93 protein-coding genes are annotated in these 114313 nt (G+C 36.3%); 66 read left to right on the top strand and 27 right to left on the bottom strand.

Annotated features, from left to right (window positions below; all coding sequences use genetic code 11):
• Positions 1 to 461: 461 nt before the first annotated feature.
• Positions 462 to 1157, bottom strand: a complete 696-nt coding sequence (locus ACSHW7_RS14705) for a DUF4294 domain-containing protein (protein ID WP_435680127.1) — start codon at positions 1155 to 1157, stop codon at positions 462 to 464.
• Positions 1158 to 1272: 115 nt separating this feature from the next.
• Between ACSHW7_RS14705 and ACSHW7_RS14700 the strand changes: the two genes are divergently transcribed.
• From ACSHW7_RS14700 to ACSHW7_RS14680, 5 genes are all read left to right on the top strand, one after another.
• Positions 1273 to 2361, top strand: a complete 1089-nt coding sequence (locus ACSHW7_RS14700; protein ID WP_435680126.1) for a M42 family metallopeptidase — start codon at positions 1273 to 1275, stop codon at positions 2359 to 2361.
• Positions 2362 to 2467: 106 nt separating this feature from the next.
• The gene (locus ACSHW7_RS14695; RefSeq protein WP_435680125.1) at positions 2468 to 3538 is read left to right on the top strand and encodes a DNA topoisomerase IB; all 1071 of its coding nucleotides are present in this window, start codon (positions 2468 to 2470) and stop codon (positions 3536 to 3538) included.
• 376 nt (positions 3539 to 3914) lie between these two features.
• A complete protein-coding gene (locus tag ACSHW7_RS14690) occupies positions 3915 to 5378 on the top strand; it encodes a hypothetical protein (RefSeq protein WP_435680124.1) in 1464 nt (487 codons plus the stop codon).
• A gap of 77 nt (positions 5379 to 5455) precedes the next feature.
• Positions 5456 to 6889, top strand: a complete 1434-nt coding sequence (locus tag ACSHW7_RS14685; protein ID WP_435680123.1) for an MBOAT family O-acyltransferase — start codon at positions 5456 to 5458, stop codon at positions 6887 to 6889.
• Positions 6890 to 6978: 89 nt separating this feature from the next.
• The gene (locus ACSHW7_RS14680) at positions 6979 to 7839 is read left to right on the top strand and encodes a hypothetical protein (protein ID WP_435680122.1); all 861 of its coding nucleotides are present in this window, start codon (positions 6979 to 6981) and stop codon (positions 7837 to 7839) included.
• Here the strand turns inward: ACSHW7_RS14680 and ACSHW7_RS14675 are convergent.
• Positions 7836 to 9209: an alanine/glycine:cation symporter family protein gene (locus tag ACSHW7_RS14675; protein ID WP_435680121.1), complete on the bottom strand. Its 1374-nt coding sequence runs from the start codon at positions 9207 to 9209 to the stop codon at positions 7836 to 7838. The two genes, ACSHW7_RS14680 and ACSHW7_RS14675, sit on opposite strands and share 4 nt — an antisense overlap.
• 221 nt (positions 9210 to 9430) lie before the next feature.
• On the opposite strand from ACSHW7_RS14675, the gene ACSHW7_RS14670 reads away from it, so the two are divergent.
• Complete coding sequence (locus ACSHW7_RS14670; RefSeq protein WP_435680120.1) at positions 9431 to 10687, top strand: acyloxyacyl hydrolase; 1257 nt, start codon at positions 9431 to 9433, stop codon at positions 10685 to 10687.
• On the opposite strand, the gene ACSHW7_RS14665 is transcribed toward ACSHW7_RS14670, so the two are convergent.
• The 5 genes from ACSHW7_RS14665 to ACSHW7_RS14645 all read right to left on the bottom strand — a co-directional run bounded on the left by ACSHW7_RS14665 (position 10684) and on the right by ACSHW7_RS14645 (position 23875).
• A complete protein-coding gene (locus ACSHW7_RS14665; RefSeq protein WP_435680119.1) occupies positions 10684 to 11175 on the bottom strand; it encodes a hypothetical protein in 492 nt (163 codons plus the stop codon). The genes ACSHW7_RS14670 and ACSHW7_RS14665 overlap by 4 nt on opposite strands.
• A gap of 125 nt (positions 11176 to 11300) precedes the next feature.
• Complete coding sequence (locus tag ACSHW7_RS14660) at positions 11301 to 20903, bottom strand: choice-of-anchor Q domain-containing protein (RefSeq protein ID WP_435680118.1); 9603 nt, start codon at positions 20901 to 20903, stop codon at positions 11301 to 11303.
• Between the two features lie 368 nt (positions 20904 to 21271).
• Entirely contained in the window at positions 21272 to 22219 is a 948-nt protein-coding gene (locus ACSHW7_RS14655) for a phosphoribosylaminoimidazolesuccinocarboxamide synthase (protein ID WP_435680117.1), read from the bottom strand.
• A 66-nt stretch (positions 22220 to 22285) separates the two neighbouring features.
• Positions 22286 to 22687 carry a hypothetical protein gene (locus tag ACSHW7_RS14650; protein ID WP_435680116.1) on the bottom strand — a complete coding sequence of 134 codons (402 nt, stop codon included), beginning with the start codon at positions 22685 to 22687 and terminating at the stop codon, positions 22286 to 22288.
• 231 nt (positions 22688 to 22918) lie between these two features.
• Positions 22919 to 23875, bottom strand: a complete 957-nt coding sequence (locus ACSHW7_RS14645; RefSeq protein ID WP_435680115.1) for a PhoH family protein — start codon at positions 23873 to 23875, stop codon at positions 22919 to 22921.
• A 121-nt stretch (positions 23876 to 23996) separates the two neighbouring features.
• On the opposite strand from ACSHW7_RS14645, the gene ACSHW7_RS14640 reads away from it, so the two are divergent.
• The 7 genes from ACSHW7_RS14640 to ACSHW7_RS14610 all read left to right on the top strand — a co-directional run bounded on the left by ACSHW7_RS14640 (position 23997) and on the right by ACSHW7_RS14610 (position 32404).
• Positions 23997 to 24827 (top strand): SAM hydrolase/SAM-dependent halogenase family protein, encoded by an 831-nt coding sequence (locus ACSHW7_RS14640; protein WP_435680114.1) that lies wholly within the window; start codon positions 23997 to 23999, stop codon positions 24825 to 24827.
• 3 nt (positions 24828 to 24830) lie between these two features.
• Complete coding sequence (locus ACSHW7_RS14635; protein WP_435680113.1) at positions 24831 to 25127, top strand: putative quinol monooxygenase; 297 nt, start codon at positions 24831 to 24833, stop codon at positions 25125 to 25127.
• 11 nt (positions 25128 to 25138) lie between these two features.
• A complete protein-coding gene (gldF, locus tag ACSHW7_RS14630) occupies positions 25139 to 25858 on the top strand; it encodes a gliding motility-associated ABC transporter permease subunit GldF (protein ID WP_435680112.1) in 720 nt (239 codons plus the stop codon).
• Entirely contained in the window at positions 25855 to 27570 is a 1716-nt protein-coding gene (gene gldG, locus ACSHW7_RS14625) for a gliding motility-associated ABC transporter substrate-binding protein GldG (RefSeq protein WP_435680111.1), read from the top strand. Before gldF ends, gldG begins: the two co-directional genes overlap by 4 nt.
• A 109-nt stretch (positions 27571 to 27679) precedes the next feature.
• Positions 27680 to 28798, top strand: a complete 1119-nt coding sequence (gene dnaN / locus ACSHW7_RS14620; RefSeq protein ID WP_435680110.1) for a DNA polymerase III subunit beta — start codon at positions 27680 to 27682, stop codon at positions 28796 to 28798.
• Positions 28799 to 28984: 186 nt separating this feature from the next.
• A complete protein-coding gene (locus tag ACSHW7_RS14615) occupies positions 28985 to 30280 on the top strand; it encodes a PQQ-dependent sugar dehydrogenase (RefSeq protein WP_435680109.1) in 1296 nt (431 codons plus the stop codon).
• Positions 30281 to 30289: 9 nt separating this feature from the next.
• Positions 30290 to 32404: a TonB-dependent receptor family protein gene (locus ACSHW7_RS14610; RefSeq protein WP_435680108.1), complete on the top strand. Its 2115-nt coding sequence runs from the start codon at positions 30290 to 30292 to the stop codon at positions 32402 to 32404.
• A gap of 7 nt (positions 32405 to 32411) precedes the next feature.
• Here the strand turns inward: ACSHW7_RS14610 and ACSHW7_RS14605 are convergent, their stop codons facing one another.
• Positions 32412 to 32774, bottom strand: coding sequence for a DUF4870 domain-containing protein (locus tag ACSHW7_RS14605; protein ID WP_435680107.1), 363 nt, complete (start codon positions 32772 to 32774; stop codon positions 32412 to 32414).
• 343 nt (positions 32775 to 33117) lie between these two features.
• On the opposite strand from ACSHW7_RS14605, the gene ACSHW7_RS14600 reads away from it, so the two are divergent.
• The 31 genes from ACSHW7_RS14600 (at position 33118) to ACSHW7_RS14450 (ending at position 73687) form a co-directional block, all read left to right on the top strand.
• Positions 33118 to 35625: a LamG-like jellyroll fold domain-containing protein gene (locus tag ACSHW7_RS14600; RefSeq protein ID WP_435680106.1), complete on the top strand. Its 2508-nt coding sequence runs from the start codon at positions 33118 to 33120 to the stop codon at positions 35623 to 35625.
• 101 nt (positions 35626 to 35726) lie between these two features.
• Positions 35727 to 37118 (top strand): tRNA uridine-5-carboxymethylaminomethyl(34) synthesis GTPase MnmE, encoded by a 1392-nt coding sequence (mnmE, locus tag ACSHW7_RS14595; RefSeq protein ID WP_435680105.1) that lies wholly within the window; start codon positions 35727 to 35729, stop codon positions 37116 to 37118.
• Positions 37119 to 37289: 171 nt separating this feature from the next.
• The gene (locus ACSHW7_RS14590; protein WP_435680104.1) at positions 37290 to 38453 is read left to right on the top strand and encodes a tyrosine-type recombinase/integrase; all 1164 of its coding nucleotides are present in this window, start codon (positions 37290 to 37292) and stop codon (positions 38451 to 38453) included.
• Between the two features lie 262 nt (positions 38454 to 38715).
• The gene (locus ACSHW7_RS14585) at positions 38716 to 38997 is read left to right on the top strand and encodes a helix-turn-helix transcriptional regulator (RefSeq protein ID WP_435680103.1); all 282 of its coding nucleotides are present in this window, start codon (positions 38716 to 38718) and stop codon (positions 38995 to 38997) included.
• A 202-nt stretch (positions 38998 to 39199) separates the two neighbouring features.
• The gene (locus ACSHW7_RS14580) at positions 39200 to 40105 is read left to right on the top strand and encodes a hypothetical protein (protein WP_435680102.1); all 906 of its coding nucleotides are present in this window, start codon (positions 39200 to 39202) and stop codon (positions 40103 to 40105) included.
• A 225-nt stretch (positions 40106 to 40330) separates the two neighbouring features.
• Complete coding sequence (locus tag ACSHW7_RS14575) at positions 40331 to 43840, top strand: hypothetical protein (protein WP_435680101.1); 3510 nt, start codon at positions 40331 to 40333, stop codon at positions 43838 to 43840.
• Positions 43837 to 45867 carry a hypothetical protein gene (locus tag ACSHW7_RS14570; protein ID WP_435680100.1) on the top strand — a complete coding sequence of 677 codons (2031 nt, stop codon included), beginning with the start codon at positions 43837 to 43839 and terminating at the stop codon, positions 45865 to 45867. The genes ACSHW7_RS14575 and ACSHW7_RS14570 overlap by 4 nt, the downstream gene beginning before the upstream one ends.
• Positions 45868 to 45962: 95 nt before the next feature.
• Positions 45963 to 47207, top strand: coding sequence for a YecA family protein (locus ACSHW7_RS14565; RefSeq protein WP_435680099.1), 1245 nt, complete (start codon positions 45963 to 45965; stop codon positions 47205 to 47207).
• Between the two features lie 103 nt (positions 47208 to 47310).
• Complete coding sequence (locus ACSHW7_RS14560) at positions 47311 to 47730, top strand: HYC_CC_PP family protein (protein ID WP_435680098.1); 420 nt, start codon at positions 47311 to 47313, stop codon at positions 47728 to 47730.
• Positions 47731 to 47838: 108 nt separating this feature from the next.
• The gene (locus tag ACSHW7_RS14555; RefSeq protein ID WP_435680097.1) at positions 47839 to 51591 is read left to right on the top strand and encodes an efflux RND transporter permease subunit; all 3753 of its coding nucleotides are present in this window, start codon (positions 47839 to 47841) and stop codon (positions 51589 to 51591) included.
• Positions 51588 to 52805: a TolC family protein gene (locus tag ACSHW7_RS14550; RefSeq protein WP_435680096.1), complete on the top strand. Its 1218-nt coding sequence runs from the start codon at positions 51588 to 51590 to the stop codon at positions 52803 to 52805. Before ACSHW7_RS14555 ends, ACSHW7_RS14550 begins: the two co-directional genes overlap by 4 nt.
• Positions 52806 to 52807: 2 nt before the next feature.
• A complete protein-coding gene (locus ACSHW7_RS14545) occupies positions 52808 to 53374 on the top strand; it encodes a response regulator transcription factor (protein ID WP_435680095.1) in 567 nt (188 codons plus the stop codon).
• A 70-nt stretch (positions 53375 to 53444) separates the two neighbouring features.
• Positions 53445 to 55859, top strand: coding sequence for a multicopper oxidase domain-containing protein (locus ACSHW7_RS14540; RefSeq protein ID WP_435680094.1), 2415 nt, complete (start codon positions 53445 to 53447; stop codon positions 55857 to 55859).
• A gap of 30 nt (positions 55860 to 55889) precedes the next feature.
• Entirely contained in the window at positions 55890 to 56480 is a 591-nt protein-coding gene (locus tag ACSHW7_RS14535; protein WP_435680093.1) for a DUF3347 domain-containing protein, read from the top strand.
• Positions 56481 to 56930, top strand: coding sequence for a heme-binding domain-containing protein (locus ACSHW7_RS14530; protein ID WP_435680092.1), 450 nt, complete (start codon positions 56481 to 56483; stop codon positions 56928 to 56930). It begins immediately after the preceding gene.
• A gap of 81 nt (positions 56931 to 57011) precedes the next feature.
• Positions 57012 to 58241: a permease gene (locus tag ACSHW7_RS14525; RefSeq protein ID WP_435680091.1), complete on the top strand. Its 1230-nt coding sequence runs from the start codon at positions 57012 to 57014 to the stop codon at positions 58239 to 58241.
• Entirely contained in the window at positions 58241 to 58612 is a 372-nt protein-coding gene (locus ACSHW7_RS14520; RefSeq protein ID WP_435680090.1) for a DUF6010 family protein, read from the top strand. The genes ACSHW7_RS14525 and ACSHW7_RS14520 overlap by 1 nt, the downstream gene beginning before the upstream one ends.
• Positions 58609 to 59322, top strand: a complete 714-nt coding sequence (locus ACSHW7_RS14515; protein ID WP_435680089.1) for an acetolactate decarboxylase — start codon at positions 58609 to 58611, stop codon at positions 59320 to 59322. The genes ACSHW7_RS14520 and ACSHW7_RS14515 overlap by 4 nt, the downstream gene beginning before the upstream one ends.
• Positions 59319 to 61820 (top strand): heavy metal translocating P-type ATPase, encoded by a 2502-nt coding sequence (locus tag ACSHW7_RS14510; RefSeq protein ID WP_435680088.1) that lies wholly within the window; start codon positions 59319 to 59321, stop codon positions 61818 to 61820. Before ACSHW7_RS14515 ends, ACSHW7_RS14510 begins: the two co-directional genes overlap by 4 nt.
• Positions 61821 to 61844: 24 nt before the next feature.
• Positions 61845 to 62336, top strand: a complete 492-nt coding sequence (locus ACSHW7_RS14505) for a DUF305 domain-containing protein (protein ID WP_435680087.1) — start codon at positions 61845 to 61847, stop codon at positions 62334 to 62336.
• 4 nt (positions 62337 to 62340) lie between these two features.
• A complete protein-coding gene (locus ACSHW7_RS14500; protein WP_435680086.1) occupies positions 62341 to 64068 on the top strand; it encodes an efflux RND transporter periplasmic adaptor subunit in 1728 nt (575 codons plus the stop codon).
• Positions 64069 to 64116: 48 nt separating this feature from the next.
• Positions 64117 to 64434: a DUF6660 family protein gene (locus ACSHW7_RS14495; RefSeq protein WP_435680085.1), complete on the top strand. Its 318-nt coding sequence runs from the start codon at positions 64117 to 64119 to the stop codon at positions 64432 to 64434.
• Between the two features lie 49 nt (positions 64435 to 64483).
• Entirely contained in the window at positions 64484 to 66670 is a 2187-nt protein-coding gene (locus tag ACSHW7_RS14490) for a TonB-dependent receptor (protein WP_435680084.1), read from the top strand.
• 2 nt (positions 66671 to 66672) lie between these two features.
• Positions 66673 to 67086 carry a Fur family transcriptional regulator gene (locus ACSHW7_RS14485; protein ID WP_435680083.1) on the top strand — a complete coding sequence of 138 codons (414 nt, stop codon included), beginning with the start codon at positions 66673 to 66675 and terminating at the stop codon, positions 67084 to 67086.
• Between the two features lie 44 nt (positions 67087 to 67130).
• Positions 67131 to 69101: a heavy metal translocating P-type ATPase gene (locus tag ACSHW7_RS14480; RefSeq protein WP_435680082.1), complete on the top strand. Its 1971-nt coding sequence runs from the start codon at positions 67131 to 67133 to the stop codon at positions 69099 to 69101.
• 79 nt (positions 69102 to 69180) lie between these two features.
• Positions 69181 to 69669 (top strand): asparaginase domain-containing protein, encoded by a 489-nt coding sequence (locus ACSHW7_RS14475; protein WP_435680081.1) that lies wholly within the window; start codon positions 69181 to 69183, stop codon positions 69667 to 69669.
• Between the two features lie 68 nt (positions 69670 to 69737).
• Entirely contained in the window at positions 69738 to 70589 is an 852-nt protein-coding gene (locus ACSHW7_RS14470) for a LuxR C-terminal-related transcriptional regulator (RefSeq protein ID WP_435680080.1), read from the top strand.
• A 276-nt stretch (positions 70590 to 70865) separates the two neighbouring features.
• Complete coding sequence (locus ACSHW7_RS14465) at positions 70866 to 71702, top strand: RteC domain-containing protein (protein WP_435680079.1); 837 nt, start codon at positions 70866 to 70868, stop codon at positions 71700 to 71702.
• Between the two features lie 298 nt (positions 71703 to 72000).
• Entirely contained in the window at positions 72001 to 72285 is a 285-nt protein-coding gene (locus tag ACSHW7_RS14460; RefSeq protein WP_047550478.1) for a helix-turn-helix domain-containing protein, read from the top strand.
• 3 nt (positions 72286 to 72288) lie between these two features.
• Positions 72289 to 73041, top strand: a complete 753-nt coding sequence (locus tag ACSHW7_RS14455; RefSeq protein ID WP_435680078.1) for a hypothetical protein — start codon at positions 72289 to 72291, stop codon at positions 73039 to 73041.
• The gene (locus tag ACSHW7_RS14450; RefSeq protein ID WP_220115281.1) at positions 73025 to 73687 is read left to right on the top strand and encodes an ATPase; all 663 of its coding nucleotides are present in this window, start codon (positions 73025 to 73027) and stop codon (positions 73685 to 73687) included. The genes ACSHW7_RS14455 and ACSHW7_RS14450 overlap by 17 nt, the downstream gene beginning before the upstream one ends.
• A gap of 96 nt (positions 73688 to 73783) precedes the next feature.
• Here the strand turns inward: ACSHW7_RS14450 and ACSHW7_RS14445 are convergent, their stop codons facing one another.
• Entirely contained in the window at positions 73784 to 74425 is a 642-nt protein-coding gene (locus ACSHW7_RS14445) for an N-acetylmuramoyl-L-alanine amidase family protein (RefSeq protein WP_435680077.1), read from the bottom strand.
• A gap of 189 nt (positions 74426 to 74614) precedes the next feature.
• Here ACSHW7_RS14445 and ACSHW7_RS14440 point away from each other — a divergent pair, with 189 nt between their 5' ends.
• Genes ACSHW7_RS14440 through ACSHW7_RS14400 form a run of 9 tightly spaced genes read left to right on the top strand, consistent with a single transcriptional unit; the run spans position 74615 to position 81826 of the window.
• Positions 74615 to 74902 (top strand): hypothetical protein, encoded by a 288-nt coding sequence (locus ACSHW7_RS14440; RefSeq protein WP_008610937.1) that lies wholly within the window; start codon positions 74615 to 74617, stop codon positions 74900 to 74902.
• A 2-nt stretch (positions 74903 to 74904) separates the two neighbouring features.
• On the top strand, positions 74905 to 75183 hold the full coding sequence (locus ACSHW7_RS14435) for a hypothetical protein (RefSeq protein ID WP_435680076.1): 279 nt from the start codon (positions 74905 to 74907) through the stop codon (positions 75181 to 75183).
• The gene (locus ACSHW7_RS14430; protein WP_435680075.1) at positions 75176 to 77578 is read left to right on the top strand and encodes a TraG family conjugative transposon ATPase; all 2403 of its coding nucleotides are present in this window, start codon (positions 75176 to 75178) and stop codon (positions 77576 to 77578) included. Before ACSHW7_RS14435 ends, ACSHW7_RS14430 begins: the two co-directional genes overlap by 8 nt.
• Before the next feature lie 4 nt (positions 77579 to 77582).
• Positions 77583 to 78164, top strand: a complete 582-nt coding sequence (locus ACSHW7_RS14425) for a conjugal transfer protein (protein ID WP_435680074.1) — start codon at positions 77583 to 77585, stop codon at positions 78162 to 78164.
• A 2-nt stretch (positions 78165 to 78166) separates the two neighbouring features.
• Entirely contained in the window at positions 78167 to 79009 is an 843-nt protein-coding gene (locus ACSHW7_RS14420) for a hypothetical protein (RefSeq protein ID WP_435680073.1), read from the top strand.
• 12 nt (positions 79010 to 79021) lie between these two features.
• Complete coding sequence (locus tag ACSHW7_RS14415; RefSeq protein ID WP_435680072.1) at positions 79022 to 79636, top strand: conjugal transfer protein TraK; 615 nt, start codon at positions 79022 to 79024, stop codon at positions 79634 to 79636.
• Positions 79637 to 79666: 30 nt separating this feature from the next.
• The gene (gene traM, locus ACSHW7_RS14410; protein ID WP_435680071.1) at positions 79667 to 80596 is read left to right on the top strand and encodes a conjugative transposon protein TraM; all 930 of its coding nucleotides are present in this window, start codon (positions 79667 to 79669) and stop codon (positions 80594 to 80596) included.
• Positions 80593 to 81447 (top strand): DUF4138 domain-containing protein, encoded by an 855-nt coding sequence (locus ACSHW7_RS14405; RefSeq protein ID WP_435680070.1) that lies wholly within the window; start codon positions 80593 to 80595, stop codon positions 81445 to 81447. The genes traM and ACSHW7_RS14405 overlap by 4 nt, the downstream gene beginning before the upstream one ends.
• Before the next feature lie 7 nt (positions 81448 to 81454).
• A complete protein-coding gene (locus ACSHW7_RS14400; protein ID WP_435680069.1) occupies positions 81455 to 81826 on the top strand; it encodes a hypothetical protein in 372 nt (123 codons plus the stop codon).
• 7 nt (positions 81827 to 81833) lie between these two features.
• Here ACSHW7_RS14400 and ACSHW7_RS14395 read toward each other — a convergent pair whose 3' ends face one another.
• From ACSHW7_RS14395 to ACSHW7_RS14310, 18 genes are all read right to left on the bottom strand, one after another.
• On the bottom strand, positions 81834 to 82892 hold the full coding sequence (locus tag ACSHW7_RS14395) for a DUF4238 domain-containing protein (protein WP_435680068.1): 1059 nt from the start codon (positions 82890 to 82892) through the stop codon (positions 81834 to 81836).
• A gap of 8 nt (positions 82893 to 82900) precedes the next feature.
• Positions 82901 to 84271: an RNA-binding domain-containing protein gene (locus ACSHW7_RS14390; protein WP_435680067.1), complete on the bottom strand. Its 1371-nt coding sequence runs from the start codon at positions 84269 to 84271 to the stop codon at positions 82901 to 82903.
• A gap of 3 nt (positions 84272 to 84274) precedes the next feature.
• The gene (locus ACSHW7_RS14385; protein WP_225597564.1) at positions 84275 to 84592 is read right to left on the bottom strand and encodes a hypothetical protein; all 318 of its coding nucleotides are present in this window, start codon (positions 84590 to 84592) and stop codon (positions 84275 to 84277) included.
• Positions 84592 to 86895 (bottom strand): ATPase, encoded by a 2304-nt coding sequence (locus ACSHW7_RS14380; RefSeq protein WP_435680066.1) that lies wholly within the window; start codon positions 86893 to 86895, stop codon positions 84592 to 84594. The genes ACSHW7_RS14385 and ACSHW7_RS14380 overlap by 1 nt, the downstream gene beginning before the upstream one ends.
• A gap of 54 nt (positions 86896 to 86949) precedes the next feature.
• The gene (locus ACSHW7_RS14375; protein WP_435680065.1) at positions 86950 to 89370 is read right to left on the bottom strand and encodes an HD domain-containing protein; all 2421 of its coding nucleotides are present in this window, start codon (positions 89368 to 89370) and stop codon (positions 86950 to 86952) included.
• Positions 89371 to 89470: 100 nt separating this feature from the next.
• Positions 89471 to 91051 (bottom strand): type IV secretory system conjugative DNA transfer family protein, encoded by a 1581-nt coding sequence (locus tag ACSHW7_RS14370; protein WP_435680064.1) that lies wholly within the window; start codon positions 91049 to 91051, stop codon positions 89471 to 89473.
• A 2-nt stretch (positions 91052 to 91053) separates the two neighbouring features.
• Entirely contained in the window at positions 91054 to 92085 is a 1032-nt protein-coding gene (mobB, locus tag ACSHW7_RS14365) for a MobB family relaxase (RefSeq protein ID WP_435680063.1), read from the bottom strand.
• 11 nt (positions 92086 to 92096) lie between these two features.
• Positions 92097 to 92477, bottom strand: coding sequence for a BfmA/BtgA family mobilization protein (locus ACSHW7_RS14360; protein ID WP_435680062.1), 381 nt, complete (start codon positions 92475 to 92477; stop codon positions 92097 to 92099).
• A 431-nt stretch (positions 92478 to 92908) separates the two neighbouring features.
• Positions 92909 to 93106, bottom strand: a complete 198-nt coding sequence (locus tag ACSHW7_RS14355; protein WP_273419843.1) for a hypothetical protein — start codon at positions 93104 to 93106, stop codon at positions 92909 to 92911.
• Between the two features lie 12 nt (positions 93107 to 93118).
• Positions 93119 to 93499 (bottom strand): DUF6876 family protein, encoded by a 381-nt coding sequence (locus ACSHW7_RS14350; RefSeq protein WP_435680061.1) that lies wholly within the window; start codon positions 93497 to 93499, stop codon positions 93119 to 93121.
• A 78-nt stretch (positions 93500 to 93577) separates the two neighbouring features.
• Positions 93578 to 93922 (bottom strand): single-stranded DNA-binding protein, encoded by a 345-nt coding sequence (locus ACSHW7_RS14345; protein ID WP_290205028.1) that lies wholly within the window; start codon positions 93920 to 93922, stop codon positions 93578 to 93580.
• A gap of 720 nt (positions 93923 to 94642) precedes the next feature.
• Positions 94643 to 95122: a hypothetical protein gene (locus tag ACSHW7_RS14340; protein WP_435680060.1), complete on the bottom strand. Its 480-nt coding sequence runs from the start codon at positions 95120 to 95122 to the stop codon at positions 94643 to 94645.
• 119 nt (positions 95123 to 95241) lie between these two features.
• Complete coding sequence (locus ACSHW7_RS14335; RefSeq protein ID WP_435680059.1) at positions 95242 to 95607, bottom strand: hypothetical protein; 366 nt, start codon at positions 95605 to 95607, stop codon at positions 95242 to 95244.
• Complete coding sequence (locus ACSHW7_RS14330) at positions 95592 to 95777, bottom strand: hypothetical protein (protein ID WP_435680058.1); 186 nt, start codon at positions 95775 to 95777, stop codon at positions 95592 to 95594. The genes ACSHW7_RS14335 and ACSHW7_RS14330 overlap by 16 nt, the downstream gene beginning before the upstream one ends.
• A 436-nt stretch (positions 95778 to 96213) precedes the next feature.
• A complete protein-coding gene (locus ACSHW7_RS14325; RefSeq protein WP_435680057.1) occupies positions 96214 to 99069 on the bottom strand; it encodes a DNA methyltransferase in 2856 nt (951 codons plus the stop codon).
• A gap of 154 nt (positions 99070 to 99223) precedes the next feature.
• A complete protein-coding gene (locus tag ACSHW7_RS14320) occupies positions 99224 to 100060 on the bottom strand; it encodes a DUF932 domain-containing protein (protein ID WP_114492889.1) in 837 nt (278 codons plus the stop codon).
• Between the two features lie 16 nt (positions 100061 to 100076).
• A complete protein-coding gene (locus ACSHW7_RS14315) occupies positions 100077 to 100238 on the bottom strand; it encodes a hypothetical protein (RefSeq protein ID WP_153267898.1) in 162 nt (53 codons plus the stop codon).
• A 261-nt stretch (positions 100239 to 100499) separates the two neighbouring features.
• Positions 100500 to 102287 (bottom strand): ParB/RepB/Spo0J family partition protein, encoded by a 1788-nt coding sequence (locus tag ACSHW7_RS14310; RefSeq protein ID WP_435680056.1) that lies wholly within the window; start codon positions 102285 to 102287, stop codon positions 100500 to 100502.
• A gap of 578 nt (positions 102288 to 102865) precedes the next feature.
• On the opposite strand from ACSHW7_RS14310, the gene ACSHW7_RS14305 reads away from it, so the two are divergent.
• The 13 genes from ACSHW7_RS14305 to ACSHW7_RS14245 all read left to right on the top strand — a co-directional run bounded on the left by ACSHW7_RS14305 (position 102866) and on the right by ACSHW7_RS14245 (position 114127).
• Entirely contained in the window at positions 102866 to 103225 is a 360-nt protein-coding gene (locus ACSHW7_RS14305) for a helix-turn-helix domain-containing protein (protein ID WP_435680055.1), read from the top strand.
• 11 nt (positions 103226 to 103236) lie between these two features.
• The gene (locus tag ACSHW7_RS14300; RefSeq protein WP_435680054.1) at positions 103237 to 104388 is read left to right on the top strand and encodes a tyrosine-type recombinase/integrase; all 1152 of its coding nucleotides are present in this window, start codon (positions 103237 to 103239) and stop codon (positions 104386 to 104388) included.
• Positions 104366 to 105295, top strand: coding sequence for a hypothetical protein (locus tag ACSHW7_RS14295; protein ID WP_435680053.1), 930 nt, complete (start codon positions 104366 to 104368; stop codon positions 105293 to 105295). The genes ACSHW7_RS14300 and ACSHW7_RS14295 overlap by 23 nt, the downstream gene beginning before the upstream one ends.
• Before the next feature lie 155 nt (positions 105296 to 105450).
• The gene (locus tag ACSHW7_RS14290; RefSeq protein ID WP_435680052.1) at positions 105451 to 105780 is read left to right on the top strand and encodes a helix-turn-helix transcriptional regulator; all 330 of its coding nucleotides are present in this window, start codon (positions 105451 to 105453) and stop codon (positions 105778 to 105780) included.
• 29 nt (positions 105781 to 105809) lie between these two features.
• Positions 105810 to 106223 (top strand): hypothetical protein, encoded by a 414-nt coding sequence (locus ACSHW7_RS14285; protein ID WP_435680051.1) that lies wholly within the window; start codon positions 105810 to 105812, stop codon positions 106221 to 106223.
• Between the two features lie 13 nt (positions 106224 to 106236).
• Entirely contained in the window at positions 106237 to 108588 is a 2352-nt protein-coding gene (locus tag ACSHW7_RS14280) for a hypothetical protein (protein WP_435680050.1), read from the top strand.
• A gap of 374 nt (positions 108589 to 108962) precedes the next feature.
• Positions 108963 to 109472: a hypothetical protein gene (locus ACSHW7_RS14275; protein WP_435680049.1), complete on the top strand. Its 510-nt coding sequence runs from the start codon at positions 108963 to 108965 to the stop codon at positions 109470 to 109472.
• Between the two features lie 169 nt (positions 109473 to 109641).
• Complete coding sequence (locus ACSHW7_RS14270; RefSeq protein ID WP_435680048.1) at positions 109642 to 110415, top strand: leucine-rich repeat domain-containing protein; 774 nt, start codon at positions 109642 to 109644, stop codon at positions 110413 to 110415.
• 149 nt (positions 110416 to 110564) lie between these two features.
• Positions 110565 to 111071: a hypothetical protein gene (locus ACSHW7_RS14265; protein WP_435680047.1), complete on the top strand. Its 507-nt coding sequence runs from the start codon at positions 110565 to 110567 to the stop codon at positions 111069 to 111071.
• A gap of 188 nt (positions 111072 to 111259) precedes the next feature.
• Positions 111260 to 111838 carry a hypothetical protein gene (locus ACSHW7_RS14260; RefSeq protein WP_435680046.1) on the top strand — a complete coding sequence of 193 codons (579 nt, stop codon included), beginning with the start codon at positions 111260 to 111262 and terminating at the stop codon, positions 111836 to 111838.
• 148 nt (positions 111839 to 111986) lie between these two features.
• Positions 111987 to 112670 (top strand): hypothetical protein, encoded by a 684-nt coding sequence (locus tag ACSHW7_RS14255; RefSeq protein ID WP_435680045.1) that lies wholly within the window; start codon positions 111987 to 111989, stop codon positions 112668 to 112670.
• Positions 112671 to 112827: 157 nt separating this feature from the next.
• Entirely contained in the window at positions 112828 to 113388 is a 561-nt protein-coding gene (locus ACSHW7_RS14250; protein WP_435680044.1) for a hypothetical protein, read from the top strand.
• Positions 113389 to 113566: 178 nt separating this feature from the next.
• Positions 113567 to 114127, top strand: a complete 561-nt coding sequence (locus ACSHW7_RS14245) for a hypothetical protein (protein WP_435680043.1) — start codon at positions 113567 to 113569, stop codon at positions 114125 to 114127.
• Positions 114128 to 114313: the final 186 nt, after the last annotated feature.

The following is a 114313-nucleotide window of genomic DNA, read 5'->3' as shown; positions in this document are numbered from 1 at the left end:
GGCAAACTCTTCGTTTTATTAGCGGGTGCAAATGTAAAACCATTTCCGATAACCCACAACCTTTAAACCAAAAAAAATAAAAATATTTTAAAGAACTTTCAACACCCCAAAAACATACATTCAACTCGTTTTCTTAGCGGGTGCAAATATACTACTGTTTAAAGTTATCTACCAAATATAAATTCAATTATTTACTAAAAAAATAAAATAAAAATTATATCTTTCTAAAAATCAATAAATTAAATTAAAAATAATTTTAGTGTTGATTATTGTTAACTCTTTATATCCGCCTAAATCAACTAAATTTCAATATTTGAAATCTTAAAAAAATCTAAAAACATGTCAATCAAGCATTTCCTCGAAAAAAAAACTAATCAAAATACTTAAACAAGTAAACGCTTAAGTTTTAAGGGGAATCTAAAATACTGCTTTTGAATCAACTACAAAAATAAAGATATAAATTATTCGGTTTTATTACTCCAATGAGAGGATAAATCTAAATAGTTTATTGGAAATGCTGGAGCTTGTCGTTCTAATATTTCGGCTTGGAAGGAACGTTCAAGGATATCTTCGATTAGATAATCTTCCTTTTCATCAAAAGGTTTATATTCCTCTTTAATAGATATGTCAAACAATTTTGCCGTACTGTTATACCAGAATGCCCTCCACCCTGTTCGAAGTTCTTTTACAAGTTCAAAAGCAGTGCGACCGGTTTGACGATGGATTAATTTTACAAGTATTTGACCTTCTGTTCGAGTTAGTTTTTTAAGTTTTTCAGAAAACTCTCCTTCTATATATTTTTGAATACGCTTGGTGTATTTTCTGCGGAGACTTTTCTTTTCAATAGTTTTTAAACGCTCCGTCATCGTAATAAGCCTTTCGGCAGCTAACTTTGCATAGGGATATACTTTACGTGTTTTTCTTCTTAATATAAGGTATCGAATACGGTCTTTCTTGTTATTGAACTTTAATTTATTCAGCAAAACTACCTCCTCTAGATTTATAAACTCACGTGGAATAGAATCACCTTCTACCATATAGTAAAACGTTTCGGTTGAATCGTTTTTAATGGTTACTCTTTCTTTATCATTTTGGGCTGACGCCGAAATTGATATAATTAAAAACAGTAGAAGGATGTTTACAATGTTTGTTTTCATAAATGGGGTACTCATACATTCCGAGGAAAAGCTAAAACCGTTCCAAAAATATAACTTTTACAACGGATGCTTCATATTAATTATTTAATTTTGAAGGAAACATAAATACAACGCAATGGCGAAATCTATATTGAATAAAAAGTCACTTAATTTTTTAGAGAGTTATTTAAATAACGCTGCACCCACTGGGTACGAATGGGATGGACAAAAATTATGGATGGAATACCTCAAGCCGTATGTGGACGAATTTATTACAGACACCTATGGTACTGCCGTGGCGGTCATCAATCCAAAAGCAAAATATAAAGTTGTTATTGAAGGCCATGCTGACGAAATTTCATGGTACGTTAATTATATAAGTGATAACGGGCTATTATATGTGATTAGAAATGGCGGTAGCGACCACCAGATTGCGCCTTCAAAAATTGTGAATATTCACACCAAGGGAGGAATCGTAAAAGGAGTTTTTGGTTGGCCAGCGATTCATACTCGCAACAAAGCAAAAGAAGAGGCTCCAAAACCCGATAATATATTTATCGATATTGGCGCAAAAGATAAAGAAGAAGTAGAAAAAATGGGCGTGCATGTGGGCTGTGTAATAACGTATCCAGATGAATTTCATATTTTAAATGAGGATAAATTTGTATGTCGCGCACTTGACAATCGCATGGGAGGTTTTATGATTGCTGAAGTTGCACGACTTTTAAAAGAAAACAAAAAGAAGTTGCCCTTTGGACTGTATATAACCAATTCGGTACAAGAAGAAATTGGATTACGAGGAGCGCAAATGATTGCTGAACGTATTAAACCAAACGTTGCTATCGTGACCGACGTGACACACGATACTTCAACCCCAATGATTGAAATGAAAAAACAAGGCAGAGCCGAAATAGGACAAGGACCTGTCATTGCTTATGCTCCTGCAGTACAACAAAAACTAAGAGATTTAATTACCGAAACTGCCGAGAAGAAAAAAATACCGTTCCAGCGAGCGGCGCTTTCCAGAGCAACAGGAACCGATACAGATGCTTTTGCCTATAGCGGAAGCGGTGTAGCTTCGGCATTAATATCGCTACCATTACGTTATATGCATACCACGGTAGAAATGGTTCATAGGGACGATGTTGAAAACGTAATCAAACTTATCTATGAGTCACTATTAAATATAAAAGACGGAGACACCTTTAGTTATTTTGATAAATAGTACTAAGTCTTCTTAATTCTTTTAAGCCTTCTGAAATTTTAAAATTTCAGAAGGCTTTGTCTTTTCATTAAGAAACTTTAGGAATTTATTAAAGTAAATTTGAATTATGAAATTAACCACTACTCAGATAAAGTCGGCTTTAAAAAATCCTGAAAAAGCGGCCGAGCTTGCAAATTTGATATATATCACAGATAAAAAATTAACCATCCAGCGACATAGGCACGGTAGGGGATTTTATTATACTCAGGACAAGATAAAAATTAAAGACCGTTTATCGATTAAAAGGTTTAAGGGATTGGTCATTCCGCCAGCTTGGGAAAACGTACGAATAACGCCATTAGAAAATGGACACATTCAAGTTGTAGGCAGAGATGAAAAAAATAGAAAGCAATATAGATATCATCCTAGTTGGTCCAAACTAAGAAATGAAACAAAATTTTTAAAGATGGTCGCTTTTGGTGATGCGCTTCCTAAAATGAGAAAGCAAATTGAGGAAGACCTCAACCCCGAAGTTATGAGAAAGCGCAAATGCCTAGCTCTCATTGTTAAATTAATGGAGGAGACACACATAAGGATAGGGAACGATTTTTACGCAAAGCGAAATAAAACCTACGGTCTTTCTACAATGAGAACCAAACATTTAGAATTACAGAACAAGGATTTGAAATTCAACTTTGTCGGAAAAAAAGGCAAAGAGCACAGTATTTCTTTACAAGATAAAAGGCTTCGTGAATTAGTATTGCAATGCAAAGAAATTCCTGGTTGGGAACTTTTTCAATATTACGACCAAGATGGCTATCATCACAGTATTGATAGCGGGATGGTCAATGATTACATAGCAGAAATTAGTGGTGCTTATTTTTCAGCAAAAGATTTTAGAACTTGGGCAGGAAGTAAGATATTTTTTATGGCATTGAGCGATATGGGCGAAGCATCCATTAAGTCTGAAATCGAACTTAATTTAAGAAACGCATTTAAAATCACAGCCAATGAATTAGGAAATACACCTACTGTTTGTAAAAAATATTACGTCCATCCATTAATCGTTGAGAGCTATGTAAAAGGAACCATTGGAAAGTATTTTAAAATGATACATACAATTAAAGACGAACGCTTTTTCTCTTCTGCGGAAAGTGCGTTGATGAATCTTTTCGGCACTTTTAGAATTCATGTTTAACTTGTTTTTATTACAAAATCTAATTGCTTTTTTAATGAAATTTCAGGAATAAAAAAATAGTTAAACTTTATTAAACCTTATAAATTTCTTCAAACACTTTATTATAAGAATGACTTTATATTTCCTAGCTCTATTGATTTCATGTAAACTTAGAATTTGAAAACAATAATATCAATTGAAATTCTGATTCAGAAAAATTATAAATCAAACCTTGGTAATATCGTTACTAAGGGATATTTCGAAAATTAGTTAAATTTTATTATATTTATGGACTCCCCAAACTTGGGGAGTTTTTTTTTAATATATATTTAATAATATCATAATATATAAAGAGGATGTCTCAGGTTATTTTTGAAAAACATCTAAAATTATAAAAATGAAAAGATTATTATGTATTACAGTAGCTGCATTCATTCTTAATGCGTGCGAAAAAGAGTCAACAAGTTTTGAAAACAATTCGGAAACCGCAAGTGATATCGCACTAGCTTTTGATGTTGCATCACTAAATTCAAATATTGGAATCTATAAAGGTGTATTTACTACCGAAGATTCTCAAACTAGAGGTATTATCGAAATGACAATACCCGGCACTACAACCTTTGTTGCTTATTATGGGCAGTTTCCAACTGCTACATTGACATTGTCAAACGGTACAGTTCTGCTTGCCACAGCTGATAGAAGGATTGCAGAAAATGAACCCGTTAGCGATGTACAATTTAGCGGTGATGGATTATCATTTGTCCTTAATATGAATGACGATGGTAGCGAAGTAACGTTTTCTGATATAAACCTAAATGGAACTACATCCTATGCTCTGATAAAAAAACACACAAATAGAGCACCTATTTCTCCTATTACAGGTGTTTATCAATGTGTTGAATGTCAAGATCACCCAAATTTAGAAGCAGGTCTTGAACAGTCTTTCAATGTTTTGGTAGATGAAGCTACCGGAGATATTTCTACAAGTGTAATGCTTGGAACGGTTGAGTTTACTGGAACAGGATTACAAGGTGATTGCGTTGTAAATGGAGTTCTAACTTCATGTGATACTATTGGTGAATTTGATTCGGTAGGAGGAACTAGTATTTCTTGGGATGGTACACACCTATATAATAATGAAGATACTATGGCGAGTAATGACTGTTCGGATTTTGACGGTGCATGGACTTGGGTAACTAACAGTTATGGTACAATCAGTGGAACTTTTTCTAGTGATGTTACTCCTTGTACACAAGACCCGGCTACATTAGTTTTTGAAGATTTTGAGGATGCTTCTGTTACTTATACTACTAGTGTTCCAGAATTTACTGACGCTAATAGTGACTACTTTACAAGAACTGATGGAACAAATATTGCTTCCAATGTTGATATTGCTGGAGTTGAAGGTTCTTCTTTCTTTGGAGCACAAGACATTGACGGTGAAGTAGCTAATGCAAACCAATTTATAAACTTTGACAATTTAGATATAACAGGACTTAATAATATTACATTTAGTGCTTTATTTGCTGAAGATGATAGCAACGATGGAAACGAAGATTATGATGATTCAGATTTTGTACGGATTGAATATTCATTTGATGGTACTAACTATACCACTTTCTTTGGTATTGTAAATGATGGGAGAGAATTTAATGGTGCTCCTTTGAAAGATACTGATTTAGATGGTATTGGTGATGGAGCTGAAATTACAGACACCATGACTAGTTATAGTGCTAGTTTTGTAAATGATGCATCTACAAATCCCATGGGAGTCACTACCGTTAGCATTAGAATTTCAATTGATTTGAACGGTGGTGATGAAGATATCGCAATTGATAATGTTTTAATTCAAGGAAACTAATTAAGTTTGTTTATCAATATAAAAAAAGGCTCTCAATTGGGAGCCTTTTTTTATATTGCATTTTCTAAAAGCCCCTTGTGTTATTTAACTCATTCGATTTTGGTCTTTTTCTAGTTATCGTCTATTTGCTCTATTGGGCTCTAGGCACAAAACGACGTATACCACAAAATCTTTTACTCTTAGCTGCAAGTTATTTTTTCTACGGAATTTGGGACTGGCGTTTTCTTGGATTGTTACTGGCCAGCTCACTAATCGATTATTTCGCCGCTATAAAAATTGAATCATCAAATTCAAAAACCGCGAGAAAATCATATTTATGGCTGAGTTTACTTTGGAATTTAGGGGTGCTCTTTGCCTTTAAATATTACGGTTTTTTCGTAGATAACTTTGTTGCGCTCTTTACCGAAAATCCTACACCAAATCAATACTACTTTTGGAATGTAATTATCCCTGTGGGCCTAAGCTTCTACACATTTCAAACCATGAGCTACAGCATTGATGTATACAGAAAAAGAATAAAAGCATCAAAAAGTCTGTTGGAATTTTTATGCTTTGTTAGCTTCTTTCCGCAACTCGTGGCAGGTCCTATTGAGCGGGCAAAATCATTATTACCCCAATTTAAAAAAGAGCGTAAATTCAACTATCAAAATTCAAAAGAAGGGCTACGGCAAATATTGTGGGGATTGTTCAAAAAAATAGTCGTTGCAGACAATGTTGCCGTTGTAGTTAATGCTATCTACGCCTCGCCGGAAGACTATGGAAGTCTTTCTTTACTCTATGCCTCTGCCCTATTCTTTTTCCAAATTTACTGCGACTTCTCTGGATATAGTGATATTGCGATAGGAACTGCAAAACTATTTGGATTCAAGCTCAGTAAAAATTTCAACATTCCATACCTATCGCGCAGCGTGAGCGAATTTTGGCAACGCTGGCATATCACACTCACAAAATGGTTTGCAGATTACGTGTACGGACCCATAATAAAAAAGCATAAGCGCAGCTATATTTGGAAAACAATTGCACTCTTTATTACCATGACTTTAATAGGATTATGGCACGGCGCAAAATGGACTTTTATCGCTTTTGGAGTGTTTCAGGCCATTACCATTTCCATAGAAAGAATTCCTTTTAAAGTGAATGGAAAAAATGTGAGTCTCATCATGTTCTTGACCAAAATACCACTGGCACTTACCGTAATTTATAGTTTTGCACTGATAATGACCTCCTGTATATTTTTTAGAGCGAGCGATATTCAAAGTGCATTTACCATCATTAAAAGGATAGGTTCGTATATTCCTTCAGAAAATTTCACACTCTTAATTGGCTGGAAAGTAGGATTTGTAGTATTGCTCATTCTTGCTGAAGTTTTTACCAGGTTTAAAGCATATCCATTATTTCAACTAGAAAAATTATTTCCAAAACTTGTGCGATGGGCTATTTATTATTTTTTAATTTTATTGATTATTAGATTTCCTGGACCTAAGGAACAGTTTATTTATTTCCAATTTTAAACATGCAGAAAAAATTTATTACATATTGCCTCTTATTCTTTTTACCTATAATTATAATTATGGGAGTGTTGGAATTTAGTGTGATAAATATGCCAACCACTTTTAATAAAATTGCATCTCATAATGAAATTAATAAAAATAATATTGAATTACTTCTTACAGGGTCATCACAAGTGCAAGGTGGCTTAAACCCAGAATATATAGATATTCCAACAATTAATTTTTCTTCTGGCTCCCAACATCACCGAGAGGATTTTGCAATATTCTCCCAACTAAAAAATCAATACCCAAAGCTAAAATATGTCCTTTTTGAACTTTCTTTTGCGCATTTGGACATTCCTCATAATGATAAAACCTTTTGGAAAAATGCAACATACTTAAAATATTACGGCGTTAATGCTTACGAACGAAACACCTACTTTAAAGACAAGCTTCTCTATATTTCAAATCCAGATGTCTTTTCTAAACTAATAGATGAGTATTATATTTCTAAAAGCAATACAGATGCATTTAATTATAACAAGTATGGATTTCTGGAAAGTGACAACGGACTTTTCAAAGTACTTCATTATGACACCACTGATATAAATAAACGAAACTTTAGAATACGTAATGAAGAGAACCCTTTAACCTTTGAATACAATACCACCTATTTCAAAAATATGATTGAAGAGGCAAATAAGGCGGGTTTACAAGTAATTATTGCGACCGTGCCCACCTATAAAACTTACATTAAAGCGAGGAATCCAAATCTTATCAAAAGACGTGATTCTATATTAAATCAAGTAATGACCAAATATGATAACGTTTCGCTTTTTAACTTTGAGAATGATACCATTAATTTTCAGGTAACCGATTTTCTAAATGAAAACCACCTCAATCCCAAAGGCGCAGAAAAACTATCGAAACTTTTCAATAATTTTTTAAAAGAGAATGTGCTGGATGATTAATATTTCAGCTTTGCTATATATTTCTTCGTAGCTTCAATCACTTTAGGCGCTAAAATCAACGTGCTCAACATCGTGGGTATTGCCATCATAGCAAAAAACGTATCAATAAGATTGATCATCATACTCAAAGAAGTCGTCGCACCAAGAATTATACTTGCCAAATACATATAATTATAATAGCCCTGATACTTTGTCCCGAACAAAAAAGACATACATTTTGTTCCATAATAAGAGTATGAAAATAGTGACGAAATACTAAACACCGCAATGCACAACATCAACGCATACTTCCCGTAACCCACAATTCCCGCCTCAAAAGCTGTGACCGTCAAACTCACGCCGTTTGCCTCGCTCGTTTGCCAAACGCCAGTGACCAAAATAGCAAGTGCTGTCAACGTACAAATCAACAAAGTATCTATCGCCGGCCCGAGCATAGCAACCAGCCCCTCGCGCACAGGTTCGTTGGTTTTTGCCGCACCGTGAGCCATGGGCGCAGTACCAATTCCCGCTTCGTTTGAAAATGCTCCGCGACGAATGCCCAGTAAAATTAAACCTCCCACAACGCCACCCAAAAAGGTATCACCTTTATAAAATGATACCGAAAAAGCATCTGTAAAAATAAGCAAAACGTATTTTGGTACTTCGGAAATGTGACTCCCTAAAATAATCATCACCATCAATAAATAGAGTACAACCATCGCCGGCACCAATTTACTTGCGGTTTTACTAATCCTCGATAGTCCACCCAAAATTACAACCCCAGTAATAACTGCCAAAATAATTCCCACAACCAAATTACTTTCAAACCCCGAATAAAAACCTGCAGGTTTCAAAATTATATCGTTGAGTGCTTGCGTTAATTGGTTCACATTAAACACTGGCAACGCTCCCACTAGCCCACAAAGACTAAAAAATACGGCTAGAAATTTCCACCGTTTGCCTAGACCTTCCATAATAACGTACATGGGACCTCCCTGCACGTTCCCAGTATCATCATTCCCGCGATACAATACGGCCAATGTTGCCGTGAAAAATTTTGTTGACATCCCCACGACCGCACTCATCCACATCCAGAAAACTGCACCCGGTCCTCCAATGGCAATGGCGACGGCAACTCCGGCGACATTTCCCATTCCTATAGTGGATGACAATGCCGTGGTCAATGCTTGAAAATGGCTGATTTCGCCGTCGTCAGCTTCATTATCATATCTTCCTCTCAACACGGCAATAGCATGTCCAAAGAACAAAAATGGCAGAAACCGTATGCGTATTAGCAAATATATTCCGCCACCAATTAATAATACCAGCAATGGTAATCCCCAGGCAAATGAGGCCATCTCAGCTATAAAATTATTAATGGATTGATACATGCTTCGGAAATTTTAATTCGATTTTAAATATAGGTATTGTTTGGGGATGATTTGGTTTAAAAATTATAGATTATGATTGATATAACCACCGCGATTCAACAAAGCTGAAACACCCCGCTTTGAGAAGAAAAAAACTCTTAAAATTCCATAAAATAATGAAGATTTGACTTTTTTGAAATTTGTGATTTCACCTTTAGAGAATTTCCTTTTATTTGTATTCCATGAAGAATATATTATTTCTGCTCTTATTAATTTTCGCTCCTCTCCTACTTTTTGGACAAGAAACAACCGATTGGAAAAAGCCTGCGTTACTTATAACTCCTGAAATTTTAGTAGGTTCCACAGCTCCGTCAAACGATAACTTTCCTGAAACTGGTCTGCATAAACAATTACTTGTTACAATAGGTAGAAACCATCAAAATAACCCACAGGAATGGGCGCAGCGATTGAAAGGAGTTCGCACGGGAATTGGTTTTGGAATTTCAGACTTTGGAAATTTAGATAGTTTAGGAATTGCGTTAACTGTGATTCCGCAAATACAATTTAACGCCTTTGGCAGTGAGCGATTTTCTGTAACTACCGGAATGGGTGCTTCATATTTTACAAAAAATTACGATTCCATCACAAACCCAAATAACCGAGCGGTCACGACAGATTATACGTGGGCATTTAGATTATTTTTAAATTATAATTTCTTAAAAACTCAATCATTGGATTGGAATATTGGCGCGGGATATTCACACCATTCAAACGGACATACAAAACTTGATAATCAAGGATACAATTCGTTTTTGGTGAGTCTTTCTGCAGCGATTAATAATCCGTTTAAAATTTCCGAAGAGAATGTAACGCTTCCGAAGAAAACCTTTGAAAGGTCCCATTATTCTTATTTTAGTCTTCGCGGTGGGCTTGGCTGGAATGTACTTGCGCTCGCTTTTAACGATAATAGAGAGGTGTATTCTTTGAGCGCTGAATATGGCAAAGTATATAACAATACTTGGAAAGTGGGATTGGGATTAAATTACCGTTTCTACGAGCATTATTACGATTACATCGAGGGCAACGAGTCTTTGGTGCAGGACGGGAGAGAGTTTGAGGATTATAAAGAACATCCTGTTTGGAATTCGTCGGCAATATCACTCGCTTTAAATGGTGAGGTGCTCTTAAATCATGTGGGGATTGCGTTTCAAGTGGGCTATAATTTTCATAAACCCGCCTATAAAATTGATTGGCGAATTAACGAAGGTTGGGACAATACCCCGCGGGAAATCCCCGAAAGTTGGATGCTGGGAGAATTTGGCACCAAGTTTAAATTAAAGCATAGAATTTCAAGTAGATTGGGTGCCAAATATTATTTTATTGGTACCGAAAAACGCCCTCTACACAATATATTTATTGGCGCTCACCTCAACGCTAACTTAGGACAAGCAGATTTTAGTGAGGTTGGTTTTGGGTATGTTTATAGTTTTGGGGGTTAATCCATTTTAATGAAACTATTTAATCCAATTTGATAAATCATAAAAGGCCACATCTCGATTCCTTTAACACCAGGATGGGTACCTACATTTGAAGTCATTTCAAATTCTCCTTCTTCTTGACGAAGAATTTCAGAATTATAATTCAAGGAGTATTTACTCCTGTTTTTCATTAACAACAAAACTTTCATATTTTCCTCTCTTTCTTCTTCGGTTTCACCATTGGTTCCTAAACAAAAGTAAAATTCGATAGTACCATCTTCCCCGTTTTCATTAAATAAAGCATCATTTTCCCAAGTATCAATAATCTCTTCAAATTGTTCATATTTTATTATTGAATAATCAAAATTGTTAGAATCTGTGGGATATAATTTAATAGTAAATTTACTACCAATAGGAAAAGCAAAACCATTTTGAGGTTTCGTTGGCAAATCTTGACTTTTTACTCCGTAGCTAATAATTAGAAATAAAAATATTATCGTGTTTCTCATATAGAAAATACAATAAAGTTTCAACATTCATCAATCTAATATACATAACATTTCCTAAGTAAAAATAAAAAAGCCCCTTCCGATTAACGGAAAGGGCTTTAGTTAACTAACTAACTTAAAAACTACTATCTAGCAAGTATCAATCTATGTGTAGAAACAGCGTTTCCTGAAACTACATTGATTACATACACACCATCAGACAATCCATTGAAGTCTAATGATTGTGAACCTGCTGTCATTTGTATTTGTTGTACAATTTTACCTGACCCAAGCTCAATTACAGTTACATCAATCTGAGTTCCAAATTCCTGAGGAATCTTGATTGTTGCGTTTCCGCTTGACGGGTTAGGGTAAATTACGATACCGCTTCCATTTGTTTGGATATCATCGATAGCCAATAAAATGGTCTGCGCTTCAAAAGCTCCTATGTCACGTATTCCTTCAAAAACCGCTTGGTCAATCTGATCATTAAAATTATCTGCTGGGTCACCTGCGTTGTATGCTGAACTTCCAAGTAATAATTCATGAGTTTCAGTCACACCACCGTTATTTTGAAGTGGTCCCGCCATTGGGTCTGCCTCTTCAATATCGTTTGCAGCTTCTGGGAATACATTTGCATCATCCGTACCAATCAAGTTATAATCGTTTGATACTAAACTAGGACCAGCAACGTCAATTCCAGTAAGTGCTGTATTCAATGCAACGATGGTGTTCTTTAAAGAAACATCATCATTTGCAAGTACACCACCACCCATTTCAGATGCAGCATTCGTAGCAATTGTTGAAGCGTTCACGTCATAACCAGCATCTGCATATAAACCACCACCATTTACGGCCGTGTTTCCAGAAACAGTACTACGTAATAAAAGTCCGTCACCACCATCAATTACAATACCACCTCCACGTGAAGCAGAACTGTTATTAGATATTGTTGAAGTTGTTACGTTCAATGTACCTCCATTGTTGTAAATACCTCCACCACCATTGGCAGCAGCAGCACCAGATACGCTATTTCCATCAATTGTTGTTGTCGTTACTTCCATAACGTTTCCATTTTGGTTCCATAATGCACCACCTTCAGCAGCAGCAGCATTACCAGTAAATACAGCATTAGCAATTGTAACTGTTCCATTTGTTCCAGTCACATGGATTGCTCCACCGTTACCTGGCGCAGGCGTTCCAGCTCCACCGTCAACATCGTTTTCTGAAATGTTACTGTCTACAATACTCAAGTTACCTTCAATCATTTCGATTGCACCACCAGCTCTATTTGCTGAGTTGCCTGTGAAAGGTGTTCCTAAAATTGAAACATCACCAGCAGTTGATAGTAAACCTCCACCAGAACCAGCAGCTCCAGTTGCCAAGTTATTTACAATAGTAGTTGTCTCATCTATTGAAAGCGAACCTCCATTATTAAAGACTCCACCACCACCGTTATCTGCATCTGCACCTTGTGCGATATTACCATCGATAGTCATACCTGAAATTGTCATTAAACCTGAACCATTCCATAATCCACCACCTTCACTTGCCGCAATGTTTGCCATTGCAACTCCGCCAGTGATTGTTGAGTCTCCAGGACCAGTGATATGTAATCCACCACCATTTCCAGGAGCTGAACCAGCTTCATTGTCAGTCATAGAAACATTGGTCAATGTCAACACATTTCCAGCAACCGAATTATCTTCTATTGCTCCACCAGCTCTGTTTGAACTATTTCCTACTAATGTAGTTTCAGTAACAGTAAGTGTACCTAGATTATTTAGGATACCACCACCAGAACCTGCAGCTCCATCCGCAACGTTATCATTGAATGTTGCATTAGCAACAACCATAGTTCCTCCGTCATTATACATAGCTCCACCACCTTGGTCTGCAGCCGCTCCACTTGAAACGTTTGCTGTAAAAGCAGTTCCATCTACATTCATTGTTCCTACGTTGTTCCAGAAAGCACCACCTTCAGCCGAAGCTGTGTTGTTGCTTGCTGTACCGCCAGTTATTGTAGCATCACCGGCACCAGAAATATGAATTGCTCCACCATTACCTGGACTTGAAGCCGTAGCATTAGAATCAAAATCAGTATCCGTTACAGTCAACATACTTCCAGCGATTGCAACTTCTTCAATTGCACCACCAGCTCTCATTGACGTGTTTCCATTAAATTGTGAATCAGAAACTGTTAAGCTACCTAAGTTATTTAATACCGCACCACCAGAACCTGCAGCTCCGTCAGCAACATTCGTATTAAAAATCGCGTTAGCAACAGTCATTGTTCCCGCTTCATTGAATAATGCTCCACCACCTTGGTCTGCATCTGCTCCACTTGCAACGTTTGCATTAAAGGTTGTTCCATCAACACTCATTGTTCCTGCATTGTTCCAGAAAGCACCACCTTCAGCCGAAGCTGTATTGTTGCTTGCCGTACCGCCAGAAATTGTTGAATCTCCAGGACCAGTAATGTGAAGTGCTCCTCCATTACCTGGACTTGATGCTGTTGCATTTCCGTCAAAATCAACATCGGTTAATGTTAACGTGTTTCCAGCAACAGAGTTATCTTCAATCGCACCACCGGCACGCATTGATGTATTTCCACTAAAAGATGATGATGTAACGGTAAGAGTACCTAAGTTATTTAAGATACCTCCACCAGAACCTGCAGCTCCATCTGCAACGTTATCATTAATTGTTGCATTTGTTACTATCATTGTACCACCTTGGTTGTGCAATGCACCACCACCGTTGTTTGCAGCTGGCCCACTTCCTACGTTTGCAGTAAATACAGTACCATCTACATTCATTGTTCCAACGTTATTCCAGAAAGCACCACCTTCACGAGAAGCTGTATTGTTACTTGCTGAACCTCCTGTGATATTTGCATCACCAGGACCAGAAATGTGAATTGCTCCACCGTTACCTGGACTTGATGCCGTTGCATTTCCGTCGAAATCGGTATCAGTTACTGTTAGTACATTTCCTGCTACTGCAACTTCTTCAATTCCTCCACCAGCACGCATAGATGTGTTGTTGTTTATTTCAGAATTTGTAACTGTTAGTGTACCTAAGTTATTTAAGATACCTCCACCAGAACCAGCAGCTCCGTCAGCAACATTGTTTGTAATAGTTGCATTGTCTACAACTAATGTACCTCCTTCATTAAAAATACCAGCTCCACCTTGATCAGCATCAGCACCACTTGCAGTATTTGCATCAATTGTAGTTCCTGTTACGGTCATGTTTCCACTTCCGTTCCAAAGACCACCACCTTCAGCAGTTGCAGTGTTTGTATTTACTGTACCATTAGTAATTGTTGCATTACCAGGACCTGTAATATGAAGTCCACCACCATTTCCAGGTGCAGCTCCTGCAGCGTTATCATTTAAAGTTACATTAAGTAACGCTAACGTTCCCGTTCCGTTTGTAGAATTATCTTCAATTCCACCTCCAGCACGATTTGCTGTATTATTTGTTACGGCTGAATTGTTTACAGTCACACTACCACCATCAACATTTTGAATACCACCACCAGAACCGGAAGTTCCATCGGCTATATTGTTTGTTATTGCAGTATTAGACTGTACCATTACAGTACCCCCATTGTTGAAGACACCTCCACCACCATTATCAGCATCATTTCCGCTTGCAGTGTTTGCATCTATTGTAACTCCGTTGAGAGTCATCATAGCTCCAACTTGGTTCCAAAGTCCACCACCTTCAATAGCAGCATCATTGTTTGAAACCGAACCACCAGCAATCATTAACGTAGCAGCTCCACTTACGTGAAGTCCACCACCGTTTCCAGGTGCAGGAGTACCAGCAGTACCATCTACATCATTATCATTAATATCCGTTTCTGAAGTATCAAATGCTCCAGCAATGATTTCTACACCACCACCAGCTCTATTTGCTGCGTTATTGTTAATTGTTCCACCAATAGCAGCTACCGTACCGTCGGTTGATAATAAACCACCACCAGAACCTGAAGTTCCATTAGCTTGGTTGTTGTTTATCATTACTATGTTAAGTGATAGGTTTCCACCATTGTTGTATACACCTCCACCACCATTGTCTGGGTCATTACCACTCGCAATGTTATTGGTCACGGTTGTAGCGTCAATTGACATTACACCTGTGTTGTTCCAAAGACCACCACCTTCACTGGCAGCAACATTTGCATCAACAGTACCACCACTAATTATAGCTGAAGCAGTTCCTCCTAAGTGAATTCCACCTCCATTACCTGGAGCAGCAACACCTGAAGCAACACCTACATCATTTGTATTTAATGTAACGTCTGTCATATTAATTGAACCCGCAGCAACTTCAATACCACCACCTGCTCTATTAGCTAGGTTATTGGTAATAGTCGTTCCTGTAAGAGTAATTGTTCCTCCATTTCCGAGGATACCACCACCAGAACCTTCGGCTCCATCAGCAATATTTGCGTCAACCAATGTTGTAGCATCTACATTTAATGTTCCACCATCATTGTAGATTCCTCCACCACCATTTTCGGCCAATGCTCCACTTGCGGTATTATTTGTTATAATTACACCTACAACATCCATTGTTCCAGTACTGTTCCAAAGTCCACCACCTTCTGAGCCAGCAACATTTCCGTTAATTGTTCCTCCGTTGATTGTAGAATCTGCTCCTCCACCTACGTGAAGTCCACCACCGTTTCCAGGCGCGGTATTGGTTGTGTTTGTGTTTAATGTAATATCTGTTGTAGTTAGACTACCAGCAGCGATTTCAATTCCACCACCTGCTCTATTCGATGTGTTATTGGTAATAGTAGTTCCTGTAAGGTTTACAGTTCCTAAATTACCCAATATTCCACCACCAGAACCAGCAGCACCATCAGCAACGTTTGAATCTATCAGTGTAGCTGCATCAACATTCAATGTTCCTCCATCGTTGTAGATTCCTCCACCACCGTTTTCGGCCAATGCCCCACTTGCAGTGTTATTTGTTACCATTACACCATTTACATTCATTGTTCCAGTACTGTTCCAAAGTCCACCACCTTCTGAGCCAGCAACGTTTCCGTCAACTGTTCCTCCGTTGATTGTAGAATCTGCTCCTCCACCTACGTGAAGTCCACCACCGTTTCCAGGTGCAGTATTCGTTGTATTTGTGTCTAACGTAATATTTGTTGTAGTTAAATTTCCGCCGGAAATTTCAATACCACCACCCGCACGATTTGATTCGTTATTAGTAATAATAGTAGCGTCCATTGTTACAGCACCACCATTACTCATAACACCACCACCTGAACCAGCAGCTCCGTCAGCAGTATTATTGTCTATCGTTGAGTTTATAATATCTAACGTACCTCCATTATTGAAGACACCTCCACCTCCGTGAGTATTAGCAGGTCCACTTGCAACATTTCCGTTAATGTTTGGATTGTCCAACGTCATTGTTGAGCCAACTTGGTTCCATAATCCACCACCTTCTCTGGCTGCAGTATTATTTTCAACGTTACCTCCATTAATATTTATTGTTGCTACACCACTAACGTGTAGTCCACCACCATTACCTGGTGCGGCTACTGCAGGTGCGTTTCCAGCATTATTTCCACTCAAATCTATATCAGTAGTTGTTAATGAACCATCGATAATTTCGATTCCACCACCAGCTCTGTTTGCTGTGTTGTTATTTACTTGAGTACCAATTCCAGATAATGTTATATCTCCATTTGTACTTAAAATACCTCCACCAGAACCAGAAGTTCCATTAGCTATATTGTTTACAATTTTTGTACCTGTCGCTACGGTAAGTGTACCTCCATTATTGAAGATTCCTCCACCACCATTTGTAGGGTCATTACCTGACGCAATGTTCTGGTCAATAAAAGTATCTGCAAACAAACCTCCTGGAGTAGGTGTCACAACATTCATTGTACCTTCACTATTCCATAATCCACCACCTTCACTAGCTGCAACGTTTGCTAATGCAATACCACTAAAGGATACTGTTGCTCCGTTTCCGGTTACGTGAATACCTCCACCATTTCCTGGATTTGGCGTTCCACCTGTAACAGTTCCATTTACGTCATTGTTGCTAAGGTTTGTATTTAAGATATTTGCAACACCATCGATAATTTCAACTCCACCACCCGCACGGTTAGCACCATTGCTAGTTATAAAAGCTCCTGAAATTTCAACTGTTCCAGCTGTACTAAGAATACCACCACCAGAACCAGAAGTTCCTGTAGCCATATTTCCGAAAATGTCAGCAAAACCAGTAAACAAGTCACCTGCTGCATTTAAAGTACCTCCGTCATTATAAATACCTCCACCACCTTGCTCAGGTGCATCACCTGTGGCAGTATTATTACTTATTGTATTTGCTCCCATAAGGGTCATCGTTCCTGCACCATTCCAAAGACCACCACCTTCAACAGCTGTGTTGTTTGAAATAGTTGCATTTGTAAAAGTTGTGTCTCCAGCTCCCGAAATGTGATATCCACCACCATTTCCAGGCACAGCACCACCAATAGAAGTGTTACCAGATAACGTTAAATTATCAAAAGCATATGTTTGACCAGCCATAGAGCCAAAAACTTCAACTCCACCACCAGCTCTATTTGATGTATTATCTGAAATAGTAATTCCATCTACAGTAAGTACCCCTTGATTTGTCAAGATTCCTCCACCTGAACCAGCAGCTCCGCTAGCCGTATTATTTGTTACGGTAGTAGAACCATCCGCGATAAGAGTTCCCATTTCATTATAAATTCCTCCACCACCTTGGCCAGCATCGGCTCCGGTTGCTTCGTTCATATCTACTGATGAATCTGTAACGGTCATCGTTCCTGCACCATTCCAAAGACCACCACCTTCAACAGCTGTGTTGTTTGAAATAGTCGCATTTGTAAAAGTTGTATCTCCAGCTCCTGAAATGTGATATCCACCACCATTTCCAGGCACAGCACCGCCAACTGCGGTATTGTTGTCTAGCGTTACATTATCAAAAGCATATGTTTGACCAGCCATGGAACCAAAAACTTCAATTCCACCACCAGCTCTGTTCGATGTATTTCCTGAAACAGTAATTCCATCCAAAGTAATTGAACCTTGATTAGTAAGTATTCCACCACCAGAACCAGCCGCTCCGTTAGCGTTATTATTTATAATTTCTGAAGTACCATCTACAATTAGAGTTCCCATTTCATTGTAGATACCTCCACCACCTTGTCCAACATCTGCTCCCGTAGCAATATTTGCATTTACGCTTGTATTTGTAACGGTCATTGTTCCAGATCCATTCCATAATCCACCACCTTCAACGGCAGTATTTGCAGCGACATTAGAATCTAATATTGTAGCATTAGCATTTCCTGTTAAATGGATTGCTCCACCATTACCAGGTGCAGTACCTCCTATTGCAACGTTATTTCCTAAATCTGAATTGGAAACAGTTAATGTTCCACCTGCAGACATTTCGATAGCACCACCCGCACGATTTGCTTGGTTTCCTTGAAAGAAACCACCCGTAGGAAGTCCATCGATATCCACCACACTATTTGGTGCGGCAAAAATAGCACCACCAGATGCGCTACCCGTAGTAGCCAAGTTGGCATTAAAATTAGTACTCAAAATATTAAGTGGCCCACCAACTGTGTAAACTCCACCTCCACCAGTAGTTCCTCCGGTAGCAACATTATTATCTAAACTTACGCCATTTATGGTCATAAGTCCCATTCCATTCCAAAGGCCACCACCTTCTACAGCAGTATTGTTTTGTACAACTCCACCGTTAAACGTAGTATTTGCAGGTCCCGTAACGTGAAGTCCTCCTCCATTTCCTGGGTTTGCAGTTGCAATTGAATTTCCTGTTAATGTAAGATTGTCAAAAAAGTAATCTGTTCCAGCATTAATCTCAATACCTCCACCTGCTCGATTTGCAGTATTTCCTGAAACTGTAATTCCATCTACTGTAAGAGTACCTCCGTTTGTCAAGATTCCTCCACCAGAACCAGAAGTTCCATCCGCTACATTTGAATCTATCAATGTACCAGCGTTAACATTCATAATCCCTCCATCATTGTAGAGTCCTCCTCCACCATTTTTGGCCAGGGCTCCACTTGCAGTATTGTTTGTTATATTTACACCAACAACATCCATTGTTCCTGTACTATTCCATAATCCACCACCTTCTGAGCCAGCGATGTTTCTGTCAACTGTTCCTCCATTGATTGTAGAATTTGCTCCTCCACCTACGTGAAGACCACCACCATTACCAGGTGCTGTATTTGTCGTGTTAGTGTTGAGTGTAATATCGTTCAATGTTAAAGAACCACCAGCTACTTCAATACCTCCACCAGCTCTATTTGAAAAGTTGTCAGATATTGTAGTTCCTGTAGCCGTGTACGTTCCTGCTGCAACGAGTACTCCACCACCAGATCCAGTAGGGCTTACAGTTGCAATATTATTTGTAATTACAGTAGTTGCATCAGTTAATAATGTACCTGATTGGTTATAAATACCTCCACCACCAGAAATATTGTTGGCTGCACTATCTGCTCTGTTATTATCTATTAAAACACCTTGTATATCCATCGTTCCTGCTCCATTCCATAGTCCACCACCTTCATTAGCTGCTAAGTTATTTATAACTTGACCACCTACAATAGTAGCATTTGCATTTCCTCCAAGGTGAATTCCTCCACCATTTCCAGGATTAGAATTTAAAGGAGATGTCACACCAGTATCATTTCCATCTATTATTGCATCTGTAACATTTAATGTTCCTGCAGCTATCTCAATTCCACCACCTGCTCGTGTTGAAACATTGTTGGCAATGGTTGTTCCCGTAATTGTTACTAAACCACTAATACTAAAAATTCCACCTCCAGAACCAGAGGCTCCATCGGCAACATTATTTATCACTTCGGTTGCAGCGTCAACGTTTAGCGTTCCGCCATTGTTGAAAATTCCACCACCACCATTGATAGCCATTGGTCCACTTGCAACGTTACCATCTATGTCACAATTAATAATTGTCATTGTTCCAGTTCCATTCCATACACCACCACCTTCATTAGCTGCTGTATTTCTTAAAAATCTAGCAGATAATGTAGAATTTGCTGCTCCAGTAATATGGATAGCTCCACCGTTTCCTGGAGTTCCTGTAGCTTCATTATTAAGAAAAACTGTATTTCCTGTAACAATAAGGTTTTCACTAGATTGAACCTCAATGGCTCCACCTGCTCTGTTTGCTATGTTTCTTCTAAAAGAACCCGCGTTAATATCTAAGATACCGGTACCAGTATTAAAGATAGCCCCTCCGCTACCAGGGGCACCGTTTGCAGTATTATCATTAAAAGTACATCCATTAATATCGAGATCTGTGTTCTCACTATATATGGCACCACCATTAGCAGCAACACCGTTACGGAATGTAACATTGGTAATTGATAATGAGGTTGCATTTGTAACAGTAAAAATTCTATCGAGCCCAGACCCGTCAATAATGCTTCCAGAAGCAGTAATTGTTAATGGTCTTGTAATCTCAATGTCACCGGTTGTCAATGTAGGATTTATAAATAAACCTATTGAAATTGTGTTTGCTCCAACCATCGCGTTGGCATCCGCAACTGCTTGTCGCAAAGAACCAGGTCCTGAGTCATTGCCATTGGTCACAGTAAACTGCCCAAATGACAAAAATGTCGTTAGTAAAAATGAAATCGATAAGAAAAGATTTCGAGTAAATGTGTTTCTCATAGTATATATATTTTAAAGTTAGTTATCCCCAGTTTAAAATAAATGGAGTTTTACTTACCATAAGGTACGAGAGAGAAACATACTCGGTTTTGTTAAAAAGAGTTAAATTATTTGATTTTCAGAATTTTAACAAAATTATAAGAAACCTAAAGTATCGAACTTAATGGCTGAATATAAATGAATTAAGCACCGAATACTGTAAGAATTTAATATACATAAAAAAGCAAAATACCCTGCTGTATTGGGTATTTGCATAACTTTAACAAAAACACGGTTTTTGAAAAGTAGAAAATCAGTTTTTATAGTTATTTCCTATTTGTGAAATTAAACTTATTGAAAAAAGTTATTTTAAAGTGGAAGAAATGTGTTTAACTATTAAGGTAAGATGATACATTGTTTTCAATACGTGCTTCTATATTTGAAACATCAGCCTTGACGAAAGTTTCGCCAGTGATGTTTTCATACAATTCAATGTAACGTTCTGAAACAGTTTTTATATAATCATCGCTCATTTCTGGAACTGTTTGACCTTCTAGACCTTGAAAATTATTTGCAATGAGCCACTGGCGTACAAACTCTTTTGACAATTGTTTTTGAGCCTCTCCTTTATCTTGGCGCTCTTGGTAGCCCTCTGCGTAGAAATAACGTGAAGAATCTGGCGTGTGGATTTCGTCTATCAAAACAATCTTTCCGTCTTTGGTTTTACCAAATTCATATTTAGTGTCTACCAATATCAATCCGCGGGCTGCTGCGATTTCACTACCCCTTTTAAATAATTTGCGTGTGTAATCTTCCAAAACCAAATAATCTTCTTCGCTAACAATCCCTCTCTTCAAAATATCTTCTCTTGAAATATCTTCGTCATGATTACCCATTTCGGCTTTTGTAGCGGGTGTAATAATAGGACTGGGAAATTTATCATTCTCTTTCATCCCCTCTGGCATTGGCACACCACACAATATTCTTTTTCCAGCTTTATACTCTCTTGCGGCATGACCACTCATATATCCACGGATAACCATTTCAACTTTAAAAGGTTCGCAAGCTTCACCTATTGCCACGTTGGGGTCGGGTGTTGCCGTTAACCAATTGGGTACCAAATCCTCCGTATCCTTCATCATTTTTGTAGCAATCTGATTGAGGATTTGTCCTTTATAAGGTATGCCCTTTGGCATCACCACATCAAACGCACTCAATCTATCTGTAGCGACCATTAACAATTGATCATTTTCCAATGTATAAACTGAACGTACCTTACCATGATACACGTTTTTTTGTCCCGGAAAATTAAAATTGGTTTTGATGATGGTGTTCATTGTAAAAATAAAGGTTACGAGTTATGATTCTGAAATCGAAATTAATATAATATTGATAGCTAAAAATTATCCTTTAACTTTTTCAAGTTTTACAGCTTCTAATTTCTGAAACCAATTTGGACCATTGATATCAATGCTTCCTTTGTCCAAAAGAAAGCGCATTATCTCGGCATTTGGTTTGCCATTCAACATTTTTTGTTCAACCGAATCAATATAATTTTCATCTACAGAGTTATCTGCATAAATGCGATACACAATATTCTTATTATTGGTCATTTTACTAGATACTAATTTCTCCACCTCGTTTCTTATATTTTCAAAAGCAACTATATCTTTCTCGAGACGGATATCTTTATCCTGATTGATATAAACATTTATAAAAAATGTGGCTTTCTTCGCTTCTGAAATTTGTGCGAACAAACTAAAACTCATAAATGCCAAAACTGTAAATGCGATAGTATTTTTCATAATAATTGTTTATTTAATCGTGATTGATAAATTTCTCAATAATAAATGGATTTTCAAAGAAAATAAATATGAAGGTAAATGTGGCCCTAAATTGAAATTTGTTTCGCAAAGTCATAAAGTATATCCGATTCCTTATTTTCAAATCGAGTAAAATTTCTGAAAGACTTTAGTCAAAATTATTTTTTCATTCTATAATTATTTTCCACCCTTAAAATTTCCGAAGAAAAAATATTACGAATCTAAATTTTCAATGCTCTTGTATGCAGCGATTATTTTCTTAACCAATTTATGGCGGATAATATCTTTATCATCCAAATAAACGATGCCAACGCCTTCTGTATCTTTTAAAACGAGTAAAGCTTCTTTCAACCCAGAGATAACACGACGTGGTAAATCTATCTGGCCGGGGTCTCCTGTAATCATAAACTTGGCACTTTTACCCATACGCGTCAAAAACATTTTCATTTGGGCATGGGTCGTGTTTTGGGCTTCATCGAGAATTACAAAGGCATTGTCGAGCGTGCGTCCACGCATAAAAGCAAGCGGCGCAATTTGAATAGTACCATTTTCAATATACTGTTCTAGTTTTTCGGCAGGAATCATATCACGCAAACCGTCGTATAAAGGTTGCATATATGGGTCTAATTTTTCTTTTAAATCGCCAGGTAAAAAACCTAGGTTCTCCCCTGCTTCAACGGCAGGCCTTGTAAGGATAATTCGCTTTACTTGCTTTGCTTTCAACGCTTGAACCGCGAGTGCGACACCAGTATAAGTTTTACCAGTACCTGCTGGCCCTACGGCAAAAACCAAATCGTTTTTACGCGAAGACTCTACGAGTTTTCTTTGATTAACAGTTTGTGGTTTTATAATTTTTCCGCTAACACCGTGAACAAGGATTTGATTGCTTCCCGGTGCGCTTTCGTAATCATCTCTGCTATTACTAGTAAGAACGCGCTCTATGCTATTTTCGTCAATCTTATTATACTTGGCATAATGCTCAAGCAACATGGTAATTTTTTTATCAAACTCTTCTAAAACTTCCTCATCGCCGTAGGCTTTTATTTTACTTCCTCTAGCGACAATTTTTAATTTTGGGAAATATTTCTTTAATAAATCTATGTTTGAGTTTTGCAAGCCAAAAAAGTCTCTTGGGCTGATTTCAGTTAATTCAATGATTAGTTCGTTCAAAAGCGATAGGTGTTTAAATGTATGTTTATAAGATTACCTTTATAGTGTAAATATAGTTTTTATACCTTTAAAAGTAGTTTATTTTTGTAGTGCGAGTTTCAACAAAATATCAACAATTTTTATGCCCATTATAACGCTTACTACAGATTTTGGCGAAAAAGACCACTTTGCGGGCGCTGTAAAAGGGGCAATTTATACAGAATTGGCAGATGTAAAAATTGTTGATATCTCACATTCTATTTCTCCATTTCATAGCACGGAGGCTGCATACATTATTCAAAATGCTTACAACAGTTTTCCGAAGGGAACGATTCATATTATAGGTATTGATAGCGAATTGCATCCTGAAAATAAACATATTGCCGTTTTACTCGATGGGCACTATTTTATCTGTGCGGACAACGGAATTATTTCCATGCTCGCCAATGAGATAAATCCAGAAAAAATCGTAGAAATAAACATACACAACAAAGTGGTTACCAACTTTCCTGTGCTTGACGTTTTCGTTAAAGTTGCCTGCCATATCGCGCGTGGTGGAACACTGGAAATTATTGGTAAAAAGATTGAAACGCTTAAACAACTTACAGGTATAAAACCAGCAATCAATCTTGAAAACGGACAGATTATTGGCACCGTAATATATATTGATAACTACGGAAATGTGATTAGCAATATCAATCGTACCACATTTGAAGAAGTAGGCAAAGGCCGAAATTTTAAAGTAACCGCCCGAAGAGCAAACTTTACCAAAATACACAGTCACTATAGTGACGCCATAGATTTTAATATTCCCGTTGGAAAACGTGACGAAGATGGAAAAAAGATTGCTTTGTGGAATAGCTCAAACTATCTTGAACTCGCCATTTACAAAAGTAATCCAGCAACCGTGGGAAGTGCATCAACGCTGTTTGGTTTGGAATATCGAGATACTATCGTCGTAAAATTTGATTAAATAATGTTCACACGAATTGTAAAAATGGAATTCCAAGAGGATAAAATCTCTCAATTTCTCTCTAATTTTGAAACGGTAAAATATCAAATCCGAAATTTTGAGGGATGTCTGTTTTTGGAATTATATAGAGACAAAAACAACCCCACAATATTTTTCACATACAGCCGCTGGAATGACGAAACCGATTTAGAAAACTATAGAAACAGTGAACTTTTTAAAGGCGTATGGGCAACAACAAAACCTATGTTTCGTTCTAAAGCCGCAGCCTGGAGCGTGGACACACTTTTTACAGGTAAATAAGAATTTAAAGTATGCTTGCACTAATTAAAAAAGAAATTACAAACTTTTTCGCGGGACCCATCGGGTACTTAGTGATTGGGGTTTTCTTATTGATTAATGGATTGTTTTTATGGGTATTTCAAGGCAATTATAACATTCTAGATAGCACTTTTGCAGACCTCGCGCCTTTTTTTGAATTAGCACCTTGGGTATTGCTTTTTTTAATTCCAGCAGTCACAATGAGAGCCTTTAGCGATGAGATTAAACTGGGAACTTTAGAACTACTCGTTACGAAGCCCATTTCTTTAAAAAACATTGTATTTGGCAAATATTTTGGTGCAGTAATTTTAATTGTTATTGCACTAATACCTACGCTGCTTTATGTTTACGCGATTTCTAGTTTGGGAAATCCTGTCGGTAATTTTGATGTAGGCAGCGCTATTGGCTCCTATATTGGGTTACTATTTTTAGTATTGGCTTACACTGCTATTGGCATATTTTCATCTACATTATCTTCAAATCAAATTGTTGCTTTTATCATTGCAGTCTTACTTTGTTTTATCTTTTATTACGGTTTTGATGCAATGGCGCAATTGTCGTCAACAGCTTCCATTATTGAGCAATTTGGAATGAAAAAACATTTTGACAGTGTAGCTCGTGGCGTGATTGACACCCGTGATATTATTTACTTTTTAAGTGTAGCGTTTCTGTTTTTAGGTTTTACAGTTGTCAAATTAAAGAGTACAAAATGATGACTAGAAAAAACCTAAAACATATCGCATATTTAATCATCGGAGTTGTATTGATAAACATCGTGAGCAATTATGTTTATAAGCGATTTGACCTTACGCAAGATGGGCGTTATACATTGTCCAAAGCCGCAAAACAAACTATCGTTACTGTAGATTCGCCACTCGTGGTTGAAGTGTTTTTAGAGGGAAATTTTCCTTCAGAATTTAGACGTTTGCAAAGCGAAACGCGTCAACTATTAGAAGAATTTACATCTGTTAACCGAAACATCCAATACAAATTTACAAACCCACTAGAAGGCGAAGAAAATACCAGTGAAGTGGAAAGACAGCTTTTTGAACTTGGACTCACACCCGCCGAAGTGCAAGTGCGTGACGGTGGAAAAACTTCGGTGGAGCGCATTTATCCTTGGGCATTGGCTTATTATAATGGAAAGACGGTTAAAATTCCTTTGCTAAAAAATGTACTCGGAGCTACGCCAGAAGAACGTGTAAATGGTTCCATTCAAAACCTTGAATACACTTTTGCAGACGGTTTCAACAAAGTGGTCAACCCAAAGAAAAAAAGTATCGCCATCATCAAAGGAAACGGTGAACTTGAAGACCGTCAAATTGCCGACTTTTTAACAACGATAAAAGAGACCTATCGTATTGCCCCTTTTACTCTAGATTCAGTTGCAACAGCTCCTCAAAGAACGTTGGCTTCTTTGCTGAAATATGATTTAATCGTCATCGCAAAACCCACCGAAAGTTTTAACGATAGCGAACGCTATGTGCTTGACCAATATATTATGAATGGCGGCGCTTCGCTATGGCTTACCGATATTTTATTTCAGAAGCAAGATCCGAGCACAGGAAAAAATTACATAATTGGTGATAATTTGAATTTGAATGAATTGTTCTTCAAATACGGCATTCGTATCAATCAATCGCTCGTTAAAGATTTGTACAGTGTCCCCATAGTTCTAGCTCAGGGAACCGAAGAAAATTCGCAATACAACCGCTATCCATGGTTTTACTTTCCGTTATCTTCAAGTTCAAACGAACACCCCATTGTTACTAACATTGAAGGTGTTAAATTTGAATATACAGCACCAATGGAATTGTTGGATAATGGCATCAAAAAAACGGTGTTACTTACCTCCTCGCCTATTACGAGTCTTTCTATTGTTCCACACGAAATTAACTTTGACACTGCCATCCCCAACTTTTTAGAAATTGTAAACGAAGGCCCCAATCCGCAGGAATTTTCAGCAGGTGTAAAACCATTAGCTGTTTTGCTCGAAGGACGATTTACTTCGGCATTAAAAAATAGGGTGAAACCATTTAAAATTCCTGCCACGACTGCAGGCGGGTCCGAAGAAAACATTGCAAAAGATGAGGGTATCGATACAAAAATGGTCATTGTGAGTGATGGCGATATCATCAAAAATGGATTTGAAAAAAATAGACCGCTGCCGCTGGGATTTGATAAAATGACGCAAACGATGTACGGAAATAAAGATTTTCTGCTGAACACCGTGAACTATCTATTGGATGATACGGGACTTATAAACATACGTACCAAGGAAATCGCGATTCCATTTTTAGACCTTCAAAAAACAACACAAGAGCGAGGCTTTTGGCAAGCCTTGACTATTGGCGTTCCGTTAGTTTTATTAGCACTCTTTGGTTTGATATTTACCTATTTCCGAAGAAAGAAATATGCACGCTAAGTGTTAATAAGTTCGTTTTTAAATAGCTTTGTTTTGGAATATATTTGTCTTTCAACCGCGCATGGCAACTTGCTGGCGCAATTTTAATAAACCTCAGAAATTTTAATACATGAAATTCATTGTTTCGAGTTCATATTTACTAAAGCAACTACAGGTGCTTGGTGGGATTATCAATAATAATAACACCCTCCCTATTCTAGATAATTTTCTTTTTGACCTTGACGGAAATTCGCTGCGGGTTTCAGCATCCGATTTAGAAACAACTATTTCTTCGCACCTAGACGTAGAAAGCAGTGAAAAAGGAATGGTTTGTATTCCTGCACGTTTGTTATTGGATACTTTAAAAACGTTCCCAGAGCAACCATTGACGTTCACTGTTGAAGATAATAATACTGTTGAAATTAGCAGCAATCACGGTAAATATGCATTAGCATACGCAGCTGGAGATGAATTTCCATCTGCGGTAGAATTGAAAGATCCATCATCAACAATTGTACAAGGAGATATCCTTGCCACGGCGATTAGCAAAACGATTTTTGCAAGCGGAAATGACGACTTGCGCCCCGTGATGAGCGGTGTGTTTTTCCAATTTTCGACAGAAGGCTTAACCTTTGTCGCTACCGATGCACATAAACTTGTAAAATACAACCGTACAGATGTGGTAGCGAGCGAAACTGCCGAATTCATTATGCCGAAGAAACCTTTAAACCTTTTAAAGAGTATTCTTGCGGGTAGTGAGGATGAAGTTTCGATTGAATATAATGAGAGTAATGCGAAATTCAGCTTTGAAAATACGGTGTTAATCTGTCGTTTAATCGATGGAAAATACCCTAATTATGAAGCAGTAATCCCAAAAGAGAACCCGAATAAATTGACCATCGACCGAAATCAGTTTTTAAATAGTGTGCGTCGTGTGTCTATTTTCAGTAATAAAACTACACACCAAATTAGATTAAAAATCGCTGGTGCTGAGCTTAATATTTCAGCAGAAGATATTGACTACAGTAACAAGGCCGAAGAGCGTTTAACATGTGCGTACCAAGGTGATGATATGCAAATTGGGTTTAATTCACGTTTCCTTACCGAAATGTTGAACAACCTTACGAGCGACGAAGTTAGCTTAGAAATGAGCTTACCTAACAGAGCAGGAATTCTAACACCAACCGATGGTCTTGACGAAGGTGAACAAGTTACAATGCTTGTTATGCCAGTGATGCTTAATAGTTAATAGCTTAAAGTACGTTATACTTTTAGCTGGAGTTTATAAATACATTAAAAACCTCCCAAGATTCTATTTGAATTTTGGGAGGTTTTTTGGTTTTAGGATAACGAAGAGTTAAAGAAACTATAAAAATTGAATTCTGATTTTTAAATATGGTTGGATACGAGTATTTTCAATTAAATTAAAAAAATTATGAAAAATACCATCACTATTATCACACTGTCCTGCTTTGTTTTAATGACCTCGTGCAAACAATTTATAGGTGACCAAAAAGCGAAATCTAACCCAGAATTAGCAGACAATCAATATGCACCAAGTACGGTGGAAACAACTGTTGGAACGCTAGAATTGGCGGCACCCTATGCTACAGAATCGGTAGCAAAAATTTCAACAATGGAGGATTGGCCAGAAAATACGTTACCAAAAGCACCCACTGGATTTACAGTTTCGAAATTTGCCGAAGGTTTTGATAATCCACGAAGCACCTATATTGCGCCAAACAATGACTATTTTGTAGTAGAATCAAACACTCGAAATAGCGCAAATAGAATCACTATTCTACGGGATGCTGATAATGATGGCGAGTTTGAAATCAGAGAGCCATTTTTGGAAGACTTAAATCAACCCTTCGGAATGTTGATTGTTGGAGATTATTTTTATGTTGCAAATACAGATGGTTTGATGAGGTACGCTTACAAAACGGGACAAACCAATTTAAAGAATGTAACTGGAGAAAAAATAGTTTCATTACCTGCCGGAGGTTACAATAACCACTGGACGAGAAATATAATTACCAACAAGTCAAAAGATAAAATTTACATTTCAGTAGGTTCTGCAAGTAATGTGGCAGAACATGGGATGAAAGAGGAAATACGCCGCGCAAATATTTTAGAGGTCAATCTCGATGGCAGCAATGAAATAGTTTATGCCAGCGGGCTTAGAAATCCTGTGGGGATGGATTGGAATCCAATTACTGGAGATTTATGGACGGCAGTGAATGAGCGCGATAAATTGGGAAATAATCTTGTGCCAGATTATGCCACAAGTGTTCAAAAAGGCGGGTTTTATGGATGGCCATATTCTTATTATGGGCAAATAATTGACCCAAGAATGATGGATAGCATTGATGAAAAATTGGTAGCAAGAGCCATTGTTCCAGATGTTCCCGCTGGGAATCACACTGCATCATTAGGATTTACTTTCTACACGGGTGACACTTTTCCTTCAAACTATAAAAACGGAGCATTTGTAGGACAACACGGTTCTTGGAACCGTAAAAACTTTTCAGGATATAAAGTAGTTTTTATCCCTTTTGAAAATGGTAAACCCACATCCATGCCAGTAGATTTTTTGACAGGTTTTGTAGCTGATGGAGATGGCTCAACAGTTTATGGTCGTCCCGTAGAAGTAACTGAAACCACTCAAGGAGATTTATTGGTCAATGATGATACCGGAGGCGTTATCTGGAAAGTGAGCTACTCTAAATAAAGCACATTAATGAAATTTATAAAAATTACACTGGCGGCCGTTTGTTTGGCCGTCTTTTGTTTACATAAGGTCAATGCGCAAGAAATTTCAGAAAAGTCATCAAATGTAAAGCAAGATTCTCTAGTTTCTGAAACGTTACAAACCATAATACTCTCTGCAACATTTTTAAAAGATAGTGGTACCATTGCTCCAACAACGATGATAACCAAAGACGAAATATCTCAATTTAGCCCTGTTGACCTTGTAGATGTTGTCAACCAGACACCCGGAGTTTATATTCAAAGTGGGGCGATAAATACCAACAGAATTACCATACGTGGTGTGGGTTCAAGAACATTGTTCGGGACAAACAAGATAAGAGCTTATTTCAACGGAATTCCCATTACAAATGGTGCTGGGGAAACTTCAATAGATAGTTACAATACAAGCGACATAGGCTATTTCGAAATTGTAAAAGGACCGAAAGCAACCCAGTTTGGGACCAACTTGGGCGGCACCTTATTGCTCTCCACAAAAAAACCCGAAGCAGACGGACTTTCTTTACAAAACAATTTTACCGTGGGGTCATTTGGTTTGTTCAAGCACACCACAAATCTAGCAATCGAAGATGAAAATTTAAGTGTTCTCTATAGTTACGACCATTTGGAATCTAAAGGATTTCGAGAAAATAATGCCTATTACAGAAACAGTTATTTACTCGCGATAAAGTCGACTTTGGATGATAATTTTTCAATCGGTTTTTTGTTACAACATTTCAATACGTTTGCACATATTGCCAGTTCACTTTCTCGGGAGGATTTTGAAGAAGACCCTGCACAGGCGGCTTTTACGTGGGGACAAGCAAAAGGTTTTGAAGACAATAATTCAATAACTGCGGGCTTTAATTTGGAGTCTAAAATTTCTTCTTCCATTAGCAACACAACCAGTATTTACTACTCCTATTTAGACTCCTACGAACCTCGCCCTTTTAATATTCTCGACCAATTTACAAATGGATATGGTGTGAGAAGTGTTTTCACAAAAGATTATTTTAACCGAAACGGAACAACAACAATCAATCTTGGCACAGAATGGAATCAAGATATTTATAATTGGGAAACGATTGAAAATTTGTATGAAATAAATAACGGATTTGGAAGCTTAGAGGGAGAAATGCTGAGCGATAACAAAGAAAAGAGAACAAGCGTAAATGTATTTGGTACCGTGAATTTTTCACTAACTCCAAAGTTAAAAACCGAAATCGGACTCAATGTAAATAAAACCAATTATCAATATTCAGATTTGTTTACCCAAGGACCAGAAAACAGAAGTGCAAATAGAGATTTTGAAACGATATTCGCGCCTAATTTCAACTTAGTGTATGCACTCAATAATCAATTTACGTTCTTCGGAAATGTGAGTCGTGGATTTAATTATCCCAGTGTTGAAGAAACATTAACTCCCGACGGAATTATCAATCCCGAAATCGCTCCAGAAAAAGGATGGAATTATGAAATGGGTAGCAAAACTTCTTTTTTTAAAAATAAATTGAATGTTGAATTAAGTGGGTACCTCCTATCCATTCAAGATTTGTTGGTAGCCGAACGTGTGGGTGATGACCAATTTATTGGTAGAAATGCAGGAAAAACAGAACATAAAGGGTTAGAACTTTCGGTCAATTATAAAAATTCTATTTCGAAAAACATAAAAATAGATATCTATGTAAACACCGAATTTAGTGCACATAAATTCATTGATTTTGTGGATGGAGATAATGATTTTTCTGGAAATGATTTGACGGGAGTACCCGATAAAAAGATTACCGCTGGATTGAGATTTTACCACGAAAATGGTTTGTACGCCAACACAAATTATCAATATATAGGCAGCCAACCCATCACAGATGATAACTCATTATTCAGTGATTCGTACCAAGTAGTTAATGTGCAAACTGGATTTAAAAAAGAAATCTATAAATATTTAACGGCTATTATTTCAGCAGGTATAAATAATATTACCAATGAAAAATACGCTTCATCCATATTGATCAATGCCACGTCATTTGGAAATACGGCTCCAAGATATTTTTATCCGGGAGAACCTCTCAATTTTTATACAAGCTTGAAAGTAAACTACGTTTTTTGAAAGAAGTTTATTTCAAAAAAGTAATCGTTCCAAAAGTATTTGGCATCTCACCGTTCGAGGCTTTAATGGCATTTACGATGGGCATTATGAAACCTAGAAAACCTACTGCAATTAACATCAAAATTCCTAATCCAAGAGCCAATATCATTGGGATGCTAATAATGGCATATACGATTAAACTTATTTGAAAATTGATGATTTGCTTTCCGTGAATATCCATATCTTCTATCGTATCCTTTTTGGAAGCCCAAATTATTAAGGGTGCAATTAGCCCACCAAATCCAGTAACATATGTTAAAAGCTGCAATAAATGCGTAATGATTAAAAGATTTCGGTCTTCTACTTTTTGGGTTTGATTGAGCACTTCCATGACTATGACTTTAAAAGATTAATAACGACTGTGGCAATAATATAAGCTACTATGGCGACACCTACAAATAAAGCAAGTTGCTTTATCACAGGTTTGAAATTATCATTTGAATTTTTTGAATCCATTGTTTGATTTGTATTTCGATGTATTTGTAGCAAAGGTAGTATTAATGTTACAAAACCTATTTTTAAACATTGATTATCAGGTTTTAAATATTCAATATTTCCGAAGTTGAAATAAAACTTTTTCTTTTTAACCTAAATTAGTAATACATAATTCTAATTTTGAACAGTTTAAAAAATAGTTTTGTTATTTTTACTACCTCAAAAATTAACAAAATATTATGAAAAGAATTTATCTTGCAATAGCTTTAATATGCAGCTTTTTTTCTGCACAACAAATTGTAGCACAATCCAACCAATATCTGCACTTTGATGGAGTAGATGATTACACCGAACTTACCAACGGCGCCTCTTATGTAAATGGTTCTAACACCATTTCAATGGCAGGGTGGTTTTATACAGACGAGCTTATCTATGGTTCTGGAATGATGAGTATAAGAGGCGGAGGAACTGGCAATGGCGAAATGTATTTAATACAGCTAAACAATGGTACTGTTGAGTGCAGGGTTATTACTACTACTGGTCTACACCAAGTTGTGGCGCCTGCCGGAACAATACAAGCTGGAGTATGGCAACACGTGGCGTGGGTTTTTAACGAGACTACCGTTGAGCTTTTTGTGGACGGAACTTCAGTAGGGAGTAGTCCAGCATCTGGAACGTTTCAATCTATGGATCGCCCATTTACAATAGGTAAATGTTTACAACCGGGATTCAATTTTATTTTTAAGGGTCGTGCAGATGAGGTTTCTTTATGGAATACAGCGCTTACTCAAACTCAAATTCAAGACATGATTGCCAATGAACTTTTGGGCAACGAGGCGGGTCTTCAAATTTATTACAAGTTTAATCAAGGGACTCCAGGAGGCAATAACACAAATATTACGCAACTATTCGATATTAGTAGTGATGCCAATAAACACTCTAATTTATTAAATTTTGCCTTAATGGGAAATACGTCAAATTTTGACGGGATGTTAGAATCTGGTGCGCAAGCTATCAATTTTCCGCAAGTGCCCAACAAATTAATAACAGACGCACCATTTCAATTAGAAGCTACTGCAACGTCTGGACTACCGGTAATTTATGAGATTGTTTCAGGACCTGCTGCCGTAGCTGGAGATTTGGTTACTTTAGATGGTACTGCAGGTACCGTAGTTGTACGGGCATCACAACCCGGGAATGGTGATTTTGACCCTGCACAGGACGTTACGGTTAATTTTGAAGTGCTCGACCCTGCAAACGTAGTTGTTATGGCAGAATTAAATCACCCATTAGCTGGCAATGTATATGCTCCTTCATTGATTCCTCTTCAAGTAGCGGTTAGTGCATCTATTGAATATCCAGAGTTGTTTTCAATTGAAGAAGTATCTGTTACTATTGATGGTACTGATGTAACTTTAACAGACCATGAGAATGGGTTTTACACAGGATGGTGGACTCCAAGCTCATATGGCAGTTTTGACATTGAAGTAAAAGGAACCAATAATTTTAATGTAGAAAATACAGTGACGACTACAGTGAATGTTACCGCTTCAGTTAGTGATGTTTCAGCAGTGGCAACAGACCAAGTTTGGGTAAAAGGTGATATTCCCACGGTGACTGTTGAAGCAGAATTACCAAGCTCTATTGGAGCTTTTGACCAAATTACAGCTTCATTGATTATCGACTGTCCTATTGGTGGTTGTGATCCTTGGGATAGAGTATCTTCGGTTGAAGCTCAAGGTAAAGATGGAGAATGGTTTGAAATAATTAGATACCTAACACCTTACGGAGTTGCTTGTGAGAGCGAAATTGATTTAACCGATTTTGCTTCTTTGCTTGCGGGTAAGACAAAATTTAGAGTAAATCTAGGAACTCAAGGAAACGGTTTTCTATACACACTCCTACTCGATTATCGCGCAGGCGCTCCCGAATATCCCTATAGTACGGTCTCAAAATTGTGGTATCAAACCTACCAATTTGGTGATATGGCAAACCTACAACCTACAGAATATTTTAACATAGATGTATCAGAAAGCACAGAAGCAGCTAAGATAAAATTAGTATCAACTGGTCATGGTTGGGGAGATAACAACACGGCAAATGCTGCCGAATTTCACAATGATACGCATCATATTCTAGTGAATAATGAAGAAACATTTGAGCAAAACAATTGGAATGATTGTAATCCAAATCCAGATGGTTGTAGCCCACAAAACGGTACATGGCAATTTGATAGAGCTGGATGGTGTCCTGGTTCAATTGCACAATTTTTTGATTATGATATGGGGGCATTGGTTAATGAACCTTCGTTGCTTTTAAAATATCGTTTTGATGAGGATTATGTTGATTTTTGTCACCCCAACAATCCAGATTGTATCACTGGAACGACTTGTAATAACTGCGATGATGGCTTTAATCCACACCTTATTGTTTCATCTTATTTCATAACTTTTGGTAACGCACCAACCGATATTACTTTAGGCGCTGATGAGGTATTATATGCGTCAAATTTCTCTGTATATCCCAATCCATCAACAGGAATATTTTATGTGGACTTAAATGATATTCAAAATGCAACGACTATTGAGGTTTATGACAATCTAGGCAGACGTGTTAAAAGTGTTCAAGTTGATGACTTTTCATCAGCAAATAGAATGGACCTAACAGGAATGTCCTCTGGAATATATCTTATCAATGTACTCGAAAACAAAACAAGTCTTGGGACTAAAAAATTGATTATTGAATAATCAAAATTATTCACTTAGTTACAAAAGAGACTTCATTATGGAGTCTCTTTTTTTTATACTTCGGAAATAGTACTGATATTAAAATACTTATTTTTGCCACCATGACGCACCAAGAAACCATTGTCGCACTTGCCACACCTTCTGGTGCGGGAGCCATTGCCGTTATTAGAATTTCGGGAGATGAAGCAATTACAATAGCCTCACAAATTTTTCATTCGGTTTCAAAAAAGAAGCTCGCAGAACAAAAAACACACACTGTTCATCTTGGCCATATAAAAGAAGGCAGTCGGGTGATTGATGAAGTGCTCGCAACGATTTTTAAAAACCCAAATAGTTATACGGGCGAAGATGTGGTAGAATTTTCCTGCCACGGAAGCTCGTTTATCCAACAAGAAATTATCCAATTATGTCTTCGTAAAGGTGCTAGAATGGCCACTGCTGGCGAATTTACACTACGTGCATTCTTAAATGGAAAAATGGATCTAAGCCAAGCCGAAGCAGTAGCCGATTTAATTTCAAGTGATTCCGAAGCTTCACACCAACTTGCCATTCAACAAATGCGTGGCGGTTTTTCTTCTGAAATTAAACGACTTCGGGAAGAGCTGCTCAATTTTGCATCGTTGATAGAATTAGAATTGGATTTTGCTGAAGAAGATGTAGAATTTGCAAACCGTGATGATTTTCAGAAATTAATATCCAAAATCACATTGGTTTTAAAAAGATTGATTGACTCTTTTGCCACAGGAAATGTATTGAAAAATGGGATTCCGGTAGCGATTGTGGGCGAACCTAATGTGGGAAAATCGACATTGCTCAACGCACTATTAAATGAAGAGCGCGCTATTGTGAGCGACATTGCAGGGACTACGAGGGACACCATTGAAGACGAAATAAATATTGGTGGAATAAGCTTTCGTTTTATAGACACCGCAGGAATTAGAGAGACAACCGATACCATTGAAGGTCTAGGAATTAAAAAAACTTTTGAAAAAATTGAGCAAGCGCAGGTAGTGATTTATCTTTTTAATGCAGAAGAAATTGATGAAAAAGCAATAGAAAAATTCAATATAGAAATTGCTAAAATTAAAAATAAATATCCGCAAAAAAAGTTAGTTGTAATTGCAAATAAAATTGACAGACTTTCAGAGTCAGAAATTTCAAAATTGAAATCAAAAATTACAAATTTGTTAACCATTTCAGCAAAAAACGGCGAAGGTGTTGAAGAATTAAAAACGACACTGCTCAATTTTGTGAACACGGGAGCTTTGCGAAACAATGAAACCATTGTTACAAATACTCGCCACTACGATGCACTATTAAAAGCGCTCGAAGAAATCAATAAAGTACAAGAAGGTATCGACGCAGGATTGAGCGGAGACCTTATGGCAATCGACATTAGACAAGCATTATTTCATTTTGGGGAAATCACTGGTGAAATAACCAACGATGATTTGTTGGGGAATATTTTTGCTAATTTCTGTATCGGGAAATAGTTGCTAATATTATTTGATTTCAATTGGGTTTAATTGCCTGTAAATCAAATGACTGTTAATAACTCTCGAAGTTTTACTTTCTCTTGGTTATCCGATTTTCATACTTTTATTACATCTAATTTACACCTCGAAATTATTTTTTACACCTGAGGTGTAAAAATTACACCTGTTATGAAAATCCATCTAAGAAAGAAGAAATTAAAAAGTGGAAAAACGAGCCTCTATATCGAATACTATAAAGGTCATAAAACTACTACCGAGGGAAAGATAAAGCATATCCGAGAATTTGAGTACTTAGAGCTTTATCTTATTACTATTCCTAATACAGCTTCTGAAAGAAAGAAAAACAAAGAACAGCTTGAGTTGGCACAACAAATATTAGCTATCCGTAAAGCCGAAGTCTATCAGGGTAAATATAAAATTCAGAATAATTCAAGAGGAAGGACAAGTTTTATAGAGTTCTACAACCTTAAAAAGGAAGAACGTTATCAAACAAAGGGTAACTACGATAATTGGGATGCAGCACAGAAACACATCGAAAGATATTGCCCTTACACCACTACGTTTAATGACATTAATATTGATTTTATAAAAGGGTTTAAAAAACACCTTGATACTGTTGCCGTAACTAAGAGCGAGAAAAACTTATCTCAAAATACGAAGCATACCTATTTCAATAAATTTAAGGCGTGTATGCGAGCTGCATTTGAAGAAGGCTATTTGAAAGAAAATCTTATTGTTAAAGTTAAAGGGTTTGCAATGGGTGAATCCAAAAGAGAATATCTAACTTCAGATGAATTAAAAAGCCTTGCAAAAACACCTTGCAAGATTAAAGTTTTCAAACAAGCCTTTCTATTTTCTGCATTAACAGGCATAAGATGGTCGGATATTCATAAGCTAACGTGGTCTGAAGTTAGGGACGAAGGAATTGACAATTCTGGTAATGAAATTTTCCGTATAGTCTTTAAACAGAAAAAGACCGAGGGTATGGAATATCTATATATCTCTAAACAAGCCAGAGAATTGTTAGGCGAACGTTCTGACCCAAAAGATAGGGTTTTCACTAACTTGCGTTATAGTGCGCATATGAATCTTCAACTACTGCGATGGTGTATGTTTGCTGGTATAACCAAGCATATTACTTTTCATTCTGCTCGCCACACTAACGCAGTATTATTACTCGAAAATGGGGCGGACATCTATACAGTCTCAAAACGCTTAGGGCATAAGGAAATAAGGACTACTGAAATCTATGCCAAAATAATTGACAAGAAAATGAAAGAAGCGGCAAATTTAGTCCCGACGTTGGAATTAAACATTTTAGAAACTGCTTAATTGTTAATAACTCAGAATCTTGGATTTCCAGCTCAAATATATATAATGTCAAGTTGAACTATTTATGATTCAATTTTATAATGGCAATAAAATTTAAACTCATTTAATCGTAAATGAAGTTAAGTATCTGTACTTGTGATTATTGTGAATAAGTAACAATACTTTCAATCTTATTTTAGACTCGTTATTTATACCTTTAATTCAAGAATTATACTGAGAAAAATATATACTCTATAGAGTTTTGCACAGCGAAAAAATTAGGATGGAAAGTATCACAATTCAAGAAAAACTCGATAGAATCGAGAGTTTATTATTAGGTACAAAACAGGTACTTACTTTGGAAGAGGCTTGTAATTACACGGGTATTTCTCGAAGTTATTTGTACAAGTTAACCTCGGCTGGAATCGTTCCTCACAGCAAACCAAATGGTAAATTGATATTTTTTGATATCAATCGTCTAAATGAATGGCTGCTTCAAAATAATCGTAAATCGAAGGCTGAAATCAAAGACGAGGCTTTGGATTACGTATTAAAAAAAGGATAGGTCCTTCCAGAAAGACAGCTATCGATTAAGTCCATAAATTACTTCCACATAAACGAATTTCATCCACAAAGATGCCGATGATGCATTGGATAGCGTGGTCAATTTTTAGGCAAAATGTTTACCAGCTGTGAACATCTTCCTTAGTAATTTTAACATTTTAGATTTTCATTCTTATACCTTTGCAAGCTAATATTTTAGGTGTATGGTTTTAAAGGTCAAATGGATAGATTTCCAAAATAAAATTGAAGAATACAAGGTTAATGGCGAAGCTCTGATTGATAAATATAAATCTTCAAGAACTGAAGAAAATTTAGAAAGCCTAAAGGAAGAAAAACAACGTTGGGAAAGCGACGTAATTGACTACGTAAAAACTTCCTTTGAACCTGAACACACAAACTTTAGATATGAATTCAAAGCCCAGCGAGGTTATAATACTGGCTTCAAATTAGGTATTGACCAAAGGATTAAAAACATAATTCAAGCCCTTAAGGATGAAATCAATGGTCTTCACTACTACTTAAAAATGCTATTCATTTCAGATGCAATAATAAGAGCTGAGGAAATTAATTTAGAAGAACGCAAGAAACTTGACACCGAGGGTAGACTTGACCTCATTCTTAACAAACTCTATGACCTTTATGATGACAGATTATATCATTCTATCAAATGGATACTTGAAGGCAATGGCGTAAAATTGAACAATCACGGCGAAGATTGGGATTATGCCAAAATGCTCGAAAACAGAAATTTTATTGATACTATTACTACTAAAGACACAGGTGCCAGACTTACATTAGAAGGTAAGTATGCGATAGAACAGTCAAGAAAAGCGCAAGTTACAGACTACACGAAAATTAGTAGCTCTGACGAAGAACTAAAGGAACTGATTAAAAAAGTGCTCTCAGAAATTGAAAAATTAGGTTATGGCCAGCAAATCATCTTTGATGAATTTGATGAGCTACGAGAGGATATTCCAAACCTTGACAAAAAATCATTTGGACAACTTCTCAAAGCTAAATTATATGATTTAGTAACTCAAAAAGCATTCGACAAAGTGCTCGCCAGCGAAATATTCAAAGAATTTACTGGTCAGATATTACCATTTTAACCTATGGGATTCTTAGATTTTGTCTACTTATCTTTATCTGAAATTCAATTTATTTCAATGATTACTTTATTCTTTTCGCAACCATTCTTATTCAAATACCCTCAAAATTTATTATAATTGTTGAACGAATTCAAATAAGGTAAAACTTTTTAGCGGTAATAATTTCTGGCTTCGTAAGAAGCTTTTTTTATGTCTTGAATTCAATGATTAAATACCCTGAAATCAATGATTGAAATTTTAAATAACCATTGCAATGCAGAAAACGGATTACTGCTATTTGACCCACCTACAGGCTCAGGTAAAACGTATAATGTCTTAAAATGGATTTTCGAGAATTATAAGGACTACTGTAAAGAAGGACGCAAAATATTCTTTGTAACCAACCTTAAAAAGAATCTACCAATTGACGACTTGAGAAACGACTTTTTTGTAAAAAACAAAAAGGCTAATGACTTTGATAAACACGTTCTTTTTTTAGATTCCAATTCTGGTTTTGTACTAAAGAACTTTGATAAAGTCAAAGATGAAATACCGGAATATTTTATAAAATTAAGTGCCTATTGGGATTTGAAAAACCAAGTTGAATTGATAAACCGATATGAAGGTACAGGAAGCTTTAAGGATATTCTTAAAAAAGCTAAAAATGAATTGCGAACTAAGCAAGAGCGTGAGTTTAGACGACGGATAGAGATTTATCTCAAGGAAAATTACCCTAATAAAAGGGAACGATTAAAAGCCATTAAGACAGATAAGTCCTTGCAATGGGTTGGCAAACTTTATCCTTCGGTATTTTCTTCAGAACGGAAAATTTTCTTTTTGAGTATAGATAAATTTTATGCCCAAAATAGTACGATAGTAGAGCCATCTTACCATTTTTCCAACAATGACATTACCAAGGATGCCATTGTTTTTATAGACGAAATTGATGCATCCAAGGACAGTATTTTAAAGAACATCATTAAGCGTGGCAAAAAACAGAAAATAGATTATATACATCTGTTTAACGAAATTTACTGGGCACTATCCAATAACAAGTTACCGCAGGATTTCATAGAGCATTCCATAAAGAGACAGCAACTTATTGATGAAGGCTATAAATATCTTCCTTTAGAGAATATTGAAGAAGAACTAAAGAAAAAGGCAGAAGAAATCGTAGATAAATTCAGTATCAGCTACAGTTTTAAAACAACTGAAGCTGCTGGATTATCAAGAGAACGAAACCTACTTTTTCACGACTTTCATTATCATTCTGTATATCGAAATAATAAGAAATATATTGAAATAGATTCAAGCGAGAGCAAAAAAATGAATCATCTCAATTTCACAGATGATAAGCCTAATGATCGGAATAAAAATGTAGTAACACTTCTTAATCAAATTAAAGGTTTCGTTTCTTATTTCAAGGGTGCTGTAAAAAGTCTTGCTGACAATTACCAACAAACTGTAAACGAACGCAGAAAGGCAACAGATTCTGAATATGGTTATGATTTGGCTCTCAGCTCTGTATTAGAAGAATTCAGGCTCGAAGGCAGATATAAAATATGGGTAATGGATAGCATCCTATCCGAAAGGGAACGCACCAATCCTAAAGAGAAAAAGAAGAAAGATGAGATATTATACGATTTCAGCATCTACGAGAATGGTTTTAGATACTATGATTTCATAGACGATGAACAACACGAAACTATTACCAAAACTTACATTTATGAGTTTTTCAATACACCTGAAAAATTTCTTTTAAAACTGGCAGAACGTGCAAAGGTTGTGGGTATCTCGGCTACTGCTAAAGTAGAGACGGTTACTGGCAATTTTGACATTGGATATCTTAAAAAACAGTTAGGCGACAAATTTTGTGAGTTATCAGAACAAGATTCTCTTTCCTTAAAATCCTTAGTGGATAAGCAAACTCAGAACTATGAAAAAGTAAGTCTTCATCCTATATGGGTTATCAATACAGAGGCTACCGAAAAAATAAGAAAGGAATTTATTGTGTTGTTTGACAATGATGAGGAAATGGCGGATGACATTATTGGTCAAATCGATAATCCTGACGGTTATGTACAAAGTAGATATCTGAGAATCGCTACTGCCTTCAATTATTTCATTAAAGAAGATGGCATTAACGCAATGCTGTGCTTGTTAAACAAAGAACCAAAACCCTTTGATAGCCAACTCAACAGCACAACTTTAGAACGGATTTTTGACGAACTCATCTTTTTGCACAAAGCCCAAAACAAATTTCTGTCACTCGATGATGATGGCCAATCGTCTTATAAAGTTGCCAATTCTTATCGAATAATCAACAGCGCAGATTTTGAAAATAAAAAAGAGGATTTCACAAACCAACTTCAAAATGGTCAAAAGCTTTTTTTAATATCTATGTACCAAACAATGGGTGCGGGTCAAAATCTTCAATACCTCTCGCCAGATGTGTCCGAGTTAATAGATATTCGTAGCGAAGAATTAGAAACATTTAATACAACAAAGACCGATATCAATGCAATTTACTTAGATAAGCCAACCCATCTCATACAATTGGTCAACAAAAAATTAGATGAAGAAGGTTTTATTAAATATCTGTTTCAGTTAGAATTTCTTTTAGAAGCAGGTAGGATTTCGCTCAGAACACTCAATTTAGAAGTTACCAGAGCATTTAGGAATCTAATGGCATCCATAAATTCAAACGACATTCCCAATAAATCTAATGGTGCGCTTTACAATGACTATAATATTAGACAGCACTATTCAAAATACATCATCCAAGCCATTGGCAGGATATGCCGAACCAACCTGAAGGCAAAGCATATTTATATACTGGCGGATGAAAAATTGAAGAAAGAAATATGCAGTTATGATGTAGATAACAATATTGTACTGAGGGAATTTAAAGCATTGGTTGATTCGTGTCGTGATAATAAACACCAAGATAACGATATGTACCAAGCTTTGGTTAACAAGGCAATCATTGCCAATGGGCGTGCGTTAGACCATATCAGAAAATTTATAAGACCACAATTTGCTTGGCGTAAAAAAGATATTATTGAATGGCAACAACTTAGAGAGCTTTGCCTACGCTTCCCAACGATGACAGAAGAACGTGCCAAAAGCCTTATTCGTGTATTAGATATTTATGTGGAACTTCCGGAAGTTGCCAATACATATACCTACAATCAATCCAACGACTTCCAAAAAATAGATGTTTCATTTAACAACGACAAGGACTTCAGCGTTTCAGCATATTCGGCACGCTTAGAACAACTGATGCTTATTCCAAATGTAAAGGCTCATTTTGAGTCTAATAGTTATGCTACTGATTTTAATAACGGAAAATATATTCTAACACCTGTTGTATTCCATAATATTTATAAAGGTGCATTGGGCGAAGAAATAGGCAAGTTCATTTTAGAAGAACACCTGAAAATCGAATTGGAAGAATTATCAAAAGAACACTATGAAAGATTTGATTTTAAAGTGAAAGATAAGGACGTCTATATAGACTTTAAGCATTGGCAAGAATACACCTCATTCGATGCATTAACAACAAAAGAAAAAATCCTAAAGAAACTTGACGGAATGAATGGCGATAGAATTATTGTCATAAATATTCTGGCGGTAAGTGATTATCAACCTATTGAAACCTTAGATGGACGAATCATAGAAATTGCCAATCTTTTTGATGTTGAGAGAAAAGATTTTAACCAAGATGCCATTGAAAAAATAATGCGAAACGTATGAACAAAGTAACCATAAACCGAATTGCACCAACAATTAATTTTCAAAATATCATTGAAGACTTCGTAGTCGTTCAGTTTACACAATCAGATGGCTATATAAAATTTGGTGCGCAATTTATAGATGAGTTCTCGCAAAATGTGATGGCCAAAGCTGTTGTTTTTGAAAATGGCAGTTCTTTATATACGCTTTTCGCGAAAGCGGAATTTGCAAATATTGATTTACGTAGAGTGTTGGATGAAGGAACCGAAATGGATAGATTACACTACAGGGTATTAGATATTGAGCAATTGCAAAATGTTCCACAACATCTTTTAGTCCAACTTCTTATCAATAGCCTGAATGCACCGAAAAGTCAGCGATTACAGTTTAACAACTTGACTGGTAAATTATTTCTTTTCAAGGAATCTCTTTTCGAGAAAAGGAAATTTGGAAGCAGTAAGTTGCTTACTAAAATCCCAGCGATAGAAGTAAAAGTCAACAAAGATTTACAATTACAGTTAAAAACGACAACATTCACGAGCCTGTTGCTTTTGTCACGACTTAAATTTGAGAGAAAACAACTTAAAGAATATGCTAAATACACTTACGTTCACGCTACAAAGTCAATGAGACGTATTCTAAAGTCTGAAAATCTCGATGCAAAAGACGTGTTCATCATCAAACAAGAGCAAGGTAAAAAAACCGTGATTCCGTTTATGGATTTTAGCGATTTGGATTCTTTTTCGGAAAGTAAAATGGGACAACTGTCATTAATTTCTGAAAAAATACAATCCAAGTTATCCAACTATATTCAGCTTTCATTTGAAGGCAAAGAAACTGCAAAGGCAATTAGGCTCAAAGGCAATGGACAGGATGACATCAATACAATTCTTGCCAAAGAAAAGCTGAAATTGAACATTATCAACAGCCTTGAGGAAGAAGGTATTGATTATGCTGAAACACTTCAGGAAAAGCTCAAATCCTTGTTCCCGCAAAACGTAGTTTCCATTTCAAATAATTACAAACCAAATGCTTTAAACATAAAGCTTTTACACAATAAAGTATACTATGAGAATAACGGTACTAAAGATTCTTATAGCAATACTGATGGTGTAGTTCAGCATATCACAATCGAAGATTTTAACTTTAAAAGCCAAAGCGCCGTGAAAGCCATAGTGAAAGAGCTTTTGATAAAACGAGATGTTCATCTTAATCAAGTCTCTTTGGTTGATTGGGCAAACTATAATTATCAATCAAATCAAATTTTCGGTATAAGCCGAAATGATTTATATTATTTCCTAACCATTGCACCAAATGGCTCGATGTCTTTTGAAAGGAAAGAACCATCGCTTTTCAACCAGTCAGAGTTTGATGATTTAATCACAATTTTTAGTGACGATAAATCTGTAGAGGGCATCATTAAAAATGATAAAGGCGATATAAATGTAATTAGACGTTCCGACCTATTCACTTTGCCAGAGTTTCAAAACATCTATAAAAAACTATTATCTGAAGATAAAGATGAAGAATTCAATGTAGAAGACCTTTTAATATGGCTTTCAGAAATAGATATTGAGCCATCCCAGAATAGGCATTTCGGCGACATCATCAAAGAATATTCGAAGGACACAATTTCAAAATCTGAAATTCTTCGACTGATTGACCATCGGTCTGTAAAAAAGAAATTGGCCAAACAAATAGAGGATAAAACTGGCAAGGTTCTTAAAGTTTATATGAGAGACCAATCCAAATACGAACTAATGGATAGCAACCTTGATATCCATTCCTATTCCGAAAACGGAAAGTTGCACTATTACGTAGGAACTATTGGCGATGGGATGCGCTCAAAAATTGGACGTGCATCGGTAATTCGTGAAATATCCGCATTTGCAGAGGCACCTATCTTTTTCGATAAAATACTGCCATTAATGAATGTAGATTTTGTGAGATATGGCGATTTAACCGTGATACCATTTCCTTTTAAATACCTAAGGGAATGGTCGCTACGAGACAATAGAGAGAAGAACGTTCAAAACATAAGTAGATAAAACGTAATGGTTATTAATGTGTATTTTACATACCTAAGTAATGTAGTTTTGAAAGATTATAATTACCTAAGACACTTCAATTTAAAACTACAATTATGTCAATCCCAATAGTATTAGATAAGTCAACATTTCAAGGACTTAATTATGAAGATATAATAGAACTTCATAAATACTACATTGTTAACATAACACCCTTGTTGGTTTCAGAAATTCTTGGCGACCTTGCCAAAGAAGAAAAAGAGGGTAAGAAAACACCTAAAGAACAAGTTACCAATTTAGCGAAAAAGATGTTCCCATATAATGCATATGTTAATATGGATTATAAAATTTTGATTGTAAAATCTCTGACAGGCGAATTTACGACAGCAGATAACCGTCCTTTCTTAAGCGCCGAAAAGTCTATAAATACACCCACAAAGAAAGGAATGACATTTGTAGAAACACCCGAAGAATTATCCATTAAACGCTGGAAAAAAGGCGAATTTGATACAATGGATGAAATCATTGCTGATGTATGGCGAACAGAATCCAAGGATGAAGATGTGGTAAAAACATTCAAAACAAAATTTGACCATCTTAGGGACATCAAAATAAAAGACCACAAACCTTCAAATGAAGAGAAGTTTTTGGCATTAAAAGAGCGATTACAGGAACGACTCTATGTTGAACTTGAACCAGAAGAGACATTGAATCTCGTAACAGATTATTTTGAAATCAACCCAGACTTAAAAGAGTCTATTCAAGCTCGATGGAAAAACGAGTCACATCCAGATTTACATAGTCTTGCCAATTATGCTATGTATTGTTACGAAGTTGTCTGCCTCTACTTCATTGGTATAAATAATTCGTTGTGTGGGGAACGGTTGACAAACCTCTTGGATTTAGAATATTTGTTCTATGTCCCTTTTGCAAGAGTGTTTAGTACGAATGACAAATTTTTAAAGAACCTTTTCTTCGCTGTACAGCCAGCTGATACATTTTTTATCACATTGCCAGAATTAAAAAATGATTTCAAAAAATTTAAGGCTGTAAATAAAGATGGGGAACTATTTGATGAGCCACCTATTAAAGATTCTGAAACGTATCGTATATGGGACAACGTTTTTGATATGGAACTTACTCGAAGACTAAAACCTTCTGCTGAAGAACTAAAACGAAAAGAAGCTGAAATGGAAGAAATCCTAAAAATTGCGGAAACTGGTAAAGAAGGAAAATTTAAAGGGGAAGCTGATTTTATGGTAAAAGAAACATTTATGTCCCCAAATGACCCTTGCCCCTGTAAAAGTGGAAAAGCATTAAAAGATTGTCATTTTCCACAAGCCAAGAATAACATAAAATAAATCTTAAACGGATACTCAATCACATTAGACATTTAAGTTATTGAACAAATTAAATTTCTGTTAATCCCAATAAAAACTGTTAAAATTTTGTAATTTTGCAACAATGAAGCAAGTGTTCCATAAAATATTATCCATTTCGATGGCTTTCGTAGTGATGTTCTCTACAATGTCATTTACTGTGGATATGCACTATTGTGGGGAAAACTTGGTCGATTTCAGTTTATTTTCAAAAGCTGAAGGTTGCGGAATGGAAAAAGCGCAACCCGTAAAAAGTTGTGAGAATCCTAAAATGACTGAAAAGTCGTGTTGTACTGACCAGCAAATTGTCAAGGAAGGCAAAGACGACCTTAAAATATCTTTTGACACACTTTCATTCGAGCAGCAAACGTTCATCGCTGCTTTCACCTATTCTTATATTAACCTTTTTGAAGGAACCGAATCTGAAGAAGTTCCTTTTGAAGATTACCCGCGACCCTTTGTCAAACGGGATGTGCAAGTGCTGCACCAGACTTTCTTAATTTGATTTATTAGATTTTTAGAATGAAGCCCAACAGCTACGCTGCCGTGGGCTAAAACTCGTGTTTGCCATTTTATGCAACACGCAATTCCAATTATCTAATAATCAAATGCTATGCTGAATAAGAGCATTAAATTTCTCATAGAAAACAAACTTGTTGCAGTTCTATTACTCGCCCTATTTGTGGGTTGGGGCGTGGTGAACGCACCCTTCAATTGGGAAACTGGCTTTTTGCCTACAGACCCAGTTGCCGTAGATGCCATACCTGATATTGGTGAGAACCAGCAGATTGTTTTTACCAAGTGGCAAGGGCGTTCGCCACAGGATATTGAAGACCAAATCACATATCCGCTTACCACTTCCCTTCTCGGTATTCCGGGCGTGAAAACCATTCGTAGTTCTTCTATGTTTGGATTTTCCAGCATCTACATCATCTTTGAAGAAGACATTGAGTTCTACTGGTCACGCAGTCGCATACTCGAAAAACTGAACTCACTTCCTGCAAACCTCTTGCCCGATGGTGTCAATCCGTCTCTTGGGCCAGATGCCACAGGACTCGGACAGATATTTTGGTACACGCTGGAAGGTCGTGATAAAGATGGCAATGTAACTGGTGGTTGGGATTTACAGGAATTGCGTAGCATACAGGATTACTATGTGAAATACGGGCTATCCTCTGCAAGTGGTGTTTCTGAAGTAGCATCCATAGGTGGTTATGTTCAGGAATATCAAGTGGATATCGACCCAGAAAAAATGCGCCAGTACAATGTAAGTATGGGCGATGTGGTCAAAGCCGTAAAGCAAAGCAATCAAGATATAGGCGCACAAACGCTCGAAATCAATCAAGCCGAATATCTCGTGCGCGGATTAGGTTACGTAAAGTCTATCGCAGATATTGAAAGTGCTGTTGTAGATTCTGAAAATTTCACTTCCATCCGTATCAAAGATGTGGCTAATGTTCATTTAGGGCCAGCGACAAGACGTGGTATTCTGGATAAGGAAGGTGCCGAAGTCGTAGGTGGTGTTGTAGTCGCTCGCTATGGTGCAAACCCGTTGGAAGTTATCAATAATGTGAAGGCACAAATTGCCGAAATCAGCTCTGGACTTCCTACAAAAACTTTGGCAGATGGTCGCACTTCGCAAGTGACCATCGTACCATTTTACGACCGTACAGAACTCATTGAAGAAACGTTAGACACGCTCAACGAAGCACTCACGCTGGAAATTCTCATAACCATTCTTGTCATTATCATAATGGTGTTCAATCTGCGTGCATCCATTCTCATTTCAGGATTGTTGCCCGTAGCCGTTTTGATGGTTTTTATCACGATGAAGCTCTTTAATGTAGATGCAAACATCGTCGCACTTTCTGGTATTGCCATTGCAATCGGCACAATGGTGGACGTGGGCGTAATACTCGCCGAAAATATGATACGGCATTTGGAAGATGAAAAGTTACGCCTTAATGAAAACGGTAAGGAATACAGCACAAACGAAATTATCTACAATGCAACTGCTGAAGTTTCTGGTGCTATCCTAACCGCAGTTTTAACAACAATAATCAGTTTCCTGCCCGTATTCACGATGATTGGTGCCGAAGGAAAACTGTTCCGTCCGCTTGCCTTTACTAAAACAATGGCACTCACGGCATCGCTCGTCATTGCGCTGTTTATTATTCCACCCATCGCGGCATTCCTTTTCCGCAAGACGAGTGTACGAGAACGCACCCAATATGCCATCAATGGCGCACTTGTTTTATTGGGAATTCTCGCTATCGTTTATGGCTATTGGCTGGGACTAATTCTTATCGCCTTTGCCATCACATCATTTTTAAAGATGCGTGGCACGCTTTCGCGAAAGCGTAAAAACCTAATCGACATTATCATTTCATCGGTTGCCATCGTATTCTTGCTCGCGACCTACTGGCGACCATTGGGCTTTGACCGAAGCATAGTGATGAACCTGATATTCGTTTCCATTATCTGTTTTGGACTGCTCGGTGTATTCTCAATTTTCAGGATATACTACGGGCGTATTCTGCGATGGGCACTTCAAAACCGATATCTATTCTTAATCGTTCCGGCTACGGTGCTCACGCTCGGTATTCTCATAATGCGAAATACGGGCAAAGAGTTTATGCCAGCACTCAATGAAGGCTCGTTCCTGTTGATGCCTACTTCTTTACCACACGCAGGTGTTGAAGAAAACAAGCGTGTACTACAACAGCTCGATATGGCCGTGGCAAGTATTCCTGAAATTGAAACCGTAGTGGGAAAAGCTGGAAGGACAGAAAGCGCTCTTGACCCAGCACCACTCTCGATGTATGAAAATGTGATTCAGTATAAATCTGAATATATGCGAAATAGCTCTGGCAAGCGACAACGCTATAAGGTTAATGGCGATGGATTGTTTGTGCTGAAGAACAGTAAATTCATCATCAACCCAAATAATGAGATAGATGAGAATGCCAACTATGCTGAAGCATCGCTCAAGACTATTGCCACAAGCAATGATTTGATAGAAGATGAAGATGGCGAATACTACCGAAACTGGCGACCAGAAATGAGCAGTCCAGATGATATTTGGAACGAGATTGTACGAGTTACGAAGTTGCCTGGCGTGACATCAGCACCCAAGTTGCAACCCATCGAAACCCGATTGGTAATGCTACAAACGGGAATGCGAGCACCAATGGGCATCAAGGTAAAAGGTCCCGATTTAAAGTCGATAGAAAACTTTGGACTTCAACTGGAAGACATCCTAAAAAAAGCCGAAGGCGTTAAAGAACAAGCCGTCTTTGCAGACCGAATCGTGGGTAAACCATACTTGCTCATCGATATTAAGCGAGACCAACTGGCACGTTACGGCATATCTATAATGGATGTGCAGGAAATTCTTCAAGTGGCAGTTGGTGGTATGCCACTCACACAAACTGTGGAAGGTCGTGAACGCTATGCCGTTCGGGTTCGTTATCCACGAGAGTTACGGGCAAATCCAGACGACTTACGTAATATCTATGTTCCCGTTGAAAAAGGAAGTCCCGTACCGCTGGGCGAATTTGTTGAAATTCGATATGAGCAAGGACCACAGGTCATTAAAAGTGAAGATACTTTTCTAATTGGCTATGTGCTGTTTGATAAACTCGATGGCTTTGCCGAAGTAGATGTGGTGGAAAATGCTCAAGCCTTAATCCAAGATAACATAGACAACGGTACGCTGGTCGTACCCCAAGGTGTGAGCTATCGTTTTACGGGAACTTATGAAAATCAGTTGCGAGCAGAAAAAACCTTATCGGTTGTCGTACCACTTTGTTTACTGGTTATTTTCTTGATTTTGTATTTCCAGTTTAGGTCAGTTTCCACATCACTTATGGTATTTACCGCCATTGCCGTAGCCTTTGCAGGTGGTTTCATAATGATTTGGTTGTATGGGCAAGATTGGTTTTTCAATTTCAGCTTTTTTGGCGAGAATCTACGGGACTTGTTCAATATGAAAACCATCAATTTAAGTGTGGCCGTTTGGGTAGGTTTTATTGCCCTTTTCGGTATTGCTACGGATGATGGTGTGGTAATGGCCACCTATTTAGACCAATCTTTTAAAAGCAATGACCCAGATTCTCAAAAAGGTATAAGGCTTGCCACTTTAGAAGCGGCTGGAAAACGCATCCGTCCGTGTTTGATGACAACCGTAACCACAGTTTTGGCACTACTACCAGTACTCACATCCACAGGAAAGGGAAGCGATATAATGATACCGATGGCGATACCCATTTTTGGCGGAATGATAATCGATGTTACGTCCTATTTCCTACTGCCAGTCTTATACAGCTGGAAAAAGGAATACCAACTTAAAAGAGCAAACAGATGAAGAAATTAAAATATATACTGGTGTTTTTGTTTGTTTCCGCTTTCGCGAAAGCGCAACAATTACAATCCTACATTCAGGAAGCCGAAGCCAACAATTCAGAAATTCAAGCCTTTGAATTACGATACAACATCGCCGAAGAAAAGGTAAACGAAGCCAATTGGATTCCAAATACCGAAGTAAGTGCCGGCTACTTTGTGAGCGAGCCTGAAACCAGAGTGGGCGCACAGCGTGCACGAATAGGCGTAAAACAGATGTTACCGTGGTTTGGAACCATAACCGCTCGTGAAAATTATGCAACCGCAATGGCAGATGCCGAATATGTGGAAATCACAATAGCAAAACGCAAACTCGCACTTTCGGTCGCACAATCCTATTACCGATTGTATGCCATACGTGCCAAACAAGCCGTACTGGATGAAAACATAATACTACTGGAAACCTATGAGCGACTTGCACTCACATCTGTAGAAGTGGGCAAAGCGAGTGCAGTAGATGTATTGCGACTTCAGATAAGACAGAACGAGTTACAGCAACAAAAGGAAGTGCTGGAAGAAGAATTTACAGCAGAACAAACGGCTTTCAACAACTTGCTTAATCGTGATACAATGATGACTGTTGACGTCGTTCCAGAAATGGAAATTCCGCAGGAAGACCCATTTTATAACAATGAAGCGCTGACGCTAAATCCGGAACTACTCAAATACGACAAGCTCTATGAATCTGTGGCTCAATCTGAATTACTTAACCAGCGTGAGAGTTTGCCTATGATTGGTTTTGGTGTGGACTACTTGCCCGTAACCGAACGTAGCGATGTCAACTTCAGCGATAATGGGAAAGACGTTCTGATGCCTATGGTATCGGTTTCCATCCCCATTTTCAACAACCGTTATAAATCTATTTCAAGGCAAAACGAACTTCGACGGCAAGAAATAGAAACACAACGGGAACAGCGATTAAATGTGTTGGAATCCGCTTTCGCGAAAGCGCAATCGCAACGCAACCAAGCACGCATCGCTTACAATACACAAGCCCGTAACCTAAAACAAGCCCAAGATGCCGAAGAAATTCTGGTCAAAAATTACGAGACAGGCACTATTGATTTTAATGACGTGCTGGATATTCAAGAATTGCAGTTAAAATTTCAAATGAATCAAATTGAGTCGGTAAAAGGGTACTATGTGCAATCGGCCATTATTAACTATTTAATTAACTAATTATGGTCAAAGATTTTTACATAAAAAATATGGTTTGTGATAGATGTATCAAGGTCTTAAAAGATGAACTGGATAATCAAAATATCGAACTTTTACAAATCGAATTGGGCCGTATGCGACTCGATATCGAGAGCGACGATGAAATCGAAAAATTAAAAAAACTGCTTGAGAGTAATGGTTTTTCCCTTATTGGCAGTACCGAAGAAAAACTCACAGAGCAAGTCAAGGTAGAACTGATAAAAGCATTGCAAGAATTGCCTTTAGAACTCAATGAGAAATTATCCGTGCATTTGGCAGACGCATTAGGCCAAGAATACTCAAAAATCTCTAAGGTATTCTCTTTTACCGAAGGAATTACCATTGAAAAGTATTTCATCAAATTGAAAATTGAAAAGGTTAAAGAATTGATTCAAGGCAAGGAACTCAATTTTACTGAAATGGGACAACTTCTGGGTTATAGCCATATCAATCATTTGAGCGGTCAGTTTAAAAATCAGACGGGAATGAGCCTGACAGCTTATAAATCCCAACAGAAAAATTTTAGGAATTCCTTGGACAAAATTATGTAGATAACAACCATAATTATGACACAAGCTGTTGATTTACAGCGGTAATTTTATCAAAATAAAATTAAATACTATGAAATATAAAATCACATTACTTCTAACAATGCTCATCGCTTTTGGTGCAAAAGCTCAATTGGTAGCGAACGAGACTGAAGAAAATGTTGACAACTGGCCAGAACGAGTTTATGACCTAACCATCGATTATAAAACCGTAAACTTTACTGGTAAGGATGTTCAGGCGATGACAATTAATCGCGGCATACCTGGACCCAATCTTGAGTTCAATGAAGGCGAGTTTGCCATTATAAATGTGACCAATAATATGGATGTGGAAACATCTGTCCATTGGCACGGTTTAATCCTACCAAATTTCTATGATGGTGTTCCATATCTAACAACGCCACCTATTAATCCCGGCGAAACCCAACAGTACAAATTTGCATTAAAACAATCTGGAACGTATTGGTATCACTCGCATACTGGTCTGCAAGAGCAACGTGGTGTATATGGTTCCATCCAAATCAACCCAAAAGAAACTGATTTAGAATATGATAAAGATTTAGTGTTTGTACTATCAGATTGGATAGATGAAAGTCCTAAATCCCAACTTAAAAATCTAAAACGTGGTAACGAATGGTACTTGATTAAAAAAGGTCAGGTTCAAAGTCTTGATAAATTAATTGCACAAGGTGCGGTAGGTGCCAAGTTAAAGATGGCTTGGCAGCGTATGCCGGATATGGCAATTTCAGATAATTATTTTGACAAGTTTTTTATCAATGGTAGTGCTTCAGAGGATTACCCAGATTTTCAGCCTGGCGAACGTGTGAGACTTCGATTTGTAAACGCAGCCGCAGCGTCCTATTTCTGGCTCACATTTGGTGGCGAAGATCCGATGCTCGTATCTGCCGATGGGCTGGATGTCGTTCCAGTACCGCATAACAAAACCTTGATAGGTGTTGCTGAAACCTACGATTTTATAGTGACGATTCCAGAAAATGGAAAACTGCAAGTGCGCGCCACGGCACAGGATGGTTCTGGCGAAGCTTCGGCATTTATAGGTACTGGAAATGTATTGGAAGCACCTGTAGTTCAAGAGCCCAATCTTATCAAGAATATGAAGCAAATGATGTCTATGGGAATGAAAATGGGCGCACCTGCCTCAAAATTCAATCCCTCTAACAACGATTCCATTCAAGTAATGGAAAAGTATAAGATGGAAATGGGCGGTATGCAAATGGATGGTATGTCTATGAAAGATAAAAAGATGGAAATGGATGGAATGGCGATGGATTCTACCAAAATGGCTCACGCTAAAATGGATATGAAAGACGACAAAATGAAGATGTCTAAGACCGAAATGAAGATGAACAAAGGCAAGGCCAATATGGAAATGAATGGCGATATGAAAATGGACGGGATGAAGATGGGCTATATGGTTCCAAAGGATAAAGTCGTAGGTGATAATATGAAAACAGGCGGTAATCCAGAATTCAATTACAACTATTTACGGTCGCCTGAAAAGACCGTATTTGAAAACGATAAGCCTGTAAAGGAAATGCTGTTCAACCTTACTGGAAATATGAACCGTTACGTCTGGTCTATCAACGGTGTTCCACTTTCAGAAACCGATAAAATTAAAATCAAACAAGGCGAAGTCGTGCGTGTTACGCTCAATAATCTCACGATGATGCACCACCCAATGCACTTACACGGTCACTTCTTTAGAGTATTGAATGAGAACGGCGAGTATTCGCCACTAAAGCATACAGTAAACGTGGCGCCAATGCAGAAAGTTGTATTTGAGTTTGCTGCTGATGAAACCGGTGATTGGTTTTTTCATTGTCACATCCTTTATCATATGATGAGCGGGATGGCAAGGGTTTTTAGTTATGATACACCTCGTGACCAGCGTCTAAATGATTATCCACTTACCAACCTTACTAATGAAGCAGACCACATATTTACTTGGGGCGAAATCACGGCTGCAAGTCATATGACCGAGCTATACGCTACCGCAACAAATATTAGAAATCAATTTGCCTTAAGGGGCGAATATGGCTGGAACAAAAATCTGGAAGCAGAGTTCACATATGAGCGCTATCTCAATGATTACTTCCGTGTATTTGGTGGTGTAAACGTAGAGAATGAAGGCGAAGATAGCCTTGAAGAAATAAACACGACCGCCATTGCTGGTGTACGATGGTTAATGCCATTGCTCATTAATTCAGATTTCAGAATAGATAGCAAACTGCGTCCGCAGGTAAGTTTCAGTACTGGCTTTATGATTTTCCCACGATTGGGAATTTACGGCGAGTATGAATACCAGATGGATTTTGGCTGGGACGGCAAGTTACCCGAAGGTCAGGACTTTAAAGAAGAAACCACGTGGCAAGTTGGACTGGAATATGTACTTAGCAGAAATTTCTCGTTAATGGGAAGTTACGACAACCGCTTTGGCGCTGGTGGCGGACTGTCATTAAGATTTTAGAACAATTATTAACTTAAATAAATAACAAAAATGAAAACAGTAAAAAGAACAATAGGAATGATGGCACTTGCTGCCACAATGGTACTAACGGTTTCCTGCAAAGATGGAAACAAGAACGAACCGGCTGCACCTATGAGTAATGAGATGCAGCAAGAGTCTATGGATGACAAAGACGATATGGCGATGAGTGACAACCAAGATGCAAAAGCAGAAGCAATCCTGAATGATTATTTCAACTTAAAAGATGCGCTTGTAGGCGATGACAATGAAAAGGCAAAAGAATTAGGAAGCACTTTGGCTCAATCTCTCAAGTCCTTTGATGCTTCAAACTATTCTGATGATGAAAAATCCGAATTAAATGACATTATCGAAGATGCTACAGAACACGCAGAGCATATTTCAGAAAGTGACATCAAGCACCAGCGTGAGCACTTTAAGATTTTGAGCAAAGATGTGACTGATATGGTTGCCATAACAGGTACACAAGCGAAACTGTACGAGCAATTTTGCCCAATGTATGACGGCGGTACAGCGTGGTTAAGCAAAGAAGAAAATGTTTTGAACCCTTACTACGGAAGCCAAATGTTGAGATGCGGAAAGGTTCAACGAGAAATCAACTAATTGAAGTTTCTTAAAATCATAGCGTGGATTGCCCTTGTGGCGTTGGTAGTGATTCAGTTCTTTCCAGTAACCCTGAACGAGAGCGATTCCATACCACAAAGTGATTTTATGATAGTAAATCAAGTACCTGCAACTATTAATAATCAGTTGCAGGTTTCCTGCTATGATTGCCATAGTAACAATACAGATTATCCGTGGTACAGTAAGATACAGCCTGCCGCTTGGTATCTGGAAGACCACATCAAGGAAGGAAAGGATGAACTAAATTTTAATGAATGGGACACCTATTCCAGCCGTAGGAAAAACAGCAAGCTGCGTTCCATTATAAAGCAGATAGAAAGTGGCGAAATGCCGTTGGAAAGTTACACACTCATACACGGTGGCGCACGATTGGACAGTACAGCTGTAAAAAAAATTATAGGTTATATGGAAAGCCTACAAAAAGATTAAGTCCTGATACGGGAAAGTGATTTTTCATCGATGGTTGGTTAGTTAGAACCTTTCTCGTATTAGGCACAAATAATTGTAGAGATGGATAAATTTTTAGAACAATGGGGCGAAGCCGCATACACGACTACCGGATTTTTCTGGATGGCGTTGTGGGCATTTATTTTGGGCTACATCATCAGTAGTATGATACAGGTTTTTGTAACCGAAAAACGGATGCAGAAAACAATGGGCGAAAATGAAAAGAAGAGTGTACTTCTTGGAACTTTTTTTGGATTTATTAGTAGCTCGTGCAGCTTTGCCGCACTTGCTTCTACCAAGTCCATTTTTAAGAAAGGTGCCAGCTTTGTTTCATCTATCGCTTTCTTACTGGCATCTACAAATCTTGTCATCGAGCTTGGTATAATCATTTCCATTTTCTTGGGATGGCAGTTTGTAGTGGGCGAATATGTGGGCGGTATTTTGCTCATTCTCATTTGCTGGATTTTGATACGCCTTATCAACCCGAAAAAACTCATCGAGAAAGCCCGTAAAAATCTTGAAAGCGAAGGCGACGATGAAGAGATGGATGATTCCACCGATTGGAAAAAACAAATACAGCAAGAATCGAGCTGGGCAAAAGTAGCCAAGAAATACAAGATGGAATGGCAGATGGTCTGGAAGGACGTTACCGTAGGTTTTACCATCGCAGGTATCGTCGCGGCTTTTGTACCTGATTCATTTTTTCAAACGCTATTTATCAATAGTGGTAAGGGTAATACAGATTTTACGTTTCTTGAAATATTGGAACATATAGTCGTAGGTCCAATTGCTGCATTCTTAACCTTTATAGGCTCGATGGGTAACATCCCATTGGCAGCTTTGTTATTTGGTAAAGGTGTGAGTTTTGCAGGTGTAATGGCATTTATTTTTAGTGATTTGGTGGTTTTTCCGGTATTACGTATCAACGCAAAATACTATGGCTGGAAAATGTCATTTTTCATTGTATTCCTATTATTCACAGCACTAATAGGTACGGCACTTGCCCTTCATTATAGTTTTGAATTACTGAACATATTGCCAGATCCGTCACAGGTTACCATTCAGGATAAAGAACATTTTAAATTGGATTATACCTTTTACTTGAATATCGCTTTCCTTGCCATTTCAGGATATCTCATTTATCTGGGATTTTTCAAGAAAAAAGATGTAAAACATTCAATGAGCGAGATGGCGCCAAAAAGTCCATTGCTTGAAACCATTTTAAAGTATGTCGCTATCGCTTGCTATATATGGTTGGCAGGTGGATTAATCACTAAATTTTTTATCAACTAATGCAAATTTTAATCGGCGTCATATCAGCAGCATTGATTATCGGTGTTTTGGAATTGTTCAAATTTCAGAAGCTGTATAGCGGTGCACTCATTCTAACTGCCATCGCATTTATTTATGTTGGCTTTGCAGGTGCTAATTATTGGGCCTTAGGTGTAGAGAGCGTACAGGCGATTGCCTTTTTGCTTATTTCATATTATGCAATCACAAAAAAACCGCTGCTAATTGTCTGGGGTTTGGGATTGCACGCAATTTGGGATTTGGCACATTTACTCATCGATTTTCAAATAGAATTACCGCCGCATTACGAGCTTATCTGTATCGTGGTGGATATAATTCTGGCAATATATTTCTACTTAAAATTAAAAAAATGAAACATAGCTCAATATTTATCTTACTAACTGTAATCTTTCTTTCTGCTTGTAAAGAGCAAGAATATAAAGGTTCGGTTTATCATTCTGGCGCATTAAAAACAATGATGTCTGGGGATTTGAGTACCACAGTTTCATTGGATTCACTTAAACAGAAGCCACATTTATATGCGCTGGGTGCAGTAGAAAATCTTAAAGGGGAAATTCAAATTTTTGATGGGCAACCATTGAACTCAATAGTAATTGATAATTCAATTAAAATAGACCAATCTTTTAAAACAAATGCGTCTTTGCTGGTTTGGTCTCAAGTAGAGGATTGGGAAGAAGTAATGATTCCATCTTCTTTAAAAAATTTGGAAGCCTTAGAAAAATTCATTCGAGAGCAAGCAGATTTAAAAGGTATTGAGCTTGAAAAACCATTTCCTTTTAAAATAGAAGGAAAGGTCGAAAGTTTAAATTGGCACGTTATCGATTGGCCGCAAGGCGATAAAACTCACACACATAAAAAACACAAAGAGGCTGGCCTTAATGGTTTAATAGCAGAACAGCCTGTTGAAATTATTGGATTTTATTCTGAAGCGCACAAAACTATTTTCACTCATCATTCAAGCTTTGTTCATATGCACTTCAAAACCAATGATGCATCTCTCGCAGGACACGTGGATGAACTATTAATAGGAAACGAAATGATTTTAAAACTACCTGAAAAATGAAACACACCTATCATATACACGGAATGACCTGTAACGGTTGCCGAAGCCACGTTGAACAGACACTATCTAAAGTCGAAGGTGTAACAAATGCAATTGTCAATCTCGAAAAGGCCGAAGCGACCATAGAAATGGAATCCCATATTCCTATCGATAAATTTCAAGAAGCGCTGAAAGCTGATGGTGGACGGTACAGCATCCATAAAAATGGGGAACATCATAAAACTCACGATGAGAAGAAAGTTGAGAAACCCAAAGGAAAAGGTACAGGAACATTCTATTGCCCGATGCATTGTGAAGGCGACAAGACTTACAACAAGCCTGGCGATTGTCCTGTTTGCGGAATGGATTTGGTTGAAGAAGTTAATCTTTCTGCAACCACATCAGAGCAATGGACGTGTCCTATGCACCCCGAAGTCATAAAAGACGAGTTTGGTAGTTGTCCTATATGCGGTATGGATTTGGTGCCTATGGAACCTGATCTGTCCGCAGAGGAAAAGAGCTATAAAAAACTACTTAAGAAATTCTGGATTGCCGTAGCCTTTACATTGCCCATTTTTATAATTGCAATGAGCGAGATGATTCCTAACAATCCTTTGTACGATGTTTTAGAGCTAAAATACTGGAACTGGATTCAGTTTGCACTTTCCATTCCTGTGGTTTTCTATGCCACTTGGATGTTCTTTGAACGTGCCTATCGCAGTATCATAACGTGGAACCTTAATATGTTTACGCTCATCGGCATTGGTGCAGGTGTAGCTTGGTTATTTAGTGTGTTCGGGATGCTCGTACCTGACTTTTTCCCTGACCAATTTAAGACTGAAGCGGGTACGGTTCACGTCTATTTTGAAGCGGCCACGGTCATTCTAACTTTGGTACTACTTGGTCAAATGCTTGAAGCTCGTGCTCATAGCAAGACTAATTCAGCGGTCAAGGAACTTTTAAAATTAGTACCTAATAAAGCGGTAAAGGTAGTAGATGGACAAGAACAAGAAGTAGCCATTGATAAAATTGAATTAAATGATATTCTGCGTGTAAAACCTGGCGATAAAATTCCTGTGGATGGTGTAATAACCGATGGTGAAACTTCGATCGACGAATCAATGATTACGGGCGAACCTATTCCCGTAAACAAATCAGTAGATGATAAAGTAAGTAGCGGAACAATCAATGGTAACCAATCCTTTTTGATGAAAGCCGAAAAGGTAGGCTCTGATACGCTTCTTTCACAAATTATACAGATGGTCAATGATGCCAGTCGTAGCCGTGCGCCAATTCAGAAATTAGCAGATACCGTTTCAGGATATTTCGTGCCTGTCGTTGTCATAATCGCTGCCATAACATTCGGTGTTTGGGCAATTTGGGGACCAGAACCCGCCTATGTTTATGCCTTGGTCAATGCAATCGCCGTATTGATTATCGCCTGTCCGTGTGCTTTGGGACTTGCTACACCAATGTCAGTAATGGTGGGTGTCGGCAAAGGCGCACAAAATGGTGTACTAATCAAGAATGCCGAAGCACTCGAAAAAATGGACAAGGTTGATACCCTAATCGTTGATAAAACTGGAACTATTACCGAAGGAAAACCTACAGTTGAAAAAGTGGGTTCTTTTGATGAAAGCTTTCGCGAAAGCGAAGTGCTACAATACATTGTATCCCTTAATAGCCAAAGTGAACATCCTTTGGCGGAAGCAACGGTAAAATATGGAAAAGAACAAAGCGCAGAATTTTTAAAAGCTGATAGTTTTAGTGCGGTTACTGGAAAAGGTGTTGAAGGGAAAGTGAACGGAAAAGAAGTGGCTTTAGGAAATGCCAAAATGATGGAACAGGCGAATGCTACACTTACTCAAGTGATGGAAAACGAAGCGCAATCTTATCAAAAGCAAGGTAAGACGGTTTCCTATCTCGCCATTGATGGTAAAATTTCTGGTTACGTGGTCATAGGTGATAAAATAAAGGAAACGAGCGCAAAAGCTATCAAGGATTTGCAGGATAAGGGAATTGCAGTCATAATGCTTACGGGCGACAATCACGACACCGCCAAAGCTGTTGCAGATGAACTGAACCTTGCAGATTTTCAAGCAAGTATGCTACCAGAAAATAAGTTGCAAGAAGTCGAAAAATTACAAGAGCAAGGTAAAGTGGTTGCAATGGCAGGTGATGGTATTAATGACGCACCTGCATTGGCTAAAAGCGATGTAGGTATCGCAATGGGCACGGGAACGGATGTTGCTATCGAGAGTGCTGCCATTACCTTAGTTAAGGGGGATTTGCACGGTATTGTAAAGGCACGTAATCTTAGTCACGTAGTAATGCGCAATATTAAGCAAAACCTCTTTTTTGCACTTATTTATAACACATTAGGAATACCGATTGCGGCAGGACTGCTGTACCCCTTTTTCGGAATACTCTTATCGCCAATGATTGCGGCTTTGGCAATGAGCTTCAGCTCAGTATCAGTAATTGCCAATGCACTTAGACTGCGAACAAAGTCAATTTAATAACTAATTATAAAACCAAAAATTATGAATGCAAACGAACACACAAATTCAGGAAAATCAAAAAACCATTATACACGTTTTGTAGCGATGTTGGCTTGCTCTTTTGTAGCAATGTATATCACGATGTATTTAAATACTTATGAATGGGACCACGTTTGGTTTAGTCTTACACGATTCTATATGGTATGTCTTGGTATTGCTGCGATGGCCATCATAATGTTTGTGGCAATGCGTGGTATGTACCAAAATAAAAAGAAGAACATAGCCATAGTCTTGGGAAGTATCGTTCTATTTGTAGGTGCATTAGGACTGGTACGCGACCAAAAATCAACGGTGGGCGATGTACTCTGGATGAAGGCAATGATACCACACCACTCAATCGCAATTCTTACCAGCGAGCGTGCAGATATCCAAGACCCAGAAGTCAAGAAATTGGCAGAAGAAATCATCAAGGCACAAAGAAGAGAAATTGCCGAAATGAAAGAAATGATTGAACGTTTAGAAAACGAAAAATAAGATTATGAACAAGAACATTTTATATATAGCAATAGCCGTAATTATAGGTTTGGGCGCAGGCTGGCTCATTTTTGGAAATGGGTCGAGTGCTTCAAATAAGGATATTTCTGAAATGTCAGACCACGACCACTCTGGCGAAACCGAAGACCAAATGTGGACGTGTTCAATGCACCCACAGATAATGCAACCCGAAGCTGGTGATTGCCCTATATGTGGAATGGACTTAATCCCTGCGGAAGCTGGTGCTGAAGGTCTCGCTGCAAACGAGATTAAAATGACCGAAAACGCAATGGCGCTGGCAAATATCCAGACCACTATCGTAGGTAATACACAATCCAGCGATGATGACGGTATGATATCCCTTTCGGGAAAAATAGCTGCAAACGAAGAAAATAATACCGTGCAAGCCAGTTATTTTAAAGGTAGGATAGAACGACTTAATGTCAACTATGAAGGTCAGCAAGTAAACCGTGGTCAGTTACTGGCAACCATTTACGCGCCAGACCTTGTCGCGGCGCAGCAGGAATTAATTACAGCTGCATCGCTGAAAGCATCGCAACCAGCGTTATACAAAGCTGTGCGCAATAAACTAAAAAATTGGAAACTTTCGGACTCACAAATTAATTCTATTGAAGAAAGTGGAACGGTACGTGAGAACTTTCCGATTTATGCAACCGTTTCGGGAACTGTTTCAGAAGTAATGTCAGCGCAGGGCGATTATGTAAATCAAGGACAGCCTATTGTGAAATTGAGCAATCTTAATTCTGTTTGGGCAGAATTTGATAGCTATGAAAATCAGATAGCACAATTTAAGGTTGGACAAAAAATCAACATCACGACCAATGCCTATCCCAATAAGGAATTTGAAGGAACTATCTCTTTCATCGACCCTATGCTTAACAATGCCACACGAACGGTAACGGTGCGTGCAACCCTACAAAATCGAGATGACTTATTTAAGCCAGGAATGTTTGTGACGGGCAAGGTCAAAGGCGCAACACAAACTATGGGAAACACCCTTTCTGTTCCCGCAAGTGCTGTACTGTGGACGGGCGAGCGTTCATTGGTATATGTAAAAACCAATCCAAATGAACCTGTTTTTGAAATGCGCGAAGTAACCTTGGGCAATCGCTCTGGCGAGAATTACCAAGTATCAGCTGGACTGAATAATGGCGATGAAATAGTAACAAATGGAACGTTTACAGTAGATGCAGCTGCGCAACTGCAAGGTAAAAAATCAATGATGAATCAGCAGATGATGCAGGATGAATCAGCTATGATGGGCGATATGGAAATGAGTTTCAGTAATGCGTTTAGCTCTGCCTTTAATGAAGCTCTGCAATCCTATCTTAAAATGAAAGACGCATTTGTAGTGAGCGATCCTGGTAAGATTTCCACTTTCGCGAAAGCGACATCAAAAAAATTAAAGGAAATATCTATAACGGAATTAGGCAAAATGGAAAAGCAACATCTTACCAAAAGTATTGAGATGCTTGATGCCATTGCCACCAATGACAATCTGGAAAACCAGCGCGCACATTTTGTGATACTTAATGAGAACATTGTGCCTATTGCTATGAACATAGAAAACTTGACAAATTATTATGTCCAAAAATGCCCAATGGCAAATAATAATAAAGGCGCAGTATGGTTAAGTACTGAAGCAGAAATAAGAAACCCATACTATGGTGATGCAATGTTGACTTGTGGTAGTGTGATTGAGTCATTGTAGTAATTATTTGCAACCCAGTTGCACCAAAATATTTTTACCTTTGTGCCAATGAATTTTGTTACACTCATATTATCATTACTAATACTTGTCTTGACTATAAAACCTTGCTCTGATGGCAATAATGCTGAAGACCAACATAAGGACGAAATAGGTGTAAATCACAATCATCAAGAAGATAGCGATGATTCGTGTCCCATTACTTGTATTTGTAATTGTTGTGGAATGACTATTGCGTACGAACCTATCCAAACAATCGATTTAAAACTCAACTTCAAGATTTCTACTATAGATTTTTCTACCTATCAATCAAATTACCGTTTCGGTTTTCTTCCCAATATCTGGCAACCGCCACAGTTGATTAGCTAAACAAAGACAAGAAGTCAACATTTTAGTTAATCAAATTTTTACATTTAAAATGAATAAATACCTTTTGAGCACAATGCTCATATTATTTCTGTGCTTTTCAATCAAAGCGCAGACAACAGACCTTCACATTAGAGTCCTTTCAGAATCTGATAACGAACCCTTATTGGGGGCAACAGTCTATTTCGAAGAACTTGAGAAAGGCGCAATAACCGATTTTGATGGAATTGCAACGTTTACGGATATGCGTGACGGGCAATATCAAATAACAATTTCCTATTTGGGTTTTAAAACCCTAAAAATAAACATCCAAATTCCGAGTGAGTCAGATTTCATTTTCAAACTCGAAGCTGGCGGAAATGAATTGGACGAAGTAGTCCTACAATCATCAAGAAGTACAAGAACCGTTCGAAAGACACCAACAAGGATAGAATTTATTGGCGCCGAAGAATTGGGCGAAAAAGCCATAATGAACCCAACCAATATTTCAATGGTACTTCGTGAAAGTACGGGAATCCAAATGCAACAGACTTCTTTGAGCAGCGCTAACACAAATATTAGAATCCAAGGACTTGATGGACGATATACACAGCTTTTAAGAGACGGGTTTCCACTTTATGGTGGCTTTTCAAGCGGTTTGAGCATTCTGCAAATTCCGCCTTTGGACTTACAGCAGTTTGAAATAATTAAAGGTAGTTCATCAACGCTTTATGGTGGTGGCGCAATTGCAGGTTTGGTAAATATGGTTTCCAAAACGCCTGACGATGAACCAGCATTGGATATTATGCTCACACAAACACAAGCATTGGGAAGTACCGCTAATGTATTTTATAGCAAGCGAAACGAACACTTTGGCATTACACTTTACGGTTCGGGTCATTTTCAAAAGGCGTATGACCCAGAAGACGACGGTTTCAGTAATTTGCCCGAAACTACTTCTATTTCATTCAACCCAAAATTCTTTTACTATCCTTCTGAAAAAACAACGTTTTGGTTCGGTTTAAACGGTACGTATGACGACAGAATAGGTGGCGATATTACAAAAATTGAAAGTGGCCAAAACGGCATTCATCAATATACAGAAGAAAACGTCTCAAAACGATTGAGCAGTCAGGCAGTTTACTCAACGCAAATAGATTCGGTTAGTTCCTTAAATATTAAAAATAGTGTTGCCTATTTTGATAGGGATTTGACTATACCCGATTTTAGTTTTGAAGGACAGCAAATCAATACGTTTTCAGAAATTAACTATCAAAAGTCAGCCAATAGAACCGATTGGATTGTTGGCGCAAACATATATTCTTCAGATTTTGATGAAAATGACAGCGCATCATTACAGCGTGACCAAACCCATTTAACATACGGTGCATTCATTAATAATATCTTCGATATTGATGATAACTGGATTTTAGAAACCGGACTACGAGCAGATTATAATACAGATTTCGGTTTTTTCCCACTTCCAAGAATGTCATTGCTTTATAAAAATGATAATGGTTTTTCAAGCAGAATCGGTGGCGGATTGGGCTATAAAATTCCCGACATTTTTACCGAAGAAGCAGAATTCATCAATTTTGAAAATGTACTCGGTATTGATAAGAACGCCATCGACGCCGAAAAATCGTATGGTGTTAACCTCGACTTTAATTATCAAACACGATTATTTGATACGTTTGGATTTTCCATCAACCAACTTTTCTACCTGACTGCGATTAATGATGCATTGTTGTTGAATTCAACGGATAACGGTTTCTTTCAGTTTGAAAATGCAACCGATGAAATTTTTAGCAAAGGCGCTGAAACAAATATCAAATTTACCTACAAAGATTTTAGGTGGTTTTTAAACTATGCGTTTATTGACACAAAACTGCATTATCTTGCCGGCAATCCTCAAAAACCATTGACCGCAAAGCACAACGCAGGTAGTGTACTGATGTACGAATCTGATAAATGGCGCATAGGGTACGAAACATTTTACACCGGAAAGCAGTTTTTATCCAACGGAACCGAGACTACCGATTTTGTAACAATGGGATTGCTCTTGATGCGAAACTTTAAGTATTTAAGTGCTTTTGTGAATTTTGAAAATTTTACAGATAGACGACAAAGCAGGTTTTCGCCCTTGGTTTTACCGCCACACCAAGACCCGATTTTTCCCGAAATATACGCGCCAACAGACGGTTTTATTTTCAGCGTTGGAATTATTATAAAGCCATTTGGTAACGAAGACAACGATTAAGTATGAAGAGAATAGAACAACTATTAGAAGAAAAAGATATTCGCATTACGGCAATGCGATTGCTGGTTTACAAATTTCTTGCAGAAAAAGAAGTGGCCGTCGCCTTGACAGATATCGAGAATGCTTTCGCGAAAGCAGATAGAACCACCTTATACAGAACGGTTAAAACATTTGAAGAAAAGGCAATTGTCCACCAAATAGACGATGGCACCGGAATAACAAAATATGCCCTCTGCGAAAAAGGGTGCAATTGTGAGATTGAAACCGACTTGCATTTGCATTTTCATTGTAACAATTGTTGCGAAACCGTATGCTTGACGGAACACAAAATCCCACAGATAAAAGTGCCAGATGGTTTTGTTTCAGAGAATGTGAATTTGGTTGTAAAAGGAATTTGCGACAAGTGTAGTAGATAATAAATGCACTTCCATTGCACCCATAATTGTAAGTATTTTGCAATATGAAAAAGAAAAAAGTAAACTTACGTGACTTAGAACCAAAAGAACACCAAGGCGAGCACAGTCACGACGATGACCATAACCATAGCAGTCCCGAAGATGTTTCCAATTTTAGGACTTACCTGCCCTCAATTTTCAGCTTTGTGATGCTTATTATCGGGATTGCGGTTGATTACTTTGACACCTTTCCTTTTTTTGAAGGCTGGGTCAGAGTGGTCTGGTACACCGTTGCCTATATACCCGTTGGTTTTCCTGTTATAAGGGAAGGTTGGAACAGTATTAAAAATGGCGATTTTTTCACAGAATTTTTCTTAATGTCGATTGCCACTTTAGGGGCATTTGCCATTGGCGAATATCCCGAAGGTGTAGCCGTAATGCTATTTTATGCTGTGGGTGAACTGTTTCAAAATGCAGCGGTCAACCGAGCCAAAAGAAACATTAAAGCTTTACTGGATGTAAGACCAAATGAAGCTTTGGTTTATCGTGATAACGATTTTGTTTCCGTAAATCCCGAGACTGTTGAGATTGGCGAAAAGATTCAGGTACGCGTTGGCGAAAAAGTTCCGCTTGATGGCATTTTAATTTCTGAAAAGGGCTCTTTTAATACTGCTGCCTTGACAGGCGAAAGCAAACCTGATACTATTGCTAAAGGCGATACTGTTTTTGCTGGAAGCATCAACCTCGATGGCGTAATTGAAATTGAGACTACTAAAGAATTTAAGGATAGTTCCATTGCACGAATTCTGGATATGGTGCAGAATGCAACTGCCAGAAAATCAAAAACTGAATTATTTATAAGAAAGTTCGCGAGAATTTATACGCCTATTGTTGTCTTTCTTGCTATCGGTCTGACGTTCTTACCTTACTTTTTTGTAGATGATTATGTGTTTCGGGATTGGCTATATCGCGCATTGATATTCCTTGTGATTTCGTGTCCGTGTGCGCTGGTTATTTCTATTCCTTTGGGCTATTTCGGCGGATTGGGTGCGGCATCACGAAACGGTATTCTATTCAAGGGTGCATCCTTTCTCGATGCAATGACCCAAGTAAACACAGTCGTAATGGACAAAACAGGAACTGTTACCAAAGGTGTTTTCAAAATCAAGGAAATCAATTCCATCACATTTGAGGAAGCCGAGTTTATGAAGTATTTGATGGCGATGGAAGAGCAATCCACTCATCCTATCGCCAAGGCGATTCTCGAATATAAAGCAGACGATTCAGATTATGAAGCGACTGATGTTTTAGAGGTTGCAGGAAAAGGGTTGAAAGGAACAGTCAATGGGAAAACGGTGTTGGTAGGAAACAAAGCTTTGATGACTTCAAACAACATAAAAGTCCCTTCGGAAACAGATGGTATCGTAGAATCAATCGTTATGGTATCCATTGATGGAAATTTTACAGGTTATGTAACTATTGCAGATGAACTAAAGGATGATGCGCACCAAGCCATTGAACAAATTCGGGATTCAGGAATTTCAAAAATTATAATGCTATCAGGCGACAAGGACTCTATTACACAGCAAGTTGCAAAAGAGTTAAATATCGATTGGGCAAAAGGTGGGTTGTTACCCGAAGATAAACTGAATGAAGTCGAAGAGCTTAAAAAACAACCTGAAACAAAAGTCGCATTTATCGGCGATGGCATAAACGATGCACCAGTTTTGGCAGCAAGTGGTGTAGGTATTGCGATGGGTGGTTTGGGTAGCGACGTAGCCATAGAAACAGCCGATGTTATCATACAGACCGACCAACCCAGTAAGATTGCAAGAGCGATTAAAATTGGTCGTTCAACTCGACGAATTGTCTGGCAAAATATTGGGCTTGCCTTTGGTGTAAAGGTTATTGTCCTCATTCTTGGTGCAGGTGGATTAGCAACAATGTGGGAAGCTGTGTTTGCCGATGTTGGTGTTGCTTTGCTCGCTATTCTCAATGCAGTTAGATTGCAGAAAATGAAGTGGCAGGACTCTTAGAGTGCTATCTTGGCCGAAGATATAAAGGGGGTTTCAAATAAATTAGCGCTATCTTTATAAGTAGAGGAAGTCCTTAATTATGATTCACATATTCACAACAGGCGGTACAATCGAAGGGTTGGATTATACAGATGATAGTGGTATAACTTCATCCGACGTAGGGATTGAAGATTTTTTAAATAAAGCAAATGTCGATTTTGAATATATCATCGAAGGTGTCTTCAAAAAAGACAGTCGAGCCATAACAGATGATGACAGAAAGCTATTGGTTAGCAAGATAAAGGAAACTAATGCGACTAAGATACTGATTACCCACGGTACTTTCACGATGAAAGATACCGCAAAATATATAGGAAAACTCAATTTGAACAAGACAATAGTTTTGGCTGGGTCTTTCATTTTGGGTTCATCTGCAGACACAGATGCACCTTTTAATTTAGGGTATGCAATTAGCTCATTACAGCTTCTAAAACCGGGTGTTTATATTGCTATGAACGGACAAATCTTTAATTGGAACAATGTTTCCAAGAATTTAGAAACCAACAAATTTGAGCGCAATGGAAAGTAGAGTAAATGTTTGGCACATCGATACATTGGACGACTTTTTTTTATCTATTAATAGATACGTTCATAGTATTGCTTACACTCTACTTTTCCAGAAAGAAAACGCGCAGTAGTCTAAGGCGTTTTCTCTACCTCGGAATCTTGTTTGTTGCTTATAATGCTACTGGTGGTTTCTTACCAATTGACAACTTCCCAGGTCCTTTTATTTTGCAGTATATTATTACCTATGGTGTTGCCATCGCCTTGTGTGTCTATATAGTTTACTACCTCTATAAAGAATACGATATTGTTGTTTTGAAATTCAATTCATCCATAAGAAACCTTGCTATACTCGCAAGCGTGAGTTTTGTGGTACTGTTTCTAATCCCTTATTTTCTGACCGATTCCCTTAATTCTGCACGCTTTCTATTTACCATTCCTATTTCTGCTATCGCTTTTGTTTTTCTGTTTATTTTCTATCGTCGAATATCAAATCCCAGCAATCCAAATCCTTTCATAGTAAGACGAAACAAACTCTCAATGGTAAGTATAGCAAGTATTGCCTTATTACCTATTTGCACAGTCATCGGCGATTATCAATGGATAACATTTACCGTAATGAATCTGGCTTTCTTTGCCATAACAGCGATTGAAGCAGATAGGTATTTGTACTTCATAGAAAACAATAACCGAATGTATGAAGTCTTTGCATTAAAGAAAAAACAACGTGACGAATCGGTAGAGCGTAAAATTATATATGAAGATTTGACCCGTAGAGAAATCGAAGTGGCTTTGTCAATTTTAAGTAATTTAAGCTACAGAAACATCGCCAAAGACTTATTCATTGCAGAAAGTACCGTATCAAAACACGCATCAAATATCTTCAAAAAGACAGGTGTAAAGAATAGGCGTGAATTTTTGAAGCGATTCAAGAAGAAAAAGTAAGCAAATTCAATTCTATACAGAACCCACTATTTGCAATACTTCACAAATAATCCGTAGAAAAATACGGACTATTCCGTAATTATATACGGTACGTTTTCCTTGTACAATTACGAAGTAAAGTTACTTTAGTAAGAGTTCCCTAAAATACACCAATGAGCCACTAATTTTATGACTCGTGACTTTCATTTATAACATTTTGCAGGACTATGACATCAGCTAACCAATCGTATCAACTAAATCCCATTTCTATGGCTTATTACCTAAAAGTTCCTGCTTATGAATTCGCAATTACTATCAAAAAAACTTCTAAAGGATCTGGATGAAATTAAAATCCAAAATGGAAACATTTTGGAAAGTGCTAATCGTTCCATAAAGGCCTGCCGTAAATTATTAAGTGCCTATAAGAAAGATATAATTGAAACAAAATTTAAAACTATTCAAGATGAAATAAATTTCTTCAAGAAAACTAAGCAGGTTCCACTCATTAAACTGATATACTTTTCAGAAATACATTCTTTTGAGATTCAACTTCCCAAGGGCGATAAGGATGCCCAACTAAAATCGATTAAGAAGAAAATCAATAAAATCAATCGTTTCTTTCTTTACAATATTGATTTTGGGCGTTATGTAAATTCCGGTGCTACCCATTTCGATAAGGAATACTACACACGAGATTACCTCGAAACATTCCACATCACAACTTCTAAATTTTATTTTCAAGACCCAGAGTTTTGTACACCGAGAGATATGCTACTCGGTAAATACATAGCTTACGATTTATTGGTAGTTTACTTGGATGAAAAAAAGCATCGGATTAGGAAAGGACTAAACGGCAAACTAAATGGCGTCAAGAAAATAGAAAAGATGGACTGGCCTTTTTCTAATACAGACTACGTGGAACTGGTTTACGCATTGTGTGCGAAAGGATTGGGCAAACAGGATAATCAAAGCATAATGCAAGTTTCAAAAAAATTACAACAGCTATTTGATATTGAACCAAAGGACATCTACAAAACCTTTCAGGATATTAAAAACCGTAAGAATAGTAGAACACTTTTTCTCGATGAACTTTCTACCTCATTACTCATAGAAATGGACAAAAGCGAGGAATAACAGTCAAATTTTTCTCTTAAAAAATAACCGTACTACGGTTGACCTACGGTCTTTTGATTTTGGAAGCATTCTTCATACAATTTGGTATGATTTGGCACACTATTTCTAATTCACAACCCTCAAAACACACAAAATCCATCAAATTTCAAGATGTTAAATTTTGACCGTAGTACGGTCGTACTGGGGAATAAAATCCAATAAACCTATTCAAATTTGTAGAACGAAAGTCAAATCAGGTCAGGGACTATCATTTAAAATCATAAACCAGATGGTCCCTTTCCATTAAAACCGTTCTATTATGCCGACAAGTATTATTACCACAGACGACCTTCGGGAATTCAAAATGGAATTGCTCGATGACATCAAACAATTATTGACAAGACAAGCCAGCGGAAAGCTCAAAAAATACCTAAAATCTTCCGAGGTAATGGACTTGCTTCAAGTAAGTCCAGGAACACTTCAAAATCTTCGTATCAATGGCACATTGCCATACACAAAAGTGGGTGGTATTATCTACTATGATACAGAGGAAATTCAAAAAGTTATGGATGCCAACCGTGTGCACCACGGTCTAAACTCTTAAGCGATGAACTATATAAAGCTACTTAATGCGGCTTTTGAGAAGTTCTATTTTGATGACCGCCTTAATCCAACGCATATCAGCCTGTATATGGCGCTGTTCCAAGAATGGAACAGTTGCCGCTTTATGGATGAATTCTATGTGAACAGACGAGATGTAATGCGTTGTGCAAAAATAGGTTCAAAGTCCACGTACCATAGATGTATCGTGGAATTGGATTCGTGGCAATACCTCTCTTATTTTCCTTCTAACAATCCATACAAAGGCAGCAAAATTAAGATGGCCATTATTGGGACAAGTGATGAACCAGTTGTGGGACAGTACAATCCCATATTAGAACAACTTGCGGAACAGTACCATCCCAGAGGTGTACCGCTTGAGGGACACCACCATCCCAAAAATGGACAGGTTGTGAACCTACACCGTCCCATAGATGGACAAGCATTGGTATCTAATACAAACAATATCAAACAAGAAAACTATATAAAACAGCCAAAGGGCTGGCAGGCCGTTTTTATTTTTTTTAAAGAAAAAGGTTTTGATGCTGATGAAGCAAAAAAATTCTATGAGCATTACCAAACCCGAAACTGGCAAACAAGCGATGGAAAGGAAATTCGAGATTGGCGAGCCGTAGCCATCAATTGGATGGACAGAGCTGAAATATTCGACGAGGAAAACAAACCAAACAAAAAACAACCGTCCCAAATCAAGGACAACTTGCGAACCACTAAAAACAAAGATTATGGACAACCCCTCTAAAATTACCGAAGGTGGCGTGGAATATTCGCTGGGAAAATTTGACGGTAAAAGCGTCCTCTACGACTTTCCCAAAATATTGATATACCTGAATGCCAAGGGAAAACTTTTATTTGGCGAAAAGTTTAGGATTTATGATGAGGACAAAGATATTCTACTGAAGCTTTGTTCCTACTTCATCAAAGACAAAGATAACTGTGAAACCTACGGTATCGATATCGACAAAGGCATCCTGCTATCTGGACCTGTCGGCTGCGGAAAGACCAGCCTAATGAAATTATTGCGCCATTTGGTTCCGTTGCAAAGACCTTATGAAATGATTCCTTGCCGGAACGTAACCTTCAGTTTTAATCACTTGGGTTTTAAAACAGTCGAGGAATATGGGAATACCAAATTCTATTGTTTTGATGATTTGGGCGTGGAACCGTCTGGCAGATTCTACGGAAAGGATTTGAATGTGATGGGCGAAGTACTCTTGTCTCGATACGAGCTCTACCTACAAACCAAGCACAAAATCAAGACACACGCCACAACCAATCTCAACGCTGAAGAACTGGAAGAACGCTATGGGAATCGTGTCCGTAGTCGAATGCGTGAACTGTTTAATTTAATTGCTTTTGATACAAAAGCTGGGGATAAGAGGAAGTAATTCAGCTTCTGAAGGATTTGTATAATAAAATCACTTCTGAAATAAATTGAAGTATAATGTCCTTCAAACTCTTGGTTAACTCTAAAAAAATATCTTTCATAATTCTATGGATTTTTGAATGGATAATAATATTGATAATGCAATACGTTCAATATTGTTCTTATCTGAAATGTAGCTGCCTTCATCTTTATTGCTCAAAAAACCCAATTCCAATAGTATTGAGGCGCAACACTCAAAAGTTTCCCGAAGTACCTGAAAGTTGGCGAACCTCACACCTCTACTTTCATAACCTATTGCTTCACAAAGTGCGCTTTCAATTTGATAGCCCATAAAAACCGATGCCTTCGAGAATTTTCCTTGTTTTCTTGAGACATAAACTTCCACACCTCTCGCATCTGGATTATCGGAATGATTGCAATGCAAGGACACAAATAAATTCGCTTTTAAGGCTTTGGCCAGCTTAGTTCTGTCCGATAAAGAAATGAGCGTATCACTATACCTGGTCAAATAGATATCTAGTGGTTTTTCCAAGTCATTATTTAGTTTTAAAATGGCATTTGCAATATCTAAAACCACATCCTTTTCTTGGATACCATTTATGCCAATTGCACCTGCATCTTTTCCACCGTGTCCAACGTCAATTATTATTCGTTTTTGAGCAGTCGTTTCTTGACCAAAAATGATGCACAATTTTAGAAGCAAAATCACAAAACTGACGTTTTTAAGCACTTTTTTCATTTTTAATTTTCGGGTTATCAACAGCTTCCCTTTCAAAATTCATAGCATTTGATGTCAAATAATAGCAAACAAATTCAATTGATTTTAAATAATATTTTATTCACAAATATTTGATTTTCAGTTATTTATAAGCAAATATATGTAAATTTCCAATAACGAAAATGAACTAAAAATTTAAACTTTTCCGTTATGAAAAAATCACACTATTTAGCATCCATTCTTTCGCTCTTATCCACTTCGCTTTTTGCTCAAATTGGTGGCATTGAAGATTCAGTTAATGATGTTGGCGACACTATCCGAACTATTTTTCCAATACTACTCGGTGTAATCTTCCTTGTAGGTTTCCTGTTCAACGCAGGACACTTTTTTGGGGAAAATGCAGATTTAAAAAAGGGGATTACCCGAGTTTTAGTATTTGTATTGATTGCAGGTGCAGTAGTAGGCATCTTCACATACTTAATAGGAATCGTAGTCTAAAGATGAAACGGTTCGAGGTCTATAAAAACATCAGGAAAAGGGCGGTCATTTTTGGGCTGCCCATTTCCCTGTTTGCCTTAATGATGGTTTCCATTCTTGCATCCTTATTGGTCATCATATTCTCTTTCAGCTTTGGGATAATAATAGGTGTGTTGGTATTCAATGCTTCCCTTTATGTGGCGCTGACACGAATAGCCCACAATCCACAGCTATTCCAAATGGCAAAGGCATTTCCGCAAATCATTAGTAACAAAAGAAATTCTGGCTTCAATTATGAATAAGATTAACCTTTCGGCATATCAACCCATTGTAAATATTCAAGACAATATCGTATTTGCCAATAATGGCAATGTTATTCTGTGCTACAAAGGAAATCTGCCGGAAATCTACTCGTTATCTGAAAAGGATTTTGAAGATATGCACGGTGCTTGGTTTCAGGCATTAAAGTCATTGCCAGTTGGTACTGTGGTTCATAAACAGGATATCTACCTGAAGAAATCCTATTCATCAGAACAACTTCCGAATTCAACCTTTTTGGAAAAGGTTACCCACGAGCATTTTAAAGGTCGTGGACATATCGAACATAGCTGTTATTTGTTCTTCATCTTGACCAAAAATAAGGCACTCAACAATCCGAAATACGTCAATCCCTTCAGAAAAATTTCAAAAGGAATCGTACAGGAATTAGATGACAATATCAAGAGCTTCGCCAACTCGGTAAGCGATTCCGTTTCCTTCATCAACAATAGCCGAAAGATGGATTTTGATTCGCTTAAAGCGGGCGACATACAGCAACTGACAAACAGTTATTTCAACGGTTTTAATGAAGGTTATGATACCGATATTTTACTTGATAAGAAAAGCGTCAATATTGGCGAAAACCATTTTGATGCCCTTGCCATCAATAGCGAACTGTGCTTTGGCGAAAGTGTACAGAGTAGCAAAACCAATGAGAAATTCACTTCTGACGATTTTGTATTTCATCAAGGGTTTATTGATGGCATAGGGCTTACGCTTAACGAGAACCACATTGTCAACCAGATTTTGTATTTGGACGACAAACAAAAGTGGCGCAAGCTACTCGATAAGAAGATTGAGGAACTAAATAAAAGCTCAAATTTCGGTTCGCAGAATAAAGTGGTGCTTGGTAAAATCCAGCACATTCTTGACCAAATCAATGCAGATGATAATGCCCGAATCATCCGTGGTCATTTAAACATAGTGTATTGGGCAAAGGAAGCCAAAGAGCTCGATAAGATAACCTCAAAGATAAAGACTGAATTTAAGGAATTGGATATCATCCCATACTATCCAAGAGGCGAAGAACGCAAGAATTACATTCTAAACAGTTACTGCTGCTTTTCATCCAACTTTTCAAACAACGATTTATATGTAACCGATTTAAAACACGCGCTCTGCCTGTTCATCAATAACACCAATTACAAAAGTGATAACACCGGAATCATCTTTAATGATAGAGAGCATAACATTCCAGTTCTAAAGGATGTCTGGGATGAAAAAAAGAAACGAATAAAAGCAAGGAACTTTGCCATTTTTGCGCCAACGGGTGAAGGCAAGTCCTTTTTGGCCAATAACATTCTACGCCAGTATTTTGAAAGTGGTGTACGCTTGGTCATTATCGATTTGGGTGGCTCTTACACCAAGTTTGCCAAACTCTATCCTGAAAAATACACGGTGCTTCGCTATGAAAGTGGGAAGAACTTGGGAATTAATCCTTTTTATATAAGTGATACAAATGACCTCACACCTGAACGTTTGGAAGACCTATCCGTCTTTTTGTTTGAACTGTTTGCTTCAGATTTAAAAGTTAGCAAAGCACAATCGGTATCGGTTAAAAAGATACTGCGCCATTACTACGATAGCACTTCAGAAAATCATTCGTTGGATGGTTTTTACAGCTTTATAGAAAGGAATCAGAAAGACCTTCTGAGCACCCTAAAAATCCATCCCGACTACTTCAATGTCACGAGCTTTTTGCACGTAATGTCCGAATACGTCGGCGATGGTCTATATAGTTTCCTGTTTGAAGTGAGCGAAGACCAAACCTATAAAATCGAGGATAAGCGTTTGATTGTATTTGAACTGGATGAAGTCAAGGATAACAAGGAAATCCTGTCCGTAATGTTGAAGCTGATTAAGTCCGCCATCCAAAGAACCATTTGGAAAAACAGAGCTGAAAAAGGTATCATCCTTTTCGACGAGTTTGCCAAGCAACTGAAGTTTGAAAACGTGTTGGAAAGCGTGGAATTCTACTATCAAGCCATCCGTAAACAAAACGGTGCGATTGGGATTATTCTTCAGTCGATAAATCAGCTGCCCAACAATTCGACTTCAGCAAGTATTCTCGAAAACACACAGGTCATTTATAGCTTGAACAATGAAAAAGGCTATGACGAATTGGTCAAAAGGCTCAACCTATCCAGCCACGATTTGAACCAATTAAAATCCATCAAAAACAACCTTTCCGGTCCGCGCAAGTACACCGAAATGTTTATCAAAATTGGTAGGGAAAGTAACATTTTCCGGCTTGAAGTTCCGAAGGAAGTGTACGCAGCTTACCTAACCGATGGACAGGAAAACGAAGAAATAATGAAGCTCTATAATGAGCATAACGATATGCAAAAAGCAATAATTCAATTCACATCTAAAACATAATATTATGAAGACAAAAATCAAAATTTTAGTAATGACCGTAGCCCTGACTTTATTTATGTCGGGCAATGCCAATGCACAGGGAATGCCCACTTATGACAATACCAATTTTATCAGCTTGGTTAAACAGCTTATAGAATCAGGTAAACAGACGGCTCAAATGATAAAGTCTGTAAAGTTTCTGAAAGATGCAAAAGAGGCCATTGAGAAAGTATCAAGTGTGATTCAACAACTGAGGGCAGTTGAAGAAATTGGACAAAACAACCAGCGTCTTATCAACGTAATGCAAAACGATCTACAGGATATTTTGAATTCGCCCTACATAAAACCAGATGAAGTTTCAAAAGTTATGGAATCATTTGATGCCATAGTTCAAAACTCATTGGACACGGTGGATTTTATCGATGAAGTTCTATCCAGCGATTATCTCAAAATGAGTGATGCCGAACGTGCTGAAATTCTAAAAGCAAAAGAACTCGAATCAAAGCAAATGGTTTCCACCATCACTACAAAAACGAAACGCTATCGTGACATTATTTCTTTTAGAAAAATGCAGGATAAAGTCAATAACCGAGAAACCAATTATTAAAAATGACTGCGACCATCATTTTAGGGATAGGTTTGGATTACATCGATACGGTTTTCCAGACCATACAGGCCAGCGACTTTTCGCAATACACTATTGCCGGAATGAAAACACTCGCTGTCCTTTTTTTCCTGGTCAACATCCTAAAAAAGTACAATGAAGGTGTTGCGGATAAAGATGGCTATACTTGGGGATTGAGTCCAGGGGACTTGATGAAGAATTTCGCCATTGTCATATTAGTAATTTTCTCAACGCAGGTGTTAGGGTTTTTTGATGGGATATTGGTAGCCATCGAGGGGCAGTATAGGGGCACAGCACCTGCGTTATTACCATTGCAAATGCAGGACATTCCATTAGAGGAAGACGTAAGTCTTTTTGATGCCGCAAGTTCCGCAATGACGCTTCTATATGAAGCCTTGGTAACACCGTTATACGGTTTTAAAATATTGGCATTCATCCTAAGTACAATACTCTGGATATTGGATCTGTTCATTTATCCGCTATTCCTTGCAGAACGATTCTTCCTTTTGGGAATTATGCAAGCCTTCTTTCCTTTGGTCATTAGCCTTGCGGTATTTGAAAAATTCCGTTCGCTTGCTTATACCTTTTTCAAATTGTATGCTGCTGTATATATGTTAGTGCCGGCATTCTTTTTAGTCAATGTATTTGTTAACGCTATTTATACGGAAATCAACACCAATTTCTGGGTCAACTTATTTGGTACCGATACAGGTCAAGGCTTTTTTGCGCCTGTGGTTCAATTAGGTTCAGTTGCATTTATTGTTTTCCTAAAATTCAAATTGTATAAACGTGCCACGTCCTTTACACTCAGATTATTTACCGCCTAAATCAGATTAAATATGAAAACACCATATAAGAATATTTACAACGTCCTAAAACTGAATCGGTTTATCGTTTTGGCAGTCGTTGTCTGTGCATTGCTTTCCAGTACATTTTCAGTTTGGATGGTATTCAACACCAATCAAAAAGCGCTCAATAGTGCCTTTGCTATCAATACCGATGGCAGCATAATTCCGCTGAAGCTCGTGACGCAAAAGGAAAATTTTCGGGTTGAGGCTTTAGCACATTTGGATCTGTTCCATAACTACTTCTATAACATCGATGCCAGTAATTATGAACGCAATTTGGAAAAAGCATTGTGGTTGGGTAATAGTTCCGTGGACAATCTCTACCGCCAGAAAAAAGCAGATGGTGTTTACAATAGATTGCTTCAGTATTCCTTGGTTCAAAAAGTACTGAGTATCGATTCACGGATAAATGAAAATAATGGCTCGTACAGTTTTACCACGACCACCATTTTTGAAATCAATAGAGGTTCAATCATCGACACTTACGAGTTGGTTTCCACCGGAAACCTAATTATGGTTGACCGAAACTTCCCGAACAATCCACACGGATTGTTGATTACCAACTATTTCGAGAACACTTTGAAAAAACTGAACGATGAAAATTGAGCCGATAATCGGCATTTAAAAACCACGATTATGAAAGTAGAAAAGAACAAAATAGTATTTGCAGCGGTGTTGGCTGTGATTTTCATATTCCTGATTTCCTATTCCGTAATGGTAATGGGCGATGATGAAAGTGAAACTGAAAACCTTAAACAGACCTTAGTTCCAGATTTGGAAGAAGACCAAAAAGAGTACGATTCCAAATTAGATGCGATTAACGACTTGAAAAAAGTTAGGGAAAATAATGCGCCCAGCATCTATGATGAAAAGCTGATTGATTCCTTGGGATTTTACGACCCAGATCTTCAAGAACGGGAAAAAGAGCGTATCGTAGATAGCATCTATGAGGCTGGTAAGATTCAGTATTCAGAGAAGAGATACCAGAATTTGGGCCAGAAAGGAACTGTTCGTAAAGCGGTATCAACAATCGATTCTACTGAAGTAAAAAGGGAACAAAAAATTGAAGCCAAAGAATTGGGATTGGAACATCAATTGTTCTTTGCTGCTTCGCCAAAACCCAATGAAGTTTCAATCATAGGTAATACAGATGAAACTATATACGTAATAGTAGATGGCGACCAAGTGGTAAAAGCGAATACCAGATTACGAATGCGCCTGACCAAAACAGCTACCATCAATGGTAAGCTGATGCCAAAGAACACACCTATTTTCGGTTTTATAAGCTTTCAACCTAATCGTGCGCATATTGAAATTGAAAACATAAAGCACCATCCTACAAAACTCAAAGCTTTTGATTTATCTGATGGTAGTGAAGGTATTTACGTACAGAACAATTTTCGGGCAGAAGCCACCACCGAAGTCTTGGACGACATTATTGGCGATATCAACATTCCTACCGTACCACAAGTTGGTGGTATATCCAAAGTACTCAGACGTAACAACCGAAACGTAAAAGTTACGGTATTGAATAATTATAAATTAATTCTAAAACCTAAATTATGAGAGCAACAATTTTAATATTTGCGATACTGATTTCCGCTTTCGCACCTCGACTTTGCTCGGCACAGGCTACAGCGCAAACAACTACAGTTCTCGATACCATATATGCCAACGACACCAAAAACGTTGCATTATTCTTCCCTGAACCTATTCGGCAAGGCATAACCGGTTCAGATAATTTTGTATTTACTTACAATCGTGAAAAAGAACAGTATTTTGGACTTCTTCAGGCAAAGCCTGGGAAGGAAAGTAATCTGTTGGTAGTCAATAGAAATGGTTCAATTTTTTCGTATATTGTAAGATATAAAAAACAGCTATCTAAGCTCAATTATTTCATTCCGCTATCAAGTAGTATCGGTAATGAAAAACCAATTAAGGTCGATTCGATTCTTGCTGAATCTTCTGAAGAACGTGTAGATAATAGAACGTATTACTATCAAAAATTCTGCTCGTATCTTCTCAATAGAAAACAGCGCATAGGTCGGATTAAGAAACGGAATGAAGGCATTATCTTGACCGTAGAGAATATTGTTTTTGACAAGGAAGAGCTCTACTTCGTTATCCAGATTGAAAATAATTCTTCTTTGGATTATGATTTGAATTTCTTGAACCTTTCAATTGAAACAAGACAAAAAGGGAAAAGAAAATCGTTGCAACGGCTCTATCAAGAACCGCTATATAAATATAATCTGCCGTCCAAGATTAAGGAAAATGAAATGGCTCGCTTTGTATATGTGATGCCCAAGTTCTCATTATCCGATGACCGCAGGGCAATTTTGGAATTGAACGAAAAGGATGGCGAACGAAATATAAAAATGAAACTATCACATAGATATATTAATAACCCAAATTAATACTGTTATGAAAAAAATTGTTGTTTTCTCGCTCGTAGTACTGTTCCTTTCTTGTGCTGATTCTGAAACTAAAATTTCTGGGCCAAGTGCCACAGCCCAAATTGTTATTGAAAGCTTTTATGAAAAGGATAAGGAAGCTTTAAAAGCTAACTCAACACCACAAGCATATTCTAACTATATGAATACTATAAATATGTTTAATGCCACACCAAAGGACGATTCCAACTTTACTGTTTTGCAGGATACAATTATGGGCGACGTGGCTTGGGTAAAATATACCACAGCTTATGATAAAACGCCTGGTGTTTTTAAACTGGTCCAACAAAATGGCAAATGGTTAGCGGATGCGAGAGGCTCAAAGGATAAATCGCCTTTTTAAAAAAAGTCTAAATTTTACTTTTATCCATTTTCATCCATTCAACAATTTCATTATTACGATATGAATTCATACCTATACTATCTTTTTCATTTCGAGCAGCATCGGTTAGTTTAAGAAATGTAAATTCAGGATTATGTAAATGCTCTATATAATATGAAAGTAATAATTTCTTATCTGGATTTGCTTTATCTACTACTTCATCATTAATGTGTTTATCTTTCTTGTGCCAAGAGGCTTCATCCGTTAAGTTTTTGATGTATTGAGTTTTCTTTTCTGATGAAAAATAGATTGTCTCTTCTGCCGATATTGCTTGCAAAAGATTTAGGTTATGAATATCGTAATCATCAGTTAGAGACAACGAACTCTCATCTTCAAAATTTACTCTATACGCCCATTTATCATAATAAATTAAATATAACTTTGGCGAAATCGGGAAGAAAATTATCAATCCAGTACTCAATAGGCCACCATTATTAGGGAATTTTTCCCGAGATAATTGAATAGGATTAAATTGTACAAATGGATTATCCGAAATTATAAATTCTGTTGTTGTCTCATTTTTTATCAGACCTAAGCTCAAATCGCCGGTTATGACCCAATTATCCATATTGTAGGCTAAATTAAATGCTGCTGGTTCTGGATGTGATACTCTACCTTTTGAAAAATCTATTTTGCTTAAAGTTTTATCAAATTGAGCAATTTTCTGAATACCAGAATTTATTTTTTCTTCTGTATTTGCCACGGATGCTTTTGTTCTAAAAGCATACATCATCACAAAATGTAGTAAGAAGGAATAATCCTTCGTTCCTACTTTTGGAAGGGTATTGTAATTTTTAATCCGATTGATAACTTTGGAAGCCGTATTTTCACTATGTGCTAAATAATCCTCGAAAACTGCATCATCCCCATAAAAGTATTTTTGTTGAGCCTGAGATTTGATAGGGGCATTTCTAATAACTTTACCTGTTCCTTTTTGATATAAATTAATTGATTTTGAATTGGTTGTAACCGAAAAGCTTCTTAATAAGAATTGGGATATGAAATGCTGTCTTTTTTTATTAGCCACTTCTGTTTTTAGTTTTCATTTTCTATCCTAACTTCCCAATAACCTCGTGTTCCACCGACACGCTCTATAAAGCCAGCATCCTTCAAATTGTTTAGATGTTTCTGGATTGCAGATTCGTTTATATGTAGAATTTCTGCTATTCCTGAACGGCTGATTCGGTTATCTGAAACAATTAATTTTAAAACTTCCTTTTGTCTATGTGTCAATTCTTTGATATCGTCAATTTCAGCATCTTTTTGACCACCTATTTGACCACCTTTTAGACCACCCATTAAACCACCTATTTGACCACCTTCTTCAACAGCAGTTTCTTTAGCAGTAAAAGTCATTCTAAGGAAGTTATCTGAAAATTTAAAACTCTCTTTCCCATAGTGTTCCAAAATACGAGGAATGCCAGAACCCAATTGTTCCACAAGTTCCAAATCCTTGAAAATTCGCATCAGTTCCTTATTGCGCGGGACTGAGAAGCCTTCGTAAAATTCCTGTTCGCTTAGTCCTTCTGGTAAACTACCGGCCGAAGTGATTTCAATTCTGTCGCTAAAAATTTCAAACTTTGGGGTTATTTCATTGGTGTAGTCATTATGCACAAAGGCATTAATAATGGCCTCGCGTAAGGCGATGGGATTCCAAAGGTTGGCTTGTTGTCTTTCCTTAGCCGTTATTTTTGTGTTGGTTCGGTTCTCGACAGCAATTTTATCTATCACTTGCTTAGTGGCCTTGACCAAACATTCGTGACCATACTCGTTGCTTTCTATCAAGTCTGTTCGGGTTTTGCCTGAATACTTGGCCACTTTAATAGAAGTGTTATTCTTATCTGCCAAAAGATAGCCGGCATAATTGAATGCGCCATCTTCGGTCAATAGTTCCAAGTTCTTTGCAAAAGCTTTACCAAGGGTATGTCCCGATTCTTCGTAGTAGATTTTCAACTGACTAAAACTTAAATCCTGACGACCCGCTTTAATTTTGCTGATGGAATTTCGGGTACGTTTAGCAAACAGCTCGTCTATCATTTTTTGCGGCATCGGTTCAGCTGCTGAACCCAAACGAATAAAACAACCTCTTTCACTCATCCCGTATTTTTTAAGATGATATGGTTTTTCTGGACCGCTGGCCATTATTATTTTCAGAATGTTCTTGCCGTCCCTTTCCTCACTCACAATATCGAACAGACCAAGGGCGGAAGGGCGAATGTTGTTTTTTAACCTATCCTTAATCTTTAACTGGTCGCCATCAGCATCTGCCAATCCGTAAGTATTTCCATCCTTATCGATGCCGATATGAATAATGCCACCTTCACGGTAGTTCAAGAAAGCAATGACCTCTTTTTCGAGTCCATCGGACAATTCTCGTTTATATTCTATGCGATTTGTTTCGGTCATTGTTTAAAAAGGTAAATCGTCTTTATCATCCTCAATCTCAGTTATTGGTTCTTCGGTTGATTCTATCGTTTCTTGCTGCACCTCTGATTGTTCATTTTCTACCAAGTCATCTTCATCAAAGATATCAGAAATTTTGTTCAACATATCTTCGAGATTTTTTGTTTCATCTTCTGAAAGATTTCCAAAATCAGTATCGTCAATAGTATTATTTTCAAAAAGTTGTCTAATCATTTCCGTATAGGTAAACTCAACAGGAATAGTTCCTTGTTGTATTTTGACAGTTATATCATTATTTTCTTCTTTATTAAATATCAACTTCATTATTCGCTAAATTTTTTGAGGTTATACTTTTTTACTCTTTTTTTAATTGATGATTTGCCACCGTCGGTAATCTTGGCAATAAGGTCAACAACACTTGTTCCTTCAATTTCGCCTTCTAGTGGACTGGACTTAATAATCAGTTTATTATTGTCGTTTCTGCAAAGAATTATATTTTGCGCATCAGCAAGCATTGGTATTGTTGCATTGTGAGAAACTAAGATTATTTGTTTTTTACTTTTTATTTTTTTGACAGCAGTAACTAAACCTTTATTTATATAATCTGTTGCCAAATTATCTTCTGGTTGGTCAATAATTATTGGTGCACTATCCTTATCATATCCCAAAATTATATCAAGAATTACGGACGTTTTCCATCCAGGACTAAGTTTATCAAATTCACGACCGTCATTAGTGATTATTTTATATTTCTTTTTATTTAGCTCTTCAAAACTATTATATATCCTATTTTCAAAATCATCGTAATCGTGAACTTTTGGTTTTTGTTTTTTAAAATTGCTTTCATATAATAGTTCTGGTGTGATGTTTTCAAAGCTAATTATCTTGCTTTTTAAAAAGTGATTAACCACCTCTATAAATTTGTCCGTACTTAGGATAAAATCATTCTCAATGTACAATTTGTGCCCCATAGATTCTATTTCTTCTGAATCGAAATTGAGCGTGTAGCTTGAAATAGAATTTATAGTCCTATAAAATTTTCTATATGCTCTGACATACTTTTTTAAAGACTCTAAAAGCTTATTGAAGCTTTGCCTTTTAGTTTGCTCTTCAGAGTTTGAATGCCTTAAGACCTGATTATATGATTCTTGCTCGCTTTCAAGTAGATTTCTAACCTGCTTTTCTTTATTTGAAATATTCAAAACATCTGTTAGCTCAGTCTTGAGTTTATCTACCAAGTCAGAATCGTGAGTAATAAAAGGATATTTTGATAAAAAATCATCAATGGTTTCTAAGGAATTTACATATTCGTCATAAACACCTTTTGAAAACCTTAATTTTTCATTTTCTAATTCACTCGATTGAAGGTTATCATAAATGTTAGTTTCTAAATTCTCTCTGGTTATCAATCTTGAAAGAACCGGAATAGTTTGCAAAGTCTGACTTTCCTCTTCAAGAACTTTGACGCTGCTAATCAATGAAAGTATGTTTTTTTTAAATTCTCGCAACCCATTATTAATACTTGTTTTGATGTCTTCGTCCCCTGGAAAAGCTCTTTTAATAATGTCAATATTTTCAATCTTATCTTCGCTAATATTGTTGACTACTCCCATAATATAATTTTGAGAGAGATAGTGAGGTTTCATTCCTGATGGATTGACAATAGTAAATTTATCTACACCATATTGTTGGTATATTGAACCTTCGGTATTTTTATTTAAGCATCTTACTATTGAATCGACAAGCAAAGTTTTTCCACTCGAAGAACCTCCAATTATTACATTTAATCCCGAAGTTAATTCAATATCTATTTCAATGTTCTCTTGTTTATGAGATACAGACTGAATATTCTCTGAATAAAATTTCGGTTTTGTTGCTGAGTAAATTAATCTTGATTGTTCGGATAGTGACAATCTTAATCCATTAAAAGTAGGTTCTGCCAACATCCAAGTTGGGTTAAATGGGTTTTTATCTTTCCCATTTGGATATGTTGTTGGTGTATAATTATCACTACAAGTTATTAGGTTCACAAACTCGTTTATACCAAGTCTCTTAAAATAATCCTGCGTTTTCTCTAATCCTTTATCGCCTCTTGCTGTAAATCCTTCAAAATGATTGTAATAAACGTTTCTTTCTAAAGTGCTATCTAACCTTGTGTCTTTAGGAATAGATGTGTTAAATGTAGCGTGAGATTGTCCGCCGTGTGGTAACAACATAAATTCATAAGAATCGAATTTGTTGATTATTTCTTGGATGGTTGGTATTGTTGGGTCTTTTTTTTCTACCTCTTTTTTAGGATATAATTCATTCAGTTTATAGTTAACATCATCGAGAATATCTTCTGTGATTTCTTTGAGGTCGAAATAAATATGACAATGATATGCTGGGCAATTATCATAATTTCTAATATGTAATTCTACCCCAAGAATTATGTTTAAATCTAAACCTACCGCTTTTAAATAAGCACTTTTGTTAACCATATTATGGTCAGTAAGTGATATTAAAAATTCAGAATTCCCGTTAAATTCGTGAATTTTATTTACTAATAAATCAATATCATAATCTTCATTTACCTGATTAGGATTTGCAGAAGTATGTATATGTGTATCTAAATAAATTGGGTTCAAAACTATTTTTTTTTGGTTAAAGTCTGATTGTCAAAATTTTGACAAAATATAATTTTAAAGTATAGTTCTAAGAGCTGTTTTAAAATTTTCACTACTGCTTGATGAGGATTCAAAAATTTTGACAAGCTTAGACCAATAATCTGCTGACACATTATCTTTTATACCTTCACAAATTAAATAGGCCAGCTGCTCTTCAAAATCTGTCCATTTTTCACTAATAATAATTTCTGTTCTTGGTGAATTAAGGTCTAAATCCCTTTCCCCACAAATATCTACAACTAGAATCAAAGGAAATGGCCAACTCAATTTTACTTGATTGTTTTTCATACGCCAAGATTCAGGAAATAGACTTGTTGGCACTTCTATTCCGTGCAGCGATAGTCGTGATTTTGATTTTGTTAAAACACTCGTAGAGTTATCGGTTCTTATATCTCCGTCATCACTTATTGTGATTGATTTGGAACTTTCATCTATTGAATTAACGCCTATTTTAAGCTCTCTCTCTAGTGTGAAAATTTCTCCCTCAACTTCTACATCTCTAGAATTAAGTTCCAGATGTTTAACTGGCTTATCGTGACTTTCTAAAATTGCTACGGTAGCAGAGCCTAGAATTCCAATATCCTCTCGATTAATTTTGATTTCAATAAACTTAATGTTCTCATTTTCTTTCCAAGAATAATCCTTTAGTGTATAAGAGGTCATTTCTTTAAAACTATCTATATTTCTAGTTTTATTATGTGAGGTTGTTTCAATCCTGATATCAAAAGGTGGATTTGGAATTACACTTTCGACATTCTTTATAAACTTTGCCTCTGTCATATCTTCCCAAGGGTTTTTATTCTTTCTTAAAATTAGCTTGGTAGTAGTTCCTGGCTTCTCTCGTTTTCCTTCTTTAATCCAGAAAACACTCTCTTGACCTTCTACTGTTATGTTATAAGGGTCGCTTGACCTATGAGGACCATAAACCTTTCTGGTATCTACAATTAATACATCAGAAATCATAAAACAGGATAAAATGCCTATACCAAATCTGGAAGTTGGGTAAAATTCTGCATTCGATTCTGCTTTAAGGTTATAGAAGTCTTTAGATTTATAAAAAGAAGACCCGATTTTTGAGTAATAATTATCGATTATATACTCATCCATACCCGTGCCATTATCAATTACTTCCAAGACATTTTCGCCATTTTCAGTATAGTATTTAACTAAAATCTCTGGCTCATAAGGGTTTCCCCATTTAGTTTCTTGTGCTTTTCGTAAAAGGCAAGCATCTATAGAATTTTGTAACAATTCACGTAATGCTACTTCTGGATTTCCATAGAGTTTGGTTCCCATCAAAAGCTCAATGACCTGCGTTTTGCTGAGACTGAATTTGGTGTCTTTATAAATATATACTGGATTGTTTTTTATATCGGTTTTTGTTTTGATTTTCTCTCTATCTACCTTCAGAGGTAGTTTAATATTTAAATCCCTCTCTTGGGCAAAATGGAATTCGTTAAGCGTAGATATTATGTTATTTGCCAAACTGAGTTCGTGGTCAATCATTGAACAGAACTTGTGAATTGAAGCTTCTATTACCGGATGAGAACACTTTGCACTAAATTGTATTAAATCTGGACCGATTTCCCACGCTTCAACAGCCCTATGCTTATTCCATTCATTTACGGATATTGGATTTCTGACGTAAAGATGAGAGTACAATATTTTTGGTGTTCTTTTTCCGTCAAAGTCCAATATATCTGCTAACCTCAAAATGACACCTACCAATGGCAAACAGGCATATATTCCAGGGCCACAAAGCAGATTTTTATCAAGGTCTAAGAGTTTCAAAGCATCTTCATTGTGACTATAGCAAATCTGTGCCAGCTCTACTGTAAGGTCTGTATCACGAAACTTAATTTGATTTGTCCAGTCTTTCTCAATTATATTTCTTGCTCTGTCAGCGTGTGTTTGTCTTATATGTTCGGTTATCAAATAAGATTTTATGAGTTCTGCTTGAGACAAATTACCTTTCAAAGTCAGCTCTATAAGCTTTTGCCCATCTTCGGGACGAGAGTTATAAAACCTCTTAAAATCATCGTAGTAGACTTGCCCTTCAACATCAAGTTCAGGTTCGGAATCCCATATCTTTTTCCAAGCTAAAACTTCTTTTTCATCTGGTGCCATGCCGATATCGTGAAAGAAAGCACTACTTATAAGTAACAGTAATTCTGGTGGCGAAAGCTTCTCAATCTTCTCTTTTGGGATTAGTCTTTCCATTATATGAAGTACACGAAATAAATGGTCTCCATCGTGTAAAGTGAACTCGCCCATATGACGCAATATGGTTTTAGTTCGTTGGAAAGCATAGGATGTCATTTTTTCGACGAGGGCAATAACGTCGTTATCCTTATCACTACATTTATTTTTTAGAGTATTATATAGCAAGCTCTTTTTGAGCCTCAAAAGAAACTCATCTTTGTAATCATCAATCATTATTTTTCAATAGTATTATCATTTTAACATTGGCTTAATATATCATTATCTCTCCTTATATTTATGAATTTTGTTTAAAAATTTTAACATTTTAGAATGATTAATTAAATATCGACCGCACCTCTTCATAAACCCTCTCAAAATTAGTTGCCAAATCCTCTTGAGTAAATTGCTTGGTTTGTTTCGGTAACTCTCTTTGAATATTAGCCAATTTAAACTGCACCTTCTCATCCCTTCCATCAGCGTAGGTAATAAACTCGCCTTGTTTTAATCTAAAGAATACATCTGCTCTTATCTTCGGAATTTCCTTTTCGCCTGTTGTTACGCGCGTATCAAAATCGAGATTGTGTCCTCGGCTAATACTTTTAGTCGGGTCTTTAATGATTTCAAAAAATCGCTCGTAGTATTTTGCAGTATCTGGGTCATTAACCTTTCCGAAGAACTGGTACGACAGATTACTTAAAATAGCTTTGCTTGCTTTGTCGCCATACATCATATCGTTCTGAATTTTGTCTTGCATCACGTAAATGGTCGAGATGTTGTAGCTACGTAAGGTTGCCGGAATGCGGTGCATATTCAATAATCGAATGGTAGGCGCTTCTTCCATTAATAGAAACGACGGTTTAGAATTCCGAACGCTCATTTGCTTGGTAATGGTATGAATGATGGTAGCGATGACAGGCGAATAAGAGGTCTCAAATTTTGGGTTGTTGACTATCGAAATTACCGCTGGATTTTCTTCGCTATTTATATCGAGTGGCACTTCATCTGCGGACAATGCCATAAAAATACGTTGTGTACTAATTCGTTTGAGCGCATTGGCCAAGGTACTTTTTACACCAGCAGTCTGTCTTTCAGAATCTTTGCCACTAATAAAAGCATCTGCCATCGCCCTTGAGGTGGTGTTGGTTTCCAGAAACTGAATCAAACTTTTAGTATCGAGAAATTGATAAACAGCTATCAAATGGGGTAACGTACAGTATTTTGGATATTCCGTTTTTAATTTCCAAATCAATCCACCAATCAAACCTTCCGCAGCATCGTTGAAGAATTTTGTCGTGCCAGTTGTTCCGCTTTCTCTTTGCTCTAAAAGGTTTTCGATTAACACCCTCGACACCTCATTTACGCTTTCCTCGTTCTCTAAATAACGTGGCGCAATAGGATTTACCCTGTGGATGATTTTATCAAAGGAAATGACCTTAAACGGGATATCACTATCCTTGAAAAGCGGATATGCCATTTCGGTCAACTCAAAATCCTTGTAATCGTGAATAATTCCGCAAAAACCTTCTTTTTCAAAATGTTTCAGAAATCCAAAAACAACACTTTCAGTCTTACCACTTCCCGCAGAACCGATGATTGATGCACCACGTTTAATATTGTCTAATTTGAAATTTCCTTTGGTGGTGGCAAAATTAACTTGGTATTTGCTATCGCCATTTTTTGGGCTTTCGGTCTTATGTAAAAAAACATAAAGTCCAGTATTAATTAGCATTAGCGGACAAACCAAATAGAGCAATATAGATATCAATTCATTTCCTTCGGAAAAATAGAACAAGAGAACTAAAAGCAGTATGCTATTTAAAAGAAACGCATATTTTGATATCCGAAACATTGCATAGAAAACCATACTGGCCAGACCAATAATTGAAAGTATCGTTATGAGATTGTTTATTTCCATACTTAGATTCCTATTGAACTTGATTTGATGGCCACTTCTGCGCCACGTCTTAACCGTTTGAAAACCCGAAGTGCAATTTGTGCCTGACTTACTGGAATACTCGGCACTATAGGCAATCCTGATTTACTTATCATTTTGAAAGCCAATGCTTTTTCATTGGCAGGTAGTTTCATCAAAGCTGAAAAATATAGGTTTGGATTTTTTACAAAGGTTTTTTTAGCTCTGTAGGTCTCTGCGTAATTGCGCTTATATCCAAATGTCTTATCAAATGTTTTTTCCGCTTTCGCGAAAAATGTATCTCTATCAAAACCACGCTTCACTTTTTTTCCGTGCATCTCTACTTCGGATGCTTTGTGTTTACTTCCTGGGGAAAGGCTTATAGAATTTGAAGCATCCTTTCTGCTTACGATGATATGGATATGACTTTGGTTTCCACCTTTTGGCATTCCCTGGACAATGCGTTTTCCATTTTGTTGATGTGGTGCTTGGCGTTCCAGTTTGGCAATTTCCTTTTTCATCTTGTTGATATTCCCTTCGGCTCGTCCTTCTTGAATATTTCGGATATCCGTTTTGAGCTGAAGTATTTTTGTGGCGAAAGGCTGATTCTCTTTTATCTGAAAATCCGTCCCCTTGAAAGTTCTTTGATGCTCAATTTTGGCGTAGTATTTTATATCGTCTATCGTAATTGGTCGTCCATTGATTTCCCGATTGAAGCTGGCAACATAATCTTTCATCAGCTCACGAGTGTAAGTTTTTAAATCTTGACTACTGTCCTGAAGTTTTCGCAATTCATATTTTGAAGGACTAACCGTAATCGAATAAAACTTGGGTTCTTTCTTTTTCAATTTTGCGGTATTTCCATCAATTTCCTTTACCACTTCTTCAGCGGAAATCTCGTCGCCATATTGGTTGAAAAAGTGTTCCATATCTCGTTGTTCTAAACCTTCATTTTCTTTCTCTAAATAGCCTACAAAATCGGCTGAACTTTGGCTATAATTACCACCCATTTTTTGAGCTGTGATTGTGATATACATAGTTCAAATATTTATAGCTGATTACTCGGGTTTTGCTTTTCGCGAAAGCGGACTTCCTTCTTCTCTTCGGCATATTTCTTTTCTACAATCAAAGGTTTTTTTTCTGGCTCTTCTGTTTCAAATAGCGATTGAATCATCGCCACCGTAGGTTTGGTTTGCGTCTTTTCCACGTCTCGCATTATAGCAATAACCGCGTTGATTCTTTTGAGCAATTTAGCTTCGATGGTTCGCCCAGTTGGTCCTAATTTTTCCTTTGGCGATATTTCGTTGTAGAAGAAAAAATCGAGCATCGTAGCCATTGCTTCGGTGTGCGATTTGAAGTAAGTGCGTGAGAAAGTTTGGAAGCGTTTTGCGGTTTCCTTTTTAAATCTAATTCCAATAAATGAGTCCATATTTCGCCTATTTGTCGCAAAATCTTCCCTAAAAATGGGCGTTAACAGCCCGTTTGTCGCAAATCGTTGATTGTCAGGAAATTATAATATATTCAATTCGCTGATTATCAGCTATTTGAAAACGAAAAGGAATCCGAAACATCGCGCAGCGTGTTACCCTCTTGCTATTCCTTTTCGTCACGCGCAAGCGTGACAAAAATCCATACAATCAGGCTAAAAAGCCGATTGCAATTTTCAAAGAAAATGATTTTCCGATATGTTATTTTTCGATGTGTACGGTTATCGGCGAAAGTCGAAAAGTGGATAACCCTACTTAAATTTGAATGCTGAATTTCAGCGAAATAAAGATACGTTTTTTTATTGATTATATACTAATCGCATACAAAAACACCTCTAAATTTTAGAGGTGCTTACTTTTAATTTCATAAAATTTATATGTTGAAAATGTATTTATACGAATACAGATTCCGAAGTGCTTCTTCATCAAGCATCTTATCCAAATTGGTATTGTGCTTTGTGGCATAATCCATTATATCCTTGCCGTACTTTTCCTTTACTTCTTCTTTGGAATTGGCAATTAATCGCTCTTGTGTTTCGGCGTTCAAATCGGTAAAATTTAGATATATCATAACGTTCGATTTTTAATATTCGCTTGGTAACATCAGCGTATCATTTACAAAAAATAATCGCAGTTCATCGAGTGGAAAATCGGTTGCTCTGTAACCGTGTTTTTCCAAAATATTGTCGTTGCCATCGCTGTAAATTATCTCGGCTTCATAACCAGAATAATCCTGTTTTTCTTTGGGCAATCTTTTGAAGTCTATGGTTACAAATTCGCTTCGGTTCATCAGACTTTTTGCAATTACAGAAGTGTCCGTAATGAGCCAAAAACATTCTGCTACTTCCGATAAATATTTCAATCCGTCCGTAAAACGGGTTCGCAATAATGGGATTTGATAGAACATTTCTGTTCCACTAAAATATTGCAATCGCTCTTTTATTTCGTTAACTTGTGCTTTCATTGTACATATTATTTAAAGTGTGAATAATGAAAAAGAGGGCGCATCTTTCGACGGTTACGCCCTCTTTCATTTTAAGATTTACTTGTCGTCTTTGCTTCCAAGTAATAGAATTTCATCGGCTACAACTTCCGTAACATAGCGTTGTTCGTTATCATCATTTGTATAACTTCGAGTTTTAAGTTTTCCCGATATTCCAACTTCTTTGCCTTTAACAACATACTTCTCTACAATTTCGGCAGTCTTGCCCCAAGCAACTACCGTATGCCAATTAGTGTCAGTTTGTTTTTCGCCTTTGGCATCTTTGTAATACTCATTTGTGGCGAGTGAAAAACGGGCTACTTTCTTACCGCTTTCAAGGTTCGTAATGGTTGGCTCTTGTCCAACGTTTCCAATTAACTGTACGTGATTTCTAATAGTACTCATAATAAAAAGATTTGTGTCTGCTTTGTTACAGACTGGTTTATATTTCCCCTATTTGTTTAAACTGAATTAAATTTTAAGGGGTGTTTGTTCTTTTCTTCTGTGCACCGCACAATGGATAGAGTGGGTTTTGTCCAGACTTTTTGGGATAAAATCAGGTGTGTTTGCGACGTAGTAAATTCCTTGGAATTTCAAGGAAGTAGAAACCTTATTTTTCACTAAAACTTGTATAGTCTTGACAAGTTCCATAAGGGCATTAGCAATTCTTTTAAGCGCAGTTGCGTTTGAGCGTACCGACAGTTAAGCGAGATAAGCAGCTGTGATTAAATTAGAATTGGTTATGTCGTGCCTGTTTTTCGACGACCCGAAAAACAATAAAGGCTTTATCCATTATAAACCCCTTAAAATGTGTAAGACAGCGGTTTGGTTTTTAAGGATTTTCGAGTGAGGGCTCAAGAAGACCGCGCCGAAAATCCTGTTAAGAAAACCGAAGTGATTACTTTCCGATGAAAAACGGACTTAATTCTCAATTTTGGCAAAGGAATGAAGTGTTCCTTCCCAGAGCATCGGGAAGGGTTAACGGAATGGAAAGCTAAAATTGGGGGTTGTGTCCAAGATATGTGTAGTGAAGCTCTTTTTCCGAAATGTAGCTTTTGGCGAAATGCAGGGGAATGTGCTGAGTGGTTGTTGAAAATTACTTTTATTAACTAAAGCTCGAACTTTTCAAAATCTATCCTTATATATGCAAAGTATATCTTCGATTTCAGCATTAGTTAAATTTTCATTTTGAAATGGATTTGGTAAATCAGTTATATTAATGAACTTTAAATTTAGTCTCTTACCTAATAATTTTTCCGCTCCTGTTTTTGTCCCAGCGTGTAAATAGATATGTTCTGGGAAAAGTTTGATTTTCGCACCAATTCTTTGGGCTGTATCATAACAAGTAAGAGGGCCAATTCCTTTGATTTTGCAATTTTCAATAATGAGTAATAGTTCGTCAAAGGATTTTGCTTTCTGAATTTCGGGTTTTATATCAACTAAATTAGCAGCAAACTTTTCAAGATTAAGCTTTTTTCGTCTTTTTTGATGATTATTCCTTTTACCTAAATGATTTTCGGCTAACGCAGCATAGACTATTGCATCGTCTAATTTTTCTTGATTTTTACAATGTTCAATCCAGGTATCTGGATTTTCTTCTCTCAATTTTTTATAGTGCTTAATTATGTTTCTAATCTTATTCGGTTTCATTTAAAAGGTGTAATTGATTGAGCTTTAAAGTTTGAAATTAGTTCCTCTAATTTTTTCTGAAGATAGAAAGCCTCTTAAATCCATCTTAGGCTATTCATATTTTCTGAATTGGTTCTCATAATGTACTCATCTTCGCCTATGTAATTGTTAAGGATTCTTTCAGAAAACCCACAACCTCCAGATTTTTTTGCTTTTTTTAAAACATTAACAAGAGGATAAAATGTATGCACGTAATTTCCAGGACTATAAAATTCGTTTTCAAATTTGAGGCTTACTTCTGTATCACAAATTATTAATACACCTTTACCTTGACTAAATCTTTTTACACATTCTAATCGACCTGTAAAACTTGATATTTTAGTTTTTTTGCTAACCCTTCCACACGACCTAAATAAAATTGGTCTTGTTGTTGGCAAGTAGTTCTTTAAAACAATATCCATACATCATAAAAGGCTTTTCTCTTTTCTTCGGGTCCAGTAAGAATCCAATTAGAAATAAATGTTCTTGTTTCGTTAGCTATATCTGCGTCGTTTTGCAGGATTTCAATAAGGTTTTGAGCTATTTCTTCCTTTTGATTTTCGGATAGTCTGTATTGAAAATTGCTATTCATATTCTTTTAAAAACGTGTAGATAAAATTTTATTAGTAACTACCCAAATCAATTATACATCTTCAAATATAATCGATAATAAGCTCATTTTACGAGTTATAGAACTCATAGTATAATTCAAACGCTCCAGCTCTGAAAAGCGGACTTAATACACGATTTTGGCTCTGGAATGTAGTGTTCCTTCCCAGAGAAACGGGAAGGGTTAGCGGAATGGAAAGCTGAAATTGGGGATTGTGTCCAAGATGTATGTAGTGAAGCTCTTTACTCGAAATGAAGTGGTTGCCTGCTTTTTCAGCAGGCGAGCGTGGAATGCAGGGGAATGTGCTGAGGGCATTTATTATAACGATTTATTTTTTTGGTAGAATTTAAAGCGGACTTGATTTTATTGAATCTCTTGCTCAAAAATTAATACAAGCAAACGAGAAAATTCATTTCCGTTACAAAAAATTGATACAATCTTCACTAATAAATTCTTTAGAGTTTTGTACAAAAGAGGGTAGCCCCGGGGCTTGCACTTCTATATTTTCTTGTTCGTTTGAATAGACTTTCAAATTCAATTCTAAAAGTTGAGTTAGAACATCCTTTTTTCTATTGAATCCATATGCTTCTAAAACTGCATTATCCAAAGCTGTGTGTAAATCTTTTAAAGGATTACTGCCAGGCTCTTCTAGTATTCTATAGATATCTCTCAATGTAAATTGATGACGCTTCATCATTTCATTTCTTTTTAGACGCAAAGTTATAGCTGCTTTTGAAACTTTTTTAACTTGATTTAAAGTCGGTTTTTGTGGAAAGGGAAAAGTATCCCATATTGTATTTGGTGTGTATCTTGGGTCCCCTTTCATCGTGGAACACTTCTCTTGATACCATATAATATGAATTCTTGATTGAATGATACCAAAAGTATAGTCATCCTGAAAATTGAATACCATAAGCGCATCATTCGGATTTATTTTACTAGAAACAAATTCAAATATTGGCCGAGCAGAAACTCTCGAACAAGCTATATACCTTTTAGTTTTAGAAATGGCATCTAACATATCTTCCCTGCCATAAGAAAGCAACCACCATTTATTATAGAAATTTATATGATGCTTATTTGTTTTAGCTTTTTCATTTTTTTCAAGAGCAGCTTGATTTTTTTCCTGTTGGTCTATTGCTTTTTTTTCCCGAATTGGCTGAACTTTATTTTTTACAATCTCAAAAAGACTTTTATAGGTAGCCGATTCAATGACATCCTTTCCAGTAAAATCAATTACAAATCTATTAGGCTGACTGTTTACGGATGCAACCAATTCCCTACCTATTAAAAAAGGTTTTAAAACTTTGGAAAAATTTGGATTATTATTTAAAATTTCTAATCCTTTTTTCTTATTCATTAAGAACCCTGAGTTCCCGTGAGTCTGACCTTGAAAAACCATTTTTGGTTTTTTATTACAGTTCAATACTTTAGCAGAAGTTACATCTATTTCTAGTGAAAGGCTACTATTGATATTATCAACTAAATATTCAACCTGTTCTTTTTTCTCATTTTCCACATAGAGAAACTTCTTTCCCTTAAAGTTTCCCTTCTTCCAATTTACAATTGAAACAAATACTACCGCATCGCCTGACCAAGGTTGAGAGGCAATTGCATTAAATATTTGCCCATCATTTTTCACTATATAATCCAAACTACCTTCTCTACTATAATTTTGAGTTACAGTATTAGTCCCAACAAGACCAGCGTAACCGCCATTAAATAAGTTTTGATGTGCCTTATAAAACCAGTAAACGCAATAATCAGCATTACCTGAAATCTCGGGATAAGCATCCCATACTTTATTCATATATTCTATACCGTATTCCTTAACCATCTTATTTTTACTCTGGTAAGGCGGATTTCCAATAATTACATTCGCTTTAGGCCAACCTATGAAGAGAGCATCAGCGAAAATGATATTATCATCCATATTATCAAGAGGTAAAGTACTTTCCATTTGAAATGCTAAGCCTGTTTGAATGGTATTAATCCATTCTTGAGTTTCTTGAATAGAAATTTCTTTTGCAAGCATTAAAGTTACTTTAGCCAATTCAACGGCGAATTGGTTGTAATCCATTCCGTGAAACTGCTTTATACTAACAATACTTTGCGTGCCTATTTCAGAAGCGCTTTTTGGAAATTCAATATGAATTTTATCAAGCAGTTCCATCTCAATTCTCTTCAATTCACGATAAGCAACATATAGAAAGTTTCCACTTCCACAAGCTGGGTCTAAAACTTTGTAATTTGCAAGAGCTTTCCGCAAAGATTTCATCTCTTTAAGTGTCTTTGCTTTTACAATTTTTTCTCGCCACGGTTGAATAATTGTTGGCTGAACAATTTTCAAAATATCCAGTTCAGAAGTAAAATGAGCGCCAAAGGCGTGCCTCGCATCCTTGCCCATACTTTTTTGAAAAATAGTTCCAAAAATAGCAGGATTAACTTTGTTCCATTTACGTGAAGCCGCTTGTCTAAGCATTTCTAACTCATCCTTAGTTAATTCGATTGCCTCTGGACTTGAAAAGAGTCCACCATTAAAGTACTGAACATCTTTAAACCTTCCACCACGAGCAGGTATCTTTGAGTCCATTTGTTGAAAAAGACCATTAATTAAATCATAACTGTTTCCATTATTTTTTTGACAATCAATCAATATTTGTGTGAAAATATCTTTTGGAAGTAAATTATAATCTTCAGCAAACATTGTAAATATAGCTTGCAGTATAAACCTTTGAGCCCTAACCCTATCTTCTCCGCGCTCTAAAAAGGAATTAAAAACAGCTGCCACCAAACTGGCGGTCTTTCTTGTAGCTTCTTCAAGATTATTTCTAAAGATTGGGGTCTCCGGTTGCGGAAACATAAAGTTGAATGAAGTATATCGGTCTATTAATTCATCAATTCCAATTCTATCTAAAGGTTCGTCTTGTAGCGAAAAATCATATATAATAAACTCTTCAAAATTGCATAGAACAGAATACTTTGGCTGTGAAGGTCTCAACTTCCACCAATAATCAAAAATTTGAGTTCGATGGCTTTTTAGTTTAGCACCTTTTTTTTTCATTTCAATAAGCACTTTGTCTCCCCAAAGTAAATCAGCAAAGTTTGTTGTCTTTTTGGATTTAACCCTAAATTCTAAAGTTGCGCCTGCTTCTTTGTAACCATCGTGACCAAATGCCTGAAAAAATCTATCACAAAAAACTTGAGCTTCTCCCTTTTCATCGCCATCCAATGTGGCTGTGTATTCTACTAATTTTTGGATATTTTCTCTCATTAAAAACCGGAAATTTATTTCGTTTACAATATAATCGAATTTAAGCCCTAAAGAAAAAGGAACGTCAATAAAGAATTTAAGTGTTGAAAATAATATACTCTATAACAAAAAATTTAAAAAATCCAGTTTAGGGTACTGGATGAACCTTTTGGCTTTATGCCATTGCATAGACTTCGTCGAACAGCTTTTTATCCAACCGTTCTTGTTGGCCAAAGCTTTTCTTTAAGACATTATGAAGTACTGAATTAAACGCATTGTAACCTAACCAAAGATTTGGTTCTTCATTGAGCAACAAAGCTTCATAGTTTAAGATTTCGATGACCTCACGAGATTTTTTCGACGGGTCGCTGTTCTTGTCGCTACATTCATACCGGAACAGTTTCGTCCTGTCAAGAATCGCTTTCACAAATTCCTGTGTATCGATGATTTTAAATTCTTTCATCTTGTCGAATTTCTTTGTAATGGTGTAGAATTCATTGTCCAGAAATTTATCGAATAGATTGTTCAACCTTGGCATAATAAGGTGCGTATTGTTCTTACTATGTTTGATGGAAAACTCGATTTCTGCCTGAGAAACGTGTAGTCCGTTTGAACATACTTCTCTATAAAACCCGAAGTGTCCAGAAGTTTTTTCACTTCCGTCATACGAGTTTTTGAACCGAAGCATCGGTAATATCAAGTCCTTATCGTTCTTGACGGTAAACTGGCTTTTGTCGTCGATGATAAAGTCGGTAATGAACGACCTGTCATTTTTGTTGATGGTGCGTTTGTGAAAGTTCAGCTGTGCATCGGTCAGCATTTCTTCAGCTTTCTTGAAGAACAGTTGGTTCGGAATGTGGCCATAGCTGTTCGATACCACGTTGACGATTTTGCCATTTGAGATAATGGCATTTTCAAGTCCTCTTCGGGATTCCATCTGTGTCAGACTTTTTAAGGATTTCATTTCTGATGGAACAAAGATTTCATCCTGTTGCAAATTTTGTAAATACATAGCTTTTGAATTTAGATTAAACATTTTGTGATAATACTCGGTAATAGTTGGGATGCTTATCCCTGTAGTAAGCGAAATGGCTTTCCCCACTATCAATGTCATAATTTTCACTACTCGATTGATAATGCTTTTCAGCTTCTTGTAGCGAAATTTTAGGTTTTTCAGATACTCGTTTCATAATGATATATTTTGATTAAACAATATTTGAGCAGTACTCAAACGGAAGCTAAAATCTCAGCTCAAAAGGAAACGGAATAAATAAGCGTAGGATGTTGCGTTGGCTTTATGCCGTAGTCTTTTGATGGGTGTATTTTACGAGTTTATCTTTGCGCTAACTATTGATTGATAACCCCTTCCTTATCAACCCATCTTTTAAAACACTATCATAAAAAAGAAAAAGGGCCAGCACGAATGCCGACCCTTCTTCAAACAACAAAAGCTAATCGTTGAGTTCCTTAATTTGCTTTTCAAGAACTGTGATACGCTCTTTCAAACGTGCTTCACGCTTGTCTCTCTTTTCGGCATATTCTTTTTCTATGCTGGCAATCTTGGATTTGTAATATCCTTGCATTGCGTTGTAAAATGAAATGTTTGTCAGATTATTGACGTGATTGCTTTCGCCAAAATGCACTTGCTTTGTTAGCATATAGCGTATCAACTTGTGAAAGATTTCCTTTTTGAACTTCTTCTTGAAATTATCGACCATTTCAACTTTGGTCATCTTTGAAGTGTCGCCCAAGAACTTTGAGAAATACTTTTGTTGGCTCATATAGTCCACATTATTTTCAAAGAGCGATATCGAGAATGCCGACATTTCATCCGTTGAAAGTGTCTTCTTCGTATCGATATATTTCGTTTCACGAATCATCTGCACAACTTCTTCAAACTGCTTGTTGTTCTCTATTTGCTTCTTACGGATTTCTCTTTCGTTGATTTTAACGATTTGTTCTTCAGGCGTACAATCTGCCATTTTCCTGTTGGCCAATGGTGCCGAATATTCCGTAGAATCGTTCTTTGATTTTTCAATAATCGTTACAAAGACCTCTTTGTTCCTGTACGTTTCAGGATGGAAAATAACACCATCTACAAATCCATCTTCTTTTGCTGAATTGAATTTTTCCAATGCTTCTTTATAATTATGCATTGCTTCATCCAATTCTGTCTTTAATTCATCTTCAGAATAATCGTAATGCTGATATTCTATCTTGATACCCTCGATTGTTGGCTCAATCGGATTTTCTAAGATTTCAACATCGTCCAGTAAATAGACTTTCAATCCATTCTTTTCCAATTGTGATATTATGAGCTGATTGTTTTCGTCATCTGCCCAATACTGTCGTATCTCAGGAATTAGCAGGATGTTCTCTTTTTTTGATTTCTTAATCAGGTTTAAGAACGATTTACTTTTCTTAGTTTCAAAACAGGCTGATTTTGTACAGACCATTTTTCCTTCGCCGAACAGATTACCTTGATTTGCAGCATTGAAAGGACATTCTACACAAGACCCTGCTTTTGGGACCAATTTTTTATCGGCTACATCAAAGGATGCTTTTTCCAAATCGTAGGTCTGGTCTTTAATCATCCTGTTTATCTGATGTGCATTAAAATCCTCGCCCATAGTTTCCAACATCATCTGCTGTTCTTCTGGTTCAAAGAGCGCTACACCTACGCCCAAGGATATGGTCATTTCGCCATTTCGTACAAAGTGCTTAAAGCCCTCTATCAATCCTGCTAACTTTAGGCGTTGTCTTATAAAGTTGTCTGTTCTGCCCAATCGCTTTGCAATTTCAGCAGGTGCATACTTTTCACTCAGAAAGGCAATTGCTTCGGCCTCTTCGGTAGGTTCAACATCCTGTCTTTGTAGATTTTCAATGATTTGAATTTCCAGAACATCATCGTCCTTATACGTTCTTACAATACAGGGTATCGTTTTCTTGCCAGCTAACTTACTGGCACGATACCTACGCTCGCCCATTACGATGATGTAATGTCCATTTAGTTGCCTGACGGTAATCGGTTGTAACACACCGTGCTTTTCGATACTCTCAGAAAGCTGCTTCAATGCATCTTCGTTGAAAGTCTTTCTCGGCTGTTCAAGGTCAGGCTTGATTTTGCCCAATGGTAAGTTCTGAATTTGAAGTGCGGATGTTTTCTTTCCGTTTACTTCTTTCTTGGCAGCTACTTTTGTTCTACTGCGCTTCTTTGTGGTACTCGCTTTTGTTGTCATAATACTCAAATTTTTGATTAAACAATATTTGAGCAGAAACCAAACGGAAGATAAAATCTTGGCTCAAAAGGAAACGGAATAAACGAGTAGGGGCAAAAGCGTTGGCTTTATGCCGTAGTCTTTTGATGAAAGTATTTTACGAGTTTACCTTGCGTGTATATTGTATGATAATAAACTACCTTTACTTAGACGACCTACTCGTAATTAATTTTGATAGTAATTGGGTTAAACTTATCAACAATAATTTTTTTTACATCCCATTTACACCTTAGGTATTTAAAACCCCTGTAAACATAGGTTGGTTACTTATTGCATCGGCAAATAGATAGGTAAAAAATACTAAAGCATAATAAGCTATTTACCAAATTATCAAATACTTACATTTTTTAAAATGAACTAAATTATAGTAAAATCTACTAATTTTTAGTTTTTTTTGTACCTATTTTGTACCTCGTCACGAGTAATTATTTATATTTGACCTAGACGGGGAGATTATGGCGACTAATGACACTTAAATACACTTAATGTACCTTAGGTTTACTTATTGACACTTAAATAAGGAGATATTACCAATTAATATGAGTTCAAATATTAGAATTGATAGAATATGTGAACATTGCAATCGAAACTTTATAGCAAAGACTACTGTTACTAGATTTTGCGGAGATAAGTGTGCTAAAGCTGCTTATAAAAAACGGAGAAAAAACGAGAAGATTAATAAGTCAAATACTCAAACACTTAAAATAAAAATTGACCCAATTAATATTATTCAAATTAAAGATTATCTCACAGTAAGAGAAATAGCTTCATTATTGAATATTTCAGAAAGATCAACTTATAGATTAATTGATAGTGGAAAACTAAATGCTTCAAATTTATCTGAAAGGCTCATTCGTATTAAACGTACAGAGATAGAAAAACTGCTCACTAAATTTTAAATCTTCCATTTATGATAAATATTACGGTGCGTAAAAAAAAACTATCTAACGATATGTTTAGTCTCTATCTAGATTACTACCCTCCTATTACCAGCGCAAAAACGGGTAAAGCAACCAGAAGAGAGTTTTTAAAATTACAGATTTATGCAGTTCCTAAAAATGCGTCAGAGAAGCTTCATAACAAAGAGACTATTGAATTTGCTGAAATAATAAGAGCGAAGCGTTTGGTTCAATTTAGAGATAAAGAATTTGGCTTTAAGGAAAATGTAAACATCAGCATTGATTTTATCTTATTTTATGAAACTATTGTAGAAGAGAAACTTAATACAACTGGCCATACCAACTATCTGGCTTGGAAATCATCTTTAAACTACTTAAAAGAGTTTATGGGTCATAAAATTCAAAGTCATCAATTAAACGAACGCCATGTTAGCAATTACAGAGCATTCTTGCTTTCTACAAATAATTTGAGATTTAAAGAGACTCAAAAATTATCAATAAATACTGCATCTACTTACTACAAACATTTCATTAATGTCTTAAAAAGGGCGTACAAAAAAAATATAATTCTTACTGATTTAGCTGAAAATGCAGATTACATTAAAGAAGAACAAACACATAGAGAATATTTAACGGAAGAAGAACTCGACCTGTTATGGAGAACAGAAATCAAAATTGAAAAGGTAAAACACATGGCGTTTTTTGCTGCGCTTACAGGATTCAGATTTTCTGACATTATAAACCTTAAGTGGGAATCTATTTATAAAGACAAGCATCAAGGTTATTACATTAAATTAAGAGAACAAAAAACAGGTAATATTAATAATCACCCTATTTCAGAAACCGCGCACAAACTTTTAGAAATACAAGACACGAAAAAAGGGCAGATTTTTGATAACATAAAATATACCCAGATTACCAGACCTTTAAAAAATTGGATTAAACAATCTGGAATAAATAAAAAAATTTCGTTTCATAATTTTAGACACAGTTATGCTACATTACAATTAGCTAATGGAACAGATATTTATACTGTATCCAAGCTACTAGGACATAAAAACGTTTCCACTACCCAAATTTATACTAAGGTGATGGATAAGAATAAAATAAAAGCTGCTAACCGAATTAATTTAGATTTAGATGGATTACTTAAAGATATATGAAGTTGAGTTTACTCAGACTTTAGATACATTTAAAAAAGAAACTATCAAAAGTTTCAAATTGACAAAAAAAAGTAAAGGAAGCTTTCAAAAATTGTACGAGAAAATTTGCAAAGATCTTAATGAATCAAATAAAACCATTATGCTCGAATTTCAAAAAAATGATTGGATAGTCTATTATGATATATTCATTAATAGAAAAAAAGAATATGATAGGAGTTTAACTAATGATGAAATTATAAAATTAATATTTGAAAATGAAATTAAGTCAAAACACTCCGAACTAAAAAACATTGAATTTATAACACTAATTAAAAAATTGGCTAATCATCAGGCAATAATTTTATTATTAGATCATTTTAGTCGCAATAGTGTTCATTATGAAATGATTTACGAGTTTGATAAATATCAATATTTTTATAAAAATCATGATGATAATTTAAGTCATACAACAAAATTATTTTACCAAAAATTGGTTAAATTAAAGAAAATAGAAAAATCTGAAATACCCAAACCGCCTACTACTAAAAAGATTAATAATGATTTGACTCATGATTTAAGTACAAGAGAAATTATTAGTGCTGAATTTGACAAAAAAGAAAGAGCTGTACTATTCAATTTATTAACAAATAGATTAAAAACAAATGCTATAGATAAGACTGAATTATTAAAACTTATTTTAATAATTGGTTCTACAGAGGACTTTAAAATCTTTGATGGAGATGATGCAACTAATGGTTATTTTTATAAATTATGTTTAAAAGATTACAATATTTTTAATATTAAACAAAAAGAAAAGCTGTCTTTATTAAAAGCTAAACTCTTGAACAATGGGTTGAAATATATATCTAAAGAATTGGACTTTCATTACAAAGATTTTCTTGGAAATAAAAAAGAACAAGAAATATAATCTTACTATAAATGAACATTTCAAAGTTCAATATCAATATAACCATCTAATAATAAGTAGTTTAAAAAATCCCTTAGATATCCCTCAAAAATCCCTGTATAAAAAATACTAAACATTGATATATAGTTTTACCAAAAAACTTAAACTATTATACAATGAAAAAAAATCAATTCTACTTAATTAGTGAAGATCATATCAATGCACTGGTCGAAAAAATTACAGGTAAACTAAATCTTAATCTTACTAACAATCAGGAGCCGGAAGATACAATTTTAACAATTGACGAATTAGCAGAACTAATCTCCATGACAAAAGGGAGTATTTATGGATTAGTTCATAAAAATGCCATTCCCTACCACAAAAAAGGAAAACTTTATTTCCTCAAATCCGAAATTTTAGATTGGATTAAGAGTGGAAAGCGTGACTCGAAATCTTCGCTTGAAGATAAAGCAAATGAGTATATCCTAAAGAACCCATTTCAATAAGCGTTAGCCTAACGTTAAAATAACGCAAAATGGAGAAACACAGATATAAATGTCATTATTGTGGTGCTAAATACATCCCAAAAAGAAGACACGTACAAAAGTATTGCAGCAACAGTTGCAGAGTCAATGCTTTCAATCTAAGAAAGAAGGGAAACCAAAATCTACCCAAAATTAGAAAGGAAAAAAAAGGAAAAAATAAAATTGCAAAAGAAAAAATGAGTCTGTCAGGCGTTGGAAATGCAGCTTTAGGAACTTTGGCTGTAAACTTAAGCACTAACCTATTTACGAAAGAGGAAAATAAGCCTGCAACAAAAGGTGATATTCAAAAGTTATTGGATAGGGATTTAAACAAAATTCTTCTCATAAAGAATATGCCACCTAGATTTGATGGTGCAATACCTTATTTCGATACCCTTCAACAAATAATAGTTTATAAAGTTTAAAAAAGAAAAGGATATGGAGTATGAGAAAATTATATCCGAATGGAAAAAAGATTTTATCTTAAGAATCAAAAACCTATCTGGAAGTAAAAAAACTAATTTTGAATACCAAGATGCAGTAGATAAGTCTTCTACACATAGAACAAGATATGATGAAGTGCTTATTGAATATTTGGATTTTATTGATAAAAGACCGCTAAAAAACAATGATTACTTCAAATATGTCAATGCTTATAGAGCGGGTAAAAAATTAAATTTAAAATATTTCAGACACTGTAAGGAAAAGCTGGAAGAATATTATTCTAAAATAGATAAAAATGAAAGTTACAATACATTCAATTTTGACTTATACAGGCGCTATGTGTTTTATATGATGCTACGACTTAATGGATTTTATAAAATCGAATATGATATCCTTTTTAATGTTAAAATTAAGGATAACCGCGAATATTCTCCATTAAGCAGTATTCCAAGTGTACTACGAGCTGAACTTCCGTTTAAAATAAAAGAGGTTGATATTTACAGAGCCTTTCCTACATTCATTGATAAAGAGTTGGGTATTAAAAAAAGAGAACAAGATGTATATGAATTGGTGGATAAAAAGAAATTCAATTCTTTAATTAACTCCCACAAAGATGTGAAAGGAGTATCAATTAAATCTTTAAGAGACCAATTATCTCCTATCTATGGTGATCGAGCCAAAGAAGTATTGACTGATGAACGATTTTCAAGCAAAGGAAAAATGTTCAAGAATTTGGTAAAATACGAACAGAAAGCAATAAATAAACTTGTACGAAAGAATACTCTCAATAATTTCGCTAGATTACATGATGGTATTTTTGTGAAAGAAAATGTAGTTATACAAAAACTGGAATTTAATAATTACAAATTTGTAGTAAAAAAAAGCGAAAGAGTAAAAATCCAAGATGTTCCCAGACCTTTTTATTCTTTCAATAAAGAAGGAAAACTTATAACATCAGCATCCCAATATGCAGAATTTTTTGAGCAAGAGAACTTTATTCGGGGAAGAGAATTGAATAATGACAAACTTATTATTTTTAAGGATACTAACAATGTCGTCTCTCCTTTTAACAATAAATCTGAAACAGTAGCATTCTTAAAAAATGAAATAAACGAAATTTGCTCTACTGAAATTGAAAATAGAATAGCTAAAGAACACAACACCATTATCCAACAGGGATTTCATTTATTAGTTTCTAAATTAATTGATTATCATACAGATAAAATAAACACTTTTGGATTACCCTTCAAAAATAGTTTTATTAATTATACGTTTAGTACAAATAACCAATCAGTAAAACTGCAACTAGAGAAATTGAATTATAAAGAATTCAGTACATTCTTTGCTCCCCATAAAATACAAGAACATATTTTTTCTGAAACAGAAGAATTGAGCGAGTTTCAGATTTTTTTAACCATGGCAAGCACTGGAAAAGACCCGAGGAAAACTGAATTGAACAAAAGTGACGAAGATACAATCAATAAGTTTTGCAGAATGTATGGCTATCTATGTCACACTTACAAAAACCCAGCATTTAATCCTTGTATCATACTAAGTGACGAAGGCGCAAACGATGTTAATCGAAATGGTGGACGCGGGAAAACCATTTTTGCTAATGCTCTACAACATATTCAACCATCTTTGCTAAAAGGTGGAAAAGAATTTAATTCAAATTACATTCACAATTTTGCCGACCTAAAAATAGATAAGCGTCTCTATATTATTGATGATGTACCAGCAGGATTTAATTATGACGATTTATATACAAATATAGTTGGAGGAATAAGCCCTCAAAGAAAAGGAACAGAAGCTGTAGAAATTCCTTTTGAAAAGGCTCCAAAATTTGTCATTACAACTAATTGGGCTGTGAGATATGATGAAAATGAAGCTTCTACTAATAGAAGATTTATAGAATTTAAGTTTACAGATTTCTTCAATCAAAATAACACGCCTTTCGACCAATTCGGACATACATTGTTTGCAGACTGGGATAAGGAGGAGTGGAATCGCTTTTACAACTTTACTTTCAGCTGTGTAGCGCTATATTTAACTGAAGGACTTGAAAGAATCGATTATAACAAATCAGAAGATAACTTTAGAGCCATTTTTAATAATGATAGTGTGTTAGAAGAGTTTGAGCGAATTTTTGAATTGATAAAAGTAAATGATGGGGGCTTTAACGTTAAAGACTTCTTGTCTCATTACAACTACTTTGACAATCCTTTAAAATATGAGAAGCATTTTCATACTAGAAATGTTAGGAAATATATTGATATATATATTAAATACAATAACCTTAACATAGAGTATGTAAAAAGTGGTCGCAGATGGAAAAATAATGATTAGGTTAACTGTAATTTTTACACTGAAAATTAATTAAATTACACTTAAAAAAACCTTCCAATTAATTATATTCTAGTCATTTAAGCATAGAAATTACGTTTATTACACTTAATTCTCAGTATGAATTAAAAAAAAGTAAAATCTCTAAACATTTAAGAAATAATATCTCATGAAGTAATTTATTGTAATAAATGTAACTCCAGGTATTAAAATGAAGTCATAATTTTAATAGAGCTACCAAAAAAATAAACCAATGCATTCTAAAATACCCATAAAGACTTAATTATTCCATTAGATTTGTGATAATATAATGGATATAAACGCCATATGGCGTTTATCCAATTGTTGCCACCAATACGAGAAAAACATTGCGCTGAATGAAAAAACTTTTGATTTTGTTGATTGGACTAAATTTTATTTCGTGTAGCCGAATAACACATTCAGGATTTTGGTTACGCTACAAATCTGACCAAATAACCGAACAAAAAAATGACCAAGGACCTTGGGGCGGAACTTTAGCAATAAACTGGAAAGCAAAACCGAACGTAAATTTTAGAATATCTGAACTGAAAAATATTGCGGAAGAAAACGACTGGAAATTGATTGACAGCATATCGCTAAACGGAATTGAATTGAAAAATATGACGGAACTGAACAAACCGATTATCCGTGTTCCGCTTAAAAATTTCGAGCCGAATGCAAAAAATGCCGATTATAAAAGCCAACCGCTTCCTCGTTGGATAAATGCAGATTCTAAACTTTACCGATTTAAAACAAACCGACTGATTTTTGACTCTGGAACTGATGATTCAACAGCCGAAAATGGATTTATACTCTTGAGCGAAAACGGAATGGAAATGAGTGTGTACCAGATTTGGGGCGAATAAAAAGTGTGGAAAAAGTACTGGTGGCAACAACGTGTATAGCTCATTGCGGCTGAATTCCTATTCGGAATTCATTGCAATTTGCTATCTTTCGGTCACGTCGGAAAATAATAGCTGATTTCCCGCAACGAGCCATACACAAACCCGTTGTGCTTAATACGGAAAAACAAAAATGAGAACCCTCTTAACAATATTATTACTGAGTTTTTCATCTATAATTTTTGCTCAGACAAAGAATTCCATCAAAAATGATTCTATTGTTTTCACAAAATGGAATTGTGAAAAAGGAATTGAAGATGCAAAAAATGATTTTAAAAATGGCAAGTACAATTGTTATTCTTACGGTCTGATAGTACAAAAAGATGCTCATTTTGAAAATTTTCTGCAAGATTATCGCAAAAATGAATACGGGATTATATCTAAAAATGCTGGTTGTGTCATATCCGAACATTCAGAATGTTATTCAAAAGTAATGACGGAATTAGTTTATGAAAAATTTGGTTCCGATATATTTGAAAAATCAAGACAAGAAGCGAAAAAACTCTACGAAACTGATTTACTAAGCTTAGAAAGAATTAAAGAAATACCTCAATGTGTCTTCAAACGAACAGAATTAAAATATCTATCAGTTTTCGGTCAAGATTGTGATATTCGACCAATGGAATGTTTTGCAATTAATGAAATCCCATCAGAAATAGGTAATTTAAAGAATTTGGAAGTTTTAAAGTTGACTTTAAATTACATTGAAAAACTTCCTATCGAAATATTAAAATTAAAAAAGCTAAGAGTTCTGGATTTGACTGAAAACCCAAATTTTTCTGATTTAGAAACAGTTGGTAAAATAAAATGGCTTAAAGAGTTCTATTGTTTTGGCTGTAAATTTTCTGAGAAAGAAATAGAGAAACTAAAAAAAGAACTTCCGAATTGTAAAATTGGGACTGAATAAAGTACTAAGCACAACACCGTGTATAGCTCATTGCGGCTGAATTCCTAATCGTAATTCATTGCAATTTGCTATCTTCGTTTTCGGTGGAAAATCATAGCTGATTTTCCGCAACGAGCCATACACAAAACCGTTGCCATTAATTTGATAAAATGAATAAATCTATACTAATTCTAATACTAACTTTTATAACTCTTAGTTGTAGAAATACTGAGAACTCAAAAAATGAACAGGCAAAAATTTTAAATCTGCGTGCTGAAAATGATAGTCTTAAAAAAATTTTAGCGGAAATAAATAACAAATATGTTTTCGATAGCATATCTATGAGAGATATTCCAAGTTATAAAAACTCTTATGAATTAAATTCTATGGTAAAAGGAGAAATTGTATTTATAGGTTATAATCAAAGTGGAAAATATTCACAAATTATTATGGGTGATAGTGTCGATGTAAAATCTAATCCTATAAAAATTTTTAACCCAGATACTCTTAAAATGAGAAATGGCGGTTATAATTATGAATTTAAACTAGAACAAAAAGAAAAAATTTGGAGAGCAAATTTTGAAATAAAGCATAAATATGGTGCGAAATTTCAAGGTTTAATAAGTAATAAAGTAAAAGCTAAAAAAACTAATGGCAACAACGTATATAACAAATAGCTCAGGTATTTATAAACTGGAAATTTTGGTATATTTGGAAGTCGCCAAATCTTTTGATTTGGCTTTTTGAAAAGAAAGATAAAATCAAAATACAAAAGTTTTGGCTTTTTGCGAGATTGAAAATTAACTCATAATTTCACGCTACTTGTCATATACAAACACGTTACAAAACATATAACCCAAAAACTATGAAAATTAAATTATTAAAAATGAATTCAAAAAAGCAGATTTTAAAAACAGTATTTTTATTAAGTGTTTTTAGTTTTTTTTCAGCCTGTAGTTCTGATGATTCAGAAACTCAAAACACGACAAATTTTGAAACTGAAATTATTGGAACTTGGAATTTAATTTCACACACTTCTTCAAGGTCAATTGCTGAAACTGGAACAATGATAATTGAAAACGGAAGCGACTATAACTATACAATTCAATTTACTGATAATCCTAAATTTATTAATACAAACGGAAATTATACTGTGAATGTTGAAGAAACAAATAATCAAAATCAAACAAGCGATTTTAATTACGTTATCAACTCTAACACAAACCAACAAGAAGGATTTCATATTGGAGAATGGAGTATAAATAATGGAAATTTAATAACCAGAGTTTATGATATTTCGCCGAATGACCCAGGTTCTTATGAATTGACAACTGAAATAACTGAATTAACTGAAAATAGACTTGTCTTAACAACTGACGACTCAGCTTCGAGCTCTACGAATTATACTGTGACTGGAAATACGATATTAGTTTACGAAAGATAAAATACGTTTTGTAACACCGTGTATAATTAATTGCTTTAGCAAGTGCTTATTTGGAAAATTCCTTCGGAATTTTCTCGCGTTCGTTTTTGTTTACTAAATTAGTTGCTTAACCACGCAACTAACCATACACAATCACGTTAGCTAACATATGAAAAACATACTTACATTAATAATCATATTTGTTTCAACCATAAGTTTTGGACAAAATATTGAAGAAGAAAAATTGTGGAGAACAAAAGGAGTTTATGACTCTTTAGGAAACTTTATTGAACGTGCAAAAGTTCAAAGTTTTCTCTTTAGTTCTAAATCAAACCAGTTTTACAGATTAAGAACACAAGACAAATTAAATATGGAAACTGGAGAAACTAAAGTTTTCGTTTACAGAGACACTTTAAACCTAAATTCTTCAGATACTAAAACTTATAAATTGAGTGACAAAGAAACTCTAACTTTACACTCTAATGATTCTTTGACGATAAAATTTAACGGATATACGTTTCCTTATGTAAAATTAGACCTGAAATCGAATAAAATTGACTTGGAAAATCTTAAATCTGAACTGCAAAAAGAACCATTAATTGAGTCTGTTGAAGAAGTTAAAGAATATCGCTTTACATATCAAAAAAATGGACTTGTTAAAGTAAAACCTCTGGAAAGAGATTCAGAGTGGGAATCTGAATATAAAATAATAGACTTTAACGGTTTTATAATAGTTCAAGGTATTGTATCAGCACCAAAGTTGATAACAAAACTTAAAAAAGGAAAAATAAGTTTTATAGAAATTGACTATCGATTTGAAAACAAAAATGGTGAATTAAATAAAATACGTTAGCTAACACCGTGTATAATTAATTGCTTGGTCACTGCCGACTTACGAACATTCCTGCGGAATATTCTATCTGTGATTTATTTGCTAAATTAGTTGCCTAACCACGCAACTAACCATACACATCAACGTTGTGCGTAAGCCGAGAAAAACATATAGCCCAATGAAATTTTTCATCATTTTCACTCTTTTTCTGCTCTCCAATACTTTAATGGGACAAAATTTCCATACCGAATTTGAATATGATAATGGAATTAATAAAGGCATTACAATTCAGAATAGTTATCCAAAAGGCGGACAAAGATTTACAACAACCAACGGAAAAGAATTTGTTTATGTAACATTTTGGACTTGTATTACAAACAAATCTTCTTCTAATTTGGAATTAGAAGTGGATTTTTCAGCTAATTCATTTGTAATGCCTTCAGAGCCTAACATAAACTTCAATTTGTTTATACCAAATAGCGAAATGAATCTTGAGAAAGAAAAATTACCGAATTATGGATTGGATATAATAGGTTTCCTTGACGAAAATATAAATAAGCCATCTAAATTGAAAACAGTAATTGAACCAAACAGCTCTTATCTGTTGTATTCGGTTGTAATCTCTGACGAAGGTGTAAACGGAACAATAAGAGCAGGATTCGAATTACAGCAAGATGAACTTATTTATAAACTTAATAATTATGAAATTAACTGTGGAAAAATTGTAATTAAAAATTAATGCACGGATCCTGTAGCGGAAAGGCCTACGCACAACAACGTGTATAGCTCATTGCGGCTGAATTCCTATTCGGAATTCATTGCAATTTGCTATCTTTCGGTCACGTCAGAAAATAATAGCTGATTTCCCGCAACGAGCCATACACAAACCCGTTGTAAGCAAGCTGAAAAAACCGGAAATGAACGAAATTTTGAGTTGGAATATTAACAAAGAAAAACTGATTGACTACAAAGCTGAAGGTTGGACTGAAGATTATTTTGTTTCATCTCCAAATAATGAATACGGAATTATAGTCTATAATATTGATGAATGGAGAATGGGAGCTTATGCTGGATTAATCGGAATTTACTTAAACTCTGAAAATCCAAAACTTGAACTAAATTCAAGCCGAACTTGGATATATTTCCAAAACGATAAAACGTTTGATTTCCTTGAAAAATCGGAATGTATAGTTTGTAGAAAACCTGCCCACAATCCGAATAATCCGAAAGGCGGTTTTCCTTTTATTATCATAAATCTGAAAAAGAAAAAATTTGCATTCTTTGATTTTGACCCAACATCAATTTATTACGGACTTAAGGAAACGGAAAAAAATAAAGCAAAATTAATTGAGGTTCATCCAAGAGATTTAGAATATCTGAACAGAGAAAAACGGACAAACGAAATTGTGGATTTAGAAAAATTAAAATGGCTCGACTTAATTGACTTTGACCGAGCATTGGAAAAATATTATGAATAAAAAAAGCCAGCTTACAACAATGGCTATAAGTAATTGCTTGTTCTCGCCTACTTTGGAAATTCCTGCGGAATTTCCAACTTGGTGTGTACTTGTAAAGTTAATCGCTAACCCACGCAACTACTCATAGGTACTGTGTTACAAAACAAGTTTTTTCTTTAAAATTTTAGGAAGCAAATTGATCTATCA

Origin of the sequence: Patiriisocius sp., assembly GCF_051252435.1 — a bacterium.
Classification (GTDB): Bacteria; Bacteroidota; Bacteroidia; order Flavobacteriales; family Flavobacteriaceae; genus Patiriisocius.
This window is presented reverse-complemented; position numbering and strand designations above follow the sequence as displayed.

Bases quoted from the DNA above. Each gene is read 5' to 3' on its own strand.
- ACSHW7_RS14705 (WP_435680127.1), bottom strand. From the start codon at position 1,157: ATGAAAACAAACATTGTAAACATCCTTCTACTGTTTTTAATTATATCA.
- ACSHW7_RS14700 (WP_435680126.1), top strand. From the start codon at position 1,273: ATGGCGAAATCTATATTGAATAAAAAGTCACTTAATTTTTTAGAGAGT.
- ACSHW7_RS14695 (WP_435680125.1), top strand. From the start codon at position 2,468: ATGAAATTAACCACTACTCAGATAAAGTCGGCTTTAAAAAATCCTGAA.
- ACSHW7_RS14690 (WP_435680124.1), top strand. From the start codon at position 3,915: ATGAAAAGATTATTATGTATTACAGTAGCTGCATTCATTCTTAATGCG.
- ACSHW7_RS14680 (WP_435680122.1), top strand. From the start codon at position 6,979: ATGCCAACCACTTTTAATAAAATTGCATCTCATAATGAAATTAATAAA.
- ACSHW7_RS14675 (WP_435680121.1), bottom strand. From the start codon at position 9,209: ATGTATCAATCCATTAATAATTTTATAGCTGAGATGGCCTCATTTGCC.
- ACSHW7_RS14670 (WP_435680120.1), top strand. From the start codon at position 9,431: ATGAAGAATATATTATTTCTGCTCTTATTAATTTTCGCTCCTCTCCTA.
- ACSHW7_RS14665 (WP_435680119.1), bottom strand. From the start codon at position 11,175: ATGAGAAACACGATAATATTTTTATTTCTAATTATTAGCTACGGAGTA.
- ACSHW7_RS14660 (WP_435680118.1), bottom strand. From the start codon at position 20,903: ATGAGAAACACATTTACTCGAAATCTTTTCTTATCGATTTCATTTTTA.
- ACSHW7_RS14655 (WP_435680117.1), bottom strand. From the start codon at position 22,219: ATGAACACCATCATCAAAACCAATTTTAATTTTCCGGGACAAAAAAAC.
- ACSHW7_RS14650 (WP_435680116.1), bottom strand. From the start codon at position 22,687: ATGAAAAATACTATCGCATTTACAGTTTTGGCATTTATGAGTTTTAGT.
- ACSHW7_RS14640 (WP_435680114.1), top strand. From the start codon at position 23,997: ATGCCCATTATAACGCTTACTACAGATTTTGGCGAAAAAGACCACTTT.
- ACSHW7_RS14635 (WP_435680113.1), top strand. From the start codon at position 24,831: ATGTTCACACGAATTGTAAAAATGGAATTCCAAGAGGATAAAATCTCT.
- gldF (WP_435680112.1), top strand. From the start codon at position 25,139: ATGCTTGCACTAATTAAAAAAGAAATTACAAACTTTTTCGCGGGACCC.
- gldG (WP_435680111.1), top strand. From the start codon at position 25,855: ATGATGACTAGAAAAAACCTAAAACATATCGCATATTTAATCATCGGA.
- dnaN (WP_435680110.1), top strand. From the start codon at position 27,680: ATGAAATTCATTGTTTCGAGTTCATATTTACTAAAGCAACTACAGGTG.
- ACSHW7_RS14615 (WP_435680109.1), top strand. From the start codon at position 28,985: ATGAAAAATACCATCACTATTATCACACTGTCCTGCTTTGTTTTAATG.
- ACSHW7_RS14610 (WP_435680108.1), top strand. From the start codon at position 30,290: ATGAAATTTATAAAAATTACACTGGCGGCCGTTTGTTTGGCCGTCTTT.
- ACSHW7_RS14605 (WP_435680107.1), bottom strand. From the start codon at position 32,774: ATGGAAGTGCTCAATCAAACCCAAAAAGTAGAAGACCGAAATCTTTTA.
- ACSHW7_RS14600 (WP_435680106.1), top strand. From the start codon at position 33,118: ATGAAAAGAATTTATCTTGCAATAGCTTTAATATGCAGCTTTTTTTCT.
- mnmE (WP_435680105.1), top strand. From the start codon at position 35,727: ATGACGCACCAAGAAACCATTGTCGCACTTGCCACACCTTCTGGTGCG.
- ACSHW7_RS14590 (WP_435680104.1), top strand. From the start codon at position 37,290: ATGAAAATCCATCTAAGAAAGAAGAAATTAAAAAGTGGAAAAACGAGC.
- ACSHW7_RS14585 (WP_435680103.1), top strand. From the start codon at position 38,716: ATGGAAAGTATCACAATTCAAGAAAAACTCGATAGAATCGAGAGTTTA.
- ACSHW7_RS14580 (WP_435680102.1), top strand. From the start codon at position 39,200: ATGGTTTTAAAGGTCAAATGGATAGATTTCCAAAATAAAATTGAAGAA.
- ACSHW7_RS14575 (WP_435680101.1), top strand. From the start codon at position 40,331: ATGATTGAAATTTTAAATAACCATTGCAATGCAGAAAACGGATTACTG.
- ACSHW7_RS14570 (WP_435680100.1), top strand. From the start codon at position 43,837: ATGAACAAAGTAACCATAAACCGAATTGCACCAACAATTAATTTTCAA.
- ACSHW7_RS14565 (WP_435680099.1), top strand. From the start codon at position 45,963: ATGTCAATCCCAATAGTATTAGATAAGTCAACATTTCAAGGACTTAAT.
- ACSHW7_RS14560 (WP_435680098.1), top strand. From the start codon at position 47,311: ATGAAGCAAGTGTTCCATAAAATATTATCCATTTCGATGGCTTTCGTA.
- ACSHW7_RS14555 (WP_435680097.1), top strand. From the start codon at position 47,839: ATGCTGAATAAGAGCATTAAATTTCTCATAGAAAACAAACTTGTTGCA.
- ACSHW7_RS14550 (WP_435680096.1), top strand. From the start codon at position 51,588: ATGAAGAAATTAAAATATATACTGGTGTTTTTGTTTGTTTCCGCTTTC.
- ACSHW7_RS14545 (WP_435680095.1), top strand. From the start codon at position 52,808: ATGGTCAAAGATTTTTACATAAAAAATATGGTTTGTGATAGATGTATC.
- ACSHW7_RS14540 (WP_435680094.1), top strand. From the start codon at position 53,445: ATGAAATATAAAATCACATTACTTCTAACAATGCTCATCGCTTTTGGT.
- ACSHW7_RS14535 (WP_435680093.1), top strand. From the start codon at position 55,890: ATGAAAACAGTAAAAAGAACAATAGGAATGATGGCACTTGCTGCCACA.
- ACSHW7_RS14525 (WP_435680091.1), top strand. From the start codon at position 57,012: ATGGATAAATTTTTAGAACAATGGGGCGAAGCCGCATACACGACTACC.
- ACSHW7_RS14520 (WP_435680090.1), top strand. From the start codon at position 58,241: ATGCAAATTTTAATCGGCGTCATATCAGCAGCATTGATTATCGGTGTT.
- ACSHW7_RS14515 (WP_435680089.1), top strand. From the start codon at position 58,609: ATGAAACATAGCTCAATATTTATCTTACTAACTGTAATCTTTCTTTCT.
- ACSHW7_RS14510 (WP_435680088.1), top strand. From the start codon at position 59,319: ATGAAACACACCTATCATATACACGGAATGACCTGTAACGGTTGCCGA.
- ACSHW7_RS14505 (WP_435680087.1), top strand. From the start codon at position 61,845: ATGAATGCAAACGAACACACAAATTCAGGAAAATCAAAAAACCATTAT.
- ACSHW7_RS14500 (WP_435680086.1), top strand. From the start codon at position 62,341: ATGAACAAGAACATTTTATATATAGCAATAGCCGTAATTATAGGTTTG.
- ACSHW7_RS14495 (WP_435680085.1), top strand. From the start codon at position 64,117: ATGAATTTTGTTACACTCATATTATCATTACTAATACTTGTCTTGACT.
- ACSHW7_RS14490 (WP_435680084.1), top strand. From the start codon at position 64,484: ATGAATAAATACCTTTTGAGCACAATGCTCATATTATTTCTGTGCTTT.
- ACSHW7_RS14485 (WP_435680083.1), top strand. From the start codon at position 66,673: ATGAAGAGAATAGAACAACTATTAGAAGAAAAAGATATTCGCATTACG.
- ACSHW7_RS14480 (WP_435680082.1), top strand. From the start codon at position 67,131: ATGAAAAAGAAAAAAGTAAACTTACGTGACTTAGAACCAAAAGAACAC.
- ACSHW7_RS14475 (WP_435680081.1), top strand. From the start codon at position 69,181: ATGATTCACATATTCACAACAGGCGGTACAATCGAAGGGTTGGATTAT.
- ACSHW7_RS14465 (WP_435680079.1), top strand. From the start codon at position 70,866: ATGAATTCGCAATTACTATCAAAAAAACTTCTAAAGGATCTGGATGAA.
- ACSHW7_RS14460 (WP_047550478.1), top strand. From the start codon at position 72,001: ATGCCGACAAGTATTATTACCACAGACGACCTTCGGGAATTCAAAATG.
- ACSHW7_RS14455 (WP_435680078.1), top strand. From the start codon at position 72,289: ATGAACTATATAAAGCTACTTAATGCGGCTTTTGAGAAGTTCTATTTT.
- ACSHW7_RS14450 (WP_220115281.1), top strand. From the start codon at position 73,025: ATGGACAACCCCTCTAAAATTACCGAAGGTGGCGTGGAATATTCGCTG.
- ACSHW7_RS14445 (WP_435680077.1), bottom strand. From the start codon at position 74,425: ATGAAAAAAGTGCTTAAAAACGTCAGTTTTGTGATTTTGCTTCTAAAA.
- ACSHW7_RS14440 (WP_008610937.1), top strand. From the start codon at position 74,615: ATGAAAAAATCACACTATTTAGCATCCATTCTTTCGCTCTTATCCACT.
- ACSHW7_RS14435 (WP_435680076.1), top strand. From the start codon at position 74,905: ATGAAACGGTTCGAGGTCTATAAAAACATCAGGAAAAGGGCGGTCATT.
- ACSHW7_RS14430 (WP_435680075.1), top strand. From the start codon at position 75,176: ATGAATAAGATTAACCTTTCGGCATATCAACCCATTGTAAATATTCAA.
- ACSHW7_RS14425 (WP_435680074.1), top strand. From the start codon at position 77,583: ATGAAGACAAAAATCAAAATTTTAGTAATGACCGTAGCCCTGACTTTA.
- ACSHW7_RS14420 (WP_435680073.1), top strand. From the start codon at position 78,167: ATGACTGCGACCATCATTTTAGGGATAGGTTTGGATTACATCGATACG.
- ACSHW7_RS14415 (WP_435680072.1), top strand. From the start codon at position 79,022: ATGAAAACACCATATAAGAATATTTACAACGTCCTAAAACTGAATCGG.
- traM (WP_435680071.1), top strand. From the start codon at position 79,667: ATGAAAGTAGAAAAGAACAAAATAGTATTTGCAGCGGTGTTGGCTGTG.
- ACSHW7_RS14405 (WP_435680070.1), top strand. From the start codon at position 80,593: ATGAGAGCAACAATTTTAATATTTGCGATACTGATTTCCGCTTTCGCA.
- ACSHW7_RS14400 (WP_435680069.1), top strand. From the start codon at position 81,455: ATGAAAAAAATTGTTGTTTTCTCGCTCGTAGTACTGTTCCTTTCTTGT.
- ACSHW7_RS14390 (WP_435680067.1), bottom strand. From the start codon at position 84,271: ATGACCGAAACAAATCGCATAGAATATAAACGAGAATTGTCCGATGGA.
- ACSHW7_RS14385 (WP_225597564.1), bottom strand. From the start codon at position 84,592: ATGAAGTTGATATTTAATAAAGAAGAAAATAATGATATAACTGTCAAA.
- ACSHW7_RS14375 (WP_435680065.1), bottom strand. From the start codon at position 89,370: ATGATTGATGATTACAAAGATGAGTTTCTTTTGAGGCTCAAAAAGAGC.
- ACSHW7_RS14370 (WP_435680064.1), bottom strand. From the start codon at position 91,051: ATGGAAATAAACAATCTCATAACGATACTTTCAATTATTGGTCTGGCC.
- mobB (WP_435680063.1), bottom strand. From the start codon at position 92,085: ATGTATATCACAATCACAGCTCAAAAAATGGGTGGTAATTATAGCCAA.
- ACSHW7_RS14360 (WP_435680062.1), bottom strand. From the start codon at position 92,477: ATGGACTCATTTATTGGAATTAGATTTAAAAAGGAAACCGCAAAACGC.
- ACSHW7_RS14355 (WP_273419843.1), bottom strand. From the start codon at position 93,106: ATGATATATCTAAATTTTACCGATTTGAACGCCGAAACACAAGAGCGA.
- ACSHW7_RS14350 (WP_435680061.1), bottom strand. From the start codon at position 93,499: ATGAAAGCACAAGTTAACGAAATAAAAGAGCGATTGCAATATTTTAGT.
- ACSHW7_RS14345 (WP_290205028.1), bottom strand. From the start codon at position 93,922: ATGAGTACTATTAGAAATCACGTACAGTTAATTGGAAACGTTGGACAA.
- ACSHW7_RS14335 (WP_435680059.1), bottom strand. From the start codon at position 95,607: ATGGATATTGTTTTAAAGAACTACTTGCCAACAACAAGACCAATTTTA.
- ACSHW7_RS14330 (WP_435680058.1), bottom strand. From the start codon at position 95,777: ATGAATAGCAATTTTCAATACAGACTATCCGAAAATCAAAAGGAAGAA.
- ACSHW7_RS14325 (WP_435680057.1), bottom strand. From the start codon at position 99,069: ATGAGAGAAAATATCCAAAAATTAGTAGAATACACAGCCACATTGGAT.
- ACSHW7_RS14320 (WP_114492889.1), bottom strand. From the start codon at position 100,060: ATGTATTTACAAAATTTGCAACAGGATGAAATCTTTGTTCCATCAGAA.
- ACSHW7_RS14315 (WP_153267898.1), bottom strand. From the start codon at position 100,238: ATGAAACGAGTATCTGAAAAACCTAAAATTTCGCTACAAGAAGCTGAA.
- ACSHW7_RS14310 (WP_435680056.1), bottom strand. From the start codon at position 102,287: ATGACAACAAAAGCGAGTACCACAAAGAAGCGCAGTAGAACAAAAGTA.
- ACSHW7_RS14305 (WP_435680055.1), top strand. From the start codon at position 102,866: ATGAGTTCAAATATTAGAATTGATAGAATATGTGAACATTGCAATCGA.
- ACSHW7_RS14300 (WP_435680054.1), top strand. From the start codon at position 103,237: ATGATAAATATTACGGTGCGTAAAAAAAAACTATCTAACGATATGTTT.
- ACSHW7_RS14295 (WP_435680053.1), top strand. From the start codon at position 104,366: ATGGATTACTTAAAGATATATGAAGTTGAGTTTACTCAGACTTTAGAT.
- ACSHW7_RS14290 (WP_435680052.1), top strand. From the start codon at position 105,451: ATGAAAAAAAATCAATTCTACTTAATTAGTGAAGATCATATCAATGCA.
- ACSHW7_RS14285 (WP_435680051.1), top strand. From the start codon at position 105,810: ATGGAGAAACACAGATATAAATGTCATTATTGTGGTGCTAAATACATC.
- ACSHW7_RS14280 (WP_435680050.1), top strand. From the start codon at position 106,237: ATGGAGTATGAGAAAATTATATCCGAATGGAAAAAAGATTTTATCTTA.
- ACSHW7_RS14275 (WP_435680049.1), top strand. From the start codon at position 108,963: ATGAAAAAACTTTTGATTTTGTTGATTGGACTAAATTTTATTTCGTGT.
- ACSHW7_RS14270 (WP_435680048.1), top strand. From the start codon at position 109,642: ATGAGAACCCTCTTAACAATATTATTACTGAGTTTTTCATCTATAATT.
- ACSHW7_RS14265 (WP_435680047.1), top strand. From the start codon at position 110,565: ATGAATAAATCTATACTAATTCTAATACTAACTTTTATAACTCTTAGT.
- ACSHW7_RS14260 (WP_435680046.1), top strand. From the start codon at position 111,260: ATGAAAATTAAATTATTAAAAATGAATTCAAAAAAGCAGATTTTAAAA.
- ACSHW7_RS14255 (WP_435680045.1), top strand. From the start codon at position 111,987: ATGAAAAACATACTTACATTAATAATCATATTTGTTTCAACCATAAGT.
- ACSHW7_RS14250 (WP_435680044.1), top strand. From the start codon at position 112,828: ATGAAATTTTTCATCATTTTCACTCTTTTTCTGCTCTCCAATACTTTA.
- ACSHW7_RS14245 (WP_435680043.1), top strand. From the start codon at position 113,567: ATGAACGAAATTTTGAGTTGGAATATTAACAAAGAAAAACTGATTGAC.